105 protein-coding genes (2 of these 105 running past the window's edge) are annotated in these 114,843 nt (G+C 59.6%); 54 read left to right on the forward strand and 51 right to left on the reverse strand.

Annotation, left to right across the window (positions count from 1 at the left end; translation table 11 throughout):
* Positions 1-2,917: the 5' portion of an Rne/Rng family ribonuclease gene (locus DKK66_RS01545; RefSeq protein ID WP_131354931.1), read on the reverse strand. Its footprint begins 167 nt before the window's first position; 2,917 of the gene's 3,084 nt are visible here — the first part of the coding sequence; its start codon is at positions 2,915-2,917; its stop codon lies beyond the left edge, outside the window.
* Between the two features lie 521 nt (positions 2,918-3,438).
* On the opposite strand from DKK66_RS01545, the gene DKK66_RS01550 reads away from it, so the two are divergent.
* The 8 genes from DKK66_RS01550 to DKK66_RS01585 all read left to right on the forward strand — a co-directional run bounded on the left by DKK66_RS01550 (position 3,439) and on the right by DKK66_RS01585 (position 9,446).
* Positions 3,439-4,374 carry an RluA family pseudouridine synthase gene (locus DKK66_RS01550; protein WP_062789055.1) on the forward strand — a complete coding sequence of 312 codons (936 nt, stop codon included), beginning with the start codon at positions 3,439-3,441 and terminating at the stop codon, positions 4,372-4,374.
* Entirely contained in the window at positions 4,374-5,033 is a 660-nt protein-coding gene (locus DKK66_RS01555; RefSeq protein ID WP_131354934.1) for an HAD-IA family hydrolase, read from the forward strand. The genes DKK66_RS01550 and DKK66_RS01555 overlap by 1 nt, the downstream gene beginning before the upstream one ends.
* Entirely contained in the window at positions 5,009-5,368 is a 360-nt protein-coding gene (locus tag DKK66_RS01560) for a Rieske 2Fe-2S domain-containing protein (protein WP_131354937.1), read from the forward strand. The genes DKK66_RS01555 and DKK66_RS01560 overlap by 25 nt, the downstream gene beginning before the upstream one ends.
* A 42-nt stretch (positions 5,369-5,410) precedes the next feature.
* The gene (locus DKK66_RS01565; RefSeq protein ID WP_131354940.1) at positions 5,411-6,349 is read left to right on the forward strand and encodes a S49 family peptidase; all 939 of its coding nucleotides are present in this window, start codon (positions 5,411-5,413) and stop codon (positions 6,347-6,349) included.
* Between the two features lie 24 nt (positions 6,350-6,373).
* Complete coding sequence (motD, locus tag DKK66_RS01570) at positions 6,374-7,195, forward strand: flagellar motor protein MotD (RefSeq protein WP_045847145.1); 822 nt, start codon at positions 6,374-6,376, stop codon at positions 7,193-7,195.
* A 36-nt stretch (positions 7,196-7,231) separates the two neighbouring features.
* Positions 7,232-7,822, forward strand: coding sequence for a malonic semialdehyde reductase (locus tag DKK66_RS01575; RefSeq protein WP_045847144.1), 591 nt, complete (start codon positions 7,232-7,234; stop codon positions 7,820-7,822).
* 100 nt (positions 7,823-7,922) lie between these two features.
* A complete protein-coding gene (locus DKK66_RS01580; RefSeq protein WP_131354943.1) occupies positions 7,923-8,963 on the forward strand; it encodes a quinone-dependent dihydroorotate dehydrogenase in 1,041 nt (346 codons plus the stop codon).
* A gap of 15 nt (positions 8,964-8,978) precedes the next feature.
* A complete protein-coding gene (locus DKK66_RS01585; protein ID WP_045847142.1) occupies positions 8,979-9,446 on the forward strand; it encodes a glycine zipper 2TM domain-containing protein in 468 nt (155 codons plus the stop codon).
* Positions 9,447-9,506: 60 nt separating this feature from the next.
* On the opposite strand, the gene DKK66_RS01590 is transcribed toward DKK66_RS01585, so the two are convergent.
* Genes DKK66_RS01590 through fur form a run of 3 tightly spaced genes read right to left on the reverse strand, consistent with a single transcriptional unit; the run spans position 9,507 to position 11,366 of the window.
* On the reverse strand, positions 9,507-10,244 hold the full coding sequence (locus DKK66_RS01590) for an arginyltransferase (RefSeq protein WP_045847141.1): 738 nt from the start codon (positions 10,242-10,244) through the stop codon (positions 9,507-9,509).
* On the reverse strand, positions 10,231-10,932 hold the full coding sequence (gene aat / locus DKK66_RS01595) for a leucyl/phenylalanyl-tRNA--protein transferase (RefSeq protein ID WP_131354946.1): 702 nt from the start codon (positions 10,930-10,932) through the stop codon (positions 10,231-10,233). The genes DKK66_RS01590 and aat overlap by 14 nt, the downstream gene beginning before the upstream one ends.
* Positions 10,932-11,366, reverse strand: a complete 435-nt coding sequence (fur, locus tag DKK66_RS01600) for a ferric iron uptake transcriptional regulator (protein WP_045847139.1) — start codon at positions 11,364-11,366, stop codon at positions 10,932-10,934. Before fur ends, aat begins: the two co-directional genes overlap by 1 nt.
* 97 nt (positions 11,367-11,463) lie before the next feature.
* Between fur and DKK66_RS01605 the strand changes: the two genes are divergently transcribed.
* The 4 genes from DKK66_RS01605 (at position 11,464) to DKK66_RS01620 (ending at position 14,455) form a co-directional block, all read left to right on the forward strand.
* Complete coding sequence (locus tag DKK66_RS01605) at positions 11,464-11,850, forward strand: outer membrane protein assembly factor BamE (protein WP_045847138.1); 387 nt, start codon at positions 11,464-11,466, stop codon at positions 11,848-11,850.
* On the forward strand, positions 11,847-12,653 hold the full coding sequence (dapB, locus tag DKK66_RS01610; RefSeq protein ID WP_062789062.1) for a 4-hydroxy-tetrahydrodipicolinate reductase: 807 nt from the start codon (positions 11,847-11,849) through the stop codon (positions 12,651-12,653). The genes DKK66_RS01605 and dapB overlap by 4 nt, the downstream gene beginning before the upstream one ends.
* Before the next feature lie 64 nt (positions 12,654-12,717).
* Positions 12,718-13,686 carry an iron ABC transporter permease gene (locus tag DKK66_RS01615; RefSeq protein WP_165494088.1) on the forward strand — a complete coding sequence of 323 codons (969 nt, stop codon included), beginning with the start codon at positions 12,718-12,720 and terminating at the stop codon, positions 13,684-13,686.
* Positions 13,679-14,455 carry an ATP-binding cassette domain-containing protein gene (locus DKK66_RS01620; RefSeq protein ID WP_131354952.1) on the forward strand — a complete coding sequence of 259 codons (777 nt, stop codon included), beginning with the start codon at positions 13,679-13,681 and terminating at the stop codon, positions 14,453-14,455. Before DKK66_RS01615 ends, DKK66_RS01620 begins: the two co-directional genes overlap by 8 nt.
* Before the next feature lie 9 nt (positions 14,456-14,464).
* Here DKK66_RS01620 and DKK66_RS01625 read toward each other — a convergent pair whose 3' ends face one another.
* The 6 genes from DKK66_RS01625 to DKK66_RS01650 all read right to left on the reverse strand — a co-directional run bounded on the left by DKK66_RS01625 (position 14,465) and on the right by DKK66_RS01650 (position 21,112).
* The gene (locus DKK66_RS01625) at positions 14,465-15,979 is read right to left on the reverse strand and encodes a SpoVR family protein (RefSeq protein WP_131354955.1); all 1,515 of its coding nucleotides are present in this window, start codon (positions 15,977-15,979) and stop codon (positions 14,465-14,467) included.
* 32 nt (positions 15,980-16,011) lie between these two features.
* Positions 16,012-17,286, reverse strand: a complete 1,275-nt coding sequence (locus tag DKK66_RS01630; protein ID WP_045847217.1) for a YeaH/YhbH family protein — start codon at positions 17,284-17,286, stop codon at positions 16,012-16,014.
* Between the two features lie 144 nt (positions 17,287-17,430).
* Positions 17,431-19,359 carry a PrkA family serine protein kinase gene (locus DKK66_RS01635; protein ID WP_045847133.1) on the reverse strand — a complete coding sequence of 643 codons (1,929 nt, stop codon included), beginning with the start codon at positions 19,357-19,359 and terminating at the stop codon, positions 17,431-17,433.
* A gap of 347 nt (positions 19,360-19,706) precedes the next feature.
* Entirely contained in the window at positions 19,707-20,024 is a 318-nt protein-coding gene (locus tag DKK66_RS01640) for a PilZ domain-containing protein (RefSeq protein WP_131354958.1), read from the reverse strand.
* Positions 20,011-20,568, reverse strand: a complete 558-nt coding sequence (locus DKK66_RS01645) for an NUDIX domain-containing protein (RefSeq protein ID WP_131354961.1) — start codon at positions 20,566-20,568, stop codon at positions 20,011-20,013. The genes DKK66_RS01640 and DKK66_RS01645 overlap by 14 nt, the downstream gene beginning before the upstream one ends.
* The gene (locus tag DKK66_RS01650) at positions 20,555-21,112 is read right to left on the reverse strand and encodes a DUF2062 domain-containing protein (protein WP_131354964.1); all 558 of its coding nucleotides are present in this window, start codon (positions 21,110-21,112) and stop codon (positions 20,555-20,557) included. Before DKK66_RS01650 ends, DKK66_RS01645 begins: the two co-directional genes overlap by 14 nt.
* A gap of 183 nt (positions 21,113-21,295) precedes the next feature.
* On the opposite strand from DKK66_RS01650, the gene DKK66_RS01655 reads away from it, so the two are divergent.
* A complete protein-coding gene (locus tag DKK66_RS01655) occupies positions 21,296-23,080 on the forward strand; it encodes an acyl-CoA dehydrogenase C-terminal domain-containing protein (RefSeq protein ID WP_131354967.1) in 1,785 nt (594 codons plus the stop codon).
* Between the two features lie 241 nt (positions 23,081-23,321).
* Here the strand turns inward: DKK66_RS01655 and aldA are convergent, their stop codons facing one another.
* The 7 genes from aldA to rhmD all read right to left on the reverse strand — a co-directional run bounded on the left by aldA (position 23,322) and on the right by rhmD (position 30,158).
* Positions 23,322-24,746, reverse strand: a complete 1,425-nt coding sequence (aldA, locus tag DKK66_RS01660) for an aldehyde dehydrogenase (protein WP_207389872.1) — start codon at positions 24,744-24,746, stop codon at positions 23,322-23,324.
* An 81-nt stretch (positions 24,747-24,827) separates the two neighbouring features.
* Positions 24,828-25,637 carry an HpcH/HpaI aldolase/citrate lyase family protein gene (locus DKK66_RS01665; RefSeq protein WP_131354973.1) on the reverse strand — a complete coding sequence of 270 codons (810 nt, stop codon included), beginning with the start codon at positions 25,635-25,637 and terminating at the stop codon, positions 24,828-24,830.
* A 9-nt stretch (positions 25,638-25,646) separates the two neighbouring features.
* Positions 25,647-26,414: an SDR family NAD(P)-dependent oxidoreductase gene (locus DKK66_RS01670; RefSeq protein ID WP_131354976.1), complete on the reverse strand. Its 768-nt coding sequence runs from the start codon at positions 26,412-26,414 to the stop codon at positions 25,647-25,649.
* 233 nt (positions 26,415-26,647) lie between these two features.
* Positions 26,648-27,706, reverse strand: a complete 1,059-nt coding sequence (rhaT, locus tag DKK66_RS01675) for an L-rhamnose/proton symporter RhaT (RefSeq protein WP_131354979.1) — start codon at positions 27,704-27,706, stop codon at positions 26,648-26,650.
* A 4-nt stretch (positions 27,707-27,710) separates the two neighbouring features.
* Positions 27,711-28,610: an amidohydrolase gene (locus DKK66_RS01680; RefSeq protein WP_131354982.1), complete on the reverse strand. Its 900-nt coding sequence runs from the start codon at positions 28,608-28,610 to the stop codon at positions 27,711-27,713.
* The gene (locus tag DKK66_RS01685; RefSeq protein ID WP_131354986.1) at positions 28,598-28,957 is read right to left on the reverse strand and encodes an L-rhamnose mutarotase; all 360 of its coding nucleotides are present in this window, start codon (positions 28,955-28,957) and stop codon (positions 28,598-28,600) included. The genes DKK66_RS01680 and DKK66_RS01685 overlap by 13 nt, the downstream gene beginning before the upstream one ends.
* Position 28,958: 1 nt before the next feature.
* The gene (gene rhmD, locus DKK66_RS01690) at positions 28,959-30,158 is read right to left on the reverse strand and encodes an L-rhamnonate dehydratase (RefSeq protein ID WP_131354989.1); all 1,200 of its coding nucleotides are present in this window, start codon (positions 30,156-30,158) and stop codon (positions 28,959-28,961) included.
* 351 nt (positions 30,159-30,509) lie between these two features.
* Here rhmD and DKK66_RS01695 point away from each other — a divergent pair, with 351 nt between their 5' ends.
* Positions 30,510-31,379, forward strand: a complete 870-nt coding sequence (locus DKK66_RS01695) for a LysR family transcriptional regulator (protein WP_255434265.1) — start codon at positions 30,510-30,512, stop codon at positions 31,377-31,379.
* 90 nt (positions 31,380-31,469) lie between these two features.
* Here DKK66_RS01695 and DKK66_RS01700 read toward each other — a convergent pair whose 3' ends face one another.
* Entirely contained in the window at positions 31,470-32,141 is a 672-nt protein-coding gene (locus DKK66_RS01700) for a YecA family protein (protein WP_062789073.1), read from the reverse strand.
* 96 nt (positions 32,142-32,237) lie between these two features.
* Positions 32,238-33,926: an AMP-binding protein gene (locus DKK66_RS01705; RefSeq protein WP_131354996.1), complete on the reverse strand. Its 1,689-nt coding sequence runs from the start codon at positions 33,924-33,926 to the stop codon at positions 32,238-32,240.
* Between the two features lie 194 nt (positions 33,927-34,120).
* On the opposite strand from DKK66_RS01705, the gene DKK66_RS01710 reads away from it, so the two are divergent.
* The 9 genes from DKK66_RS01710 to DKK66_RS01750 all read left to right on the forward strand — a co-directional run bounded on the left by DKK66_RS01710 (position 34,121) and on the right by DKK66_RS01750 (position 44,252).
* A complete protein-coding gene (locus DKK66_RS01710) occupies positions 34,121-34,525 on the forward strand; it encodes a MerR family DNA-binding transcriptional regulator (RefSeq protein ID WP_045847119.1) in 405 nt (134 codons plus the stop codon).
* Positions 34,526-34,664: 139 nt separating this feature from the next.
* A complete protein-coding gene (locus DKK66_RS01715; RefSeq protein ID WP_131354998.1) occupies positions 34,665-35,834 on the forward strand; it encodes an isovaleryl-CoA dehydrogenase in 1,170 nt (389 codons plus the stop codon).
* Between the two features lie 146 nt (positions 35,835-35,980).
* Entirely contained in the window at positions 35,981-37,579 is a 1,599-nt protein-coding gene (locus tag DKK66_RS01720) for a carboxyl transferase domain-containing protein (RefSeq protein WP_131355001.1), read from the forward strand.
* Between the two features lie 9 nt (positions 37,580-37,588).
* Positions 37,589-38,386 (forward strand): enoyl-CoA hydratase/isomerase family protein, encoded by a 798-nt coding sequence (locus DKK66_RS01725; RefSeq protein WP_207389837.1) that lies wholly within the window; start codon positions 37,589-37,591, stop codon positions 38,384-38,386.
* A 10-nt stretch (positions 38,387-38,396) separates the two neighbouring features.
* A complete protein-coding gene (locus tag DKK66_RS01730; protein ID WP_207389838.1) occupies positions 38,397-40,364 on the forward strand; it encodes an acetyl/propionyl/methylcrotonyl-CoA carboxylase subunit alpha in 1,968 nt (655 codons plus the stop codon).
* Positions 40,365-40,382: 18 nt separating this feature from the next.
* Positions 40,383-41,276: a hydroxymethylglutaryl-CoA lyase gene (locus tag DKK66_RS01735; protein ID WP_131355004.1), complete on the forward strand. Its 894-nt coding sequence runs from the start codon at positions 40,383-40,385 to the stop codon at positions 41,274-41,276.
* A gap of 50 nt (positions 41,277-41,326) precedes the next feature.
* Positions 41,327-41,692 (forward strand): SH3 domain-containing protein, encoded by a 366-nt coding sequence (locus DKK66_RS01740; RefSeq protein ID WP_131355005.1) that lies wholly within the window; start codon positions 41,327-41,329, stop codon positions 41,690-41,692.
* A 75-nt stretch (positions 41,693-41,767) separates the two neighbouring features.
* The gene (locus DKK66_RS01745; RefSeq protein ID WP_131355006.1) at positions 41,768-43,729 is read left to right on the forward strand and encodes an acetoacetate--CoA ligase; all 1,962 of its coding nucleotides are present in this window, start codon (positions 41,768-41,770) and stop codon (positions 43,727-43,729) included.
* Between the two features lie 106 nt (positions 43,730-43,835).
* Entirely contained in the window at positions 43,836-44,252 is a 417-nt protein-coding gene (locus tag DKK66_RS01750; protein ID WP_131355007.1) for a hemerythrin domain-containing protein, read from the forward strand.
* Positions 44,253-44,311: 59 nt separating this feature from the next.
* On the opposite strand, the gene DKK66_RS01755 is transcribed toward DKK66_RS01750, so the two are convergent.
* From DKK66_RS01755 to DKK66_RS01780, 6 genes are all read right to left on the reverse strand, one after another.
* Entirely contained in the window at positions 44,312-45,967 is a 1,656-nt protein-coding gene (locus tag DKK66_RS01755) for a glycosyltransferase family 39 protein (protein ID WP_131355010.1), read from the reverse strand.
* 105 nt (positions 45,968-46,072) lie between these two features.
* Positions 46,073-46,288, reverse strand: coding sequence for a 50S ribosomal protein L31 (gene rpmE / locus DKK66_RS01760; RefSeq protein ID WP_045847109.1), 216 nt, complete (start codon positions 46,286-46,288; stop codon positions 46,073-46,075).
* 162 nt (positions 46,289-46,450) lie between these two features.
* Positions 46,451-47,824 carry a cysteine--tRNA ligase gene (cysS, locus tag DKK66_RS01765; protein WP_045847108.1) on the reverse strand — a complete coding sequence of 458 codons (1,374 nt, stop codon included), beginning with the start codon at positions 47,822-47,824 and terminating at the stop codon, positions 46,451-46,453.
* Positions 47,825-47,978: 154 nt separating this feature from the next.
* Positions 47,979-49,196: a 6-phosphofructokinase gene (locus tag DKK66_RS01770; protein ID WP_062789081.1), complete on the reverse strand. Its 1,218-nt coding sequence runs from the start codon at positions 49,194-49,196 to the stop codon at positions 47,979-47,981.
* 282 nt (positions 49,197-49,478) lie between these two features.
* Positions 49,479-51,164, reverse strand: a complete 1,686-nt coding sequence (locus DKK66_RS01775; RefSeq protein WP_131355013.1) for a glutamine--tRNA ligase/YqeY domain fusion protein — start codon at positions 51,162-51,164, stop codon at positions 49,479-49,481.
* Between the two features lie 142 nt (positions 51,165-51,306).
* Positions 51,307-52,161 carry a Kdo hydroxylase family protein gene (locus DKK66_RS01780; RefSeq protein ID WP_131355016.1) on the reverse strand — a complete coding sequence of 285 codons (855 nt, stop codon included), beginning with the start codon at positions 52,159-52,161 and terminating at the stop codon, positions 51,307-51,309.
* A gap of 297 nt (positions 52,162-52,458) precedes the next feature.
* Between DKK66_RS01780 and DKK66_RS01785 the strand changes: the two genes are divergently transcribed.
* Together DKK66_RS01785 and DKK66_RS01790 are read left to right on the forward strand one after the other, a co-directional pair.
* Positions 52,459-54,744, forward strand: coding sequence for a YgiQ family radical SAM protein (locus tag DKK66_RS01785; protein ID WP_131355019.1), 2,286 nt, complete (start codon positions 52,459-52,461; stop codon positions 54,742-54,744).
* Between the two features lie 114 nt (positions 54,745-54,858).
* The gene (locus DKK66_RS01790) at positions 54,859-56,199 is read left to right on the forward strand and encodes an HD-GYP domain-containing protein (RefSeq protein ID WP_131355022.1); all 1,341 of its coding nucleotides are present in this window, start codon (positions 54,859-54,861) and stop codon (positions 56,197-56,199) included.
* Here DKK66_RS01790 and DKK66_RS01795 read toward each other — a convergent pair.
* Positions 56,196-57,863, reverse strand: coding sequence for a SulP family inorganic anion transporter (locus DKK66_RS01795; protein ID WP_131355025.1), 1,668 nt, complete (start codon positions 57,861-57,863; stop codon positions 56,196-56,198). The two genes, DKK66_RS01790 and DKK66_RS01795, sit on opposite strands and share 4 nt — an antisense overlap.
* Before the next feature lie 403 nt (positions 57,864-58,266).
* On the opposite strand from DKK66_RS01795, the gene ppk2 reads away from it, so the two are divergent.
* From ppk2 to DKK66_RS01825, 6 genes are all read left to right on the forward strand, one after another.
* Complete coding sequence (gene ppk2, locus DKK66_RS01800; protein ID WP_204377090.1) at positions 58,267-59,124, forward strand: polyphosphate kinase 2; 858 nt, start codon at positions 58,267-58,269, stop codon at positions 59,122-59,124.
* Between the two features lie 86 nt (positions 59,125-59,210).
* A complete protein-coding gene (locus DKK66_RS01805; RefSeq protein ID WP_045847101.1) occupies positions 59,211-59,768 on the forward strand; it encodes a peptidylprolyl isomerase in 558 nt (185 codons plus the stop codon).
* 79 nt (positions 59,769-59,847) lie between these two features.
* Complete coding sequence (locus tag DKK66_RS01810; protein WP_045847100.1) at positions 59,848-60,339, forward strand: peptidylprolyl isomerase; 492 nt, start codon at positions 59,848-59,850, stop codon at positions 60,337-60,339.
* Positions 60,340-60,441: 102 nt separating this feature from the next.
* Positions 60,442-61,182, forward strand: a complete 741-nt coding sequence (locus tag DKK66_RS01815; protein WP_131355028.1) for a UDP-2,3-diacylglucosamine diphosphatase — start codon at positions 60,442-60,444, stop codon at positions 61,180-61,182.
* Positions 61,183-61,474: 292 nt separating this feature from the next.
* A complete protein-coding gene (locus DKK66_RS01820; RefSeq protein WP_165494089.1) occupies positions 61,475-63,061 on the forward strand; it encodes a methyl-accepting chemotaxis protein in 1,587 nt (528 codons plus the stop codon).
* Positions 63,062-63,255: 194 nt separating this feature from the next.
* Positions 63,256-64,920, forward strand: coding sequence for an L-lactate permease (locus DKK66_RS01825; protein ID WP_131355035.1), 1,665 nt, complete (start codon positions 63,256-63,258; stop codon positions 64,918-64,920).
* Between the two features lie 108 nt (positions 64,921-65,028).
* On the opposite strand, the gene DKK66_RS01830 is transcribed toward DKK66_RS01825, so the two are convergent.
* From DKK66_RS01830 to DKK66_RS01855, 6 genes are all read right to left on the reverse strand, one after another.
* Positions 65,029-66,516 carry a mannitol dehydrogenase family protein gene (locus tag DKK66_RS01830; protein ID WP_131355038.1) on the reverse strand — a complete coding sequence of 496 codons (1,488 nt, stop codon included), beginning with the start codon at positions 66,514-66,516 and terminating at the stop codon, positions 65,029-65,031.
* Between the two features lie 70 nt (positions 66,517-66,586).
* Positions 66,587-67,960 carry an MFS transporter gene (locus DKK66_RS01835; RefSeq protein ID WP_305015404.1) on the reverse strand — a complete coding sequence of 458 codons (1,374 nt, stop codon included), beginning with the start codon at positions 67,958-67,960 and terminating at the stop codon, positions 66,587-66,589.
* 34 nt (positions 67,961-67,994) lie between these two features.
* The gene (locus DKK66_RS01840; RefSeq protein ID WP_131355041.1) at positions 67,995-69,014 is read right to left on the reverse strand and encodes a Zn-dependent oxidoreductase; all 1,020 of its coding nucleotides are present in this window, start codon (positions 69,012-69,014) and stop codon (positions 67,995-67,997) included.
* 545 nt (positions 69,015-69,559) lie between these two features.
* The gene (locus DKK66_RS01845; RefSeq protein ID WP_131355044.1) at positions 69,560-71,020 is read right to left on the reverse strand and encodes a YdiU family protein; all 1,461 of its coding nucleotides are present in this window, start codon (positions 71,018-71,020) and stop codon (positions 69,560-69,562) included.
* A 46-nt stretch (positions 71,021-71,066) separates the two neighbouring features.
* Positions 71,067-71,534, reverse strand: a complete 468-nt coding sequence (locus DKK66_RS01850; RefSeq protein WP_131355047.1) for a hypothetical protein — start codon at positions 71,532-71,534, stop codon at positions 71,067-71,069.
* Between the two features lie 27 nt (positions 71,535-71,561).
* Positions 71,562-72,458, reverse strand: coding sequence for a LysR family transcriptional regulator (locus DKK66_RS01855; protein WP_131355050.1), 897 nt, complete (start codon positions 72,456-72,458; stop codon positions 71,562-71,564).
* Between the two features lie 315 nt (positions 72,459-72,773).
* On the opposite strand from DKK66_RS01855, the gene DKK66_RS01860 reads away from it, so the two are divergent.
* The 3 genes from DKK66_RS01860 to acs all read left to right on the forward strand — a co-directional run bounded on the left by DKK66_RS01860 (position 72,774) and on the right by acs (position 76,791).
* Positions 72,774-73,085, forward strand: coding sequence for a DUF485 domain-containing protein (locus DKK66_RS01860; RefSeq protein WP_045847092.1), 312 nt, complete (start codon positions 72,774-72,776; stop codon positions 73,083-73,085).
* A complete protein-coding gene (locus DKK66_RS01865; RefSeq protein WP_131355053.1) occupies positions 73,082-74,761 on the forward strand; it encodes a cation acetate symporter in 1,680 nt (559 codons plus the stop codon). The genes DKK66_RS01860 and DKK66_RS01865 overlap by 4 nt, the downstream gene beginning before the upstream one ends.
* Before the next feature lie 65 nt (positions 74,762-74,826).
* Complete coding sequence (gene acs, locus DKK66_RS01870; RefSeq protein ID WP_131355056.1) at positions 74,827-76,791, forward strand: acetate--CoA ligase; 1,965 nt, start codon at positions 74,827-74,829, stop codon at positions 76,789-76,791.
* Positions 76,792-77,026: 235 nt separating this feature from the next.
* Here acs and DKK66_RS01875 read toward each other — a convergent pair whose 3' ends face one another.
* Complete coding sequence (locus DKK66_RS01875) at positions 77,027-77,944, reverse strand: bestrophin family protein (protein ID WP_131355059.1); 918 nt, start codon at positions 77,942-77,944, stop codon at positions 77,027-77,029.
* Between the two features lie 122 nt (positions 77,945-78,066).
* Between DKK66_RS01875 and DKK66_RS01880 the strand changes: the two genes are divergently transcribed.
* The 9 genes from DKK66_RS01880 (at position 78,067) to rraA (ending at position 87,711) form a co-directional block, all read left to right on the forward strand.
* Positions 78,067-78,822, forward strand: coding sequence for an ABC transporter substrate-binding protein (locus DKK66_RS01880; RefSeq protein WP_165494090.1), 756 nt, complete (start codon positions 78,067-78,069; stop codon positions 78,820-78,822).
* A 106-nt stretch (positions 78,823-78,928) separates the two neighbouring features.
* Positions 78,929-80,779 (forward strand): DUF294 nucleotidyltransferase-like domain-containing protein, encoded by a 1,851-nt coding sequence (locus tag DKK66_RS01885; RefSeq protein WP_131355066.1) that lies wholly within the window; start codon positions 78,929-78,931, stop codon positions 80,777-80,779.
* A gap of 97 nt (positions 80,780-80,876) precedes the next feature.
* The gene (locus tag DKK66_RS01890; protein WP_131355069.1) at positions 80,877-81,428 is read left to right on the forward strand and encodes a hypothetical protein; all 552 of its coding nucleotides are present in this window, start codon (positions 80,877-80,879) and stop codon (positions 81,426-81,428) included.
* Positions 81,425-82,000: an electron transport complex subunit RsxB gene (gene rsxB / locus DKK66_RS01895; protein ID WP_131355073.1), complete on the forward strand. Its 576-nt coding sequence runs from the start codon at positions 81,425-81,427 to the stop codon at positions 81,998-82,000. The genes DKK66_RS01890 and rsxB overlap by 4 nt, the downstream gene beginning before the upstream one ends.
* On the forward strand, positions 81,997-84,060 hold the full coding sequence (locus DKK66_RS01900) for a 4Fe-4S dicluster domain-containing protein (RefSeq protein ID WP_131355075.1): 2,064 nt from the start codon (positions 81,997-81,999) through the stop codon (positions 84,058-84,060). The genes rsxB and DKK66_RS01900 overlap by 4 nt, the downstream gene beginning before the upstream one ends.
* Positions 84,057-84,833, forward strand: coding sequence for an RnfABCDGE type electron transport complex subunit D (locus tag DKK66_RS01905; RefSeq protein ID WP_131355078.1), 777 nt, complete (start codon positions 84,057-84,059; stop codon positions 84,831-84,833). Before DKK66_RS01900 ends, DKK66_RS01905 begins: the two co-directional genes overlap by 4 nt.
* A gap of 99 nt (positions 84,834-84,932) precedes the next feature.
* Positions 84,933-85,565 carry an endonuclease III gene (gene nth, locus DKK66_RS01910; protein WP_045847082.1) on the forward strand — a complete coding sequence of 211 codons (633 nt, stop codon included), beginning with the start codon at positions 84,933-84,935 and terminating at the stop codon, positions 85,563-85,565.
* Positions 85,566-85,661: 96 nt separating this feature from the next.
* The gene (locus tag DKK66_RS01915; protein ID WP_062789342.1) at positions 85,662-87,140 is read left to right on the forward strand and encodes a DegQ family serine endoprotease; all 1,479 of its coding nucleotides are present in this window, start codon (positions 85,662-85,664) and stop codon (positions 87,138-87,140) included.
* Positions 87,141-87,231: 91 nt separating this feature from the next.
* Positions 87,232-87,711: a ribonuclease E activity regulator RraA gene (gene rraA / locus DKK66_RS01920; RefSeq protein ID WP_045847080.1), complete on the forward strand. Its 480-nt coding sequence runs from the start codon at positions 87,232-87,234 to the stop codon at positions 87,709-87,711.
* A gap of 28 nt (positions 87,712-87,739) precedes the next feature.
* Here the strand turns inward: rraA and DKK66_RS01925 are convergent, their stop codons facing one another.
* The 7 genes from DKK66_RS01925 to pcnB all read right to left on the reverse strand — a co-directional run bounded on the left by DKK66_RS01925 (position 87,740) and on the right by pcnB (position 92,920).
* On the reverse strand, positions 87,740-88,153 hold the full coding sequence (locus tag DKK66_RS01925) for a GFA family protein (protein ID WP_045847210.1): 414 nt from the start codon (positions 88,151-88,153) through the stop codon (positions 87,740-87,742).
* Between the two features lie 166 nt (positions 88,154-88,319).
* Positions 88,320-88,700, reverse strand: a complete 381-nt coding sequence (gene panD, locus DKK66_RS01930) for an aspartate 1-decarboxylase (RefSeq protein WP_062789341.1) — start codon at positions 88,698-88,700, stop codon at positions 88,320-88,322.
* 23 nt (positions 88,701-88,723) lie between these two features.
* Positions 88,724-89,557, reverse strand: a complete 834-nt coding sequence (panC, locus tag DKK66_RS01935) for a pantoate--beta-alanine ligase (RefSeq protein ID WP_045847078.1) — start codon at positions 89,555-89,557, stop codon at positions 88,724-88,726.
* A gap of 17 nt (positions 89,558-89,574) precedes the next feature.
* Entirely contained in the window at positions 89,575-90,366 is a 792-nt protein-coding gene (panB, locus tag DKK66_RS01940; RefSeq protein ID WP_045847077.1) for a 3-methyl-2-oxobutanoate hydroxymethyltransferase, read from the reverse strand.
* Between the two features lie 48 nt (positions 90,367-90,414).
* Entirely contained in the window at positions 90,415-91,056 is a 642-nt protein-coding gene (locus tag DKK66_RS01945) for a deoxynucleoside kinase (protein WP_045847076.1), read from the reverse strand.
* A gap of 23 nt (positions 91,057-91,079) precedes the next feature.
* Positions 91,080-91,559, reverse strand: coding sequence for a 2-amino-4-hydroxy-6-hydroxymethyldihydropteridine diphosphokinase (folK, locus tag DKK66_RS01950; protein ID WP_131355081.1), 480 nt, complete (start codon positions 91,557-91,559; stop codon positions 91,080-91,082).
* On the reverse strand, positions 91,556-92,920 hold the full coding sequence (gene pcnB / locus DKK66_RS01955; RefSeq protein ID WP_045847074.1) for a polynucleotide adenylyltransferase PcnB: 1,365 nt from the start codon (positions 92,918-92,920) through the stop codon (positions 91,556-91,558). Before pcnB ends, folK begins: the two co-directional genes overlap by 4 nt.
* 208 nt (positions 92,921-93,128) lie before the next feature.
* Between pcnB and DKK66_RS01960 the strand changes: the two genes are divergently transcribed.
* The 5 genes from DKK66_RS01960 to DKK66_RS01980 all read left to right on the forward strand — a co-directional run bounded on the left by DKK66_RS01960 (position 93,129) and on the right by DKK66_RS01980 (position 97,722).
* A complete protein-coding gene (locus tag DKK66_RS01960) occupies positions 93,129-93,866 on the forward strand; it encodes a hypothetical protein (protein ID WP_131355084.1) in 738 nt (245 codons plus the stop codon).
* A gap of 328 nt (positions 93,867-94,194) precedes the next feature.
* The gene (locus tag DKK66_RS01965) at positions 94,195-94,497 is read left to right on the forward strand and encodes a hypothetical protein (protein ID WP_045847073.1); all 303 of its coding nucleotides are present in this window, start codon (positions 94,195-94,197) and stop codon (positions 94,495-94,497) included.
* A gap of 145 nt (positions 94,498-94,642) precedes the next feature.
* Complete coding sequence (locus tag DKK66_RS01970) at positions 94,643-96,043, forward strand: MATE family efflux transporter (protein WP_131355087.1); 1,401 nt, start codon at positions 94,643-94,645, stop codon at positions 96,041-96,043.
* A gap of 2 nt (positions 96,044-96,045) precedes the next feature.
* Positions 96,046-97,071, forward strand: a complete 1,026-nt coding sequence (gene murB / locus DKK66_RS01975) for a UDP-N-acetylmuramate dehydrogenase (RefSeq protein WP_131360805.1) — start codon at positions 96,046-96,048, stop codon at positions 97,069-97,071.
* Positions 97,072-97,098: 27 nt separating this feature from the next.
* Positions 97,099-97,722, forward strand: a complete 624-nt coding sequence (locus DKK66_RS01980) for an HAD family hydrolase (RefSeq protein WP_165494091.1) — start codon at positions 97,099-97,101, stop codon at positions 97,720-97,722.
* 5 nt (positions 97,723-97,727) lie between these two features.
* Here the strand turns inward: DKK66_RS01980 and DKK66_RS01985 are convergent, their stop codons facing one another.
* Positions 97,728-98,108, reverse strand: a complete 381-nt coding sequence (locus tag DKK66_RS01985) for an MAPEG family protein (RefSeq protein ID WP_131355093.1) — start codon at positions 98,106-98,108, stop codon at positions 97,728-97,730.
* A gap of 45 nt (positions 98,109-98,153) precedes the next feature.
* Complete coding sequence (locus tag DKK66_RS01990) at positions 98,154-98,825, reverse strand: energy-coupling factor ABC transporter permease (RefSeq protein WP_131355096.1); 672 nt, start codon at positions 98,823-98,825, stop codon at positions 98,154-98,156.
* A gap of 108 nt (positions 98,826-98,933) precedes the next feature.
* Between DKK66_RS01990 and nadC the strand changes: the two genes are divergently transcribed.
* Both nadC and DKK66_RS02000 read left to right on the forward strand, forming a co-directional pair.
* Complete coding sequence (gene nadC, locus DKK66_RS01995) at positions 98,934-99,776, forward strand: carboxylating nicotinate-nucleotide diphosphorylase (RefSeq protein ID WP_045847068.1); 843 nt, start codon at positions 98,934-98,936, stop codon at positions 99,774-99,776.
* 125 nt (positions 99,777-99,901) lie between these two features.
* Positions 99,902-101,770, forward strand: coding sequence for a diguanylate cyclase (locus DKK66_RS02000; RefSeq protein WP_131355099.1), 1,869 nt, complete (start codon positions 99,902-99,904; stop codon positions 101,768-101,770).
* Between the two features lie 21 nt (positions 101,771-101,791).
* Here the strand turns inward: DKK66_RS02000 and DKK66_RS02005 are convergent, their stop codons facing one another.
* From DKK66_RS02005 to DKK66_RS02040, 8 genes are all read right to left on the reverse strand, one after another.
* A complete protein-coding gene (locus tag DKK66_RS02005) occupies positions 101,792-102,415 on the reverse strand; it encodes a CoA pyrophosphatase (RefSeq protein WP_131355102.1) in 624 nt (207 codons plus the stop codon).
* Between the two features lie 5 nt (positions 102,416-102,420).
* Positions 102,421-103,065 carry a trimeric intracellular cation channel family protein gene (locus tag DKK66_RS02010; RefSeq protein WP_045847067.1) on the reverse strand — a complete coding sequence of 215 codons (645 nt, stop codon included), beginning with the start codon at positions 103,063-103,065 and terminating at the stop codon, positions 102,421-102,423.
* A 90-nt stretch (positions 103,066-103,155) separates the two neighbouring features.
* On the reverse strand, positions 103,156-104,412 hold the full coding sequence (gene rho, locus DKK66_RS02015) for a transcription termination factor Rho (RefSeq protein ID WP_045847066.1): 1,257 nt from the start codon (positions 104,410-104,412) through the stop codon (positions 103,156-103,158).
* Positions 104,413-104,533: 121 nt separating this feature from the next.
* Complete coding sequence (gene trxA / locus DKK66_RS02020) at positions 104,534-104,860, reverse strand: thioredoxin TrxA (protein WP_045847065.1); 327 nt, start codon at positions 104,858-104,860, stop codon at positions 104,534-104,536.
* A 204-nt stretch (positions 104,861-105,064) separates the two neighbouring features.
* Positions 105,065-106,642: an ABC transporter ATP-binding protein gene (locus DKK66_RS02025; RefSeq protein ID WP_131355105.1), complete on the reverse strand. Its 1,578-nt coding sequence runs from the start codon at positions 106,640-106,642 to the stop codon at positions 105,065-105,067.
* A gap of 1 nt (position 106,643) precedes the next feature.
* The gene (locus tag DKK66_RS02030) at positions 106,644-107,675 is read right to left on the reverse strand and encodes an ABC transporter permease (protein ID WP_131355108.1); all 1,032 of its coding nucleotides are present in this window, start codon (positions 107,673-107,675) and stop codon (positions 106,644-106,646) included.
* The gene (locus tag DKK66_RS02035) at positions 107,672-108,721 is read right to left on the reverse strand and encodes a microcin C ABC transporter permease YejB (protein ID WP_045847062.1); all 1,050 of its coding nucleotides are present in this window, start codon (positions 108,719-108,721) and stop codon (positions 107,672-107,674) included. Before DKK66_RS02035 ends, DKK66_RS02030 begins: the two co-directional genes overlap by 4 nt.
* Positions 108,722-108,723: 2 nt before the next feature.
* Positions 108,724-110,511 carry an extracellular solute-binding protein gene (locus tag DKK66_RS02040; protein WP_131355111.1) on the reverse strand — a complete coding sequence of 596 codons (1,788 nt, stop codon included), beginning with the start codon at positions 110,509-110,511 and terminating at the stop codon, positions 108,724-108,726.
* Between the two features lie 308 nt (positions 110,512-110,819).
* Between DKK66_RS02040 and fabI the strand changes: the two genes are divergently transcribed.
* The 3 genes from fabI to DKK66_RS02055 all read left to right on the forward strand — a co-directional run bounded on the left by fabI (position 110,820) and on the right by DKK66_RS02055 (position 113,410).
* The gene (fabI, locus tag DKK66_RS02045; RefSeq protein ID WP_131355114.1) at positions 110,820-111,608 is read left to right on the forward strand and encodes an enoyl-ACP reductase FabI; all 789 of its coding nucleotides are present in this window, start codon (positions 110,820-110,822) and stop codon (positions 111,606-111,608) included.
* A 180-nt stretch (positions 111,609-111,788) separates the two neighbouring features.
* A complete protein-coding gene (locus DKK66_RS02050; RefSeq protein WP_131355117.1) occupies positions 111,789-112,616 on the forward strand; it encodes a MoaF C-terminal domain-containing protein in 828 nt (275 codons plus the stop codon).
* Between the two features lie 14 nt (positions 112,617-112,630).
* A complete protein-coding gene (locus tag DKK66_RS02055) occupies positions 112,631-113,410 on the forward strand; it encodes an SDR family oxidoreductase (protein ID WP_131355120.1) in 780 nt (259 codons plus the stop codon).
* 75 nt (positions 113,411-113,485) lie between these two features.
* Here the strand turns inward: DKK66_RS02055 and DKK66_RS02060 are convergent, their stop codons facing one another.
* On the reverse strand, positions 113,486-114,277 hold the full coding sequence (locus tag DKK66_RS02060) for an SDR family NAD(P)-dependent oxidoreductase (RefSeq protein WP_131355123.1): 792 nt from the start codon (positions 114,275-114,277) through the stop codon (positions 113,486-113,488).
* Between the two features lie 192 nt (positions 114,278-114,469).
* Between DKK66_RS02060 and hpaR the strand changes: the two genes are divergently transcribed.
* Positions 114,470-114,843, forward strand: partial view of a homoprotocatechuate degradation operon regulator HpaR gene (gene hpaR, locus DKK66_RS02065; protein WP_131355126.1) — the 5' portion only. The gene runs 109 nt beyond the window's last position; 374 of the gene's 483 nt are visible here — the first part of the coding sequence; its start codon is at positions 114,470-114,472; its stop codon lies off the right edge, out of view.

A 114,843-nucleotide genomic window follows, 5' to 3' on the forward strand; every position in this document is an offset into this window, starting at 1 on the left:
GCAATTCGGCTTCGATCTTGGGCTGGGCTGCCGCCACAGTTTCCACGACCACCGGTGCCACGGCCACAGGCTCGCTCACGGCAACTTCTGCAACTTGCGCAGCAGCAGGCTCAACGGCAGGTGCCGGTTCGGCGGTAACCACCACCTCGGTCTGCTCAAGCGTGGCTTCTGCTACGGTGGTGACCTGCTCCAGCGGGGCAGCCACTTCGGCAACTTCCACAGTCTCGACAGCCCCAGCAGCTTCGGTCACGACAACTGCAGCAGGTGCAGCCACCTCGGCCACCACCACTTGTTCTGCCTGCACAACCGGTTCGGATGCTGCTTCAACCGGGGTGGCTTCAACAGCAAGCGTCTCAACCGGTGCAGCCGCCGGAGCAACAACTTCTTGTGCCACCTCGGCCGGGGCTGCAGCAACTTCCACCGCGTCCACTGCAACGGCAGCTTCTGCAGCCGGGTGGGCGACCGCTTCGGCAGCCACCGCAACGGCAGCAGCGGCAGCCACACCAGCAACAGCCACTTCGGCAGTCACATCGCCAGCGGCAGCTTCTGCCACCTGAGCGGTGCTATCGCCTTCGACGTTGTCACGACGACGGTCACGACGGCCACGACGACGACGACCACGTTCGCCACGCTCTTGCTGTTCGGCGGACTCGGCAGCCACTTCCACGCCTTCGGCACCATTCAGGTTCAGTTCTTCCTGAGCGGCAGCCAGCGGCTTGTCGGCTTCGTTGCGTTCAGCCTGCTGGCGACGACGGGACGGCTTCTCGGCGGCTTGCGGTGCAGCCTGTTCGCCACGCTCTTCAGTCTGCGGACGCGTGTTTTGCTCACGCGCTTCGCGATTTTCACGCGGCTCGCGTTCGCGGCGCTGACGCGGTTCGCGTTGCGGCTGCTCGCTGCGCTCGGCACGTTCGGGACGTTCTGCGCGTTCGGTGCGCTCGGCACGTTCCGGGCGTTCTACGCGTTCCGGACGTTCCTGACGATCACCACGCTCGCCACGTTGACGACGGCCATCCTGGCGCTCGCCATCGGCACGTGCTTCGGTCGGGCGCTTGCCGGCCTCTTCACCCTGACGGCGATCGTGATGGTCACGGCGAGCCTGGCTGCCCGGACGACGCTCGTTATTACGCTGGCGGTTACCATTGCGCTGACCTTCGCGCTGGCCGGCAGCTGCCGGTTTTTTCTTCTCGGTTTCCTGCGGAGCAGCTTCCGGCTCGGCAAACAGGCTCTTCACCCAGCCAAAGAAGCGGCTGACCACGCCCTGCTCGGCCACCACCGGTGCAGCGGCGGCAACGGGCTGGGAGGATACCGGGGCCGGCTGTTGCGGGGTAATGCCCTTGACTGCGGCTTCCTGACGCTCGGCCTTCGGCTTTTCCTGACCAAAGTTGGTGATGATGTCTTCTTCCTGCACTTCCACGCGCAGATAGCTCGGGCCATCACCCAGCTCAGCCAGATCGTCGTGACGGATACGGGCGATCTTGTAGTGCGGGGTTTCCAGATGAATGTTCGGAATCAGCACCACATCCACGTCCAGACGCTCTTCGATGGAGTGGATTTCGGCACGCTTCTCGTTCAGCAGGAAGGTGGCAACATCTACCGGCACCTGTGCGTGTACCGCACCGGTGTTTTCCTTCATTGCCTCTTCCTGGATGATGCGCAGGATGTGCAGTGCGGAGGACTCGGTACCACGGATGAAGCCGATGCCATGGCAGCGCGGGCAAGGTTCGTGGCTGGTTTCACCCAGCGACGGTTGCAGACGCTGACGCGACAGTTCCAGCAGGCCGAAGCGGGACAGCTTGCCCATTTGCACGCGGGCGCGGTCGTGCTTCAGCACATCGCGCAGCTTGTTTTCCACTTCGCGCTGGTTTTTCGGGTTTTCCATGTCGATGAAGTCGATCACGATCAGACCGCCCAGGTCGCGCAGACGCAGCTGGCGGGCGATTTCTTCGGCGGCTTCAACGTTGGTGCGCAGTGCGGTTTCCTCGATGTCGGCACCCTTGGTGGAGCGGGCGGAGTTGACGTCGATGGAGACCAGCGCTTCGGTGTGGTCGATCACGATGGCACCACCAGACGGCAGCTGCACGCTGCGCGAGAAGGCGGTTTCGATCTGGTGTTCGATCTGGAAGCGGGAGAACAGCGGTACGTGATCCTTGTACAGCTTCACGCGGTGCACCATGTTGGGCATCACGTGGCTCATGAACTGGCGGGCCTGTTCGTAGATTTCGTCGGTGTCGATCAGGATTTCGCCAATATCCGGATGGTAGTAATCACGGATGGCGCGAATCACCAGGCTGCCTTCCTGCAGAATCAGGAAAGGGGCGCTTTGCGAGCCGGCCGCGCCTTCAATGGCACGCCACAGCTGCATCAGGTAACCCATGTCCCATTGCAGTTCTTCCAGATTGCGGCCGATACCGGCGGTACGGGCAATCAGGCTCATGCCATTGGGGACTTCCAGCTGGGAGAGCAGGTCTTTCAGTTCCTGACGCTCTTCACCCTCGATGCGGCGCGATACACCACCACCACGCGGGTTGTTCGGCATCAGAACCAGATAGCGGCCAGCCAGGCTGATATAGGTGGTGAGGGCTGCACCCTTGTTGCCACGCTCGTCTTTTTCCACCTGGACAACCACTTCCATGCCTTCGCGCAACACGTCCTGAATGCGCGGACGGCCGCCGTCATAGCCCTGGAAATAGGAACGGGATACTTCCTTGAACGGCAGAAAGCCGTGACGTTCGGTGCCGTAATCGACAAAGCACGCTTCAAGGGAGGGCTCGATGCGGGTGATGATACCCTTGTAGATATTCCCTTTGCGTTGTTCCTTGCCAACGGTTTCGATATCGAGGTCAACGAGCTTTTGCCCGTCGACGATGGCAACGCGCAGCTCTTCAGCCTGCGTTGCATTAAACAACATGCGTTTCATGAATATTCCCTGCGCAGGCACTCACGCAAGGGTTGCAGCCAGTATTTGACGGCCCAGAGACTAGTGATGGGCGCTTTCCGAAAGAAGTGTTGGTATAAAGATCATTACAACCGAGATATCAAGCCTACTTCCTGACGTAATTTCACACGAGCCCGGGGGTTTGAGCGCATTAGCGCAACGGATATTTTCTTCCGGGTTGCCATCACGGGCAGCCTGGACAAACTGGAGAGCATCGTGCCGGGTCAAACTTTGCTGCAATATCTCCTGACTGGCTTTGCATCAGGAAATGGAATACTGGTGAGTGCGTTATGCGACTAAATGCATTACCATCGCTGCTTTTTGGTGAGCGAGTTAACCTTGGCTGCGGCCGGTTGACGCGGCATCAGGTCAGGGTCATTACCCTGCCGGCCGGTTCACTTTCCCGCAGCAGCATCACGCGGCAATACTGCCTGTGACCATGGCTTTCCGGAACGCTGTCATCGCACTGAAATGTGCGGTCGAGCGCACGAAGTATAAGCAATATGACTGACATTCGCAAAGACTCCGTCACGTTTCTTGACGTGGACGAGGGAGATTCCGGCCAGCGGCTGGACAACTTTCTGGTACGTATCCTCAAAGGCGTGCCAAAAAGCCATATTTACCGCATTCTGCGTTCGGGCGAAGTCCGGGTGAATAAGGGGCGCAGTGATGCGTCCTATCGCATCCAGGCCGGCGACAGCATCCGCATTCCGCCCATCCGCCTAGCCGAGCGCCCGGTCAATGACGTGCCGCCGGGCAGTTTCCCGGTGGTATACGAGGACAATGCCCTGCTGGTGATCGACAAGCCAGCCGGCGTGGCCGTACATGGCGGCAGCGGTGTGTCCTTTGGTGTGATCGAACAACTGCGCAAGGCCCATCCAGACTGGAAATATCTGGAGCTGGTGCACCGGCTGGACCGCGAAACCTCCGGCTTGCTGATGCTGGCCAAGAAGCGTTCGGCACTGGTAAAGCTGCACGACATGATGCGTGCCAATGTGCCGGACAAACGCTATCTGGCACTGGGTATCGGCCAGTGGGACCCCAGCAAGAAAGCCGTCAAGCTGCCCTTGTTCAAGTTCCATACCGCTGACGGCGAACGCCGCGTCAAGGTCGCCGAAGGTGAGGACGGCCAGTTTGCCCACACCAATTTCAGCATTGTGGAACGCTTTGCCGACTTCACGCTGGTGGAAGCCCACCTGCGCACTGGCCGTACGCATCAGATCCGTGTGCACATGCAGGCCAGTGGCTGCCCGATTGCCGGTGATGAAAAATACGGCGACTTTGCGCTCAACAAGGAACTGGCACGCAGCGGGCTCAAGCGCATGTTCCTGCACGCGCGCAGCCTGACCCTGCCCCACCCGCTGACCGGCGAGACGCTCAAACTGGAAGCACCACTGCCCGCCGAGCTGGAAAACTATCTGAAGAAGCTGAGAAGCTGATGGCACGCGCATACGATTTACTGGTATTCGACTGGGACGGTACGCTGATGGACTCCACCGCGCACATTACCCACTCCATCCAGAATGCCTGCCGCGAACTGGGTCTGCCGGTGCCAGACCGCCAGGCCGCCAGCCATGTCATCGGCCTGCGGCTGGACCAGGCCCTGCACATGGCCTGCCCCGGCCTTGACGACACACAGCACAAAGCCCTCACCGAAAGCTTTATCCGCCATTACCGCAGCAGTGACGATGGCGTGACGCTGTTTGATGGTGTGCGCGAAGGCCTGCACGCCCTGCGCGAACGCGGTGTGCTCATGGCAGTAGCCACCGGCAACAGCCGGATCGGCCTTAATCGCCTGCTGGCAGAAACCGGCCTGGGGCCTTTGTTTGATGCCACCCGCACCGTGGACGAATGCCATTCCAAACCGCATCCGGCCATGCTGCAGGAACTGAGTGACGAGCTGGGTGTGGAACTGGCGCGCACCGTGATGATTGGCGATACCAGCCACGACCTGAACATGGCATTGAATGCGCGCGCCCATGGCGTGGGCGTGAGTTACGGCGCACACGACGTGAAGCTGCTACAGGACTGCCAGCCGCAAACCATCGTCCACAGTTTTGCGGAGTTGCAGCAATGGCTGCTGGAACGACTGGACTGATCTGCGATAGTAGCGCGCTGGTCGATAGCGGCCGCGCGGTACGCTTTGAAATCACCGGACCGGATGGCAAGCCACAGCCGGCTATCGCCCTGCGTTATCAGGGCCGGGTGTATGGCTATGTCAATGCCTGCCGCCACATCCCCATCGAACTGGACCTGGAAGACGGCAATGTGTTCGACCTCTCCGGCCAATACCTGGTGTGCAGCATGCACGGCGCGCTCTACCTGCCCAATAATGGCCGTTGCGTCAGCGGCCCCTGCCGCGGGCAAAGCCTGCAAGCCCTGCCTTTGTATGAGTCAGACGGCAAGGTGTGGCTGAATATCATGCCAGACTGATTTTTTGTTAGACTGCCGACATTCGCAATCAAGGCAACTGCAATGAACGACACTCCGAACTGGGAACGTCAACTGGTGGAAAAACTGGCCATGGCGGCCCTGGTGGAACAGCGCCGCGCCCGACGATGGAAAATCTTTTTCCGCCTGGTGTGGCTGGGCATTATTGGCGGCCTGCTGGCCACCGCCTTCCTGCGCAATGAAGACAAATCGGCCGAAGCCCTTACCGGTGGCGGCCACACCGCTGTCATCAGCCTGGAAGGCGTGATCGACAGCGAGAACAATACCGCCGAAAAACTGAGCGCTGCCCTGGAAGACGCCTACAGCGACCACGGCACGCGCGGCATCATCATCGAGGCCAACAGCCCGGGTGGCAGCCCGGTGTTGTCCGGCATGGCCTATGACGAAATCCGCCGCTTGAAGAAGCAGCATCCGGCCATTCCGGTGTATGTCACCGTGCAGGAAGTGTGCGCCTCCGGTTGCTATTACATTGCCGCCGCTGCCGACAAGATCTTTGTCGACAAGGCCAGCATCATCGGCTCCATCGGCGTATTGTCGGACGGCTTTGGCTTTACCGGCCTGATGGACAAACTGGGCGTGGAACGCCGCCTGAAAACCGCCGGTGAAAACAAGGCGATGGGCGACCCCTTCTCCCCCACCAATCCCAAACAGGAAGCCATTCGCCAGCAACTGCTGGATGACATCCATCAGCAGTTCATCAAGGCGGTCAAGGACGGACGCGGCAGCCGCCTGAAGAACGACCCGCAGCTGTTTTCCGGCATGGTATGGATTGGTGAAAAAGGCATTCCGCTGGGGCTGGCAGATGGCCTGGGCAGCACCCGCTCGGTGGCTCGCGACGTGATCAAGGCGGAAAAGACTGTGGACTACACCCAGCAGGATGACCTGTCCAGCCGTGTGGCACGCAAGATTGGCGTGGAGTTTGCCGGCGGCGTGCGCAGCCTGTTCAACACCCGCCTGTTCTGACTCTTTACCGTCACGGAGCACCCAATGGCACGCAGAAGACGCCGGCAGGAAGAAGAACACGAGAACCACGAACGCTGGCTGGTTTCCTATGCCGACTTCATTACCCTGCTGTTTGCCTTCTTCGTGGTGATGTATGCCATTTCCTCGGTCAACGAAGGCAAATACCGCGTGCTGTCCTCTGCCATTGTCGATGCCTTTCGCAGTGGCTCCACAGTAAATATCCAGACTACCCCGCCCACCGGCGGGGCCAATACCATGATTGAAATTCCCGACACCAAACCGATTGCCAAGGCGGTGAAGGGAGACCACCACATCGACCCGGCCTCCAAGCAGGGTTCACTAGCGGCGGACCTGGCCAAGGTGATGGACCCGCTGGTCAAGGGCGGTCAGGTCAACATCACCCAAAGCCCCAAAGGCGTTACCGTGGACATCCGCGATACCGCCCTGTTTCCGGTAGGCCAGGCATCACCGAATGACCAGTCGCGGCAGATCATGGCCGGCATGGCTGCCCTGCTGTCCAAGGTGGACAACCAGATCCGGGTGGAAGGCTTCACCGACAACGTGCCGATCAAGACCTCCACCTACCCGTCCAACTGGGAACTCTCTGCCGCACGTGCGGGCAGCGTGGTGCGTCTGTTCCAGGAAAACGGTATCAATCCTTCACGCCTGGTTGCAGTTGGCCGTGGTGAAAACCTGCCGGTAGCGGACAATGCCACGCCAGATGGCCGCGCCACCAACCGCCGCGTATCCATCACCGTGCTGGCCGAAGACCAGAACGAGGCAGAAGTCTTGCCATCACAACCGTCCACCACTCCGGCACCCGTGGCTACGCCGCCGGCAAAATAATCATCAGCCCAGAACAAAGCCCGTCAGGAGGAGACCATGACCACCCCGCTTTCCACCACTGCACTGGAACAGCTGTTTTACAATGCACGCACTCACGGCCACTGGCAAAACCGTGCCGTGAACGATGAAACCCTGCACCAGCTATTCGACCTGCTGAAGCAATGCCCGACCAGCGCCAATGCGTCTCCCGCCCGCTTCGTCTTTCTCAAAAGCGCTGCGGCCAAGGAAAAGCTGCGTCCCTTCCTGATGGAAGGCAATGTGGAAAAAACCCTCAGCGCACCGGTCTGTGTGATCGTGGCGCAGGACATGCAGTTTTATGAACACCTGCCGCGCCTGTACCCGTATGCCGATGCCAAGAGCTGGTTTGAAGGCAATGCAGCGGCGATTGAATCCACTGCCGCACGCAACAGCAGCCTGCAAGGCGCTTACCTGATCATGGCTGCGCGCTCGCTGGGACTGGATTGCGGCCCGATGTCCGGCTTTGACAATGCCGGCGTGGATCAGGCCTTTTTCCCGGATGGACGGTTCAAATCCAATTTCCTGATCAACCTGGGCTATGGCGAAGCCGGCAAGCTGCATCCGCGTGCGCCGCGCTTCGATTTTGCCGACGCCTGCCAGATACTCTGAACCTCCATTCTGACGGTCAGCCCTCCTGCTGACCGTCAAAACTTCGGTTTCACCGTCCGCCCCGGTTATACTAGCGGCCATATTCACTCCGGAGACGCCGATGCTCTACCCCCTTCTGCGCCCTCTGCTGTTCAGATTTGACGCAGAAACCGCCCACGAACAAACCCTGCACCTGCTGGACAAGGCACACCAGCTGCGCCTGCTCTCACTGGCAACACCGGCCGCCACGCGCGCACCGGTCAAGGCCATGGGACTGACCTTTCCCAATGCCGTAGGACTGGCAGCCGGACTGGACAAGAATGGTGATCACATTGATGCACTGGCGGCTCTGGGCTTCGGCTTTCTGGAAATCGGCACCATCACACCCCGTCCGCAGGATGGCAACCCCAAACCGCGTCTGTTCCGTGTGCCGGAACACCAGGGCATCATCAACCGCATGGGTTTCAATAACCGTGGCGTGGATGTCCTGCTGAACAATGTGCGTAACTGCCATTTCAATGGCGTGCTGGGCATCAATATCGGCAAGAACGCCGTCACCCCGATTGAAAACGCGGTGGATGACTACCTGATCTGCCTGGACAAGGTGTATGCCTATGCCAGCTACATCACGGTCAACATTTCCTCGCCCAACACCAAGAACCTGCGCCAGCTACAACAGGGAGATGAACTGTCCCGCTTGCTGTCCGCCCTGAAAACGCGCCAGCAACAACTGGCAGACCAGCATGGTCGCTATGTGCCGCTGGCGGTCAAGATCGCCCCGGACCTCGACGACGAACAGATTGCCGATATTGCCCGCCTGCTGACCGTCAACCAGATTGATGGCGTCATCGCCACCAATACCACGTTGTCACGAGTGGAGATTGCCGGTCATCCGCTGCAGGATGAAGCCGGTGGCCTGTCTGGCGGACCGGTACGGGAGCGCTCGACGCAGCTGATCCGCAAACTGGCTCGTGAACTGGATGGCAGCTTGCCCATCATAGGTGTTGGTGGCATTTGCAGTGGTGCAGATGCCGTGGAAAAACTGCAAGCCGGTGCTACGCTGGTACAGCTGTACAGCGGCCTGATCTACCAGGGCCCTCCGCTGATCAGCCAATGCAGCCAGGCGATTGCCCGTCACTTGCAACAACAAACCCGAAACTGATTTCGAGGAGCCGAAATGTTCTACAAACTGACTCGATTGACCTTGCTGGGCAGCCTCTCGCTCGGCCTGCTGGCTGGCTGCGCCACCTCCGACTCGGCTGCCGTCTATTCCCAGGGACAGATGCGCCGTGCTCAAACCGTAGAGCTGGGTACCGTGGTTTCGGTAAACAATGTCAAGATGGAAGGCAAGAACAACGAACTGCTGACCCTTGGCGGCGCCGCCTTGGGCGGTCTGGCAGGCAGTGAGCTGGGCGGTGGCCGCGGTTCGATTGCTGGTGGTATTGTCGGCGCACTGGCCGGTGGCTTTGGCACCCAGGCAGCCCAGCGCAGCCTGGGCACCAAGAATGCCCTGGAAGTGACTGTCCGGCTGGATGGCAGTGGCCGCCTGATTTCCATTGTGCAGGATGCCGATATCCCGCTGGCCGCCGGTCAGCGCGTCCGCGTCCTTACCGGCGGTGGCGACGACCGCGTGGTTCCGTACTGAAGCATTCCGCGGTAAAAACAAACAGGCTGACAATGTCAGCCTGTTTTTGTTTCAGCCCGCTCAAGCAGCATCTGGCTGCTGCATCGGTATCCAGCGGCCATCTCGCAATTGCTCCAGCGGCCGGTACTGGGATTTGTAAGCCATCTTTCGGCACTCCCCTATCCAGTAGCCCAGATACAGGTAAGGCAGCCCCCATGCACGGGCAAGCTCCACCTGCCACAGCACATTGAACACGCCATAACTGGCCTTGGCATCTTCCGGCTCATAAAAAGTGTAGACCGCCGACAGGCCATCCCCCAGCCGGTCAATCAGGCTCACCATCTTCAATGCGCCGTCCAGACGAAACTCCGCCAGCATGCTGTCCACTCCGCTCTTGAGAATGAACTCCGAATATTGCTGGACATTGTCTTCGGCCATGCCACCACCGGCATGACGGGATTGCTGGTAACGGTGATAAAGCTGGTAGTGGTCGTCACGGTATTCCAGCGGCAACAGGCTGACTTCCATGGCCTGCAGACGCTGCCAGCCACGGCGCTGACTGCGGTTGGGGCTGAAGTCCGCCACCGGCAAGCGCACCGGCACACAAGACTGGCAGCTGTCGCAATACGGACGGTAGGTATACAGGCCACTACGGCGAAAACCCAGCTTCACCAACTGGCTGTATACCGCGGCATCAATGGCTTCAGCAGGAATAGCCACCTGCGAACGCGCTTGTCGTCCGTCCAGGTAGCTGCAGGGATATGGTGCGGTGGCATAGAAATGAATGGCAACCGCTTGCGGGTGATCACGATGGCTCATTGTCGAAACGATAGGTCCACATGCCGTCCGCCTGGGGCTCAAGCGTACTTTGCTTCAGCTTAGCAAGAAATTTCGCTCTTGGAATCAGCATTGCGCCCAGGCTTTCCAGATGCGGGGTGTGCATCTGGCAATCGATGATCTCCACGCCGTGACGCGCCAGGTGACGTGCCATGTGGACGAAAGCAATTTTAGAAGCATCGGTACGGTGCGAAAACATCGACTCACCGTAAAACATCCGCCCCAGCCCCACACCATACAGGCCTCCGGCCAGCTCACCATCCATCCACACTTCAAAGGAATGGGCGGCACCCAGTGCATGCAGCCGGCAATAGGCATCCACCATGGGCGGGATGATCCAGGTGCCGGCAGCACCCTCGCGTGGCGCAGCACAGGCTTCAATCACCTGCCGGAAAGCCGTATTGATGGTGACGCGGTAGGGACGGTTGCGCAGCACTTTGTCCAGTGAACGCCGGACATGCAGTCGCTCGGGAAACAGAACCATGCGGCGGGAAGGCGACCACCACAGGATGGGTTCTCCCTCGGAGAACCAGGGGAAGATGCCCAGTGAGTAGCCCAGCAGCAGCCGCGCGGGAGACAAATCGCCTCCGGCTGCCAGCAAGCCATCCGGCTCGGCCAGTGCAGTGCGAACCGGGGGGAACGCCAGTTCTTGGCCAAGCCAGGGAATCATTACTTGGTTTTGGCGCCGGATTTACCCTGGCAATCGACACATTCGCCGTACAGGTACAGGGCGTGTTCGGCGATGCGGAAGCCATGTTGTTCGGCAATGCGATCCTGCAGCGCTTCGATTTCCGGATCGAAGAACTCCATCACGCTGCCGCACTTCACGCACACCATGTGGTCGTGATGGCCGCCCTGGTTCAGTTCGTAAACCGCCTTGCCGGACTCGAAATGGTGGCGTACCAGGATACCGGCCTGTTCAAACTGCGTCAGGACACGGTAAATGGTGGCCAGGCCGATATCGATGTTTTCGGCCAGCAATTTGCGATAGACATCCTCGGCAGACATGTGGCGGTCATCGCTCAGCTCGAACAGGTCGAGAATTTTCAGACGTGGGCCGGTAGCCTTCAGGCCGATATCTTTAAGGTGACTGGCTTTGCTCATCGTGATATAAATTGGGTCGATTTTTGAAGCATGATAAAGCCTTTTTGCGGCTTTGCCTAACATCGCCTTTAAATAATACTCAGCTCATCGGAGTCTCATGCGCGCCCTGATCATTGCTGCCATCCTTGCCCTCGCTGGCTGCACCTCCATGAATCCCCTTCACTGGATCAGCCCTTACAAAATGGAAATCCAGCAGGGCAACTATGTCACGGAAGATGCCGTGGCAAAACTCAAGCCAGGCATGACTCGCTCGCAGGTACGTTTCCTGCTGGGCACGCCTCTGCTCAGCGACCCTTTCCACAGCAACCGCTGGGACTATCCTTACCAGGATACCAAGCAAGGCACACTGGTGGACAAGAAGCTGCTGACCGTGTTCTTTGAAGGCGACACCATGGTACGGGTAGAAGGCACGGCACAACCGGCCGAGCGCGCCGTACTGCCGCCTGATGCTTCCGCTCCTGCCCAGGAAACCGTAAAACAATGAGTGAATTGAATATCGTCATTGTCGGCGCTGCCGGCCGCATGGGTCGCACGCTGATCGAATCCGTACTTGCCACGCCCGGTGCCCGTCTGCATGCCGCCATTGACCGTGCCGGTTCCGACTTCATCGGTCAGGATGCCGGCCTGTTCATCGGCCAGCAGACCGGCGTGAAGATTGCCAGCGATTTTGCCGCCGCCCTGTCCGGTGCCGACGTGGTAATCGACTTCACCCGTCCGGAAGCCACGCTGGACTACCTGCAACACTGCCAGCAGCACGGCGTGCAGATGATTATCGGCACCACTGGCTTTGACGATGCCGGCAAGGCCGCCATCAAGGCTGCCAGCGAAAAGATCGGCATCGTGTTTGCCTCCAATTTCAGTGTCGGGGTCAACCTGACCTTCAAGCTGCTGGACATGGCAGCCCGTGTGCTGAACGAAGGCTACGACATCGAAATTACCGAAGCCCATCACCGCTTCAAGGTGGATGCGCCGTCCGGCACCGCCCTGCGCATGGGCGAGGTGATTGCCGACGCACTGGGCCGTGACCTGAAGCAATGCGCGGTTTATGGCCGTGAAGGCGTCACCGGCGAGCGCGACCCCAACACCATCGGCTTTGCCACCGTGCGTGCTGGCGACGTAGTTGGCGATCACACCGTGCTGTTTGCCGCACTGGGCGAACGCGTGGAAATCACCCACAAGGCCTCCAGCCGCGCCACCTTTGCCAATGGTGCGGTACGCGCAGCCAAGTGGCTGTCGGAAAAGCCGTCCGGCCTGTTCGACATGCAAGACGTACTGGGTCTGCGTTAAGCCCCGCCAGAAGCCTGCCTTGCACGGCAGGCTTCACTGCTCACTCCCTTCCTTCGCCTTCCCGATGTCACGCACCCTGCATGTTTGCCTGCCCCTGCTTGCTGCCTTGCTGCTGACCGGGCTGGGCAGCTTGCTGCACGACAGCGGCGTCAGCCTGCATGTCTTGTTGCACCCTTCCTCCCTGCCCGCGCTGGAAAGCCAGTTGCTGTGGCAATTACGCCTGCCACGCCTGTTGATGGCTGCCTGCAGCGGCATCTTGCTAGGCTGCGCCGGCAGTGCGGTGCAAGCCCGTTTTTGCAATCCGCTGGCCGAGCCCGGCTTGCTGGGCATTTACAGTGGCGCAGCCCTGGCTGCGGCGCTGGCACTCAGCCTGAGTGCCGGACTGATGGCTGTATCACTGGCCGGTTTTACCGGTAGCGTGCTGGCGCTGTGCTTGCTGCGGGCGCTGGCGGGCCAAGCTAATGGCGGCCGTTTGTTGCTGGCTGGCGTTGCCATCAGCACCTTGCTGGCCAGCCTGCTGACCTTGCTGATCACCACCTTGCCCGATGGCGCGCTGCGCAGCGTCACCTTCTGGCTGATGGGCAGCTATGCCGGTGCACAATGGCAGCAGGTGGGCTTGATGCTGCTGGCCACCCCGCTGGTCTGGCTGGGCTTGTTCCGTCATTGGCACTTGCTCAATGCCCTGCAACTGGGCGAAGCGGCAGCGTTTCATCTTGGCTTTGATGTACGGCGGGGAAGCTGGCTGATCGTGTTGCTGGCCTCCATGGCGGCCGGTGTGGTGGTGGCCAGCTGCGGCATGATCGGTTTTGTCGGCCTGCTGGCACCGCATCTGGCCCGTTTGCTGCTGGGCAGCGACGCCCGGCGGCTGTTGTTGGCTGCCCCATTGTTCGGTGCCTGGCTGACGGTGGGTGCCGACTGGCTGGCGCGTAGCCTGCTGGCGCCGGCGGAGCTGCCGGTTGGGGTGATTACCAGCCTGCTGGGCGCGCCATTCTTTCTGTGGCTGCTGCGTCACGCCAAGGACGAACATGCTTGAACTGCAAGAGGTCAGCCTGAAGCTGGGCAGCAAAACCGTTATTCGCCAGGTGTCACTCCAGGCGCAGCCGGGTGAGTTGTGCGTGATTCTTGGCCCCAACGGGGCCGGTAAAAGCACGCTGTTGCAGCTGATGTCCGGCTATCGCCATCCGGATGACGGACAGGTATGTCTGGCCGGCAAACCACTGTCTGGTCAAGGTGCGGCTAGCCTGGCCTTGCAGCGTGCGGTGGTGGAGCAGCACCCGGCCCTGCCTGCGGGCTGGCGGGTGTCCGAACTGATTGCCACCGGGGCGTATCAGGCCCGCGCGATGGTATCTGACAGTGCCAGGCAACAGGCGCTGGCATTGAGTGATACCGGCATGCTGCTGGAACGCACGCTGGGCAGCCTGTCCGGTGGTGAAGCCCAGCGGGTGCACCTGGCACGCGCACTGCTGCAATTACTGGTTTCTTCCAGTCCCGAACGCTATTTATTGCTGGATGAAGCCACTTCGGCACTCGACTTTGCCATTGCCGATGCCATGGTGGCGCGGCTACACCATATCGCAGGCAGTCTGGGGATAGGCATTGTGGCGGTGATGCATGACCTGAACCTGGCCCTGCGCCATGCCGACCGGGTCCTGCTGCTGCGCGATGGCTGCGAAGTGGCCTGCGGCAAGACAGCAGAGGTGATGCACAAGCAGCAACTGGAAGCCATTTACGGTGTTGCGCTGGCGGAATTGACAAGCCCGGACGCACAGGTCCGGGCCTTTGTACCGCACACCGGCAGCTGAACACTGCGCCTACAGGCGTTGCAGCTCCAGATTCGATTTCACTTCAAAGCGCTGGGTAATGCTGCCATCGCTGTCCGCGCTTTCCAGCCGCACATCAAAGCCCCACAAGCGCCCTACGTGCTTGAGCACTTCCTGCGCACTGCCTTCGTCCAGCGGACGGCGATTGTGCATGGTGTGGCGCAGGGTGAGGCTGCGATCCCCGCGTACATTCACCGACCACACCTGGATATTCGGCTCGCGCGAACCCAGATTGTATTGCTCGGCCAGCTTGCTGCGGATGTCGCGGTAGCCGTTTTCATCATGAATGGCCGACACTTCCAGCTTGTCCTCATGGTCGTCATCACGAATGGCAAACAGGCGGAATTCGCGGATCAGCTTGGGTGACAGGTACTGCGAAATGAAGCTCTCGTCCTTGAAGTTCTTCATGGCGAATTCCAGCGATGCACGCCAGTCGGTACCGGCCAGATCGGGGAACCAGGCCCGGTCTTCCTCGGTGGGGTTCTCGCAAATGCGCTTGATGTCCTGATACATGGCAAAACCCAGCGCATACGGATTGATGCCGTTATACCAGCGCGCAGTCACCGGTGGCTGGTACACCACATTGGTGTGACTTTGCAGAAACTCCATCATGAAACCATCGGTCACCAGCCCTTTTTCATACAGGCGGTTGAGTATGGTGTAGTGCCAGAAGGTGGCCCAGCCCTCGTTCATCACCTGAGTCTGGCGTTGCGGGTAGAAATACTGCGCCACCTTGCGCACGATGCGCACCAGCTCGCGCTGCCATGGTTCCAGCAGCGGCGCGGATTTTTCGATGAAGTACAGCAGGTTTTCCTGCGGCTCTGCCGGAAACCGCGGCGGTTCGCGATTGGCGTCATCCCGGTCACGGCGCGGAATGGTGCGCCACAGGTCGTTCACCTGCATTTGCAGATATTGTTCGCGCTCTTCCTGCCGCGCCTGTTCTTCGGCCAGCGACAGTTTTTGTGGCCGCTTGTAGCGGTCCACGCCGTAGTTCATCAGCGCATGGCAGGAATCCAGCAGCTCTTCCACCGCATCAATGCCATAGCGCTCCTCGCATTTGCTGATGTAGGACTTGGCAAACACCAGATAATCGACAATGGCCGAGGCATCAGTCCAGGCACGGAACAGGTAATTGCCCTTGAAGAAACTGTTGTGACCATAGGCGGCATGGGCAATCACCAGCGCCTGCATGGTCATGGAATTCTCTTCCATCAGGTAGGCAATGCAGGGGCTGGAATTGATGACAATCTCGTAAGCCAGACCCATCTGGCCGCGCTTGTAGCTTTTCTCGGTGGAGACGAAATGCTTGCCGAAGCTCCAGTGGTGATAATTCACCGGCATGCCTACCGAGGAATAGGCATCCATCATCTGCTCGGCCGTAATCACTTCCAGCTGGTTGGGATAGACATCCAGCTTGAATTCATCCACCGCAATCTTGCGGATTTCGCGGTCGTACTCGTCAATCAGGTCGAAGGTCCATTCGGACCCGGTGGAAATGGGTGTCATGCTGTTTTCCCCTTGGCTGACAGCCCTTGCGCTCAAGCGCGCGTGGCTGGCTGGCGTTTGAACAGCTCCCGGAAAACCGGATAAATGTCGGAGGCCGAGCGGATTTTCTGCATGGCAAAGTGACGCTGACGCTCCTTGACCTTGAGGTACTCGTACCACAGGTTCTGCGGCTCCCCTTCGGTGATTTCGATGTAGGCGAAATACTGGCAGTAAGGCAGCAGTTGTTCTTCCATGATGCGACCGCAATTGGCCGAATCACTGTCCCAGTTGTCGCCGTCGGATGCCTGGGCGGCGTAGATGTTCCACTCGCTGCTGCTGTAGCGTTTCTTGACGATGTCCGCCATCAGGTTGAGCGCGGAGGACACCACGGTGCCGCCGCTTTCGCGCGAATGGAAAAAGTCCTCTTCATTCACTTCCACCGCACTGGTGTGATGGCGGATGAACACCACTTCGATCTTGTCGTAGTTACGCTGCAAGAACAGGTAGAGCAGGATGAAAAAGCGCTTGGCCATATCTTTCTTCTGCTCGTCCATGGAGCCGGACACGTCCATGATGCAGAACATCACCGCCTGGCTGGTGGGCTTGGGCTGCTGGATGCGGTTGTTGTAACGCAGGTCGAAGGGGTCAATGAAGGGAATGCTGCCCAGCTTCTCGCGCAGCAGATGGATGCGTTTGCGTTGCTCGCGCACTTCCTGGGTGCTTTCATCGTCCGATTCCAGCAGCGCGTCCAGGTCCTCCTCGGCCTCGCCCAGCCGGGCCAGCGTTGGCGCAGCCATGGCCACCCGCCGCGCCAGCGCACCGCGCAAGGAACGCACGATGCTGATATTGGCCGGCGTGCCGTCATTGGTGTAACCGGCGCGCACCTGCTTGAGTTCTTCCACCCCCATCAGCTGGGTCTTGATCAGGTTGGGCAGCGCCAGGTCATCAAAGAACACATTGAGAAATTCTTCTCGCGACAGCTCGAAGACAAAATCGTCCTCACCCTCGCCGTCCTGGCTGGCCTTGCCACCGCCTCCGCCCCCTCCTCCGCCTTGCGGACGGGCAATGCGGTCGCCACGGATGAATTCCTCATTGCCCGGATGCACCTGTTCGCGCACCCCGCCCTGGCCATGATGGAATACCGGCTCGGATATATCCTTGACCGGAATGGACACCTTCTCGCCACTCTCGATATCGGTGATGCTGCGCCCCTTTACCGCACGGGAGACGGCTTCCTTGATTTGCGCCTTGAAGCGGCGCAAGAAGCGCTCGCGGTTGACCGCGGACTTGTTCTTGCCGTTCAGGCGTCTGTCTATGATGTGGGACATGGCAACCTCGCTGTTGTCTCCTGCGGCCTGACGGGGCATAGCTGCATACCTGCGCCAAGCCATGCCGGACCTGTCAATTAAGACAGGCCGGGCCAGAATTGGTGCCGCCATGCCGGGCGCATGCACCCGGCAGGCACGGCTTGGTCAGGAGGACTTGCGTACCCGCAGATACCATTCGCACAACAGGCGTACCTGCTTGGCGGTATAGCCCTTTTCCACCATGCGGTTGACGAAGTCTTCGTGCTTCTTGGCATCTTCCACGCTGGCCTTGGCATTGAAGGAAATCACCGGCAGCAGCTCTTCGGTATTGGAGAACATCTTCTTCTCGATTACCGTGCGCAGCTTTTCGTAGCTGGTCCAGGTCGGGTTCTTGCCGCCGTTATTGGCCCGGGCCCGCAGCACGAAGTTGACGATTTCGTTGCGGAAGTCCTTGGGATTGGAAATTCCGGCCGGTTTTTCGATTTTCTCCAGTTCGCCATTGAGCGAGGTACGGTCGAAGATTTCGCCGGTGTCCTGATCGCGGTATTCCTGGTCCTGAATCCAGTAGTCGGCGAAGGTGACATAGCGGTCGAAAATGTTCTGCCCGTATTCCGAGTAGCTTTCCAGATAAGCAGTCTGGATTTCCTTGCCGATGAACTCGACATACTTCGGTGCCAGATACTCTTTCAGGAATGTCAGGTACTTTTGTTCCTGCTCTGCCGGGAACTGCTCGCGCTCAACTTGCTGTTCCAGCACATACAAGAGATGCACCGGGTTGGCGGCTACTTCCTGATTATCAAAGTTGAACACCTTGGACAGGATCTTGTAGGCAAAGCGGGTGGAAAGCCCGTTCATGCCCTCGTCTACCCCGGCATAGTCGCGGTATTCCTGCAGCGACTTGGCCTTGGGGTCGGTGTCTTTCAGGTTGTCACCGTCGTACACCTGCATCTTGCTGAACAGGCTGGAGTTTTCCGGCTCTTTCAGGCGCGACAGGATGGCAAACTGGGCCATCATCTTCAGCGTTCCCGGTGCGCATGGCGCATTGCCCAGGGAAGAATTGCGGATCAGCTTGTCGTAGATCTTGATCTCTTCGGTCACGCGCAGGCAGTACGGCACCTTGACGATGTAAATACGGTCGAGGAAGGCCTCGTTGTTCTTGTTGTTGCGGAACTGTTTCCACTCCGATTCATTGGAGTGCGCCAGCACGATGCCATCGAATGGAATCGCGCCGAAGCCCTCAGTCCCCTTGAAATTGCTTTCCTGAGTGGCGGTCAGCAGCGGGTGCAGCACCTTGATGGGTGCCTTGAACATTTCAACGAATTCCAGCAAACCCTGGTTGGCCAGGCAGAGGCCACCGGAGTAGCTGTAGGCATCCGGGTCGTCCTGGGCGTATTTTTCCAGTTTGCGGATATCCACCTTGCCCACCAGCGAGCTGATGTCCTGGTTGTTCTCGTCGCCCGGTTCGGTCTTGGCCACGGCAATCTGGCGCAGCACCGAGGGATAACGCTTCACCACCTTGAACTGGCCGATATCACCATTGAACTCGTGCAGCCGTTTCACCGCCCACGGGCTGGGGATGGTTTTCAGGTAACGACGTGGAATGCCGAATTCTTCTTCCAGAATGGCACCGTCTTCTTCCACGTTGAACAGGCCCAGCGGCGACTCGTTCAGCGGGCTGCCTTTCAGGCAATAGAACGGCACTTGCTCCATCAACTCTTTGAGCTTTTCGGCAATGGAAGACTTGCCGCCACCCACCGGCCCCAGCAGATAGAGAATCTGTTTCTTCTCTTCCAGCCCCTGGGCAGCATGGCGGAAATAGGCCACCACCTGCTCGATCACCTCTTCGGTGCCGTAAAACTCACGGAAGGCAGGGTAAACCTTGATGACCTTGTTGGAGAAAATACGCGACAAACGCTGGTCGTGGCGGGTATCCACCAGCTCCGGTTCGCCAATGGCCGCCAGCATGCGTTCGGAGGCGGTGGCATAGGCAGAGGGATCACGCTTGCAGATCTCCAGATACTCCTGGATGGTGTATTCCTCTTCACGGGTTTTGTCGTAACGGGAGGCGTAGTGGCTCAAGATATCCGGGTGCATGGCTCTCTCCTGGCTGGTTGCAGAGGTCCACACGGTGTGCGTGATGCACCCGCCGTCCCCTTGCAAAATTTAGAGTACTGACTGGCTTTCAGATTCTCTTTTTTTGGGTATAGCACATGCAGGGAAGAGCAAGAGCAAAAGCAACAAAACAATTGAAAACACTAAAAAATCTATATAAGTGTCTGAATTTGATAGAGAATTTTCTTAGTATGACTAAAGAAAAAACCTGGGAAAAGAGATTACCATTGGCATGGTTAAATTTTTATCTTTTAAAATCAAAGACATAAAAAAACCCCGACTAAAAGTACTGGGGTTTTTACAGATGTATCAATTTGTAAGCAGCTGTTTCAGCTTTTGCGCAGGATGATGCGCGTGCCAATTTCATAGACCTGGCCACGCTTCACCTCGTTGCAGCGCCTGACTTCCACTTCCGCAGCCAGCGGCTTGCCCGGCAAACCACCCACGGCCGGGGCCAGCACAATCACCGACAGGCGTTCGCCATGCTGGGGGACGTAGGAGCAACGAAAGGCCATGCCATCCACCGACAGGTCAACACACTCGCCATAGTGTGTTTCACCGGTATGCAGCGACTTGATGCGTGCCTTGCAGCCCATCTGCAAGCGGCGCGCACTGCGCCGTTCGTGGTAGGGGTCAAACGGCGGCACCAGGCAGTCTCCCGTCCAGATGGGCAGCCAGCCAATGCAGGCCGACAATGGACTTGCTGTCGCAGATTTCACCGCTCAGCGCCATTTGCATCACCTGCTCCAGCGGCAGGGTGAATACTTCCAGAAACTCGCCTTCATCCAGTTCACGCTCACCGGGCTCCAGATCCTCGGCCAGGTAGTAGCTGATCTGCTCGTTGGAATAACCGATGCAGGGATACGCCGTACCCAGATGCAGCCAGCGTCCGGCGCGATAACCGGTTTCCTCCAGCAGCTCGCGTCTGGCGGTCAGTGCCGGGGCTTCGTCGGGGTCTATCTTGCCGGCCGGAATTTCCACAAACACACGGCCCGCCGGGTAACGGTACTGGCGCTCCAGTACCAGCTGACGGTCAGACGTGAGTGCCAGGATGGCTACCGCACCGGGGTGCAATATGTACTCGCGGCTGGCCTCGGCACCATCGGGCAGCAATACCTTGTCCTTGTGTACCTGAAGAAAACCCCCTTCGTACACCAATGCGGTTTGCAATTGCTTTTCAACAAGATCCACGTGCTGCCTTTCTTTTCTTCCAGTTACGCACTACCGCCCAGCGCCAGCCCAGCATCACCAGCACATAGCCCGACACCGACAACAGCAGCCCCAATACCAGCAAGCCCAACAACAAAGGCCAGCCCAGCAGTAACAGCCAGTCAAGCAACTGGCGGCTCCATTGCCACAGGGTCTGGTTCTCCCAGAGTGGAGGCTGGCTCATTGTACCTGCAGTGGGGTCCCCCAGTAACAGCAGTCCACAGGAATAAGCCAGAAAATAAAGTGGCAGGATGGTGAGCGGGTTGCTGTACAGCGTTGCCAGCAGGGCTGCCGGCACATTCACTTTCAGGCAGAACGCCAACAGCAAGGTGGACAGCCGCTTGGGCGGGCCGGGCAGCAAACCGGTGGCCAGCCCCAGTGCAACACCGCGCGCCACTTTGCGCCGGTTCAATGCCCAGTAGGCCGGGTGGTCCAGCAATGGCCCCAGCCAGCGCAGCGAGGGGCGCTGCAACAGGTGGTGACGCCCCTTGCTGACACGTTGCAGCAGTTTTCGCAAAGCGGACATGAAGATGATGCTTCCCGTTGTCGTAATGCCACACCAGCAGCAGCCTGCCGCTAAAAGATGTTGTCAAAGCCGGCGGAATAATTTAAACAAGCGTTTGAATTAAGCGCATGCAATCAAACCGCCTTGCGTTCACGGCTATTCGACCCGGAAAACCCGGGCAGCGCAACCTACAGGAGAAACACCATGCCCGCATATAAAGCACCATTGCGCGACTTTGACTTCGTACTGAACGAACTGATCAAGGTGCAGGACATCATCCCGCAGCTGCCCGGCTACGAAGAAGCCACCCAGGACATTTTCACTTCCTATCTGGAAGCTGCCGCCCAGTTCTGTGAAAGCGAGCTGGCACCCCTGAACCGCCAGGCCGATGAAGAAGGCTGCCAGTTCGACCCCAGCACCAAGTCCGTCACTACCCCGCCAGGCTTCAAGGAAGCCTACAAGCAATATTGCGAGCTGGGCTTTCCGGCACTGGACTGTGACCCGGCTTACGGCGGCCAGGGCATGCCCAAATCACTGGCTTTCCCGGTGATGGAAATGCAGTGTTCGTCCAATGTGGCCTGGTCGATGTATCCCGGTCTGTCGCACGGTGCCTATGCCGCCATTCACGCCCACGGCAGTGATGAACAGAAAGCCACTTACCTGCCACGACTGGTGGATGGCAGCTGGACCGGCACCATGTGCCTGACCGAACCGCACTGCGGCACCGACCTGGGCCTGCTGAAAACCCGTGCCGAACCCAATGCCGATGGCAGCTATCGCATTACCGGCACCAAGATTTTCATTTCGGCTGGCGAGCACGACATGTCTGACAACATCATCCACCTGGTACTGGCCCGTCTGCCGGATGCACCGAAGGATGTGAAGGGCATCTCGCTGTTCATCGTGCCCAAATTCCTGGCTGATGGCCGCCGCAACACCGTGGCCTGCGGCAGCCTGGAACACAAGATGGGCATCAAGGCCAATGCCACTGCGGTGATCAATCTGGATGAGGCACAAGGCTGGCTGATTGGCGAAGCCAACAAAGGCCTAGCCTGCATGTTCACCATGATGAACGCCGCACGCCTGGGTTGCGGCATGCAAGGCCTGGGCATTGGCGAAGCGTCCTTCCAGGGCTCACTGGCTTATGCACGCGAACGCCTGCAAATGCGTGCGCTGACCGGCAACAAATGCCCGGACAAGCCGGCCGACCCCATCATCGTGCATCCGGACGTGCGCCGCATGCTGCTTACCCAGAAAGCCTATACCGAAGCCGGCCGCGCATTGACCGCCCTGCTGGCCTTGCAACTGGATATCGAAGACAAGCATCCGGATGCCGCGAAGCGTCAGGACGCAGCGGACCTGGTGGCCCTGCTCACCCCGGTGGCCAAGGCCTTCATGACGGACAACGGTTTTGAAGCAGCCAATATGGGCATGCAGGTATTTGGTGGCCATGGCTTCATCCGCGAATGGGGCATGGAGCAGCTGGTACGCGACTGCCGCATCTCGCAAATTTACGAAGGCACCAATGGCATCCAGGCCATTGACCTGCTGGGCCGCAAGGTATTGCTGGATCAGGGCCAGAAACTGCGCAAGTTCACCAAGCAGATTCACCAGTTCTGCCAGGCCAATGAAGGCAATGACAAGCTGGCCGAATACATTGCTCCGCTGTCCAGGCTGATGAAGGATGTGGGCGAAGTGACCATGGGCGTGGGCATGGCCAGCCTGCAGAACAAGGACGAAGCCGGTGCAGCCGCTACCGACTACCTGCGCCTGATCGGCCATCTGACCTATGCCTGGCTGTGGGCGCGCATGGCTGAAGTGGCACATGCCAGCCTGGGCAAGGGCGATGATGCCTTCTACCAGGCCAAGATTGCCACCGGCCGCTTCTATATGGCCAAACTCTTCCCCGAAGTGCATACCCTGCTGGCGCGCATCAAGGGTGGTGCTGCACCACTGATGTCGCTGGACGAAGAACACTTCGCGTTCTGATTGATTGCTGGCTCTACCCTTTGCACGGCCCATATGGGCCGTTTTTTTTGCCTTATTGCCGCCAAGTGGCTGTCGGAAAACAAAAAAAAGCCCGGAAAAACCGGGCTTATGAATAAAGGAATGAAAAAAAGAGAGCTCGTACTCTCGGTTTCATTCTAATCAAAACCGTCACGCACTGTCATGCTTTTTGCATGACAGCACGGGCAAGCAAGTAATCATGTCCAGCAGGAAGCAATGCAACTCAAGCCTGCAAATACACCACATGACTATGCGTGTACTCGTACAGACCATGCTTGCCATCAGCGCCACCGATGCCGGATTTGCGCACTCCGGCATGAAACCCTTGCATCGCTTCAAAGTTTTCCCGGTTGATATAGGTTTCGCCAAAGTCCAGTTCACGCATTGCCTGCATCGCCTTGGCCAGATCGCGGGTATACACGGATGAAGTCAGGCCGTACTCGGAATCATTGGCCAGGGCAATGGCCTCCTCCATGCTGTCCACCACCTGTATGGGCAATACCGGGCCGAATATCTCTTGCCGCATGACCTCCATCTGCCCGTGGCAGCCGGCCAGCACCGTTGGCTGGAAATGGAAGCCAGACCCCAGATCCGCCACCTGGCCACCGGTAATCAGCTGCGCCCCCTCCTGCACCGCCTGCGCCACTTTTGCCTGCACCCTTTCCAGTGCCTGACGGCTGATCAGCGGCCCCATGTCGATATCCGCCACCGCCAGCGGGTCGCCATAGCGGGTTGCTGCCATCGCGCTGGCCACCTTGTCAATGAAGGCATCTGCCACCTTGCGCTCGACATACACCCGTTCTGCACAGTTGCACACCTGACCGGTATTGATGATGCGAGAAGCATGAATGGCCCTGGCCGCCAGATCGAGGTCGGCACCAGCCAGTACGATGGCAGGTGCCTTGCCACCCAGCTCCAGATTCAGTTTGGTGATATGCGGGGCTGCCGCTGCCGCAATGCGCGCACCGGTTGCCACACTGCCGGTAAAGCTGATCATGTCGACGTCCGCGCTGCCAGCCATGTCAGCTCCGGTCGCACCCCGACCATACAGCACATTGAACACCCCGACCGGCAAGCCTGACTGCGCCACCAACTGGCTGAACAGATGACAGTTGATCGGCGTTTCCTCGCTGGGCTTGATCACGATGGTATTGCCGGTCAGCAGGGCCGGTGCCATCTTGCGGGCAATCAGAAAGAAAGGAAAATTCCAGGGCAGGATGCCGGCCACCACACCCAATGGCTTGCGCAGCAGGAATATCTGCTCGCCGGCCCGGTCGCTGCTGATGACCTCGCCTTCAATGCGTCTTGCCCATTCGGCCATGTAGTCCAGGTAATCGGCCGTAAAGCCCACTTCAACCTTGGCCAGCGCCAGGGTTTTGCCTTGTTCTGCGCTAATGGTATGGGCCAGTACATCCACTTGCTGACGAACAAGGGCGGCAATATTGCGCAGATAAGCGGCACGCTCGATGGCCGGTCGCGCAGCCCAGTCTCGCTGGGCAGCACGGGCAGCACTCAGGGCATCAGCCACCTGCTGCGTGGAGGCTTGCGGGGAATGGGCCAGAATCTGGCCATTGGCCGGATTACTCACTACATGGTGATCGGCCCCGTCGATAAAACGGCCATTGATGTAATGACGTAATTGCTGAATTTCAGACATCGGAATGCTCCTGAAAAATCATGTTGCCATGCTGGGCGCACATCACCAGCATGGGCTCTTGCCGGGGGATGGCTAATAGCCCTGCTTGCTGCTGACAGATAAAGAAGAAGCGCGGAAACGTGCCAGGCTGGCCAGTGCCGCCTGACGCAGCAGCGGGATATCAATACTGATGGCAATAAAGCTGCAACCCCACTCGACATAACGGCGGGCATCCTGCTCATTGGGCGCCAGAATGCCGCAGGCCTTGCCCTGCGCCAGGCAGCTGTCAATGACGTGGCGGATGCTGTGCTGGACGTCGGCATGGCTGGCATTACCGGCGTGGCCCATGCTGGTGGATAAGTCGGCCGGGCCGATAAAAATGGCATCCACCCCTTCCACAGCGGCGATCTGCGCCGCGTTTTCCACCCCGAGTGAAGATTCGATCTGCACCACCAGGCACAGCGCCTGATCGGCCTGCGGTATGTAATCCGCCACCGCATCCCAGCGGGTGGCGCGAATCAACCCGCCACCGACACCACGTATCCCTGCTGGCGGGTAACGCATGGCCCGCACCAGCGCAGCGGCCTGTGCTGCGCTTTCTACCATCGGCACCATCAGGCTTTGCGCACCGATATCCAGCACCTGCTTGATCAATGCCGGGTCGCCATGCGGAATGCGCACCACCGGATTGACGGGATAAGCCGCCAGCGCCTGCAGCTGTCCCAACAGCGTGGGCACGGTATTGGGCGCATGCTCGCCATCGAGCAGAATCCAGTCATGGCCGGTGGTCGCCAGGATTTCCGCGTGATAGGCGGAGACCATGCCAGCCCAGATACCGTACCGGGGTGATATTGATGTCATCTGCTGCAAGGCAGATTTGAAATGATTGTCTGGCAGCTGCATGGGCAACTCCTATTGCAGATTGACATACATGCCGCCATCCACCAGCAGGCTGGCACCTGTGACATAACGCGCCAGGTCTGAGGCCAGGAACACCGCCGGACCGACCAGATCCTCCGGCTGTCCCAGCCGCCCCAACGGGATGCGGTTTTGCATATGGCTGCGCTTGTGCGGGTCGGCCAGATCCTCCCGGTTGATGTCGGTTTCTATGGTGCCTGGCAGCAAGGCATTGCAGCGGATGCCAAACGGCCCCAAGGCAATGGCGCAGGACTGCATCAGCGACAGCAAACCGGCCTTGGTGGGGGTGTAGTGGGTTTGCATGCCACCGCCCACCAGGGCACTGATGGAGCTGACTGCAATGATGGCGCCGCCTTCGCCCTGCTGCTGCATCTGCCTTGCAGCCGCCTGTACCGCAAAATAGGCACCGTTGAGATTGGTATTCACTGTGCGGTAATACGTCTCGTGCGGCATGTCCAGAAAGGCATGGAAAGGACAGATGCCTGCATTGCTGATGAAGACATCCACCCCGCCCAGGCGCTCCACCGCCATGGCAATCAGCGCAGCACCGGTGTCGGGGTCGGCAATATCACCCGCCTGATCAGCCACCTTGCGCCCCAGTATCTCAATCTGGTGACGCAGGGTCAGGATGTCATCCGCACTGCTGCGGCCACTGTGGCCCAGCATCACATCCGCCCCATGGCGGGCACAGCCCAGTGCAATGGCCCGCCCTATGCCACGGGACGCCCCGGTAATCACCACTCGCTTACCTGCTAACAACATCGCTTGTCTCCTCAGAAATACCGGCGATACCAGCCCGATGTGCTACAGCAAACCCTTGATTCCATGCCCACCACCGCAGGACAGAACCAAGGACAAATCCCGCTTTTGCCAGCCGTGCTTAGCGCTGCTAACAAAACCCCGTAGAGAAACCGGACCAAGGCGCGCCGCCGCAGACAGTACAAGGCGTACGGCAAGGCGGCGCAACGCTGGAGCGGGGGTTTTGTTGGCGAGTCTTAATGGACTGCACTACCAAAACCCACCATGCCGATGGCGGCAATAATGACCACAATGCCCAGCGACAGGATGCGGCGTGTCTGCCGCGCAGTGCCGCGCCACTCACCCAGGCTGACACCCCACAGATTGGAAATCAGGATGATGAAAGACATGTGCAGCACCCACGAGCTGGTGGGGTTATGCAAGCGGCTTTCGCCCATGCCATAGAAAAAGAACTGCAGATACCACAGCAAGCCGCCCAGCGCGCACAGCAGGTAGTTGCGCAGCAAGGGAGTGTTGCGATTGACGAATTCGCCCAGACTGCGACGGCGCAAGGACAGGTGCAGACACCACAACGCATTGGTGGTGAGGCCACCGAGCATGATGACGGCAAAGGTCAGATTGTTCATGAACAGGGAATTGGCACCGTGCGCCACGGCAGCCAGCGCCAGAGGTTTGCCCGCATTGATGCCGTAGCTGAAGCAGGCACTCAGGCAACCGGACACCAGCGCAACCGCGATGCCCTTTTTCATGTTGAATTCCCTGACCGCACTTTGCTTGGTCGCCAGATCGACTTCGCGCTCCTTGCGCATGCCGGCCACCCCGCACAACACGATGCCGATCAGCGAGCCCAGCACGCCCAGCAGCACCATCTGCCCACCGCTGCTGAGCAGCATCTGGCTCAGGCGCAAACCATCCTCGCGGCCAAACAGGTCATTGAACAGCGGCGGCATCAGGGCACCCAGGGCGGATGTCAGGCCCATGATGATGGACATGCCCAGCGACAGGCCGATATAGCGCATGGCCAGGCCGAAAGTGAGGCCACCGATGCCCCATAACACGCCGAAGAAGTAAGTCCAGCCCAGTGTCCCGCTGTCTGCCGCCTCAAGGATGGAAGCAAAAGCCGGAATGGTCAGCGCAATGGCCAGCCACGGGGCAATCAGCCAGGAAAACAAGCCGCCCAGCAGCCAGAAGTTTTCCCAGGACCACAGCCGCACGCTGCGATACGGCAGATAAAAACTGGCGGATGAAAACGAGCCGATGAAATGAAACAACAGGCCCAGCAGAATGATGGCCATCTGGCTAGTCTCCCAATTGGTAAAAACGCCGGGCATTGTCGGCAAACATGGCACGCCGCTCATGTGCCGCAGCCTGCGCCAGCAAGTTGTCATAGGCCTGCCACAGCCTGTGGTAGGAGGTGTACAGGCTGCACACCGGGAAATTGGAAGCAAACATGCAGCGTGCGCTGCCGAAGGCATCGATGGCCTCGTACACCAGCGGCCGCAGACTGTCCTCGGTCCAGTGGTGGTCGAGCATGCCGAAACCGCTCAGCTTTACCTGCACATTCGGGCAGGCTGCCAGGGCCCGCATGCCATCCAGCCACGTGCGCCAGCCGGCAGGGGCATGGCGATCCACATACATGCCGGCATGATTCAGCGCAAAGCGCACCGCCGGATAACGCCTGGCCAGCGCAGCGGCTTCCTGCATTTGTGAGGGGTAGATTTGCAATTCGAAGATCAGGCCGTGGCGTTCCAGCAAGGCCATCCCGCACTGCCATTGCGCCTCGCGCATGTAGTGGCGGCCCACATAGTCGAACTGCGGGTCGGCATGCACGTTGAGAATCTGCCGCACGCCACGTACGCGGGTAGAAACTGCCAGTTGCCGGGCAAGCTGATCCGCCACCTGAGGGTTGGCCAGATCGAGAAAAGGCAGCAAAGCAACTGGCAAGGTATTGCCGGACAAGTCGAGCATGTGTTCCAGTTGGCGGGTTTCCTCCAGCGCATCCGTCGCATTGGCTTCGATATGCACCACGCCTGCCAGCTCGATATCGGCCTGCTCGGCCAGCTGTCGCAAGTCCGGCAACAGGAAGTCACGTGCCAGCGCGGCGTAATCACCCAGCAGATTGGGCTTGCGCCGGGTCAGCCAGGGGTACTGCCCTCCCCCCAGCCACCAGAAATGGCAATGGGCGTCTACGATGCGCATGGCAGCCCCTCCCCCGTGCTCAGCACGAACATGCTGCGCAAGCCTACCTGTACCGGCGAAAGGTCTGGCTGGGTCACCATGATGTCGGCCATATAGGCCCACCATTGCTGCATCACCGGCAGGCTGGGCAGGTCAGCCAGCCGGTCGGGCTGCCGGCAGTACAGCACGGCAAACAAGGCGTCATCCTTGTCATCATGAAAAATGCGGTACTCGACAATGCCGGCATCCAGCAGCGCGGTTTTCAGTTCCGGCCAGATGGCGGCATGGCGCCGATGATATTCCTCGGCTTGCCCCGGAAACAACTGCATGCGGAAAGCCAGCGTGCAAAGTGCTTGTCCATGCGTCATCTCAGCCTCCCGGCGTGTGCAGGTAGGGGCGATGCAAGGTGCAGGCGGGATTAAGCTCCACGCCGAAACCGGGACGGTCCAGCCGCGATACCGGCATGCGGCCGTTTTCCGGCACTGGCTCGTGCAATAGCTGTGGACTGAACATCGGCACCACCTGATCGGCCTGCGGTGCCATCATCAGGAATTCGGCAAACGGGCTGTTGTGACGGGTGGCGACAAAGTGATAGCTGTACACGCTGGAACCATGCGGAATCACCAGCGCCTGATACGCATCGGCCAATGCCGAGATTTTCAGCAGTTCGGTAATGCCGCCACACCAGCCGACATCGGGCTGGATGATGTCGCAACAGCCCATTTCCAGCAGCATGCGAAAGCCCCAGCGCGTGGCCTCGTGCTCGCCGGTGGTGCACAACATGCCCGGCGGCAATTGCTGCCGCAAGGCGGCATAGCCCCAGTAATCGTCCGGCGGCAGTGCTTCTTCTATCCATTTCAGGCCAAACGCCGCTGCCGCCTGTGCCAGACGGGTGGCGTAGTTCAGGTCCAGGCTCATCCAGCAGTCAACCATCAGCCAAAAGTCCGGGCCTACCCGCTCGCGCATGCTGGCCAGCAAGGCCAGGTTTTTTTGCAGGCCGTCCTCCCCCTCTGCCGGCCCGTAGTGCAGCGGCATTTTCCCGCCGATGAATCCCATTTCGCGGGCGAGGTCTGGCCGTGCGCCGGTGGCATAAAACTGCAGCTCGTCCCGCACCGCACCGCCCAGCAACTGGTACACCGGCTCCTGCCGCACCTTGCCCAGCAAATCCCACAAGGCCAGGTCCACCCCGGAAATGGCGTTGAGCACCAGGCCCTTGCGTCCGTAAAACAGGGTGCCGTGGTACATCTGGTCCCAGATGCGCTCGATATCGCAAACCCGGGCCCCTTCCACGAAACGCGCCAGATGGCGCTCGACGATGAAAGCTGCCGGTTCGCCGCCTGTCGTCACGGCAAAGCCGACATTGCCGGCGCTGTCCTCCACCTCCACCACCAGCGTGCCCAGCACATTGATGCCAAAGCTGCGTCGGCTTTGCCGGTAGGCAGGGTATTTGGACATCGGCGTGGCGATGTGGTCGTCTATCCAGTGGCCATCGGACTGATCGTGATAATCCGCACCACCACCTCGCAAGGTAAAGGCACGGACGTGTTTGATGACTGGCATTTGCTTCATGGTGGACTGCTCCGACGTTGAATACCGGAATTCAAGCTGATCAGAAAAAACCAATATCCGGGATGAATTTACTGGGATGACTGACGAAATTAATTGCAGCCGATAATAAAAACCGACATAAGAATATTCACCCTCTTCAATCAGGAATTATCCTTATTTTCTTTGGTAAATATCAGGCCATTGATAGCACTCAGAAAATAAGCGGCAGCAGCAAAACTACGACATACTCGCAGAACCATCCAATTACATTTAATTAACTGGCAATACCTTCTGCTTATGGATAAAACTGCCATGCTGCCAGCAACACAGCACCGTCATTTACTGCAACGCCTGCGTTACAAGCATTTGCAAATGTTGGTGTTATTGGGGAATAACCAGAATATGAAACGGACGGCGGAAGGCATGCATATGTCGCAACCAGCTGCCAGCCGCATGCTGCAGGAAATCGAGGATATGTTTGATTGCCAGCTGTTTGACCGCCTGCCACATGGCATGCGCCCCACGGCACTGGGCGTGGTGTTGGTCAAATTCGCCACCCGCAGCCTGCACCACCTGGAAAGCTGCATGCAGACGCTGGCAGTACAGAAGAAAGAAGGCTTTGGCTACTTGTCAGTGGGTGCCATCATGGGTGCGGCACCCGAGCGGGTCATGGCGGCAATTGCACGTTTGAAACAGGAAAGGCCCCGGCTGTGCATCCGCGTGATGGGAGATACCAGCGACGAAGTGATCCGCCTGCTGGAACAAGGACGCATCGACCTGGCCATTGCCCGGCGCAGCGCGAAAACCGAAGATGCGGCTTTTGATTTTTGGCCAATGGGTAATGAAGTATTGCGACTGGTGGTGGCTAAACACCATGTGTTATTGCAACAGCAACATATCGAATTGCCGGTATTACTACGAGACTGGCCATGGATATTACAAGCACCCAGCAGTCCAGCACGCATGGCATTGGAGCAATATCTGCTGCACGCCGCACTGCCCTTGCCCGGCAATATCATCGAGAGCAATTCGGTTTACTCCATGCTGCAACTGATTCAACGCACCAATGCGGTGATGCTGTTAGCGGAATCTGCCATGTCAGACTATCTGGAGATGGGCATCGTGCAGATATTGCCAATCAAGGTAGACATACCACTCCCTCCTTTTGGCATCTTGACGCGCAAGCATGAACCACTTAGTGCCGAACAACAGGATTTCATTTCATACCTGCATCAATCCTGAACCATGACCACCACATGGCAGTAAAAGAAAAAGCCTCCGTGTGGAGGCTTTCAGGTAGGGCATTCACCAGCCCGCAGACCGGCAGAAAACTCAGTTGCTGCCGCAGCAGGCCTTGTACTTCTTGCCGCTACCGCAGGGGCAAGGGTCGTTGCGGCCCACCTTTTCGCCTTCACGGCGTACGGTGGCCGGAGCCTGTGCCTTGGCGCGCCAGTAGTTGAATACGGCAATCAGGGCCTCTGGCAGCTGTTCCTTGCAGTCTTCCTTTTCCTCGTCGGTAAAGGTGACCAGGTCTTCTCCGTCTTCTTCCTCGAACATGCCGCCCAGCACCAGAATCGGCATCAGCAGGTCTTCGAAGCCTTCATCGTCCGCTGCTTCGAACCAGTCGGTATCCACCACGTCCAGCGCGTACAGATAGGCATTGCACCACGGCCAGTAGTCGGCTTCATCGTCGTCGCCGTCTTCGTCGGCGTACAGGATCAGGTCCAGTTCGCGGCCATCGGCCAGCACATGGGCGGTAACATCAAACAGCTTTTGCAGCAGGGCTTCCAGCTCCGCCTGTTCTTCGGCATTTTCAAAAGCCGGGGCATCGCCCAGCACTTCAGCCAGCCACATGCTGCGGTCGGCGACATCCGGTCCGCTGGCCAGCGCGGCAAAGAAGCCTTGTACTTCGTCCGGGCGCATGGTGCTGCCACTGATCGACAGGGGCGTCAGCAACTGTTCCAGCCGGGCCAGATCGGCGTCATTGAATACGATATCAGTCATGGTGCGCTCCTAGCGGTCAGATTGAATGGGCGCATTGTAGCGAAAAAAGCCCCGGCTCGCCGGGGCCTGTGCATACAAAGTTTGATCCATCTGCGTTTACGCAGTCTGACTGTCGTTCAGCCCCAGTTTTTCCTTCATTTGCTGGCGCATGACAAACTTCTGGATCTTGCCGGTAATGGTCATGGGAAAGCTGTCGACAAATTCGATGTAGCGCGGAATCTTGTAATGGGCGATCTGGCCCTGGCAAAAGGCACGCATATCCTCGATGCTGGCCTGTTCGCCATCGCGCAGCTTGATCCAGGCACACAGTTCCTCGCCAAAGCGGTCGTCCGGCACGCCAATCACCTGCACTTCCTGAATCTTGGGATGACGGTAGAAGAACTCCTCCACCTCTCGCGGGTAGATGTTTTCGCCACCGCGAATCACCATGTCCTTCACCCGGCCCACGATATTCACATAACCCTCGGCATCCATCACCGCCAGGTCTCCGCTGTGCATCCAGCCGGAACGGTCGATGGAGTCGGCGGTTTTCTGCGGGTCATCCCAGTAGCCCAGCATCACCGAATAGCCACGGGTCAACAGCTCGCCGGTTTCACCATGCGCCACAATGTGGCCATCGTTATCGACAATCTTGACCTCCACATGCGGATGCACCTGCCCGACGGTGGACACGCGCTTGTCCAGCGGTGTGTCGGCACTGCTCTGGAAACTGAGCGGGCTGGTTTCCGTCATGCCGTAGCCAATGGTGACTTGCGACATGTGCATCAGGGTGGTAACCCGCTTCATCACCTCGATGGGACAAGGGCTGCCGGCCATCACGCCAGTGCGCAGGCTGGACAGGTCGAATTGCGCGAACTGCGGGTGGTCCAGCAAGCCGATGAACATGGTGGGCACGCCATGCAAGGCAGTACAGCGTTCTTCCTGCACGGTTTGCAGCACGCTGAGTGCGTCAAAGCTTTCTGCCGGGAACACCATGCATGCCCCATGCGTAAGACAGGTAAGCGTGCCCAGCACCATGCCGAAACAGTGGTACAGCGGCACCGGGATGCACAGCCGGTCGGCCGGACTGAAGCCCATGGCCTGTCCGGTAAAGAAGGCGTTATTGAGAATATTGTGATGCGACAGTGTGGCCCCCTTGGGGCTGCCGGTGGTTCCGGAGGTGAACTGGATGTTGATGGCATCATCGAATTGCAGGCGATCGCCCAACTGCTGCAAGGCGGCGCGCTCGGCAGGGGTCGGTTCGGTCAGCAGTTCGGCAAACCCCAGCATGCCCGGCGTGGCCTGCTGGCCCATGCGGATCACCCATTCCAGCCTGGGCATGCGGGCGGCACGAAGCTCGCCGGGTTGGCTGTCGGCCAGTTCGGGCAACAAATCCTGCAGCATCTCGATGTAATTGCTGCTCTTGAAGCTGGGCGAAGCAATCAGGGCGCGGCAACCTACCTTGTTAATCGCATATTCCAGCTCGGCACGGCGGTAAGCCGGGTTGATATTCACCAGCACCAGCCCGGCCTTGGCGGTGGCAAACTGCGTCAGCACCCATTCGGCATTGTTTTGCGACCAGATGCCGATGCGCTCCCCCGGTTCAAGGCCAAGGCGCATCAGGCTGCACGCCATCCGGTCCACTTGCTCCTGTAACTGGGCATAACTCCAGCGTATGCCCTGCTGGCGTACCACCAGGGCGTCCCGCTGGGCGTGGTGCTGGCAGGCCTGGTCAAACATCTGGCCGATGGTTTTGCCAATCAGTGGCTGCTGACTGGCTCCGTGCACGTAGCTGGCGTGCTGCATTGTGTGTCTCCTTGTTGTGGTCTCTTTATCCGGATGCGTCGTTTCCCTTGCGACGGCAGCCACGCTGCATGGCGCGGCCCATTTTTCTGGCATTAATCCCACAAGTTGACGATTACGTAAACGTAATACATCTATCATGATGAGAAGCCGTGGGAAAAACGCTACAATCCGTATAAATACTGAAAGCAGATACCATGACAGAACAGGAAGTCTTCACCATTTCGGATCTGGCGCGTGATTTTGACGTCACACTGCGCACCATCCGCTTTTACGAGGAACAAGGGCTGATCGAGCCGCAACGCGATGGCCGTCAGCGGGTGTTCACCCGCCGCGACCGCGCCCGCCTGCGGCTTATCCTGCGTGGCAAGCGCATTGGCCTGTCCTTGTCGGAAATACGCGAAATCATTGATCTGTATGATCTGGCCCGCGATGAAGCCAGCCAGTCGCTCAAGCTGCTGCATTTGCTGGTGGCCCGGCGCGAACAGCTGGAAGAACAGCGGCGTGACATCGACGTGGTGCTGGCGGAAATCGATGCGCTGGAAAAACACTGCCGTGGCGTAATCGACCAGATGACCACCAAGGCTGACAACCCAGCCTGAACACCTGCCCTCGTGCAGGTTTTTTTACCACACCATATTGACGCTTACGTAAACGTAATTCAATATTCAAAGCAGTAAGGCAACCATCACAATAGCCTGTCAGGCACAGCCGCCACGACCGGCACCGAGGAGAAACACCATGTACAGCAGCCTGCGTTTTGACCACGGCGACACTTACGACATGTTGCGCCAGAGCGTAAAGGATTTTGCCGACGCCGAAATCGCCCCGCGCGCCGCCGACATCGACCGTGACAACCTCTTTCCGGCCGACCTGTGGCGCAAGTTTGGTGAGCTGGGCTTGCTGGGCATCACCGCCGAAGAAGAATACGGTGGCGCCAATATGGGCTACCTGGCCCACATGATCGTGATGGAAGAAATCAGCCGTGCCTCGGCCTCGGTCGCCCTGTCCTACGGCGCGCACTCCAATCTGTGCGTTAACCAGATCCGCAAGAACGGCAGCGCCGAACAAAAAGCCCGCTACCTGCCCAAGCTGATTTCCGGCGAACACGTGGGCGCGCTGGCCATGTCCGAACCCAATGCCGGTTCCGATGTGGTCAGCATGAAGCTGCGCGCCGACAAGAAGGGCGACCGTTATGTACTGAACGGCAGCAAGATGTGGATTACCAACGGCGGCGATGCCGACACCCTGGTGGTGTATGCCAAGACCGACGTCAACGCCGGGCCCAGGGGCATCACGGCTTTTATCGTGGAAAAGGGCTTTGCCGGTTTCTCGCACGGCAGCAAGCTGGACAAGCTGGGCATGCGCGGCTCCAACACCTACCCGCTGTTCTTCGATAACTGTGAAATCCCGGCCGAGAACGTACTGGGCGGCGAAGGCAATGGCGTGAAAGTGCTGATGAGCGGGCTGGACTACGAACGTGCCGTGCTGTCGGCAGGCCCGCTGGGCATCATGCAGTCCTGCATGGACATCGTCGTCCCCTATCTGAATGACCGCAAACAGTTTGGCCAGGCCATTGGCGACTTCCAGCTGATGCAGGGCAAGCTGGCCGACATGTACGTCAAGCTGTCCGCCAGCCGCGCCTATGTCTATGCCGTCGGCCAGGCGCTGGACCGGGGCGATACCGGCCGCCAGACCCGCAAGGACGCTGCCGGGGCCATTCTGTACGCCGCCGAAAACGCCACCCAGATGGCGCTGGATGCCATCCAGTGCCTGGGCGGCAACGGCTATATCAATGAGTACGCCACCGGCCGCCTGCTGCGCGATGCCAAGCTGTATGAAATCGGCGCAGGCACCAGCGAAATCCGCCGCTGGCTGATAGGCCGCGAACTGATGGCCGAGACACGTTGAACATCGGGAGTAGAGAGTGGGGAGTCGGGAGTAAAACCGTCAACTCACCCACACCCTACTGACAACTAACACCGGGAGTAGAGAGTCGGGAGTGGGGAGTTCCCCACCCGTCACCTGCTACTCCCTACTCCCCACTCCCTAAAATCATGCCAGTCATCGAATCCAAACTCTCCCCCCGCGCGCCGGACTTCCAGGCCAATGCCGACAAGATGCGTGCGCTGGTGGATGACTTGAAACAGAAGGTCGCTCAGGCGGCGCTGGGCGGCGGCGACAAAGCCCGTGAAAAGCACACCGCCCGTGGCAAGCTGCTGCCGCGCGAGCGCATCAACCTGCTGCTGGACCCCGGCGCGCCCTTTCTGGAACTGTCCCAGCTGGCGGCCTTTGGCATGTACAACGATGATGCGCCGGGTGCCAGCCTGATCAGCGGCATCGGCCGCATTGCCGGGGTGGACTGCCTGATCATCGCCAACGATGCCACGGTCAAGGGTGGTACTTATTACCCGATGACGGTGAAAAAGCATCTGCGCGCGCAGGAAATCGCCAGGGAAAACCGCCTGCCCTGCGTCTATCTGGTGGATTCCGGCGGGGCCTTCTTGCCGCTGCAGGATGAGGTTTTCCCGGACAAGGAACACTTTGGCCGCATTTTCTTCAACCAGGCCCAATTGTCTGCCGCCGGCATTCCGCAAATCGCGGTGGTGATGGGCAGCTGCACCGCTGGCGGTGCTTATGTACCGGCCATGTCGGACGAAACCGTCATCGTCAAGGAACAAGGCACCATCTTTCTGGGCGGCCCGCCGCTGGTGAAGGCCGCTACCGGCGAAGTCGTCACCGCAGAAGAGCTGGGCGGTGGTGATGTGCATGCGCGCATTTCCGGTGTGGCAGACCATCTGGCGCAGAACGACGCCCATGCGCTGGGCATTGCCCGCCGCATCGTGGCCGACCTCAACTGGCACAAACAAGGCGTGCTGGACCGCACCGAACCCAAAGCACCACGCCATGCCGCCGAGGAAATCTACGGCGTGATTCCGGCCGACCCGAAAAAGCCGTTTGATGTGCGTGAAATCATCGCCCGACTGGTGGACGACTCCGACTTTGACGAATTCAAGCAGAACTACGGCACGACGCTGGTCACCGGTTTTGCCCGCCTCAATGGCTGGCGTGTAGGCATCATCGCCAATAACGGCATCCTGTTTTCCGAATCGGCCCTCAAGGGTGCGCACTTTGTCGAACTGTGCTGCCAGCGCGGCATTCCGCTGATCTTCCTGCAGAACATCACCGGCTTCATGGTGGGCAAGAAGTATGAAAACGGCGGCATCGCCAAGGATGGCGCCAAGCTGGTTACCGCCGTGGCCTGCGCCAGCGTGCCCAAGTTCACCGTGCTGATTGGCGGCAGCTTCGGTGCGGGTAACTACGGCATGTGTGGCCGCGCTTACAGCCCGCGCATGCTGTGGATGTGGCCCAATAGCCGCATTTCGGTGATGGGTGGCGAACAGGCCGCCGGGGTGCTGGCACAGGTCAAGAAGGAACAACTGGGCGAGGCCTTCACCGCCGAGCAGGAAGAAGCGCTGAAAGCACCGGTACGCGAACAATACGAACGCCAGGGCCACCCTTATTACGCCAGCGCACGGCTGTGGGACGACGGCATCATCGACCCGGCCCAGACCCGCGATGTACTGAGCCTGGCACTCGAAGCCGCCCTGTCCGCGCCCATCGAAAAGACACGCTTTGGCGTGTTCCGCATGTAAGGAAGCGCCATGAGCCAGTATCAGACTCTCGATATCCATTGCAGCGGCAGCACCGCCACTGTCTGGATGAACCGCCCGGAACTGCACAATGCGCTGAACGAAATGCTGATTGCCGAGCTGACCGCCGCCTTCAAGGCACTGCAACTGGACGACAGCGTGCGTGTCATCGTGCTGGCCGGACATGGCAAAAGCTTTTCCGCCGGGGCTGACCTGGACTGGATGCGCCGTGCCGCCGGCTACAGCGAGGCAGAAAACCTGGCCGATGCCCAGCGCCTGGCCGCCATGCTCAAGGCCATTTACCGCAGCCAGAAGCCGGTGATCGCCCGCATCCACGGCCCGGCCATTGCCGGTGGCACCGGCCTGGCTACCGTATGTGACATTGCCATTGCCACCGAAGCCGCCCGCTTCGGCCTGACCGAAGTGCGGCTGGGACTGATTCCGGCCACCATTGGCCCTTATGTGGCCGATGCCATCGGCTGGCGGCAGGCACGGCGCTACTTCCTGTCGGCCGAGCGCATTGACGCCGCCACTGCCGCCCGTATCGGCCTGGTGCATGAAGTTGTCGCGGCCGACATGCTGGACCAGCGCATCGCCGACATTGCCAGCGAACTGGCCAAAGGCGCACCACGCGCACTGGGGGCCGCCAAAGACCTGCTGGCCGAACTGCATGAAGGCTCGCCGTGGGATGACAACCTGCTGGCCGACACCGCCAGCCGCATTGCCAGTACCCGCAGCGGACAGGAAGCCCGCGAAGGGCTGGCTGCCTTCTTCGACAAACGCCCGCCCGCCTGGCAACAAGAACAATAAGGACACTGCCATGTTCAAGAAAATCCTCATTGCCAACCGCGGGGAAATCGCCTGCCGGGTGATCAAGACCGCGCGCCAGCTGGGCATTGCCACTGTTGCTGTTTATTCCGATGCCGATGCCGATGCCCGCTTTGTCAGACTGGCCGATGAAGCCTGGCGACTGGGTCCGGCTCCGGCGGCGGAATCCTATCTCAAGGCCGGGCTGATTCTGGACATTGCCCGCCAGAGCGGTGCCGAGGCCATCCACCCCGGTTATGGTTTTTTGTCGGAAAACGCTGATTTTGCCGCCGCCTGCGCCACCGCAGCCATTGCCTTTATCGGCCCGCCGGCCAGCGCCATTGCCGCCATGGGCAGTAAATCTGCTGCCAAGGCACTGATGGAACAAGCGGCCGTACCGCTGGTGCCCGGCTATCATGGCGAGCGCCAGGAGCCGGATTTCCTGCACCAGAAAGCCGACCGTATCGGCTATCCGGTACTGATCAAGGCCAGCGCCGGTGGTGGTGGCAAGGGCATGCGCATTGTCGAGCGCAGTGAGGATTTCGCCGCTGCGCTGGCCTCCTGCCAGCGCGAAGCGGCCGCCAGTTTCGGTGACGACAAGGTGCTGGTGGAGAAATACCTGCCACGTTCGCGCCATGTGGAAATCCAGGTGTTTGCTGACAGCCTGGGCGGCTGTGTCTACCTGTTCGAGCGTGACTGCTCGGTGCAGCGCCGTCATCAGAAAGTACTGGAAGAAGCCCCGGCACCGGATTTGCCGGTCAGCACCCGGCAGGCCATGGGCGAAGCCGCCTGCGCCGCTGCACGTGCAGTGGGCTATGTCGGTGCGGGGACGGTGGAATTCATCATGGCGGTACAGGACGATGGCCGCCCCGGTGACTTTTACTTCATGGAGATGAACACCCGTCTGCAGGTAGAACACCCGGTGACCGAAATGATCACCCGGCAGGACCTGGTGGCCTGGCAGTTGCAAGTGGCCGCCGGTCAGCCACTACCGCTGCGGCAGGACGAGCTGCAGATTCACGGCCACGCCATCGAGGCGCGTATTTATGCAGAAGACCCGGACAAGGGCTTCCTGCCCGCCACCGGCCAGCTGATTCACCTGGCCACCCCTGCCGAAAGCGTACAGGTACGCATCGATACCGGGGTGGAACAAGGCGACAGCATCAGCCCCTTCTACGACCCGATGATTGCCAAGCTGATTGTCTGGGGTGAAAACCGGGCTGCCGCCTTGCAACAGCTGGACGCGGCACTGGCGCAGTATCAGGTGGCCGGTGTCACCACCAATATCGCCTTCCTGCGCCGCATTGTGCAGCACCACAGCTTTGCCAGTGGTGCAGTGGATACCGGGCTCATCGCCCGCTATCAGGATGCCTTGCTGCCACCGGCCGTCCCGGCCAGTAGCACGCAGCTGGCCGTACTGGCGCTGGCCCAGACGCTGGGTGCGCAGACGGACTTCCCGGTGCGCGCAGGCTGGCGACTGAATGGTCAGCTGGAAACCGTCCAGCAATTCATGCACGGCGACACCGTGCACAGTGTCAGCGTGCGCCATCTGGACCACGGTTTTGCTGTGACGGTGGCAGGACAGACATATCAGGCCGCAGCACGGCTGCAACAGGGTGAATGGCATGTCACGCTGGACGGACAACAACTGCGCGCCACCGTCATTAGCCAGCAGCAGCAGCGGGTGTTGTTCCTGCAAGGCGAACGGCTGGAAGCAAGCTGGGTGGACCCGTACGCAGCCAGCGCCGAAGAAGTGCATGGCGCCACCCACCTGAAAGCACCGATGCCTGGGCGGGTAGTGGCCTTGCTGGCCAGTAGCGGGCAGCAGGTGAGCAAAGGTGAGCCCCTGTTGATTCTGGAAGCCATGAAAATGGAGCACACCATCCATGCCCCAGCCGATGGCACGGTGAATGCCTTTTACTTTGGTGCTGGTGAACAGGTATGCGATGGCGACGAGTTGCTCGACTTCGACGCCGACTGATCCGGAGGACAACACGCGATGCCAACCGTAAAAATCGTCGAAGTCGGCCCGCGCGACGGGCTGCAGAACGAAAAGCAGCAGGTGGATACCGCCAGCAAGCTGGAACTGATTCGCCGCCTGGCTGAAAGCGGCCTCACCACCATCGAGGCCGGGGCTTTTGTCTCGCCCAAATGGGTGCCGCAAATGGCCGACAGCCTGCACGTACTGCAAGCACTCGAGCTGTCCGGTGCGGTGAATTACCCGGTGCTGGTGCCCAACGACAAGGGCATGGAACAGGCACTGGCTGCTGGCGTGCGCGAGATTGCCGTGTTTGGTGCGGCCAGTGAAAGTTTCAGCCAGAAAAACATCAATGCCAGCATTGCCGAAAGCCTGGCCCGCTTTGACAGCGTGATGGCTACAGCACGGCGCGAGGGCATCCGCGTGCGCGGCTATGTGTCCTGCGTGGTGGACTGCCCCTATGAAGGGCCGATTGCCCCGGCCAAGGTGGCAGAAGTGGCTGCCCGTCTGCTGGACATGGGCTGCTACGAAATTTCGCTGGGCGACACCATAGGCACGGGCACGCCCAACCGGGTACTGGACATGCTGGAAGCAGTGAGCAAGCTTGTGCCAATTACACAACTGGCAGGTCACTTCCACGACACATACGGCATGGCCATCAGCAATATTCATGCTTCTTTTCAGGCTGGCATCAGAACATTCGATTCCTCGATTGCCGGGCTGGGCGGCTGCCCGTATGCTCGTGGGGCATCCGGCAATGTGGCCACCGAAGACGTGGTGTACCTGATGCATGGCCTGGGCGTGGACTGTGGCATAGACTTGCCGACACTGGTGCAAACCGCCTGGTTTGCCGCCGGCCTGCTGGGCCGCGCCCCCACCTCGAAGGTGGCGCAGGCCATGGGTCTTAGTCACTGATACGTGGATGTCCAGCCCGCCACCCACATGAAAAACCGGAGTAAGAAATCATGGAAACCAAGAAGTATCTCGTTATCCAGGATCACACTACCGATTACCCTGAGCCAATTAGCTTTGCAAAAGGAACTCTTCTTACCGTAGGTAAGAGATACGATGGCCCTGAGGGATGGGAAGACTGGTTTTTCTGTGAAACACCAGGACAAAAAGGCGGCTGGGTGCCAGCGCAGATCATTGAATTCGTTAAGGACAAGACTGCTATTTCCCTTGAAGACTACACAGCACGAGAATTGAATGCGCGCAAAGGCGAAGTTCTTATCGGAACAAAAACGATAAATGGCTGGGTATGGTGCAAGAGCAACGACAGCTTGGAGTCAGGATGGATTCCACTTGCGAATCTTCAAGAAACTTATCAATAACGGCTGGCCATGGGCTAAGGCTCATTCAAGCCGACGTGGCTTTCTGGCGCGAATTACTTTCAGATAAGGAATAACATGCAGCATTCCATCCTCCCCATCTGGCAACCATCCGCCGAACGTATTGCAGGCTCCCATCTGCATGCCTTTACCCGCCTGGCCGAAGCAGCCTACGACCGCCCGCTGCCCGACTACCAGACGCTGTGGCAAGCCAGCGTGGACGACCCGGGCCGCTTCTGGGCGCTGGTGTGGGATTACTGCAGGGTGCTGGGTGACAAGGGTGGGAGCGCGCTGGAGCAGGCGGACAATATGCTGGCTGCGCGCTTTTTCCCCGAAGCCCGCCTCAATTACGCAGAAAACCTGCTGCGTCACGATGGCGATGCCACCGCCCTGGTGTTCTGGGGGGAAGACAAGGTCAAGTCCCGCTACAGCTGGCAGCAGCTGCGCCAGCTGGTGTCCCGCTTGCAGCAAGCCATGCAGGCCGCCGGCATTGTGGCAGGCGACCGCGTGGCCGGTTTCCTGCCCAATATGCCGGAAACCGTGGCCGCCATGCTGGCTGCCACCAGCCTGGGTGCGGTGTGGACCAGTTGTTCGCCCGACTTCGGCATCGACGGAGCCATCGACCGCTTCGGCCAGACCGAACCCAAGCTGCTGTTCTGCCCGGATGGCTACTGGTATGGCGGCAAGCAGATCGACATCCGCGACAAGATGCAGGCGCTGGCAGCCGGTCTGCCTTCGGTGCAGCAGTTCATTGCCGTCCCCTATCTGGGCGAAACCGCTGCCTTTGCCGCAAGCCTGCCGCGCACCATCACGCTGGACGATTTCATTGCCCGCTTCGCTGCGCGTCCCTTGCAGTTTGTCCGGGTGGAATTCAACCATCCGCTGTTCATCCTGTACTCCAGCGGCACCACCGGCAAACCCAAGTGCATCGTGCATGGCACTGGCGGCACCTTGCTGCAGCACCTGAAGGAGCACCAGCTGCACGCCGACATTCACCATGGCGACCACCTGTTTTACTTCACCACCTGCGGCTGGATGATGTGGAACTGGCTGGTATCCGGTCTGGCCAGCGGCGCGGCGCTGATGCTGTATGACGGCTCGCCGTTTGCCAATCAGGGACACATCCTGTGGGAATATGCGCAGCAATGGCAATTCACCCAGTTTGGCACCTCGGCCAAATACATCGACGGCCTGCGCAAGATCAACCTGGCTCCTGCCACGCAATACCGGCTGGATGCACTGCGCGCCATCTTCTCCACCGGCTCGCCACTGATGGCGGAAAGCTTTGACTGGGTATACGCCAACATCAAGCAGGACATCAATCTGGCCTCCATTTCCGGTGGCACTGACATCGTGTCCTGTTTTGCCCTGGGTTGCGCCAACCTGCCGGTATACCGTGGCGAGCTGCAATGCCGTGGCCTGGGTATGGCGGTGGACATCTTCAACAGTTACGGCAGGCCGGTGCGGCAGGAAAAGGGCGAACTGGTATGCACCCGCCCCTTCCCCTCCATGCCAGTGGGGTTCTGGCAGGACGAGCAAGGCAGCAAATACCGTCAGGCCTATTTTGGCCGCTTCGATAATGTGTGGTGCCACGGTGACTACGCCGAAATCACCGCCCACAACGGCATGGTGATTTATGGCCGTTCCGACGCGGTGCTCAACCCCGGTGGCGTGCGTATCGGTACCGCGGAAATCTACCGTCAGGTGGAAAGCTTCCCGGAAGTGGTGGAAAGCCTGGCCGTGGGCCAGCGCTGGCAGGACGACGAGCGCGTGGTATTGTTTGTCCGGCTGCAGCAGGGCCATGTGCTGGATGAGGCGCTGGTCAACCGGCTGCGCGAACAGATCAAGCGTGGTGCCAGCCCGCGCCATGTACCGGCGCGCATCATTGCCGTCACCGACATTCCACGCACCATCAGCGGCAAGATTGTCGAACTGGCGGTGAAAAACGTGATTCACGGCGAGCCGGTGAATAATCTCAGTGCACTGGCCAACCCGGAAGCACTGCAGCTGTTTGCCAATCTGCCGCAGTTGCAACACTAGCCGCTCAGGGCCTCCCGGCGGGAGGCCCGGCTGTCCTTGAGAGTGATCAAGGCATATCTTCTGCCACTGGCGCAGGCTGTCTGCCTGACCGTTAACAGCCACCACCATGAAACGCAGCGCAGCCCTTACCCCACTCTCGCACGACCATCACCATGCCCTGTCGCTGGCCATGCAAGCCGGCAAAGCGGCACGGCAGGATGATGCTGAAGAGTGGCAACGCGTCGCCCGGCGACTGATCCAGCATTATCAGGACAGCTTGCAAGCCCATTTCGCCCAGGAAGAACGCCTCTTGTTACCTGCGCTGTCAGAAGCCAGCCAGCAGGCTGCGGTTGACCGCACGCTGGCAGATCACGCCCATTTGCATGCCCTGCTGCAACATCCGCAACTGGCCTCGCCAGCCATGCTGCAAGCCTTTGCCGATGCCATGACTGCCCATGTCCGCTTTGAAGAACGCGAACTGTTTGTGCTGGCGGAAAGCCTGCCGGCAGTGATGGCTGCCCTGAATCAGCACGGGAACGATTAAAAGCAGACAGGCCGCATGTGCTGCGGCCTGTTGTCATCTTGATGAACCCTGCTGTGCGGCTAGTGTGGCGAGCGCTTGAACAGGCCGAACAGCTCGTACTTCTCACGCGGTCGCGATCCCTGCCACAACAAGCTCCAGCCCGGCTCAGCCAGGCCCTCGGTACGTGAACGCATCAATAAGCGGTAGTCGCAGGGGCTGCTTTCGCCAGCCGGATAAGCTACCAGATCTATCCCGCCATAATAGTGCCAGCTGATGCGCGCAATCATGTTCTCGCGTTCGGTGGCAATACAGCTGCTGCCATTCAATACTGCCGGTGGCACGTTGCGCAGCATGCTTGCCACCACCGGACGATAGCTCTTTGCCGCATCCAGCCACGGCAGCCACAAGCTCAGCGCCAATCCCCAGCACAAGGTAAGCCCGGCAGCCCAGTTGGTAATGGCCTGCCGACCACGCACATGGCTGCGGGTGACCGCCCATATCCAGGTGATGGTGGCCAGAATGGCAAAGATGGCGGCCAGCAGCGAAACATGCGGCACATAGTAAGGACTGAAATACTGCGCCCGGCCTGCCAGCCGTTCCGGCCAGCCATAGTTCATCGCCGCCCAGCCCGCCCAGATCAGCAGGCCGAACACCCCGAATGCCATCAGGCCGAACCAGTTGAGAAAGGCAGCAGCGCCACGGCGCAGATTATCCAGCTCCACCGCAGCGAGCAGGGACAGCGGCAACAGCAGCGGCATGGCGTAATCCATGCTCTTGCGCACCGACAGCGTCAGCATGATCAGCACCACGGCAAAGAACATCAGCGGCAGCTGCAACATGGGCTGTTCGTACTTGCGGTTGCGGTACAGCGTCCAGGCGGCAAGCGGCCAGGCCGGCCAGGCAAACCAGATGGTATTGAAGGTGTAGTAGCCAAAACCGTGAAACAGCCCTACCTTGCCAAAGCCGTCCAGCGGGCCCAGCGCATGGTGTTCCCACCACATGCGGAACAGCGCCGGATAGCTGCGGGACAGCTCCAGCGGCCAGATCAGCGCCACAGGCACAGCCACCAGCAAGGCCATCAGCACGGTGATGACATAGCGCTTGTTGCGCCAGGCGGCAAAGGCCGGCAGGAACAGCACGACAGCCCATACCAGCATCACTTCCAGCAGGCTGGCACTCAGGAACAGGGCGGCGCTACCGGCCCCCAGAATGGCACCGGCCAGTCCGGGAGAGCGCAAGGTGAGCGACAGGGCATAAAAGGCGGCGGCAAAACCGGTAAAGCTGGCGACCATCGGCGTCATCTGGTGGCCGGTGACAATCAGTCCCAGGCAGCCAATCAAAATCATCACCACGCTGCGTCCGTGACGGCGGCCGATCAGGTCACGCCCGGTCATGCCCGCCAGGGTGAGTCCCAGGGTCATGAACAGCGGCGTTGCCAGCCGCGCGGCATCATGGGCAGGGAGCAGCCAGGGGGAAAACAGCTTGGCAAGTACCGTGGCCACCCAGTAATACAGCGGTGGGGATTCCAGATAGGGTACGCCCTGGATGGTGGGCAGCAGCCAGTTGCCGCTGCGCAGCATGCCATCCACCACGGCCATCACATAGGGTTCGTCAGGCTTCCACGGGTCGTGACCGATGATGCCTGGCCACAGCCAGACAAAACACAGCAGCAACAAGACCCAGGGCTTTTCGGTGGGAACGGGAACGGTGGCGTTTTGCGGGGAGTACGTCAGCATCGAGGCGCGCGCCAGTTGGAATAAAGCATTATTTTAATGTGCAAGCACACGCAGCGGAAATGAAAAAAGGCAGCCTGGGCTGCCTTTTTTCCAAAGCTTACAAGCTTAGCGCTTGAAGAAGCCACCGAACTTCTGGTTGAACTTGTCGATACGGCCGGCGGTATCAACAATCTTCTGCTTGCCAGTGTAGAACGGGTGGCAGCTGGAGCACACTTCAATGTGGAAGGCGTCCTTGCCCATGGTGGACTGGGTGGTGAAGGTGTTACCGCAGGAGCAGGTAACCGCAACTTCTTTGTAATTCGGGTGGATATCAGCGCGCATGATGAGCTTCCTTGGTTACGGGTACAGGGGTTTTGCCTGTACTACTTGGTGAAGGGGTGCATTATCCGCGCTTTATCAGCACTTGACAAGTCGCCCGAAACGAAAACGGCGGCAGCCCTTATCAGACTGCCGCCCTGGACTTACCCGGCCAGCAATGCAGGCTCAGGCACGACGCCAGCTGGTGCCCTGCGCATTGTCTTCCAGCACCACACCCTTGGCGATCAGCTCGTCACGGATACGGTCGGACTCGGCCCAGTTCTTGTTGGCACGCGCATCCCGACGCGCCTGGATCAGGGCTTCGATCTGCTCGGCAGTCAATTCACCTTCACCGGCACCAGCCTTGAGGAATTCCTCCGGCTCACGTTGCAGCAGGCCCAGCACGCCGCCCAGGTCCTTCATCAGGCGGGCCAGTTGCACATCGCGGCTCTTGTTGACTTCACCAGCCAGCTCGAACAGCACGGCAACGGCTTCGGAGGAGCTGAAGTCGTCATCCATCGCTGCCTTGAAGCGCGCAGCGTAGGGGTTGCTCCAGTCAATGCCCGTGCTTTCCGGCAGCGCCAGACCGCGCAGCGCGGTATACAAGCGGGTCAGGCCCTGCTTGGCATCGTTGAGGATGCTGTCGGTGTAGTTGACCGGGCTGCGGTAGTGGCTGCGCACAATGAAGAAGCGCACCACTTCGCCGTCGAAATGCTGCAGCACGTCGCGGATGGTGAAGAAATTGCCCAGCGATTTGGACATCTTTTCGCCATCAACATTGATGAAGCCGTTGTGCAGCCAGTAATTCACATACTGATGGCCATGCGCGCCTTCGGACTGGGCGATTTCGTTTTCATGGTGCGGGAATTGCAGGTCTTCACCACCGCCGTGGATGTCGAAGTGCTCGCCCAGATGGTGGCAGCTCATCACCGAACATTCGATATGCCAGCCCGGACGGCCTGCACCCCACGGGCTGTCCCAGGACGGCTCGCCCGGTTTGGCAGCCTTCCACAGCACGAAGTCCAGCGGGTCGCGCTTGTTGGGGTCGATTTCCACGCGCTCACCGGCGCGCAGCTTGTCCAGCGTACGGCCGGACAGCTTGCCGTAGCCTTCAAACTCGCGCACCGCGTAATACACATCGCCATTGGGGGCCGGGTAGGCCTTGCCATTGGCAATCAGCTGTTCGATCAGCGCAATCATGCCGCCCACATGGTGGGTGGCACGCGGTTCGTGGGTCGGCGGCAGCAGGTTCAGCGCGGCGGCATCCTGATGCATGTCGGCGATGGTTTCCGCCACCAGCTGGTCCGGGGTAATGCCGCGTTCCAGCGCCCGCTTGATGATCTTGTCTTCGATGTCGGTGATGTTGCGCACGTAGTTGACATCGTAGCCGGAGGCCTTGAGCCAGCGGTAGATCACGTCAAAGGCGGCCAGCATGCGGGCATGGCCGATATGACAGAGGTCGTACACCGTCATGCCACACACATACATACGCACCTTGCCCGGTTCGATGGGATGGAACTCTTCTTTCTGGCGAGTCAGGGTGTTGTACACGTTCAGCATGATCTAGATAACCTGTGCTTGGGTAAAAGGGGAAATTGTAGCAGAGTCGTCAAGCCCCCGCGAAGCGCCTGCACACTGCCCGTCCTGCTGCGCGGAAAATGAAAAACCGGGCCAGTGCCCGGTCCCGAGTGACATCTGCTGCCAGTAAATGGGGTCACACCGGCGGCCATTCAATACGGCGGTAGTCCGGCACCCCCTGACGGAAGGGCGGCATGCGCTCCCCTTCCATCAGCGGCAGCAGGTAATCCAGAAAAGCCTGGGTCACGCCATAGCCATCGGCAGAGATGAAGTGCGACGGGAAAGCCTTTTCCAGATCCCCAACATCAGAGAGCGGAAACTCCGCCACTTCCCAGCGGTATGGGTGATCGGACAGGCGGCGGATGCCCGCCATCACACCGCTGCGGCCGGCCTGCAACCATTCCACGCCCTTTTGCCCCATCTGGTAAGCCTGGGCGGCATCGGTGGCCGACACCAGATGGCCGGCCGCGCGTTGCAGATAATCCACCTGCGCCACATGGGCGGACAGGCCGCGCTCGCGCTTGAGCAGCGCCGCCAGCCAGCTCCCCACCCCGCCCAGTTGCTCGTGCCCATACACGGCCGAGGCATTAGCCTCGGTGACAAAGCGACCGGCGGCATCCACTAGGCCTTCTGCCACCGAGATGGCGCACTGGCCATGCGCTGCCAGACTGGCATCCACTGCCGCCAGAAACTTGTCCTGATCAAACGGCACTTCCGGCAGCAACACGATATGCGGTGCCTGCCCGCCATGAATGCGCGCCGCTGCCGGTGCTGCTGCCAGCCAGCCGGTATGGCGGCCCATGGCCTCCATGATGAATACCCGGCCACGGCCCATGCTGATCATGTCCATGCCTACTTCCAGCATGGTGCTGGCCAGAAACTTGGCCGCCGAGCCATAGCCTGGGCTGTTGTCGGTACCGACCAGATCGTTGTCTATGGTTTTGGGCACACCGATGACATGCAGTGCATGACCGGTATGGCGCTGGAAATCCGCCAGCCGGGCGGCACAGCCCAGCGAGCCGTTGCCGCCATTGATCAGCAGATAATGAATGCCGTGACGCGCCAGCACCGCTTTCATGCGCAGCCAGTCTTCGGGACATTCATCGAAACGGCCTATCATGCGGCGGCTGACGCCAAAATGCCCGCCAGGCAGAAAACCCAGCCGGGCGATGTCGTGATCGGACACGCCATCGGTATTCACCAGCCGGTCTTCCAGCAGCCCAGCCAGGCCGTCGCGGGCGGCATACACCGAGATGCCCAGCTTGCGCGCGGTTTCGATCACCCCTTGCGCCGAGGCATTGAGAACGGCGGTGGGACCACCGGATTGCAGATACAGCAGGCGAGGCTGGTTCATCACACTTCTCCGCAAAGCAAGACTGAATGGTTTTGATGCTAGGCAGGACAGGTGTAGCAGGCAAATTACATCACGCCAAAGTCGACGCGCATCAAATGCTGCGCTGGCGAAGCTTGTCAGTGCCCGCCGAACGGTGTACCCGATCAACAGACATGAAAAAAGCGGGCCGCATGGCCCGCTTTCATATTTGACAGGGTATTCACTCAAGAAATTAAAGCGGCTAACAAAAAAGCGCAGCGTCCCAGAGGCAAGCAGCAGTTTTTTGTTAGCTGCGCCACAACCTTACTTGCTCCAGTTATCGCGCAGGCCAACAGTCCGGTTGAACACCGCACGCACACCTTGCTGATGGTCGTAACGGTCGGTGACAAAGTAGCCCAGGCGCTCAAACTGGAAGCGCGATTCCGGGGCTGCCTTCAACACGGCGTCTTCCACAAAGGCAGTGACGGTTTTCAGCGATTCCGGGTTGAGGAACTGGCGGAAGTCGACATATTCGCCATCGTCGCCGCGCACCGCATCCGGACGCGGCTCGGTGAACAGGCGGTCGTACAGGCGAACGTCGGCTTCAATCGCGTGCTCGGCCGATACCCAGTGAATCACGCCCTTGACCTTGCGACCTTCCGGGTTCTTGCCCAGGGTGTCGTGGTCGATGGAGCACTTCAGTTCCACCACCTTGCCGTCGGCATCCTTGATCACTTCATCGCACTTGATGACATAGCTGTAGCGCAGGCGCACTTCACCACCGGCGGTCAGGCGCTGCCACTTGGGAGGCGGCACTTCGGCAAAATCGTCACGCTCGATCCAGATTTCACGGGCGATCGGCACTTCGCGCTCGCCGAATTCCGGGTGATGCGGATGGAAAGGCGCGCTGCGGCTGGCGGTGACGGCGGCATCGAAGTTGGTGAGGGTCACCTTGATCGGGTCCAGCACGGCCATCACACGCGGCGATTCGTTTTCCAGCATCTCGCGCACAGCGCCTTCCAGCACACTCATGTCGATGATGTTTTCACCCTTGGACACGCCGATGCGCTGGCAGAACAGGCGAATGCCGGCCGGGCTGAAACCGCGACGACGCATGCCTTCGATGGTGGGCATGCGCGGGTCGTTCCAGCCATCCACCAGGCCGTCGGTCACCAGCGCCTGCAGCTTGCGCTTGGAAGTAAGCGCGTACAGCAGTTCCAGACGGGAGAATTCGTACTGGCGCGGGTGGCAAGGAATGGTGATGTTGTCCAGCACCCAGTCGTACAGCGGGCGATGGTCTTCGAACTCCAGCGTGCACAGGCTGTGGGTGATGCCTTCCAGCGCATCGGAGATGCAGTGGGTGTAGTCGTACATCGGGTAGATGCACCACTTGTCGCCGGTACGGTGGTGATGTGCGCGGCGGATGCGGTAGATCACCGGGTCGCGCAGGTTCACGTTGCCGGAAGCCATGTCGATTTTCAGGCGCAGGGTCTTGCTGCCGTCCGGGAATTCGCCGTTACGCATGCGGGTGAACAGGTCGAGGTTCTCTTCCACGCTACGGTCGCGGAAGGGGCTGTTCTTGCCCGGCTCGGTCAGGCTGCCGCGATAGGCGCGCATTTCTTCGGCGTTCAGGTCGCAGACAAAGGCCTTGCCCGACTTGATCAGTTCGACGGCATAGTCATACAGCGCATCGAAGTAATCCGAGGCGAAACGGACATTGCCATCCCACTTGAAGCCCAGCCATTCCACGCTGTCCTTGATGGACTGCACGAATTCGTCCGACTCTTTTTCCGGGTTAGTGTCATCCATGCGCAGATTGCACTTGCCCTGGTAATCCTCGGCCAGGCCGAAGTTCAGGCAGATGGATTTGGCGTGGCCCACGTGCAGGTAGCCATTGGGCTCCGGCGGGAAGCGGGTGACGATGGAACTGTGCTTGCCGGAAGCCAGATCCTCGTCAATGATGTTGCGAATGAAGTTGCTGACTACTGGCGCGTTGTTTTCCGTGCTCATGATTCTGGCTGCAGACTGATTGAAAGCAATCGGTGATTGTAACCGATTTGCCCTTGCTGGGGAGAGGTAGTCCCGGCATGGCCGGTTTTGCCGGGGAAATACAGGCTGGCCGGTACTTTGCCCGGCCAGCCGCCCGCTTGGTTTACAGCAGCTTGCGCCCGGTGATGGCCTGCAATTCGGCCAGTGGCGAGCGTGCCGGGTTGGCCATGTCCTGCGCGGCCAGCCAGAAAGTCTGCTCCAGCATGAACTGGCCGGACATCACCGCATGCGAGGCATGGTCGGAGAAACACACCCAGCCGCAGCCGGGCGGGAACGGCATGGTTTCCTGCGGGCAGGTGCGCTGGTAATCCATGTCCGCCTTCATGGCATCGTGCAGATGCAGCATCAGGTGGTCGTAAGCGCTGCGTTTGCGCTTGGTGATTTTCAGCGCAGCCATCAGTGCGGCCGAACCCGGCCATTGATAAGGCACCCGTGGCAGCATGCGCCGCGCCATGTCGGCAAACGGCTCGCCCACCCGCCACACGCGTGGCTCGCCATTGGGGTTGGCATTGTAGAACACGCGCAGGATGCGCTCGCCGTAAGTGGGGCGGGACGGGAAGGCATCCACGTGCAGGCGGCTGTCGTCCTTGCGCCAGGAAGTCTGGCGATTTTCCACCCGCATCAGGCGCAGGCTGGTGGGTGCAGCGCGCAGCTTGCCACGGTATTCCGGCAGCAACTGGTCGACCAGGGCAAAGGCGCTGTCGCGATAGCGGGCAATCAAGGCGCGCACTGCGGCTTCGTTAGCCGGGTCGGCCACACCATGCAACTTGCCACCATCTTGCGGCTCCAGGCTGATGTTCTTGCGTTTAGGGTCGGCAATAACCGGGTTCAGCAAGGCCAGTTCGGCAGGCTGGATGGCAAAGTCCAGCTGCGGCAGAAACAGTACCTTGCCGCTTTCCAGCTCAGCTACTTGGGATTCAGACGTTTTTCCGTCCAGATGGATGATCTGACTGCTCATGCGCAATGTTTCCTGTGCTGTATGTGGCTGATGTGAAGCAATACAACACATCAGCATGACAAACCAAGACAATCCGCAAGCCTACGCCAAACTGCGGCCAAGGTCACACGCAGGCAGCGCTTGCAGGGCGGTAAAACCGCCAAACAACTGATTTCAACGGAAAATATTGCCCTCCACCCCTACTCCCAGCATGGCAATTCGCCATTAAAAACAACAATTTATGCTGATAAAAATCCAGAAGTGCGGCATAATGCCCGGTTGCTTATCCACCTGCGCCACCAGCCGCTTTCATTCAGCATGACGACACAGCCAGCCGCCGCCAAACCGATTACCTCTTACCGCAAGTACTGGGCCAGCCGCTTCGGCACTGCCCCTTTCCTGCCGATGAGCCGCGCCGAAATGGACCAGCTGGGCTGGGATTCCTGTGACATCATCCTGATTTCCGGCGACTGCTATATCGACCATCCCAGTTTCGGTATGGCGCTGGTGGGCCGTTTGCTGGAAGCCCAGGGCTTCCGTGTCGGCATCATCGCGCAGCCGGACTGGCAGTCGGCCGAACCCTTCCGCGCACTGGGCAAGCCGAACCTGTTTTTCGGCGTTACCGCCGGCAATATGGACTCGATGATCAACCGTTACACGGCGGACCGTCGCCCGCGCTCGGATGATGCCTACACCCCCAATGCCGAACCGAACAAGCGCCCGGACCGTGCCGTCACCGTGTATGCCCAGCGTTGCCGCGAAGCCTATCCCGGCGTGGGGGTGATGATCGGTTCCATCGAAGCCAGCCTGCGCCGCATCGCCCACTTCGACTACTGGAGCGACAAGGTACGCCAGTCGGTACTGATTACCTCCAAGGCCGATATCCTGCTGTATGGCAATGCCGAACGCGCATTGGTGGAAATCGCCCATCGTGCTGCCAAGGGTGAAAAACTCAGTGAAATCCGCGACGTCCGCGGTACCGCCTTTGTGGTGCAGCAAGGCTGGCGTCCGGATGAGGAATGGCAGGAGATGGATTCCAGCGTGGTGGACACCCCCGGCAAGGTGGATCCGCACCTGAATCCGTATCAGGAGATTCCGGAGCAAGCCGCCGAAGCAACCAAGGACAGCGACCCGACTGCGCCGCAGGTAATCCGCATCGAATCGCGCGAAGAACGCCTGGCCAAACGCCGTGCCGAACGTGCCAAAACCGTCATCCGCATTCCGGCCTACGAAGCCGTGGCGCACGACCCGGTGCTGTATGCACACGCCAGCCGCACCCTGCATCTGGAATCCAACCCCGGTAATGCCCGCGCACTGGTGCAGTTGCACGGCAGCCGCGATGTATGGCTGAACCCGCCGCCCATTCCGCTGACTACCGAGGAAATGGACTTCGTCTACGGCCTGCCCTACGCCCGCAATCCGCACCCGTCCTACGGCAATGCGCACATTCCGGCGTGGGAAATGATCAAGTACTCGGTCAACATCATGCGCGGCTGTTTTGGCGGCTGTACCTTCTGCTCCATCACCGAGCACGAGGGCCGCATCATCCAGAGCCGTTCGGAAGAATCCATCCTGCATGAGATCGAGGAAATCCGCGACAAGACGCCGGGCTTCACCGGCCACATCTCCGACCTGGGCGGCCCGACTGCCAATATGTACCGCCTGTCCTGCAAGGACCCGAACATCGAGCGTTCCTGTCGCAAGCTGTCCTGTGTGTTCCCGGACATCTGCGAGAACCTGAATACCGACCACAGCCACCTGATCCAGCTGTACCGCAAGGCGCGTGCCCTGCCGGGCGTGAAGAAGATCAACATCCAGTCCGGCCTGCGTTACGACCTGGCGGTGCGCTCGCCCGAATACATCAAGGAACTGGTGCAGCACCATGTGGGCGGCTACCTGAAAATTGCCCCGGAACACACCGAAGACGGCCCGCTGTCCAAGATGATGAAACCGGGCATGGGCGCGTACGACAAGTTCAAGGAGCTGTTCGAACGCTTCAGCCGTCAGGCGGGCAAGGAACAGTACCTGATCCCCTACTTCATCGCCGCCCACCCCGGCACCAGCGATGAGGACATGATGAATCTGGCATTGTGGTTGAAGAAGAACAACTTCCGTCTGGATCAGGTGCAAACCTTTACCCCGACGCCCATGGCCATGGCCACCACCATGTGGCATACCCGGCGCAATCCGCTCAAGCGCCTGTCGCGCAGCTCGGAAAAAGTGGATGTGGTGCGCGATGGTTATCGCCGCAAGCTGCACAAGGCCTTCCTGCGCTATCACCACCCGGACAACTGGCAGATCATTCACGATGCGCTGATCAATATGGGCCGCAGCGACCTGATCGGCCACAGCAAGCACTGCCTGATCCCGCCTACCCCGCCGGGTGACAAATCCGCTGCGGTGCGTCACCGTCTGGGCGCACCGGCGGCACGTCAGGGCAATAGCAAGCCCGGCCAGCAACGTACCGGTCAGGGCAAGGCCACGGCAGCGCAAGGCAAATCCTTTGGTGGACGCCCACAAGCAACCGGTAGACCGGGAGCAAAACCGGGCAGCAAACCGGCAAGCCAGGCCACTGGCACCAACCGCAGCAAGCACAAACGCTGATCCGTCATCATCGGCAATAAAAACGGCATCGCCTGGCGATGCCGTTTTTATTGGGCAGACTCCCTGATTGGCAGCTAAAGTAGCAGCCAAACGGATTCAAACAGGACATGCACCATGGGGGCTTCGCTCAAGCTGGCGGAATTGCTGGGCTCGCTCAGCTATGCACTGGATATCACCGAAGGACAACCTGAAGGCCATTGCGTACGCAGCTGCTGGATAGGCATGCACATTGGCCGTGCCATCGGGCTGGACAGCCAGTCACTGTGGGAACTGTACTACGCCATCCTGCTGAAAGACCTGGGCTGCAGCAGCAATGCCGCCCGTATCAGCGAACTGTATCTGGCGGATGACCGCCAGTTTAAGCAAGACTTCAAACTGGTAGGCAGCAGCCTGCAGGACAAGCTGGGTTTTGTATTCAGCCATACCGGTCGCCATGCCGGCTGGGCCGACCGCCTGGCATCCATTATCAGCATCGTGCGCAATGGCAAGGAAATTGCCGACGAGCTGATCCAGACCCGTTGCTACCGTGGTGCGGATATCGCCCGCCAGCTGCGTTTCAATGAAAACGTCGCGCGCGGCATCCAGTCGCTGGACGAGCACTGGGATGGCTCCGGCCGTCCGCTGGGTTTGCAGGGTGAGGCCATTCCGCTCAATGCCCGCATTGCCCTGCTGGCGCAGGTGGTGGATGTGTTTCACATCACCAGTGGTCGTGCCGGTGCGCTGGCCGAGGTGCAGCAACGTGCCGGCAACTGGTTCGACCCACAGCTGGTGGCCTGCTTTGCCAGCGTGGCCAGTGACGAAACCTTCTGGCAGGTGCTGGAATCGACGGCTGTCGATCAGGCGGTACTGGAGCTGGAACCGGCCCAGCATCAGGTGGAAGTTGATGAAGATTATCTGGATGAAATTGCCGAAGGCTTCGGCCAGGTGGTCGACTCCAAAAGCCCCTTCACCGCCGGTCACAGCCAGCGGGTAGGTCATTATGCCGACCGTATTGCCGCCACCCTGGGCCTGGATGATGCACGCCGCCGCTGGCTAAAACGCGGTGCCCTGCTACACGACGTAGGCAAACTGGGAGTGAGCAACCGCATTCTGGACAAGCCAGGCAAGCTGGATGCCGAGGAATGGGCCGCCGTGCAAAAACACGCCAGCTACACCCATGCCATCCTTGGCCGCATGCAGGTGTTTGCCGAGCTGGCCGATGTTTCCGCCGCCCACCATGAACGACTGGATGGCAAGGGCTATCCGCGCGGTCTGTCAGGCGACGCCATCCCCCTGGAAACCCGCATCATCACCACCGCCGACATTTTTGACGCCATCAATGCCGAGCGGCCATACCACCCGGCCACCCCGGTAGCCAAAACACTGGACATCATGCAGCAGAACCTGCACGTGGCTATCGATCCACGCTGTTTTGCAGCCTTGCAGCAGGTATTGCGCGAGGAAGGCCAGCTCTAGCCCCACACCACCCCGCTGGTCAGCAACTGTTCGGCACGCTGCAAGGCGGCTGCCAGGTCCGGCTGCAGATTGTCCGCGCCCAGATCATCCACCAGCCGTGACCCCTTGAGCATGTCCAGCACCTCATCGGTCGCACCACACAGAATCAGCGTCTTGCCCTGCACGCGCAGCTTGTCGTTCAGACTGTCCAGCGCCAGCAAACCGGTGGTATCCAGCATCACCAGCCGGTGCAACTGCAAGATGATGACGCGCGCCTGCTCGGCCTGCTGGTGAATGATTTCCACACTGTCCGCCGCACCGAAAAACAGCGCACCCTCCACCCGGAAAGCCGCACAACCATCCGGCACATGTTTGCCGGCAATGGTATGGCGCTCGAACAACTGCGCATATTCCGGCAACAGGCGGTTGACCGAGGTATGGCTGGCCATGCTGCGGATGAAGAACACCGCCGCCATCAGCAGGCCGATCTGCACTGCCACCGTCAGGTCAAACACCACGGTCAGCACAAAGGTGACAATCAGCACGGCGGTATCGCGCTTGGGAAACTGGAAAGCCTTGCGGATATCCCAGTCCCCCATTTTCAGTGCCACCGAAATCAGGATGGCCGCCAGCACCGCCAGGGGAATGCTCGCCGCCAACGGGGCAGCCACCAGCAAAATCAACAGCAGCAACACCGCATGCACCATGGCAGCCACCGGGCTGCGACCGCCGTTGCTGATATTGGTGGCAGTGCGCGCCACCGCTCCGGTCGCCGGAATGCCGCCAAAAAACGGCGCCACCATATTGGCGATGCCCTGACCGATCAGCTCCTGATTGGAATCATGCTTGTCGGACGTCATGCTGTCCGCCACCACCGCGCACAGCAGTGACTCGATGGCCCCCAGCAGGGCAATGGTAAAGGCCGGTGCCAGCAGGTCGGACAGATGGGTCGGGTCCAGGTCCAGCCCGCCAAAGCTGGGCAAGCCTTGCGGAATACCACCGAACTTGCTGCCCAGCGTGGCCACCGGCAGGCTGAACAAGGCGGTGGTCAGCGTCGCCAGAATCAGCGCGACAAAAGGCGCGGGCAACAGGCGGTTGAGTCTCTTCGGCCATAGCAGGATAAGCAGCAGGCTGGCCGCAGACAGCAGCAAGGTCGGCCAGTGAAAATTGCCCAGTTGCTCACGCAATACCTGCATCACCGCAAAGAAACCTGCCGGCATTTTTTCCACCGGCAAGCCGAAAAAATCTTTCAGTTGGGTCAGGAAAATCAGCACGGCAATGCCGTTGGTAAAGCCGGTAATCAGTGGCAAGGGAAAAAAGCGGATCACCTGCCCCAGCCGGAAAATGCCCATCAACACCAGCATCACGCCGGACATGAAGGTGCAGATCAGCAAGTTGGCCACCCCGTACTTGGCCACAATGCCGTAGATGATGACGATGAAGGCCCCGGTAGGCCCGGTGACCGACAAACGGCTCCCCCCCAGCACCGCCGCCAGAAAACCGGCAATCACGGCAGTGAATATGCCAGCCTGTGGCGTCACCCCACTGGCCATGGCAAAGGCCATGGCCAAGGGCAAGGCGACAATGCCGACGGTAATGCCGGCCATGATGTCATCGCGCAGCAACTGGCGGTTATAGCTTTTGAGGGTATCAACAATACGAGGGTGGAATCCCGGACTGAACATGGTGCGACTTTCGTTGATGGCAAGCGGCTGCAAACAGTGCTGCGCCTGCATGTTTGTACTGTCATCATCGACGCCAACTACGCCAGGCGCAAGCCAGCCAGGTATCCCGCCAGCGGAATAACCGCCATGGCAGAGGCATATCGACACCCCAATTCAACAGGCGTAGCATGGTTTCAAGACCACTTCAGCATGAGGGAAAACCATGACGCAAGACAAAAATAACGATCCCGCCATCAGCACCCCCGCCGACACCACACCAGTCGCGGAAAATACCAGCACCACCAGTACTCCTGCTGCCAGCCGCAAGCCTGCGCGCAGCACCAGCAGCCGCCAGAGCAACGTCAAGCGCGTGCATCAGGAATCGGTGAAAGCCATCGAAACCATCAGCCAGCAGCCGGTTGCACTGCAGGTGGCCGAAGCACCGCACGGTACCAGCGAAGACAGTAGCACCGCCGAACTCCCTGCCAGCTTCCCCTACCGCACCCGCATGCGCCGGGCCGAGTACGAAAAGATCAAGCTGGAACTGCAGATCGAGCTGTTGAAAGTACAGAACTGGGTGAAGGAAACCGGGCAGAAAATCGTCATCCTGTTTGAAGGCCGCGACGCTGCCGGCAAGGGCGGTACCATCAAGCGCTACATGGAACACCTGAACCCGCGCGGTGCCCGTGTGGTGGCACTGGAAAAACCGTCCGAGCGCGAACGCGGTCAATGGTATTTCCAGCGTTATATCGAACATCTGCCGTCTTCCGGCGAAATCGTGTTCTTCGACCGCTCCTGGTATAACCGCGCCGGCGTGGAACGGGTGATGGGCTTCTGCACCCCGGACGAATACCTGGAATTCATGCGCCAGACCCCGCAGCTGGAACGCATGCTGGTCAACAGCGGCATCCATCTGTTCAAGTTCTGGTTCTCGGTCAGCCGTGAAGAACAGCTGCGCCGCTTCATCTCGCGCCGGGATGACCCGCTCAAACACTGGAAGCTCTCGCCCATCGACATTCAGTCGCTGGACAAATGGGACGACTACACCGCAGCCAAGCAGGCCATGTTCTTCCACACCAATACCGGCGATGCGCCCTGGGTGGTGGTGAAATCGGATGACAAGAAGCGGGCACGGCTGAACTGTATCCGCCATTTCCTGGCCAGCCTGGACTACCCCAACAAGGACCCGCGTGTGGCCCATGCCGCCGACCCGCTGATCGTAGGTGCCCCCAAGCACATGCACAATGCAGATGAGGACAAGTCGCTGCGTTTTGACGTCTGAAGCAAGCGACCCAAGCAGCCGCATCCGCGATGCGGCTGCTGTGCTAGAATTCGGCTTTGTTTCCGCCGACAGCACTCCTTACATCCATGAAAAAACTGCTCGCAAGCCTTGCCCTGTGTGCCCTGCCCCTGTTGGCACACGCCGCGCCGGTGGTGGAAATGACCACCAACAAAGGCGTGATTGAAATTACCCTGGATTCGGCCAAAGCGCCCAAGACCGTGGCCAATTTTGTCAGCTATGCCAAGGCCGGTTTTTACAACGGTACGGTATTTCACCGCGTCATCGATGGTTTCATGATTCAGGGTGGTGGTTTTGACGGCAAGCTGGAACAGAAGAAAACCAATGCGCCCATCCCCAATGAAGCCGCCAACGGCCTGAAAAACAGCATTGGCACCATCGCCATGGCCCGCACTGCCGACCCCAATTCGGCAACGGCACAGTTTTTCATCAATGTGGCCAATAACGAATTCCTTGACTACAAGAACCCCAGCCCGCAAGGCATCGGCTATGCTGTATTCGGCAAGGTCAGCAAGGGCATGGACGTCGTCAACCGCATTGCCAAAACCCACACCGGCAGCATGAAAGGCATGGATGACGTGCCATTCGAGCCCATCGTGATCCAGAAGGTTGTGGTCAAACCCTGACCCGCCTTCACCGGCCAGCCACAGGCTGGCCTTCAGCACACCGCATCAAGCGTACGCTTCAGACAATAAAGGAATCCTCATGATCAAACTGAGCACCAACTTCGGCGATATCGTTCTGGAACTGTTCCACGACAAAGCCCCGGTCACTGCCGCCAATTTTGAAGAATACGTAAAGAGCGGCCACTACGACGGCACCATCTTTCACCGCGTAATCAACGGTTTCATGATTCAGGGCGGTGGTTTTGATGCCGACATGAAGCAAAAAGACACCCGCGATCCGATCAAGAACGAAGCCAACAACGGTGTTTCCAACAAGACCTACACCGTTGCCATGGCCCGCACCATGGACCCGCACTCCGCATCGGCCCAGTTCTTCATCAACGTGTCCGACAATGACTTCCTGGACTTCAAGTCCGAAACCACCCAAGGCTGGGGCTATGCCGTGTTTGGCCAGGTTGTGGAAGGTAAGGAAGTGGTTGATCGCATCAAGACCGTGCGTACCGGTCGTAGCGGTGGTCACCAGGACGTGCCGGTTGAAGCCGTAGTGGTGGAAAAGGCCGAGATCATCTGATCCCGTCCAGGGCCACTAGCGGCCCTGTCAGCAAGCCAGCTCCCTTCGGGTGAGCTGGCTTTGCTTTGGCATTCTGACAATTGTTGCCCTTACTGAAACATCATGAGCCATCACTTCATTTCCGACCTGCACCTGAGCGAAGACAGCCCCGCACTATGGCAGTTGTTCGTGAGTACCTTGCAGGCATGGCAGGGGCAGATCGACAGCCTGTTCATTCTGGGTGATTTGTTCGAATACTGGGTTGGTGATGACGATGATTCTGCATTCTTGCAGGACATGCTGGCTGCCATGCAGCAGTTCTCCCGCCATACCCCACTTTATGTGATGCGAGGGAACCGCGACTTCCTGCTGGGCGAGGGCTTTTGCCAGCGCAGCGGGGCCCTGTTGCTGGAAGACCCTCACCTGCTGGAGGCCTATGGCCAGCGTTATCTCTTGAGCCATGGCGATGCGCTGTGTACCGATGACACCGCCTATCAGCAATTCAGGGCCATGAGCCGCAACCCGGCCTGGCAAGCCGCCATGCTGGCGCGGCCACTAGCCGAACGCCACGCCATTGCCGCACAGGCACGCATGCAAAGTGAAGCCGCCAAACAGCAGCAAGGCCTGAGCGCCATTACCGATGTCACCGAACTGGCCGTTCTGGCATTACTCGACCAGTATGACTGGCCGGTTCTCATCCACGGCCACACCCACCGCCCGGCCTGCCACAGCTATCAGCAAGACAACAAGACCAGTCAGCGCTGGGTGCTGACTGACTGGTACGGCAATCATGGCGGCTATCTGCGGCTGGATGAAAATGGTCTGCAGGCTCATGCACTGATAGCAGGCCACCAACACGACTAGCCTCACCAATGGGAGCCATTGCGGCTTAATTGCAACTAGGCGCGCTGCTGGCTCTGCCCACCCCCTGCCCCTACTACTGTTTAAAACAATTCTTTAGGACAGTATGTAATACCTTCACTCTGGCAATAATGTGCTATTCCTGATAAGTGGGCTTGCTGACATTTCCACTGCAGTCTCAAGCTCACTTACAACATGGCATGCCTGACATGCCTGACAACAGCAGCACAGCAGACAAGGCCCGCCAACAGGCAGGGTCTGGCCGGACATGTGCGGGCTTTGGGGAATCACACCAATGCAGAACCATCACCGTTTTTTCTCGGTGCGCCAGCGTTTTGTCTGGCTCACGCTGGTGCTGGCCAGCTTGCTTGCCGCCGTGGCGCTGGGAGCGGCAGTACTGATCAGGCAAATCACCATCGGTGGCCCGCAGTACCACCGCATCATCCAGGCCAAGGATCTGGTGGCAGATATCCTGCCGCCACCGGCTTACATCATTGAAGCCAATCTCCTCGTCCATCAGCTCAGGCTGGCATCCGTTGAGCAGCAAGCGCATCTGCTGGGGCAGTTACAGCGCAGTGAACAGGCATTCAATCAGCATTACCAGTACTGGCAGCAACAGGACCTGCCTGTTGCATTACGCGAGTCTCTGACAGGCCAGGCTCAGGAATATGGACGTGAGTTTTTCATATTGCTGAATCAGCAGTTGCTTCCGGCCCTGCAAAAAAAACAGGACCGCCAGGTAAACATTGTTTTTGCCCATATGCAGCAGGTGTATGCACAACACCGCCAGGCTATCGACAAGGCCGTGATTCAGGCCCAGCAATACCAGCAGCGACTGGAAGATGAAGCAGCCAGCAGCAACCGGCAAAACTGGCTGCTATTGTCACTGTCCTTGCTCGGAACCGTATTGGTCGTGGCCCTGTTATTGCGCTGGAGCTATCGCCGGCTGATTGCGCTGCTGGGTGCGGAACCGGCCCAGACCCGCCAGCATATCGGCCAACTGGCAGAGGGCCAGTGGCAAGGCCGTCTGCAGCAAGTCAGCCCCCACAGCATGAGTGGTGTACTGGACAGCATGATCAGCCGCTTGAGTACCGTCATGCACGGCATACGCCAGACTGCGACCGACATGCGCACCTTGTCCGGACAGGTAGAACATGCTGCCAGCCATGTCGGAGACCAAACCAGCAGTCAGGCGGCCCATCTGGAGGAAATTGCCACCACCTTGCAGCAGTTTTCTTCCACGCTGGATGCCACCATGCATAGCGCCCAGCAAACCGAACAACAAGCCATTGCAGCGGTAGATGCCAGCCGTGAAGGCCGCTTGCTGGTAGAAAACACGGTGCAGGCCCTGCACCATATCATTCAGTGCATAGAGCAGATCGACGACATTGTTTACCAGACGGATTTGCTGGCCTTGAATGCCACAATCGAAGCCGCCCGCGCCGGAGAACACGGCAAGGGTTTTGCCGTGGTGGCACAGGAGGTTCGCAAACTGGCCCAGCGCAGCAAGGACGTGGCGCAGGAAATCCAGCAACTGTCGCAACAAACCATGAGTCGGGCCGAACATGCCGGTAGTGCCATGGGTACTCTGGAAGACATCATCAGCCAGACCCGTCGCCTGGTGGAACACATCAACAGCAGCAGCCAAGAACAGAACCTGGGCATCAGCCAGATTTCACAGTCCTTGAACCAATTAAGCTATTCCTCAGTGCAAAATGCTGAAGAATCGCTGAACATGGCCACACTTTCGCGGGAAATGCTGCAGCATGCTGAAGCCTTGCAGCAACGGGTTGCCTTCTTCCGCTTGCGTGACCAAGCCGCAGACCACCGACAGTTATCCGCTCTGGATGGCGAAAGCAGCGCCCCGCTGACCGCTGCCTGACCCTCGCTCGCCCTCTCTCCCCATCGTCAGACACAGGGTAAACCCGCAAGGGCAAGCCCTAAATGACGATTTGATGCTTGATCACTACAGTTGCGGCATCCGCCACCAGTACAAAAACAGGCGGAACGCTCGAATGGGGCACAGCCGCGATGGCTGCGCCCGATCAACGCCAACAATCATTGGAGAGAACCATCATGTGGTCCCACGTTTACGACCCACTGGGCAACCCGTGGCTGTCTACGCTGTGCGCAGCGCTGCCGGTCATCGTGCTGCTGGGCGCGCTCGGCATTTTTCATATCAAGGCTCACATTGCAGCCGTGATGGGTTTGATCACTTCGCTCGTTGTCGCCATCGGCATTTTCGGAATGCCCGGCAGCATGGCGCTGAGCGCCACCCTGATGGGTGCGGCCAACGGCTTGCTGCCGATTGGCTGGATCATCCTGAACGTGATCTTCCTGTACCAGCTGACCGAACGCAAAGGGCAGTTTGCCATCCTGCGTGAAAGCATTACCGGCGTCACGCAAGACCGTCGCCTGCAACTGCTGCTGATTGCCTTCTGCTTTGGTGCCTTCTTCGAAGGCGCTGGTGGCTTTGGCACTCCGGTAGCCGTTACCGGTGCCATGCTGATTGGCCTGGGCTTCTCGCCGCTGGCCGCATCCGGCCTGTCGCTGATCGCCAATACCGCACCGGTCGCCTACGGTGCACTGGGCACACCGATTACCACCCTGGCCAAGGTGACCGGCATCGACGTGATGCTGATTTCCTCCATGGTGGGTCGCCAGATGACCATCTTCGCCGTCATCGTGCCGTTCTGGCTGCTGATTGCCTTCTGCGGCTGGAAGAACACCCTGCGCATCTGGCCTGCCGCCCTGGTGGCCGGCTTGTCCTTCGCCATTCCGCAGCTGATCGTCTCCAACACCATGGGGCCGGAACTGGTTGCCGTGATTGCCTCGGTGTGCTCGATTGCCGCGCTGGTTCTCTTCCTGAAGGTATGGCACCCGCAAGAGGTATACACCTCCACCGCCGGCACCATGGCCGGTGCTGCTGCCGAAGCCGCAGGCAAGACCGCCCTGCAACCCAAGCATGGTTACTCCACTGGTGACGTGATCCGTGCCTGGCTGCCGTGGCTGATCCTGTCGGTGCTGGTATTCGCCTGGGGCTCGCCAAGCGTGAAAAAACTGCTGGACTCCATTTTCACCATGGAAATCCAGTGGCCCGGCCTGCACAACCTGGTACAGAAGATGCCGCCGGTTGTGGCCAAGCCGCATGTCGAAGCAGCCATCTACAAGCTGAACCTGCTGTCCACCACCGGTACCGGCATTCTGGTGGCAGGCATCCTGTCCGGCCTGATCATGGGCTATCGCCCGAGTGAGCTGATCAAGGTATACGGTCAGACTTTCTGGTCGCTGCGCTACTCGCTGATCACCATCGTGGCCATGCTGGCACTGGGCTACCTGACCCGCTACTCCGGCGTGGACATCACCCTGGGCCTGGCGTTCTCGCACACTGGCGTGCTCTACCCCTTCTTCGGCACCCTGCTGGGCTGGCTGGGCGTGGCACTGACCGGTTCCGATACCGCCGCCAACGTGCTGTTCGGTGGTCTGCAAAAGGCATCCGCTACCCAGCTGGGCCTGTCGCCGGTGCTGATGACTGCGGCCAACTCCGCCGGTGGTGTAATGGGCAAGATGATCGACGCCCAGTCCATCGTGGTGGCTTCGACTGCAACCCAGTATTACGGCAAGGAAGGTGTGATCCTGCGCTATGTGTTCTTCCACTCGCTGGCATTGGCCTGCCTGGTCGGCCTGGTGGTAACGGCGATGGCCTATCTGCCGCCGTTTACCTTGCTGGTATTGCACTAAGTCGTTCCGGCCGCATTTACTGCGGATATGAAAAGCCCCGCCAGCGCAATCCGGCGGGGCTTTTTTCACAACATCAGGACATGGCAATCTTGTAGCCTGCCTGTGACATCAGGCCAAGGTAACGGTCAGTCCAAGCCAATGGCACAACAATGCGATGCAGGCCCTGGCACCATGCTGCTGTAATAGCTGGAACTGCTGCTCAAGCAGCTCGACAAAATGCGTATTGGCCGGCAAATCGGTCCCGAACACTTGCTCCAGCTTCAACAATGCCCGTACCGCAGATTCACCTTCCGTTCTACTGGACAGCAGACGGCCTATTTCCCCGGTCAGCGGGTCGGACACGGATATGACTTGCCCCTGCTCATCCACACGGCTGACAAAGCACATCCATGCCGCCAGCCCCAGTGCCAGGCAGTCAAAACGACTGCCATGCGCCAGATGAAAACGAATGGACGCCAGCATGCGCTGTGGCAATTTCTGGCTGCCGTCCATTGCTATCTGCAAGGTACGGTGTAATAAAGCGGGATTGCGAAAGCGAGTCAGCAGCTGCGCGGCGTACTCTTCAGGCTTTATCGGGCATTGCACCAATGTGACCGCCTGCTCTTCCACCATCAAATGGTGGACCAGCCTCACCAGGCAAGCATCCTGCATGCAATCGCTGACATGCACATAGCCGGTCAGACATCCCAGATACGCCAGAAAGGAATGACTGCCATTGAGCATGCGCAACTTCATTTCCTCGAAAGGCTGCACATCGGCAAGCAGCTTGACTCCAACCCGTTCCCATGGCGGTCGCCCGTAGGGAAAGCAGTCTTCTATCACCCACTGGCGATAAGGTTCACAAGCCACACCGGCCGGGTCATCGACACCGCCAAGCAAGTCACGGATGCGACTGCGGGTTTCTGCGGTCACCATGGGAACGATGCAGTCCACCATGCTGGAAGGAAATGCCACCTGCGATTCCACCCAGGCAGCCAGGTCTGCATCCTGCAAACTGGCCAGCGTCGTCATGACCTGCCTTGTCACGACACCGTTAGCCGGCATATTGTCGCAAGACAGAATGGTCAAGCCGGGCAAGCCACGCTCACGACGCAAACGCAGACCAGCCAGCAACACTCCGGGAGCAGAACATGGCTGCCAGGGGCTGGCAATATCATGCCGGATGGCGGGATGTTCCATCTGCAACTGGCCGGTGGCGGGTGAATGGCAATAACCCTTCTCGGTAATGGTCAGCGTCACCACGGCCAGCTCAGGCTGCGCCAGCGCCTCAACAACGGCCGACAAGCCATCCTCACGCAGGCTCAGTGCCTGACAGACCACGCCCACAACCCGGCATGACCAGTCGTTCCCATCCATTTCTGCCACTGCATAGAGAAAGTCCTGCCCTTTCAAGGCAGTAATCGTACCGCCACTATCCGTCAGGCTGACTTCACAGTAGCCCCAGTCACTGGCATGGTCGCTGGCCAGCATGTCGGCAAACACCGCCTGATGAGCGCGATGAAACGCCCCACAACCCAGATGCAATAATCTGGGTCGCAGGGCTTCACGTGGGTAAGGTGGCTGCAAATGCTTGGTGGACAAAGACGAATCTGGCATGGGTACTCCTCAGGAAACAACACAAGCACCACAGTACTCACAACGCGGCAATACAACTGGGCAACCCGGCTCAGACGGCTGCATCCTGCATGATGGTCAGGTCGCGGTCTTTGACTTCCGGCATCAACAGTGCCGCCATCAGGCCTGCCATTGAATAGCACATGACCATGACCGCCACAGGCCACCAGCTGTTAGTCAAATGGCAGAAGATACCAGCCAGCAGCGGGCCCAAACCAACCGCCACCAGGCCTCCGGCCTCCTTTGATATCGCCATACGGGTAAAACGCTGCCGGGCACCAAACAATTCGGCCAGGGTAATGTTTTCCAGAGCAAACAATCCCAGTACGGCAATATTGTGAATGATGATGATGCACAGCATGATGGTGCTGATATCCTGGGCTTGATCCATGATTAATGACAGCAATGGATAAGCCAGCAATATTCCTCCAGCATTCAGCACAATATACGGAAGCCTTCTGCCGAAGCGATCCGACAAATATCCCATTAATGGAATCGTCAGGAATCCGATGACCGAACTTATCATCAAGGCATCCGTCGGAATGCTCTTGTCAAACAGCAGGGTCTGAACCAGATAAGCGGTCAGGAAGGTTTGAATCAAACCGGAATTTCCGGCCTGTCCAAAACGCAGGGTGGTCGCAAGCCAGAATGCACGACTGCGGAACATGGCAGCAAACCCGCCATCATCCGCTTCCACGGCAGCCGGCTTTTCATGCGATTTTTCATGCACATGCCGTTGATTCACACCTTGCACGAAAACAGGCGACTCCTTCAGGTTGGCACGTAGCCAGATGGCAAATGCCATGACCACGACGCTGGACAAGAACGGAATGCGCCATCCCCATTCCATCAGTTGCTGACGATCCAGCAAATAAAACAGAACACCCCAGATCGCCGTTGCCAGCAAGGTTCCGCAATTTGTCCCTATGGCTACCAATGAAGAAATGATGCCGCGTTTACCCTGCGGTGCTGACTCTGCCAGCATGGTGCCGGCACCGGATATTTCCGCTCCGGCACCCAATCCTTGCACAATACGCAGGATAACCAGCAATATCGGCGCAAAAATGCCGATCTGCGCATAAGTAGGCAGTGCACCGATCAGGGTTGTACACAAGCCCATCATGGTAATCGTGATAAACAGTACTTTCTTGCGACCAACCCGGTCTCCCATGCGTCCGAAAATGATGGCACCGACAATACGTGCCAGATAACCTGCACCATATGTGCCCATGGCCAGGATCAATACCATGGCCCGGCTTTGTCCATAAAAGAATATTTCATGAAAAACCAGTGCAGCGCCCAGGGAGTAAAGCTGAAAATCCATGAATTCAAGAGCCGTTCCCAACCAGCCTGAAACAGCAGTCTTGACCAGGCCGGAAGTATCACTTTCCTTGATTTGCTGATCCAGGACATTATCGGTATTCACATCACACCCCCAAAATTACCAATCCATCCATTTATCAATCAGGAAATCTGAGCAGAATCTTGCAGCAGCTATCCGGATTAGACTCAAATAGCGTCAGTGCCTGCTCTACCTGTTCCATCTCCATATCATGGCTGATCAGGATGTGCGGAAACAGTTTGCCAGCGGCCATCCATTCAATAACCTGGGGAAAGCGGGCACTATTCAAACGGGAAGAGAAAATCGACAACTCTTTACTGGTTATGTCTTTTTGCCGGATCACCGTTTCTGCATCAGAAAAACCCATGATACCGATACGACCGGCAGGAGATGCCAAGGTAATCGCCTGTGACAAAATGGCAGGATGACACGCCGCATCGATAATCAGTGTCGGCTGGCACCGGATGCCTTGCAGATAATCAGCTTCGGATGACTGAAGATTATTGATGACCACATCAGCCCCGCATTCAATCGCCATCTCCAGCCGCGAAGGAATCCGGTCCACCACCATCACCGAGCCAACCTGATAAACATTTTTCAATACCTGTACCAGCGCCAATCCCATAGGGCCAGCACCATAAATCAAGGCTGAATCATTTGTGGCTGGTTGCAACTGAGCAGTCATGTTTGCCGCAACACTGAATGGTTCAATCAGGGCGGCATGCCGATCTGGAATATTCAATGGTACCTCATGGATATTTGCGGCAGGTACGCAGACATATTCGCTGAAACCACCATCACGATGCACGCCCAGTACCATTAGCTTCAGACAGACATTTGGGCGCCCCATCCGACAGGGATAGCAGCAACCACAGCTGATGACCGGATCAATCACCACACGCTGACCGATACGGGCAGTGTCGACAGACTCTCCGACCGCATCAACAATGCCAAAGAATTCATGCCCTATCACCCGTGGATAGCTGACGAAGGGATTATGACCACGATAAATATGCACATCAGAGCCACAAACACCGGCATATTTCACCTTGACCCGGACTTCATGCGCGGCAGGAGCAGGGATTTTTTCATCTGCCAATAACAGACTTCCCGGCCGGGTGATAATAATACTTTTCATTCCGCCACCTTTATCGGTTCAACACTATTGCAATCAAAGCAACAAGTACCGCAAATATATCAATAAAAATACCTTGATGAATAATATAAGCAGGACCTACATCCTATTAATCAACCCGATGAAAGTATTACAAACCCAAGCACCATACAAGCATGAAAAACTGACCTTATTAGCAGCAATAATAAAATCCCACATCTGCAACTTAGCAATACACCGCATCAAAAGTGAATTATCAAAAGCAATTCACGATCAATACCATTGATAGTCAGAAAAAATAGAATTAAATACAGAATATTCAAAACACTTTGGCCAGAGACATTTGAATATCAGGACAAAATGCATACGCATTCCGGGCAGATACTGGATGTACCGGCCAGATAAACGCACTCAATAGTCAGAAGAATACGGGCGGGAAGCAGCGGGAAAGAATGAAGCCGCTGGCCATCCAGAACACACGGCACGTCATGGAGTGCATCTGGAATCGGGCAGCGGCTTTCAGCAGGCAGCAGACAGGCTTGAAGCGGGACAGGGAATAAGCGCGGGATTCAACTGGAGCAGCTGACGCTGATTTCCGTCGCCCAGGCGGGTGGTTCAGCGGCAAAGTCCTGATACTCTGGCTGTTCGTCGAATGGATGTTGCAGGCAATCATGCAAGCGGTTTATCAGGGTGAAATCGCCCTGTTGAGCGGCTTGTATTGCTTGTTCAGCCAGATAATTGCGCAAGATGTATTTGGGGTTGACTGCCAGCATGGCCGCCTTGCGCGTGGCCTGCGGTGTTGACTCTAGCTGCAAACGCGTGGCATAGCGCGCAGCCCAGTCATCAAACAGGCTGCGATCCAGGAACAGATCGCGCAACGGTGCATTGTCCTCACCGGCCACAAAATCCGCCAGCCGGCGGAAGAACACGGTGTAATCCGTCCGGTGTGCATGCATGGCCAGCAGTAATGCCTCGATCAGGGCATCATCCTCTTCCAGCTCGGTAACAAGGCCCAGCTTGCTGCGCATCAGCCTTATCCAGCACTGCGCATACTGTTCCCGATAAGAGGACAGGGCTGACAGCAGGGTTTCCTCGTCCACCAGCGGCAAGAAGGCCGATGCCAGGCAATGCAGATTCCACAAGCCAACCTGTGGTTGCTGGTTGTAGGCATAGCGTCCGGAATGATCGCTGTGATTGCATACATGCGCGGCATTGAAGCCATCCATGAAGCCAAACGGGCCGTAGTCCAGCGTCAGCCCCAGCACTGACATATTGTCGGTATTCATCACGCCATGACAGAAGCCCACTGTCTGCCATTGCGCAATCAAGCTTGCGGTGCGAGCGACAATTTCGCTGAATAATGCTGCGTAGGGCTGCACTTGTTCTGCACATGCCGGGAAATGATGACGGATGAGGAAGTCTGCCAGGATACGGATTTCATCATGCTGACCACGGTGATAAAGCACTTCGAAACTACCGAAGCGAATGAAACTCTCTGCCAGTCGGGTCAGCACGGCGGCGGTCTCGACTTGCTCGCGGTAAACCGGATCTGGCGAGCCCACCATGGCCAGTGCGCGCGTAGTCGGGATGCCCAGCCCGTGCATGGCTTCGCTGCACAGGTATTCGCGGATGGTGGAGCGTAATACGGCGCGACCATCGCCCATCCGGGAAAAGGGAGTCAGTCCGGCCCCCTTGAGCTGCCATTCCCAGCGATGGCCATGGATGTCTGCCGTATCACCCAGCAAGAGCGCCCGGCCATCTCCCAGTTGCGGGACGAACACACCGAACTGATGCCCGGCATACACAGCCGCCACAGGCTGCATGCCATCTGCCAGCCGATTGCCCGACAGCAAAGCCACGGCAGCAGGCGTATCCAGTGTTTCGGGCTGTATACCCAGTTGCTCGCACAGGGAGACGTTGGCCGCAACAAGATACGGCTGACTGAGTGACTGGGGCTGGACCGAACGGTGGAAAACCGGTGGCAGCTGCAGAAAACGTTGACCGAAGGTCAGGGAAGTGAGTGCTTGCATTGCCCGATTCTAGTCGCGACCCGGGCGGATAAACACCTGAAGCCAATCAGGGTTTTTGCCGACGCAATACCCGGCGCATGTCGCGGGCGGCGTTGAGTGAGGCGGAGGAGAAGCTGGTGGCGGCAAAGTGGCCTACCTGACGGCTCATCTTGCTCACGGCATTGCCAGAACTTTGCCCAAGCTGCAGCGCCTGTTTCATCACGGTGAATGAGGGGTGGTTACCGGACTGCTCCAGCTGGCTGAGCAGGCGCTTGTGCATGTCATTGAGCGACTTTTCGGTTGCCAGCATCAGGTCTCGCTGGTTGTCCGCGTGTGCCTGCATCAGGGACACACTGCCAAGCAGACTGCTGTCGATGCGGTTCTGCAGTTCGCCTTCCGGCAAGGCCGGCCCTTGCAGCCATGCAACGGCCCAGCTGATACAAGCATCCTGCTGGGCATCCAGCAAGCGGCGCTGGCTGAGCTCCATGGTACGCAGATAACGCTCGAAAGCACTGGCAAACCATTCGTAGGCCATGGAAGATCCTTGTCGGTGAGGCGGGGTTCAATGCGCGGTGGCGGGGCTGAGTTCCCAGACGCGAATCAGTTCGTGCAGCAATGCTTCCAGTATGGGGTCGCCAACCCGGTCTGACGGATAAACGAATTGAAGCTCAGCCAGTTTGCGCACACCGGGCACAACCGTCAACCGCCCGGCGGCTTCCCATTCCAGCGCCTCTTCCTCACGCGCCAGTGCCACACCGACGCCACAGGCGACAAGTTCCAGAATGGAAGCCAGGTTGTCGCTTTCTGTCACCTTCTTCGGAGAAATATTCAGTTCACGCCACAGTTCTGCAGTGATCTTGGACAAGCTGGAAAACTGCGACAGACCTATCCAGGGCAAGCGCCCCAGGTCTTTGTGATTGTGGATGTCAATACGGTTTTGCCAGTTGTGGGGCATCACGATGCGAAACGGCAAATTGGTCAGCAGCACGGTATTGACATTGACGTAGGGGTTTTTGCCCAGATAAAAGCCAGCATCCAGTTCCTTTTTACGGACCAGGTTGAGTACCTCGCCGGTTACCCCGTGTTGCAGGCGCAGGTCCAGCAGCGGGTACTTTTCCACCAGGGCGGCCACCCACTGCCCCATTTTCAGTGTCGCCGGGGTCAGGGTCAGGCCCACCAGTGCCTTGCCACCGGTCTGCCCTTTCAGGGTTTTGGCGTGATTCAGTATTTCCCGGGCTGAGGCCAGGATGGATTGCGCCTGCGGCAACAGTTCCTGTCCTGCCCGCGTCATGGTCACCCCACCGGCAGTCCGTTCAAACAGCGGCATGCCAACTTCTTCTTCCAGCGCCTTGATCTGTGCGGTCACGGCAGGCTGGGACAAATGCAGCAATTCGGCGGCCTGGGTCAGATGCCCTTGCTGGGCCACGGTGACAAAGGTCCTCAACTGATAGATTTCCATGTACGACCTGTTCTCTCTGCCTGTAGTAAATGAACTACATTTTTCTGTTTGTACGACATGTTCTGCTGCCTCATTTTGGCTTCAATAGCACATCTTCCACAACATTTTCCGGTATTCCCACACAAAAAAACCGCACAAACCACAGGGGAAATGGAGCAAAAATACCATTGCAACTTGTTGTTTTTTAATATTTTTTGCAACGCAACATCGACATGACAAATTTTGCTGATCAAAAAAAGCGATTAGCGGTGCCCAGCTTTCGTCCCTTATGTTTCATCCAGCGGTCAGACGATCGTTACGACAAAGGAGGATGCAATGAACGAGGACGTACTCAAGAAAGTACAGTCCAACCCGAAGTTCAAAGAGCTTGTTCACAAGAAGACAAGCCTGGGTTGGCAGCTCAGCATCGTAATGCTGGCCATTTACTATGGCTTCATTCTGATTCTGGCATTTTCACCATCAACGCTGGGTGCTCCGCTCGCCCCCGGCATGACCATGACTGTTGGCATCCCGGTAGGGATCCTGATCATTCTTTCTGCTTTCGTGCTGACCGGCCTGTACGTGCGCAAGGCCAACGGCGAGTTTGACCAGCTCAACCGCGAGATCGTTGAGGAGGCACAACAATGACAAAACGCACTGGCTCTCTCGCTCTGGCAGCCCTGACCCTGTTTCCTGCCCTGGCTTTCGCCTCCGGCGCCATCGAAGGTGATGTGAAGCAACAGGCCACCAACTGGCACGCCATCATCATGTTCGTGGTGTTTGTGGCCTTCACCATGGGCATTACCTACTGGGCGGCACGCCGTACCCGTTCTGCTTCGGACTTCTATACCGCCGGTGGCGGCATCAGCGGTTTCCAGAATGGCCTGGCCATTGCCGGTGACTACATGTCGGCAGCCTCCTTCCTGGGGATTTCCGCCATGGTGTTCGACAAGGGCTATGACGGCCTGATCTACTCCATCGGCTTTCTGGTTGGCTGGCCGGTCATTCTGTTCCTGGTAGCCGAACGTCTACGCAACCTGGGTAAATACACTTTTGCCGACGTGGCGTCCTACCGCCTGCAACAGACTCCGGTACGCTCTTTTGCAGCGACATCCACCCTGATGGTTGTAGCCATGTACCTGATCGCGCAGATGGTAGGTGCCGGCAAGCTGATCCAGCTGCTGTTCGGCATGAGCTACTCTTCTGCAGTAATCATGGTGGGCATCCTGATGGTGTGCTACGTGCTGTTCGGCGGCATGCTGGCTACCACCTGGGTACAGATCATCAAGGCCGTACTGCTGTTGTGTGGTGCATCCTTCATGGCCTTCATGGTGCTGTCCACCGTTGGCTTCAGCCCGGAGGTCATGTTCGAGAAGGCTGTTGCCGCTCACGCCAAGCACGCTGCCATCATGGCACCGGGCAAGGCTGATCCGGTTGACTCCATTTCTCTGGGTATGGCGCTGATGTTCGGTACTGCCGGCCTGCCGCACATCCTGATGCGCTTCTTCACCGTGTCTGATGCCAAGGAAGCCCGCAAGTCGGTGTTCTATGCCACTGGTTTCATCGGTTACTTCTACATCCTGACCTTCATCATCGGTTTTGGCGCAATCATGCTGGTACTGAACCAGCCGGGCATGATGGAAACCATCACCAAGAACGGCAAGGAAGTGCACCAATTGATCGGTGGTAGCAATATGGCCGCCATTCACCTGGCCAATGCGGTTGGCGGTGACATGTTCCTGGGCTTCATTTCTGCAGTTGCCTTCGCCACCATCCTGGCCGTTGTAGCAGGTCTGGCCCTGTCCGGTGCCTCTGCCGTCTCGCACGATCTGTACGCTTCGGTTATCAAGAAGGGCAAGGCGAACGAAGCTGACGAAATCCGCGTATCCAAGATCACCACTGTAGTACTGGGCGTCATCGCCATCGTGCTGGGTCTGGTGTTCGAGAAGCAGAACATTGCCTTCATGGTGGGTCTGGCCTTCTCCATCGCGGCTTCCGCCAACTTCCCGGTACTGTTCCTGTCCATGTTCTGGAAGGGCCTGACCACCCGTGGTGCTGTAATGGGTGGATTCATCGGTCTGGTTTCTGCCATCTTGCTGATCGTGTTGGGACCGACCGTCTGGGTTGACATCATGAAGCATCCGGTTGCCCTGTTCCCGTACAAGAACCCGGCCATCTTCTCCATCACCCTGGCGTTCGTGACCACCTGGCTGTTCTCGGTGACCGACAACTCCAAGTCTGCTGCTGAAGAAAAGGCCAAGTTTGATGCCCAGTTCGTTCGCTCCATGACCGGCATCGGCGCCTCCGGCGCTTCCAAGCACTAATCGTTACACCTGGGGCCGCATCCTGCGGGATGCGGCTACAGCAAGACAAAACATAAGGAGAAGTTATGTCCACCCTCGAGTCCATTCTGAAAGAAACCCGCAGCTTTCCGCCGTCCGATGACTTCCGCCACAAGGCCACTGTGTCTGGCATGGAGGCCTACAATGCGCTGTGCGAACAGGCTGATGACAGCTACCTGGCTTTCTGGGGGGACCTGGCACGCGAGCTGATCACCTGGAAAAAACCCTTCTCACGGGTACTGGATGACAGCAATGCACCTTTCTTCAAATGGTTTGACGATGGTGTGCTGAACGTCTCCTACAACTGCCTGGACCGTCACCTACCGCTGAACGCCAACAAGATCGCGCTGATCTTCGAAGCAGATGATGGCGAAGTGACCCGGGTGACCTATTCCGAACTGCACCGTCGCGTCTGCCAGTTTGCCAATGGCCTGAAGAGCCTGGGCATTGCCAAGGGCGACCGTGTGGTCATCTACATGCCGATGGTGATTGAAGCCATCGTGGCCATGCAGGCCTGCGCCCGTATCGGTGCCATCCACTCGGTGGTATTCGGCGGTTTCTCGGCCGGCGCGGTACGTGACCGTATCCAGGATGCCGGCGCCAAGCTGGTGATTACCGCCAATGAGGGCCTGCGCGGCGGCAAGACCGTTCCGCTGAAGGCCACCGTGGACGAAGCCCTGGCACTGGAAGGCTGCGAGTCGGTACAGAACGTGGTGGTTTACCAGCGTACCAATGGCGGCGCACAGTGGACCGACGGCCGCGACGTATGGTGGCACAAGCTGGTGGAAGGCCAGGCCGAAGCCTGCGAACCGGAATGGATGCTGGCGGACGATCCGCTGTTCATCCTCTACACATCTGGCTCCACCGGCAAACCGAAAGGCATCCAGCACAGCAGCGCCGGTTACCTGCTGGGCGCCATCAACAGCTTCCGCTGGGCCTTTGACTACAAACCGAATGATGTGTACTGGTGCACCGCCGACGTGGGCTGGATCACCGGTCACTCCTATATCTGCTACGGCCCGCTGGGCATCGGTGCCACCCAGGTGGTATTCGAGGGCGTGCCGACCTACCCGGATGCCAGCCGCTTCTGGCGCATGATCGAACAACACAAGGTCAGCATTTTCTACACTGCACCGACCGCCATCCGTTCGCTGATCAAGCTGGGCAACGACCTGCCCAAGCAGTTCGACCTGTCCAGCCTGCGCCTCTTGGGCACCGTGGGCGAGCCGATCAACCCGGAAGCCTGGATGTGGTACTACGAAGTGGTGGGCGGTGGCCGCTGCCCTATCGTGGATACCTGGTGGCAAACCGAAACCGGCTCGGCCATGATTGCGCCGATTCCGGGTGCCGTACCCACCAAGCCGGGTTCTTGCACCCTGCCCCTGCCGGGCATCATTGCCGACATCGTGGACGAATCCGGTGCGCAGGTGGAACCGGGCCGCGGTGGCTTCCTGGTCATCAAGAAGCCTTTCCCGTCCTTGGTACGTACCATCTGGAACGACCCGGACCGCTTCAAGAAAACCTACTTCCCGGAAGAGTTCAATGGTCAGTACTACCTGGCTGGCGACTCGGCCAACCGCGACGAAAACGGCTACTTCTGGATCATGGGCCGTATCGACGACGTGCTGAACGTGTCCGGTCACCGTCTGGGCACCATGGAAATCGAATCCGCGCTGGTGGCCAACCCGCTGGTGGCCGAAGCCGCTGTGGTAGGCAAGCCGCACGAAGTGAAGGGTGAGGCGGTGGTGGCCTTCGTAGTACTGAAGGGCGCCCGTCCGGAAGGCGACGAAGCCAAGAAGATTGCGGCCGAACTCAAGAACTGGGTAGCCCACGAAATCGGCAAGATCGCCCAGCCGGACGACATCCGCTTTGGCGAAAACCTGCCCAAGACCCGCTCCGGCAAGATCATGCGCCGTCTGTTGCGCTCGATTGCCAAGGGCGAGGAAATCACACAGGACGTTTCGACGCTGGAAAACCCGCAGATTCTGGGCCAGCTGCAAAACCCCATCTGAATCAGTTCAGGAGCACACTGACCTTGAGCCCGGTGATTTCACCGGGCTTTTTTTATTGCCAGCGCCATCCGCCCTGCACCGCCCTACTGCTGCTGACAGAACGCACACACCGGCTCCGGGCTGATCGAGTGCAGCAAACAACAGGGAAACGGCGCAGGGGCAAGGCGCAACGACGCAGACAGTAAAGTAATGACAAGGCGGCGTAACGTCGCCACACGTTTTTTGATTGCAGCTATTAGTGCAGATACACCCCTTGCGGCTTTGGCGCTTCCACCGTCACCGGCAGGCCCTGCATTTCGCGCACGGCGGATTCGATGGTATGGCACAGGGCAGCCAGTGGCAGATCATTTCCCTCACGACCAAACGGCTCTTCCAGTTCTTCGCCAATCACTTCCAGCGCGAGATATGTGTAAGCAATGAATACGGCAATGGGAGGCGTCAGCCAGCCTATGCTGCTGACCAGGCCCATCGGCAGCAGCAGGCTGTAGATGGTGACCGTGCGATTGAGCAGGACGCGATAAGTATAAGGAATCGGCGTGGTGTCTATGCGCTCGCAACCGCCCAGGATTTCCGACATGGTGTCCAGCTTGCGGTCCAGCGCCTGCCATTGCCACTCGTTCAGGCAGCCCTCGCGCTGCAACTGCTGCACCAGCTCTCCCAGCCGACGCAGGATGATGGCCGGCGCAAAGCGGGCCGCTTGCACCTCGTCCAGCAGGCCGGGGGCAATCAGGCGCTGCAGATGCTGGCAATCATCCTCCCGCCGCAGCTGGGCCTTCAGTGCATAGGCAAAGGCACAGAGCAAATCTGCCGCCTCGGCAGTCAGCGGATGTTTCGGTACGGCAGACAACAGCAGGCGGGTAATGGAGCGATTGACAATCAGCAGGCCACCCCATAATTTGCGGGCTTCCCAGAAGCGGTCGTAGCTGACTGAATTGCGAAAACCCAGAAAAATGGCCAGCGACACGCCAAGCAAGGTGAAGGTGGGAATGCTGAGCGCAGAATCCGCATGGCTGCTAAGCCACCAGTGGCGGGCGCCGGCTGACATGACGGCAATCAACAACACCAGCAACAGTCGTGGCATGATGCGCGGCAGGACTGAGCCATGCCAGACAAACAGCAAGCGAAACCAGCTCAGGGATGATCGGACAATCATGAAGCAATATCAGCCAATGATGTTAAAGCCGACATGATAAGCCATCGTCACGCATGCTGCAGTGCAAAATACGACTCAGCGATTTCACTTGCCGCCCCGAGGGCAACAACTACAGTAAAGAGATGAAACGCATTCTCCCTGCCCTGTCGATTCCGCTGCTGATGCTGTGCTCGGCCTTGCCCGTGGCACAGGCAGGCACACTCACCATTGCCTGTGAAGATAATCTGCCACCATTTTCCAGCGAGACTGGCGGTCAGCCGCACGGCATCGTGGTTGATGTCGTGCAGTTGATCATCCGCCAACTGGGCTTGAGTGAAACGGTGCACCTTTATCCGTGGAACCGGGTATTGACCATGGGCCTGAATCAGCCCAACACACTGGTATGCGCCATGGCCAGAACACCGGAGCGGGAAGATCGCTTTCAATGGGTAGGCGAGGTCATCCACTCGCCGCCGGTGTTATTGATGCTGACCGAAAATGGCGGGCGCATTCCCCGTAACGGCAAACTGGCTGACTATCAGAACTACGCGATTGGCGTACTGCATGGTTCTTATCAGGAAAAATACCTGCTAGAACACGGATTCACCCATCTGGAAGTCTTTTCCTCGTATCGCGAGGGCTACCAGATGCTGCGCGCCAAACGCATCACACTGTGGGCGGCCAACCAGCTGACAGCCTATTCCACCGTGCAGCAAATGCATGACCAACCCGGCCAGGTGCTGCAGACCGCCTTTGTGTTCAAGCAACTGCCCCAGGGCATGTCCATGGCATTCAGCCTGGGAACACCAGCCTCCACGGTAGAGGCATTCCGCCAGGCACTGGAGCAGATAAAACGCGATGGCCGTTACCAGCAGATCCTCAAACAGAACAGTGAATAGCATGACCGGCCACTGAAGCGGGCAAAAGCACTGCGACGGATTTCCCCAATATCAGTCGGGTCTGGCCAGCTTTATATTCAACCCATCACAGCGCAACCGGCAGACCATGACCACGCCCACTCCATTCCCGGCAGACTGGCAACCATTGCTGGTGCATGAACCATTTGCCGTCATGACAGCGGAACAGCTCCAGTTACTGGCCCGTTATGGCAAACGCCAGCATTATCCCCGCGGCAGCAGCCTGCTCAATCCCCAGGCAGGGCTAGCCACGCAGTTGTTCATCGTGCTGGAGGGCCAGGTACTGGCCGAGGATATTTACAGCGGCCAGCCGTTTGCCATGCTCAGCCAGGGAGAAATGTTTCCGCTGGGTGCCCTGCTGGCGCAGCGACCGGTCACCAACCATTACCGTGCGGACAGCGACTGCATGGTGCTGTTGTTACCGCATGCGGCCTTTTTGGAGCTATGCCGTGCCTCGTCGGCATTCCAGCAGTTTTGCACCCAGCGGCTGGCCAATCTGCTGTCCCGTGCCAGACAACAACACCCCGCCGCGCTGGGGGGACAGGGCCTCAGTCTGCATACCCCGCTGTCAGCGGTCATCCAGCGGCCGCCCGTCACTTGCCGGCCCGATACCGCACTGCGCCCCTTGCTGGAATTGATGCAGGACCAAGCGGTTGGCTCGGTGGTCATCACCAGCCCGGAACAAAGACTGCTTGGCCTGTTCACCCTGCGCGACCTGCTGTCCGCCCATCTGGCCGGACGGCCGGACGACACCCCGGTGCAGCAATTGATGCGCCAGCCCAGCTGCATCCTGCCGCCTACCGCGCTGGCCAGCGAAGCCATGCTGGCGCTGGTGCAAAGTGGTGAGCGCCACGTGATGGTATGCGAGGGCAGTACGCTGGTCGGCATTGTTTCGGAACATGATCTGTACCGTCTGTCACGGCTGGACATGAAGGAAATGCTGCAACGGCTCAGCCGATGCGACAGTACTGCCGCCCTGTCCGGCGTGGCCGCCACCTTCCGCCGCCAGGTAGTCGCCCTGTTCCGCCAGGGCATGGATGCCGACGCCAGCACCCGCCTGCTCAGCCTGTTCAACGACCAGTTGCTGACCCGGCTGTGCCAGCTGCATCTGGCAGAGGCCGGGCTGGATGATGTGGAAATCTGCTGGCTGCAGTTTGGCAGCAGTGGTCGTCAGGAAAATACCCTCAGTTCGGATCAAGACAGCGGCATCGTGTTTCACAGCAGCAAGCCGTTGCTACAGCACCAGCTGGCCTTGCAACTGCCCGCCATTGCACAGGGCATCTGCTCCGCACTGAGCGCCTGCGGCATACCGCTGTGCCGCAACGGCGTGATGGCAGGCAATCCCAGCCACTGTCTGTCACTGGATGACTGGAGCGACACCTTTATCAGCCAGTTGATGCAGTCGGACGACAGCGCCGGACACATCGGCCTGTATCTGGACTTGCGCCCGGTGTGGGGCAATACCGCGCTGGGCCTGGAGCTGGCCAGCCGGCTGCGCCAGCGCGCCGCAGACCGTCAGGTATTGCAGGCACTCAGCCGCAACGCCCGCCGCTATCAGGCACCGTTGGGCTGGAGCGGACGCCTGCAAACCGATGAAAATGACAAGCTGGATCTGAAAGCCGCACTGGACTTCTTTGTTGACGCCGCCCGCATCATGGCCTTGATGGCTGGTTGCGCCGCAGGTCGCACCAGCGAGCGCTTTGCCGCTGCCAGCCAGTTGCCCGGCCTGGACAGCAGCGATTGCCAGTCCTTTGCCGACAGCGCCCGTTTCCTGCAGGATTTGCGCCTGCGTCACCAATTGGCCTGCCAGGACAATGCGGCCGGGCTGGACAGCCTGATCGACCCGCGCCAGCTCAGCACCCTGGATGCCCGCATCCTGAAGGAAACCCTGCGCCAGGCGCGCAAACTGCAAGCCTGGCTTGGCCGGCAACTACCCTGAATGCTGGCTGTGGGCCATGGCCTACCCGCAGCAAGGTTGTGAAGCAGGCCCGAAACCCGGATAATTTTGCGGTTTTGCTTTCCGGATACTCTGCGCCATGAATTTCGGGCTCTACCTGCCGCTGCTTGCCCTGATGGCCTGTCTGCAACATTGCCAGACCGGCAGACAGCGTGCCATCAGCCTGGCCTTGCCTGCCGCAGCCGCCATGGGGCTGACCCTGCTGATCAGCCAGTTGCTGGGCAATCTCGGCCTGGCGCTACTGCAGCCCCTGACCGGCCCGACGCCGAGGCTGTCTGCCATCATCATCCTGCAAAGTGCCAGTGCCCTGTCGCTTGCCTGGCTGCTCAACAACAAGGCAGGCAACGCCAGCCGCGCACTGGGCCTGCGTCCGGGCTGGCTGCTGGCCAACAATCTGCTCTTGAGCCTGCCGGGCAGCTGGATGGCCCACGCGCCTGCCAGCATGGGCAGCAGCATGCAAAGCCTGTTGCTATCGGTCTTGCTCAGCCTGTTACTGGCTGTATTTGCCTGTTTGCCAACCCGTCTGGCACGTAGCCGCTTGCCTGCCATGCTGCGTGACCTGCCCGCCCTTTGGCTGTGTGCCCTGCTACTGGCACTGGCCCTGCACAGCCTGGGAGCCCGACTGTCATGAATATCCTGTTCCTTATCGCCTTGCTGCTGCTGGCTGCGTGGCTGCTGCGCAGCGTGATGACCAAGCGCCAGCAACAAGCGCAAGATGCCGATCCGCGCCCGCTGGTCGAACAGATTGATGCCATCCTGCCGCAAACCCAGTGCGGCCAGTGCGGTCACGCCGGATGCCAACCCTATGCCGCCGCGCTGGCCAAGGGTGAGGACAGCATCAACCGCTGCCCGCCCGGTGGCGAGGAAGGCATACGCAAACTGGCCGCACTGCTGCATACCGATTACCTGCCCTTTGCATCAGACGCCCCGCCCAGCAAACCCAAGGCCGTGGCGCTGATTGACGAAAGCACCTGTATCGGCTGTACGCTCTGCATTCAGGCCTGTCCGGTAGATGCCATCCTGGGTTCGGCCAAGCAGATGCACACTGTACTGGCAGACGAATGCACCGGTTGCGAACTCTGCCTTGTTCCCTGTCCGGTGGATTGCATCAGCATGCGTCCGGCCACCAGCAGCCCGAACGACTGGCGCTGGGGCTACCCGGTGATTGCCATCAAGGCCGTCAAGCACGAGGCAAGGTCATGAGGCGTTTTCTCTCCTTGCCTGGCGGGTTCAAGCTGCCCTTGCCCGGCCGCAAGCATGACAACACCGCTACTACGACCCTGCCGCTGCCAACGCGTCTGCTACTGGGCCTGCAACAGTGCCTGCCTTGCGTGCAGCCTGGCCAGCAAGTCCTGAAATACCAGCGCCTGGCCGACGCAGACAGTGAATACGGTGTTGCCCTGCATGCCCCGACATCCGGCCGCATCATCGCCATCCAGCCCCAGGCCCAAGCCTTGCCCGGTGCACCACTGGCCAACACCCTTGTCCTGGAAGCGGATGGCCGGGATGAAGCCCTGCCGCTGCAAGCAGGCGACCCGTCCCTGCTCACGCCGCTCAGCCTCGCCCTGCAACTGCAAGACATGGGGGTCGCGGGCAATCACGGCCCCCTGCTGCCGCTGGACCGGGCCATGCAGCCACATGCACTGTCCCTGCTGATCATCAATGCGGTAGAAGACGAGCCCTGCCTGACTGCCACCTCCAGCTTGCTGGAACAGCAAGCCGATAAACTGGTTGCCGCCATTGCCATGCTGGAACAAGTCCTGCAGCCCGGACGCATCGTGCTTGCCATCAGCCACACCGAAAGTGCCGGGGCTGTGCAGGCAGCCGCCAGCCAGCACGGCTGGCACATCACTACCATCAATGCCCCCTATCCGGCGGCGGATGAAACCACGCTGACCCGCCAGCTGGCCAGCCCGGCGGAAGCTGCACACTGCCTGTGTCTGCCAGCCGATGCCGTGGTGGCCGCTGGCGACGCCATCCTGCATGGCCAGCCCTGCATCAGCCGCTTTGTTACCCTCGACGGCAAGCTGGACCGGCCAGGCAGCGTGCAGGCGCTGCTGGGTACTCCGCTGAGCCATCTGTTGAACTTTGCCGGTGCCAGTGCCGATTGCGCCATTACCCATGGCGGCGGCTTGCGTGGCTATGCACTGCCAGCCGATCAGGCAGACACGATGGGGCTGCACTGGCATAGCCAATGCCTGCAAGCCCGCACGCCGGATACCACCAGAGGGCAACAGGACTGCATCCGCTGCGGCGATTGCCTGCGCATCTGTCCCAGCAAGCTGCAAGCACAGGAGCTTTACTGGCATTGCCAGCAAAACAATATGGAAGAAGCCAACGCCTGGGGCCTGCAGGACTGCACCCTGTGCGGACTGTGCGATGCCGTCTGTCCCAGTCAGCTTCCCTTGCTGGATACCTTCCGCCACGCCGCCTTGCAGTATCAGGCGGCACAGCAACAGCAGCAGCAGGCCGACCAGGCCAGGCAGCGCCATCGCTTCCGCCAGTTCCGGCTGGAGCGGGACAAGCAGGAAAAAGCCCAGCGACTGGCCGCACGCGCCGCCGAGCAAGCCGCCAAACGCGAACAGGCTGCCACCGCAGCGCAGCCGGAAAGCAAGGCAGCACCGGCAGCAGCCGACAAACAAGCCGCCATTGCCGCCGCCATGGCCCGCGCCGCCGAGCGTAACAGTCAGCATCTGGAAAAGCAGTCCACCGGCGCTGCGGACAACACGCAAGCAGATGCCCGCGCCGCTGCCATTGCAGCCAGCCGGCAGGCCGCCATTGATGCAGCCATGGCCCGCGCAGCAGCCCGCAAGGCTGCGCAGGATGCCGCCAAAGCTGCCCGCGCCGCTGACACGCAGGACAGCCCTGCAGCAACAAGCGATGACAAACAGGCCCTGATTCAAGCCGCCATGCAGCGTGCCGCCGCGCAAAAAGCAGCACAGCCCACAGCAGCACCGGCCGGCATGGATGCGGACAAGAAGGCCCTGATCGAAGCCGCCATGCAGCGCGCCGCCGCGCAAAAAGCAGCACAGCCCACAGCAGCACCGGCCGGCATGGATGCGGACAAGAAAGCCCTGATTGAAGCCGCCATGCAGCGCGCCACCACGCAAAAAGCAGCACAGCCCACTGCAACACCGGCCGGCATGGATGCGGACAAGAAGGCCCTGATCGAAGCCGCCATGCAGCGTGCCGCTGCGCAAAAGGCCGCGCAAGCCGACAAGGCTGCCTCCACAGGCCAGCCAGAGAAACCGGAAAACACATGACAACCACCACCATGCGACTTGCCCCCAGCCTGGCTCGCCGCCAGGGCCTGACGCTGCTTGCCCTGCTGCCGGGCGTGCTGGTCTTGCTGGCGCAGCAAGGCAGGCTCGCCCTGTTCAACCTGCTGCTGGCCCTGTGCGGTAGCCTGCTGAGCGACATGGCCTGCCAAGCCTCACGCAAGCAGCCGCTGGCCACCAGCTGGCGACAGCCCGCCAGCCTGTTAACGGGGACGTTACTGGCCCTGTTGCTACCCATAGACACCCCGGCAGGCCTGCTGCTTGCAGCCTGCATGATCACCGTGCTGTGGCGACAACTGTTTGGCGGAACCGCCCACGGACCGTTTCACCCGGTCCTTGTCAGTCTGTTGCTGCTGTCCCCCTGTCTGCCCACCATCCTGCCCGCTCAAAATGCAGCGCTGAGCCTCGCCTTGCTGGGCGGTGGCGTGTGGCTGCTCTGGCAAGGTCTGATTGCCTGGCAAGCACCCGCGGGTTTCTGTCTGGTATTGCTGGTAAGCCTGCCACTGGGCACCGGCTGGTTGTTGCTGCAGCCTGCGTTGTGGCTACTGCTTGGCTGGGTGATGACGGATGGCAACAGCACCCCCATCACGCCACGGGGCAGGCTTATTCATGGTCAGGCTGCCGGCCTGCTGTGTGTCGGCTTTGCCGCGCTGACCCAGTGGTCGGACATTACTCCGCTACTGGCAGCCATCCTGTTGCTGCTCAGCGCCGCCGCACCACTGGTGGACCAGTTGCTGCAGCCAGCCCCTCGCACGTAGAAACCACAGTGGCTTCGGCAGCGCCCCTGCCTGCGCTACAATCACCGGTGCGCCATTTTCCGGACGCACCGGTACTCAACCAGCCATCAGCCAGCCGCCATGAACGCCACCAAGCGCTACGAAATCTTCCGCCGCCTGCGCGAGCACAACCCCACCCCCACCACGGAACTGGAATACCGCACGCCGTTCGAGCTGCTGATTGCCGTCCTGCTGTCGGCCCAGGCCACCGACGTCAGCGTCAACAAGGCCACCCGACCGCTGTATGCCGTGGCCAACACCCCGGCCGCGATGCTGGCGCTGGGCGAGGAGACCGTGGCCGACTACATCAAGACCATCGGCCTGTACCGCACCAAGGCCAAAAATGTGATTGCCACCTGTCGCCTGCTGCTGGAAAAACATGGCGGCGAAGTGCCCGACGACCGTGCCGCACTGGAAGCCCTGCCCGGTGTGGGGCGCAAAACAGCCAATGTGGTACTGAACACTGCCTTTGGCCACCCCACCATCGCTGTGGATACTCATATTTTCCGCGTGTCCAACCGCACCCGGCTGGCACCGGGCAAGGATGTGCGTGAAGTGGAAGACAAACTGCTGCGTTATGTGCCGGCAGAATTCAAGGTAGATGCACACCACTGGCTGATTCTGCTCGGTCGCTATGTGTGCAAGGCGCGCAAACCGGAATGCCATCGCTGCGTGATTGCCGATTTGTGTGAATATCCGGCAAAACCGGTATGATTAAATGATTGCCAGCGGAATATGGCTGGCAGTTCTCTGGAAATACAGCTGATCGTCCCTATATCGGTCTGAAAGCCTCCCCGAAAGGATAATTCTGTGACTCCGTATCTTCGCCCCATCGTCGGCGCCCTTCTGGCTGCGTCGTTGCTTTCGGGTTGCGACAAGATCGAAAGCCTGTTCCACAAGCAAAACCAGCCCGCCCCGGTGGCTGTACCTGCACAGTCGGATGGGCGTGTCGCCATGTTGCTGCCTGACTTTACCCAGCTGGTCGAGCGTGATGGCCCGGCCGTGGTAAACATTCAGGCCAACCGCACAGAGGCGGCACCACAGCAAAGCGAAATGCCTTTCCCGGTACCGGAAGACGACCCGCTGTTCGACTTCTTCAAGCGTTTCATCCCCAACCAGCCCAACCAGCAGGACCAGACGCCGGAAGAAAGCGTGTCCTTTGGCTCCGGTTTCATCATCAGTGATGACGGCTACATCATGACCAATGCCCACGTGGTGAGCGGCGGCAGCCAGATCAAGGTGATGCTGACCGACAAGCGCGAGCTGAAAGCCCGCCTGGTGGGCCTGGACAAACGTACCGACGTGGCACTGCTGAAAGTGGATGCCTCCAGCCTGCCGGTGGTCAAGATCGGCAGCCCGTCCCAGCTCAAGGTGGGCGAATGGGTGGCAGCCATCGGCGCACCTTTCGGCTTTGAAAACACGGTGACGGCAGGCATTGTGTCGGCCAAGGGCCGCAGCCTGCCGGATGAAAACTACGTTCCGTTCATCCAGACCGACGTGGCCATCAACCCCGGCAATTCCGGTGGGCCGCTGTTCAACCTGCGTGGCGAAGTGGTGGGTATCAACTCGCAGATTTACAGCCGCTCCGGTGGTTTCATGGGCATTTCCTTTGCCATCCCGATTGACCTGGCCATGAACGTGGCCGAGCAGATCAAGGCCAAGGGCAAGGTCAGCCGCGGCCAGCTGGGCATCAATATCCAGGAAGTATCGCAGGAGCTGGCACAATCCTTCGGCCTGCCCCGCCCCAGCGGTGCGCTGGTGGTACGGGTAGACCCGCAAGGCCCTGCCGGCAAGGCCGGGCTGCAAACCGGGGACATCATCCTCAAGCTGGATGACCGCAATATTGAAAGCTCGAAAGACTTGCCGATGATGGTGGGTTCGCTGCAACCAGGTGCCAAGGTCAAGCTGTCGGTATGGCGCAAGGGTGAAGAGAAAACCATTCAGGCCACGCTGGGCGAGCTGGCACCGGAAGCCAGCCCCCAGGCCAAGCAGCAGGACGAAGCCGCTCCGCAGAATTTCCAGTTTGGCAAACTGGGGCTGACCGTTACCGAGCTGACCGCACGCCAGCGTACCGAACTGGGCCTGAATGGCGGCCTGCTGGTACAGAAGGCGCAAGGTGCGGCGGCACGCTCCGGCCTGCAACATGGCGACGTGATCATGGGGCTGAACCAGAATGAAATCACCTCGGTGAAGAGTTTCGAGAAGGCGCTGTCCAGCGCACATGGCAAGATAGCCTTGCTGGTTCGGCGTCAGGACAGCACGCTGTTCGTACCGCTCCGCCTCGATTGAGCATGCCGACAAGCCGCCGCAAGGCGGCTTTTTCACGGCTGCCGATATCGCTGCCGACATCCAATAAACCAGCAAAAGCAAAGGAGAGAAAATGAGTTTTCTGACAACCGATTTGTGCGATGCCAACGAAGGCCGGGTGCGTGTGGTCGAGCCCATGTTCCAGCGCTATGGCAACCATGCCCGCTTTGCCGGGCAAATCGTCACCCTCAAGCTGTTTGAGGACAACACCCTGGTACGCGAAACCCTGGCCCAGGATGGCCACGGCAAGGTACTGGTGGTGGATGGCGGCGGTTCACTGCGCTGCGCGCTGCTGGGCGACCAGATTGGCGACCTGGCGGTGGCCAATCACTGGGAAGGGGTGGTGATTTATGGCTGCATCCGCGATTCGGTAGCACTCAACCAGCTGCCCTTGGGAATCCGCGCACTCAATACCCATCCGTTGAAATCGGTGAAGCGCGGCGAAGGCCAGCGCGACCTGCCGGTAAGCTTTGGCGGTGTCACCTTCACCCCGGGTGAATGGCTGTATGCCGATGAAGACGGCGTGATTGTGGCAGCAGAGGCCCTGCTCTGACGCAGCAGTCTCCCGCGTCTTGAACCAGTCACGCGCCGTCGTGACTGCGTTCATGTACCGGCAAGGCGGCCTGCTTTGCCGGTTCGCCCCAGTCCAGATGCTCCTGCCACCAGGTATGGAATTCCGGCGCCAGTTGCTCCGGCGCGTCCAGCGTGGCGGCGGTGATGTCGATATCGTCCGGGTCGGACTCATGCTGATAACTGAGCGTGGCCCCGCAATGCGGACAGAAACCGCGCTGCACCGCCGTTGATGAGTGATAGTAGACCGGCTTTTCACTCAGCCACTCCAGTTCGATCAAACGCACGGTGAACCAGGTGAGAAACGCCGCACCACTGGCCTTGCGGCAGCTGATGCAATGGCAATGCGTGACATGAAAGGGCTGGCCATGCACCCGGTAGCGCACGGCGCCACACAGACAGCCGCCATTCAGAATGCTGCTCATGATGGTCTCCTGCTGGGCGGAGCCTGGCTTGGACAGGCACCGACGTTTGGCGTGCTTGTTCAAGAACTATAGACAGTTATAAGCAGTCTTGCAGGATGAATGGCAGGCATGAAAAAACGATGCCGTTTTGCGGCATCGTTTGCGTGGGAAAACGACTGGCTGTCTATCAGGCCGGCTGGGTAGGTGTCTTGTTATCCAGCGCCGTCATCTGGTTGCGTTCATCAACAAACACCAGCTTGGGCTGATGGTTGACCAGCTCGGCATCTTCATACTGGGCAAAAGAGGCGATGATCAGCAGGTCGCCCGGCGCAGCACGGCGGGCGGCCGAACCATTGACCGAGATGACACCGGAGCCGCGCTCGGCCTTGATGGCGTAAGTGGCAAAGCGCTCACCATTGTTGACGTTCCAGATCTGCACTTCCTCGTATTCACGGATATCGGCAGCTTCCAGCAGGTTTTCGTCAATGGCGCAGGAACCGATGTAGTGCAGCTCCGCGTGCGTGGTGGTGACACGGTGCAGCTTGGATTTGAGCATGATGCGTTGCATGGTACTGAATTCCCCGGCCCGCCTTAGCGGGTGATTTCCACATTATCAATCAGACGAGTACGACCCAGACGGGCGGCAGCCAGCACCACCAGGCGCTTTTCACCGGCGTGGGCGATTTCCAGGGTATCGGCCTGGCGCACTTCAACATAATCCACCGTCCAGCCTGCCTGTTGCAGGTCGGCGCTGGCCTTGGCTTCCAGCCCGGCGTAGTCGTTGTCCCCGGCCAGCAAGGCTGCGCGCATGGCGGACAGGTTACGGTACAGGCGCGGTGCTTCGGCGCGTTCTTCGGCAGTGAGATAACCATTGCGCGAAGACAGTGCCAGCCCGTCTTCCGCCCGGCCGGTATCCACCGGGACGATGGCAACCGGAATGTTCAGGTCGTCCACCATGGCCTTGATCACATGCAGTTGCTGGAAGTCCTTCTTGCCGAAACAGGCCACATCCGGCTGCACGATATTGAACAGCTTGCTCACCACCGTGGCCACGCCACGGAAATGGCCGGGGCGGAAGGCACCGCACAGCTCGTTCTGGATATGCGGCGGCTCCACGTTGAAATCCTGCTTCACGCGCGGGTACAGTTCCTGTTCGGTGGGGAAGAACAAGGCGTCCACGCCGGCGGCTTCCAGCTTGGCACAGTCAGATTCGAAGGTACGCGGATAGGCGTCGAAATCCTCTCCCTGACCAAATTGCAGGCGATTGACAAAAATGCTGACCACCACCTTGTCGGCATGCTCGTGCGCGGCGGCAACCAGCGCGAGGTGACCCTCGTGCAGATTACCCATGGTGGGAACAAAGGCCAGCTTACCGGCCTGGCGACGCCATGCACGCATGGCTGCCACGCTGCGGATGATTTCCATTTCCTTACCCTTTTGGCTTAGAAGGTATGTTCGGCAGCCGGGAAGGTCCCTGCCTTGACTGCCTTGACGTAGGCTTCGACCGCACCCTGGATGCTGCCGGCCTCATTCATGAAGTTCTTGACGAAACGGGCTTTCTTGCCCGGATACACACCGAGGATGTCGTGCAATACCAGCACCTGACCGCTGACATCAGCACCGGCACCAATGCCGATGGTGGGCACAGCAACGGCTTCGGTCACGCGCGCGGCCAGTTCGGCGGGCACACATTCCATCAACACCAGGCTGGCACCGGCATCGGCCAGCTTGCGGGCATCATCCAGCAGGCGTTCGGCATCACTCTGGGTCTTGCCCTGTACGCGGTAACCGCCAAAGGTATTGACGAACTGCGGGGTGAGGCCGATGTGCGAACAGACCGGAATCCCGCGCTCCACCAGGAAGCGGGTGGTTTCTGCCATGAAACCGCCACCTTCGAGCTTCACCATGTGGGCACCGGCCTGCATCAGGCGGGCAGCGCTGGCAAACGCCTGCTGCGGGCTCTCCTGATAGCTGCCGAACGGCAGGTCGCTCAATACCATGGCATCGCCGGCACCAGCGGCGACACAACGGGTGTGGTAGACCATTTCTTCCATGGTCACCGGCAGGGTGGAATCACGATTCTGGATCACCATGCCCAGAGAATCGCCCACCAGCAGAATCTCTACCCCGGCCTGATCAAGGAGGGTGGAAAAGCTTGCGTCATAGCTGGTGAGCATGACGATCTTCTGGCCTTCGGCGGCCATCTTCTGCAGGGTGTTGACGGTAATTTTCATACCTGTACTTCCTCGGTGTGGTCGGGAAATGCAAGGCGTCACTTGTATTCAGACGCTCTTGTTGAAGTAGCTGCGCTGTCCGCGCATCTCGCTGATGCAGCGCAACAATAGCTCGAAATCCTCGTTACCATCAACCAACTCGAGATGGTCGGTATTGACGATCAGCAAGGGTGCCGCTTCGTACTGATGGAAAAATTCGCTGTAGGCGGCATGTACGCGCTTGAGGTAGCCTTCGGGGAAATCCTGCTCCAGCTGGCTGGCGCGGGCCGCACTGCGCTCCAGCAACACCTGCTCGGAAGCTTGCAGATAAATCACCAGGTCCGGCACCGGATACTGTGGCAGCAGTTGCTGGGCCAGGCGCTGGTACAGCGCCAGTTCCTGCTCGTCCAGATTCACCCGGGCAAACAGGGCATCCTTTTCAAACAGGAAGTCGGACACCACCGGGCTGGCCAGGGTGTCGCCCAGCAACATGCCGCGTGCCATGTCGGCCCGTTGCATCAGGAAGGACAGCTGGGTGGCCAGGCCATGCGAGGCGACATTACGGTAAAAACGCGGCAAGAAGGGGTTGGCGGCCGGGTCCTCGGCCAGCAATTGCACACCCCAGTAGCTGGCCAGCCGACGGGCCAGTGCCGATTTGCCCGAACCGATGGGGCCTTCAACTACCACATAACGCAAATGGCTGTGACTCATGATGAGCTCCTAGAACGGGCAGGCTAGGCCAGCTTGCGCACACCACTGCAATCCAGGGTGGCGGCAATGGCAGCGGCCTGGCCATGCTCCCCTACCAGCAGGTCGGGGGCGATTTCTGCCAACGGTACCATGACAAAGGCGCGCTGGTGCATGCGCGGATGCGGCAACATCAGCTGCGGGTCGTCCAGCACGGTATCCTGATACAACAGGATGTCCAGATCCAGCACCCGGGGGGCATTGCGGAAGCTGCGCTCACGCCCGAAACCGGCTTCGATCTGCATCAGCGCGGCCAGCAAGTCATGCGGACTCAGGCTGGTTTCCAGCTGTGCCACGGCATTGATGAAGTCAGGCTGATCCAGATACCCCACCGGAGTGGTGAGATAAAGAGAAGAATGCGCAAGCACGCTGGTGCCGGCAAGAGCAGCAAGGGCCGCTAGCGCGGCCCTTATTTGCTCGGCCGGTTGCTCCAGGTTGCTTCCCAGAGCGACATAGGCCAGGCTCACTCGGCCTCTCCCCCTCCACCGGTGCTCTCGGCACGGCGGCGGTTGCTGGTGCGACGACGGCGGCGCTTCTTGGCCGGTTCGTCAGCGCCACTGTTCTTGGCTTCGTTGATCAAGGCTTCGCGTTCGGCCTGATCGCCACGCTGGAAGGCTTCCCACCATTCCACCAGGCTGGCCGGCAACTCGCCCGCTTCGGCGCGCAGCGACATGAAGTCGAAGGCGGCTCGGAAGCGCGGCTGTTCCAGGAAGCGGTAAGGACGGGCACCGGTACGGCTGTCGAAGCGGCCTTGCAGCGTCCAGATTTCGCGCATGGTGACGCTGAAACGGCGCGGAATGGCAAAGTCGTTGTCCTGCTCGTTTTCCACGTCGGCAATCGCCATCTGCAAGGCTTGCAGTGGCTTTTCACCTGCGGCGATATGTTGCTGCCAGTGCTGGTTCACCTGTTGCCACAGCAAGGTGGCCAGCAGGAAGCCAACCGACACCGGCTTGTCGGCACGGATGCGCGCATCGGTACTTTGCAGGCCCAGTTGCAGGAACAAATCGTCGCCATCCTCCCCCATCACCGCGTCCAGCAGCGGGAACACCCCGCGTGACAGCCCTTCCTCGCGCAGCTTTTTCAGGCAGGCATAGGCATGGCCGGACATCAGCAGCTTGAGCATCTCGTCAAACAGCCGGGCCGGGGGTTCCTTTTTCAGCAGATGGGCATGGGCACGGATGGGCTTGCGGGTGTCTTCGTCAATTTCGAAGCCCAGCTTGGCAGCCAGGCGCACCGCACGCAGCATGCGTACCGGGTCTTCCTGATAGCGCCGTGCCGGCTGGCCGATCATCACCAGCTTCTTGGCCTTCAGGTCCTTCACCCCGTGGTGATAGTCGATGATGGACTCGTCGGACGGATCGAAGAACAGCGCATTGACGGTGAAGTCACGGCGGTGCGCGTCTTCTTCCTGACTGCCGAAGGTGTTGTCCGCCATGATGCGGCCGGACTCGTTCTGGTCGTCAATACCGCCACCGCGGAAGGTGGTGACCTCGATGGTTTCCGGGCCCACCATCACGTGCACGATGCGGAAACGCCGGCCAATGATGCGCGAGCGGCGGAACAGATGATGCACCTGCTCCGGCGTGGCATTGGTGGCGACGTCAAAATCTTTGGGTGCGACATCCAGCAACAGGTCACGCACAGCCCCCCCTACCACGAAGGCAGAGAAACCGGCTTCCTGCAGACGGGAAGTCACCTTGAGCGCAGCAGTGCTGAGCTGATCGCGGCGAACGCCATGCTGGGACAGCGGAATCACGCGTGGTTTGCTACGGCGTTTGCCCATGCCAGACGGCAGCTCCAGTACTTTACGGATAAGCTTGCGGATCATTTAGAGGAATAAGGACGTGGAATGAAGGGATTCGCAAGAAAGGAATTCAAGCGGCAGATTATAGCCTGAATCTTCTGACAAGATATACCGCTCTGGCCCAATTTATCCTGACAGACAATAGGCCACATGCCGGTTGATGATTGCCCGCCGTCGGCAGCGGGCCTAGAATCGCACACCATCTGCCGCATTTTCCGTGTAAAGACCGCCCGTGATTCCCTTACTCGCCCTGGATATCCAGACCCTGCCTGATGTCGATGGCATCCGTACCCTGTACCAGCTGGATGCCGACATCAGCGATGCAGACGTCGTTTACTTTGCCCTGCAACGCAGCCGGGCCAGCCGGGCGGATGAATTCCTGCCCTACCACCTGCATCGTGTGGTCGGCATTCATGCCGTGCTGCACATCCGTCAGGAAGTGGTTTTGCACCAGACACTGCCCGGGCAGGATGAAGCGGGCATGCTGCAAACCCTGTCCACCCTGCTGAACGAACACATGCCGCAAATTGTCAGCTGGCAAGGTTCCCAGTTGATGCTGCCGGTATTGCGCCATCGCGCCATGATGCACGGCATTGCCTTCCCCGGCGGTGCCAACGGGCTGTTTGGCCAGACGCTGGAACTCAGCCGCCTACTGTGCCAGAACGCCCAGCCTGGCTGTGTACCGCAGCAGGAAATGGCCGGCCTGTGCGGCTTGCCGCGCATTCCGGATTACGACGCGGCCCAGTCCTGGGCAATGGCAGCGGCAGGCCAGTTGCCGGCCCTGCTGGCGCACAGCGCACAGCGCGCCGCCTGCCATTACCTGATGTGGCTTCGCCTGGCTGCACTGCAAGGGCAGATTTCCGCCCTCACCCGCAGCCAGCACGAGCAAAAGCTTGCCCAACTGCTAGGCCAGCAAGGCGAAGGATGGCTGGATTTCCTGCAACAGTGGACGGCATGCAACAGGGCTTGACAGGCTTTTCCGACGGGAATAATCTTTTCCCATGCGCCGATTTGATACAGCTTGCTGGGCGCACTATAAATGCCAGCTAAAGCGTGAGTCGGAAAACCCGCTGCGCTCTCTGGCCCGGCGGGTTTTTCTTTTTCCGTCTTATAGTGCGCGCACTGTGCGACATCGGGCATGTTGAAGGTAGTACCGTTTTACCGTTCCGGGCTGTGTCCGGAACACTGGCGCCGAGTTAATCGACAACTTGCAGGGCGCCCAAAAATCCTGCTAAAGCGTCGCCTGACGGTAAGGTCGGGCACGCAACAGCGCCACCCATACCCGATGGAGTTTCACCATGTACGATTGCCTGCAAGACAGCTGTAGCGACTTTTCCTTTGCCGTATACGATGCCGTGGGAAGAAAACGCCCCCTTCAAGGCAGCCTGACTGCCACCTTGCTGTCCGCCGACAGCACCCTGCCCCTGCAAGACCTGATCAACTACGCTGACCAGCTGGGTTACAGCAGCCAGCTGGATGAAAGCGGCTTGCTGACCATTCATGATGTCGGCCTGCTGGATGCACTGAACATCAACAGCCGCTTTGGTCAGCATCTGATCATCAGCTGCGATTTGCGCCGCGAAACGCCAGTACGTTTCTGAGCGCAGCAGACGTTTGCTCGCCCATTACGGCAGCACAGGCTGAAGCGCGCCAGCACATGGCTGGCGTCGCCATTGCACAAGACAGGCCGGGCAGCGGCTCCTTATAATGGAGCGCTTGCCTACCTTGTCGAATTGATCCGCCTCCATGCTGCAGGAACTCAAAAGCGCTGCGCCCGGTGCCATTACCGGTGAAGCCAGACAGATCGTCCGCCTTGCCTTGCCGATGATGATTGCCCAGGTCGCCCAGGTGGCTACCGGCTTTGTCGATACCGTCATGGCCGGGCGCGTCAGTACTGACGATCTGGCAGCCGTCTCGCTGGGTGCCAGCATTTTCATCACCGTCTATGTGACCCTGATGGGCGTGGTGACGTCGCTCAACCCGGTATTGAGCCATCAGCTGGGCGCTGGAGAGAAAGAACAGATTGGCGAAACCGGCCGCCAGGGCATGTGGTTCGGCCTGTTTGTCGGCCTGCTTGGTGCCGCCGCCATGCTGCTGGCCGAACACCCCTTGCGCCTGTGGCTGCAACTGCCAACCGACGTGGAAGACAAGGTGATGCTGTTCATCACCGGTACTGCCGTGGGCATGCCTGCCGCCATGGTGCACCGTGCCTTGCATGCCTATGCCTCCAGCCTGAACCGCCCCAAGGTGATCATGGTGGTCAGCCTGATTGCACTGGCGCTCAATATCCCGCTCAATTACGCGCTGATTCACGGCCTGTTCGGCCTGCCCAGACTGGGCGGTGCCGGTTGCGGCTGGGCCACCGGCATCGTATTCTGGTTCAACTGCCTGACGCTGCTGGCCTATATCTGCTGGCATCGCCATTTCCGCCCCTACGGCCTGACCAGCCGGATGAGCTGGCCCGACTGGAAGCGCTACGGGGCCTTCCTCAAGCTGGGCCTGCCTATCGGCCTGTCCTTCTTTGTCGAGGTCAGCCTGTTTTCCTTTATCGCCCTGCTGATTGCCAAGCTGGGCATGACGGTGGTGGCCAGCCACCAGTCGGTACTCAATTTTTCCAGCATCATCTACATGCTGCCGCAAAGCATTTCCACCGCCCTCACGGTAAGAGTCGGCCAGCGCGCCGGTGCTGGCGACTACCATCAGGCCCGTTTTGTCGCCGGAGTCGGCCTGCTGGTGGGGCTGGTCACCGCGCTGTGCACCATGTTGCTGGTGCTGTGGCTGCGCAGTGACATCATGGCCATCTACTCGCCCGACCCGAAAGTCATTGCCATGGGTTCCAGCCTGCTGTTGTTTGCGGCGGTGTTCCAGCTGACTGATGCCGCCCAGACCATTGCCTCCGGCGCACTGCGCGGCTACAAGCTGACCACCATTCCCATGGTGATCCACATTACCGCCTTCTGGGGCATAGGACTGGGGCTTGGCATCACGCTGGGCCTCACCGACTGGCTGGTTTCCCCGATGGGCATTTACGGTTTCTGGCTGGCACTGGTCATCAGTCTGAGCATTGCCGCCCTGATGCTGGTGAGCTACCTGGCGCGGGAAAGCCGCCTGCGCCTGCTGCGCCACAACACCCTGCAAGAAAGCTGATGATGACGCTGTGCATTCAATCGCAAGTTTCGCTCAAACCCCATAACACCTTTGGCATGGATGTCAGCGCCGCCCATTTCTGCCAGCTGGACGACCTGGCCCGGCTGCCTGCCCTGCTGGCCGACAAGCACTACCAGCAAGGCCCGGTACTGTGGCTGGGTGGCGGCAGTAATCTTCTGCTGACCCAAGACTACCCCGGCCTGGTAGTCAAACTGGCCCTGCGTGGGATCCGCGTAGTGGAAGACAAGGGAGACAGCCTGCTGGTGGAAGCCGCCGCTGGGGAAAACTGGCATGACTTTGTGCGCTACTGCCTGCAACAAGGCTGGTACGGACTGGAAAACCTCAGCCTGATTCCCGGCACGGTGGGCGCCTGCCCGGTGCAGAATATCGGTGCCTATGGCGTGGAAGTGAAAGACCGCATTGCCCAGGTGGTGTGTGCCGATCTGCAAGCCAATGGCACACCTGTGGTACTGGAGAATACCGACTGCCGCTTTGCCTATCGCGACAGCGTTTTCAAACACGAAGCCGCCGGTCGCCTGCTGGTGACCGCCGTGCGCTTCCAGCTGTCACGCCAGCCGCAACTGAAAACGGCCTATGGCGACATCCAGCAGGAGCTGGACAAACGTGGCATCAGCCAGCCCACGCCGCTGGATGTCAGCGACGTGGTGATGGCCATCCGCGCCAGCAAGCTGCCCAACCCGGCCGAGCTGGGTAATGCCGGCAGCTTCTTCAAGAATCCGGTAATCGGTCAGGCACAGGCCGATGCACTGTTGCAGCGCTTTCCCGCCCTGCCGCATTACCCGGCCGGGCCTGGCATGGTGAAACTGGCAGCAGGCTGGCTGATTGATCAGGCAGGCCTGAAAGGCTACCGCCAGGGCGATGCCGCTGTGCATGATCGCCAGGCGCTGGTACTGGTGAATCACGGCACCGCCAACGGCAGCCAGATGTGGGCACTGGCACGTCATGTGCAGGACACAGTGCGCCAGCGTTATGGCGTGGAACTGGAAGCCGAACCGCTGGTCTTGTAACACCCGGCTTTGATGAAGGAAACAGACATGCAAGCGACACGACACGGCAAGCAGCCGGTGCTGGTTTTCGATCTGGGTGGTGTGCTGGTGGACTGGAACGGCATCGACCCCCTGATGGCCGTGTCGCAAGGGCGTCTGGAACGTGAACAGGCCAGGCAGTTCTGGATGCATACGCCGGAGGTGGCGCTGCTGGATACCGGCCGGGTGACACCGGAGGAGTTTGCCCGGCTGATGGATGAACGGCTGCAATTGGGACTGGGCACTGCGGCCATGCTGCAAGCACTGGACGACTGGCTGCAAGGCCCCTACCCCGGCGTGCGAGAGCTACTGCAACAACTGGGCGCGCACTACCGGCTGGCCGTGCTCAGCAATAACAATGCGCTGCACTGGGGCAAGATCGAGCGCCAGTTCGACATCCTGCCATTGTTCGAAACCTGCTTTGCCTCACACCACCTGGGCTTGCGCAAGCCGGATCTGGTTGTTTACCACCATGTGCAGCAAGCACTGCAGGCGGATGCTGCCGACATCATCTTTTTTGATGACAACATCGAATGCGTGCACAGCGCCACGCAAGCAGGCTGGCAGGCCTGCCACACCGTCGGTTTTGACGCGGTGCGACAGGCGGTACAGGCTCACCGCCTGCTGGACTGAAACATTCAGAACAGCCCGGCAGCGCTGACAAACAGCAGCACCACCACAGCATAACCACCGAGCCAGCACAGCGAACGCAGCGTGGCCTTGTCGCTGATGTAGCACAGGCCATGGCCCAGGCGCAGCAGCACGTATACCACGGCCAGCAAGTCCAGCCGGGCCGCTGGCACCTTCATCATCCAGGCCAGTAACATGGCTGCGGCATAGCTGGGAAAGGCTTCCCAGGCATTTTGCTGTGCCCAGTTGGCACGCTGGCGCCAACCGGTAGCCGCCGCCAGCACCACACGCGGCTGATGGTTGTCATAGGGTGCCCCGGCCTTGGCCAGCGCCGTCCACAACAAAGGCAAAAAAGAAGCCAGCAAGATACTCCACAGTGCAAACGGCATGACAACTCCTTGTAATAGCTCAACATCTCAGGCATTACGCCGACATCACCAGCGCGAATCCCGTCCCAGATAGGCGGCATCATCAAAAGTGCTGACCCAGTGCGGGCGGTACACCACCAGCACGGCCATGGTCAGCCCAGTGGTAAAAGCCTCGGACCAGGACAGCAGAAAGTAAAACGGCAAGGCTTCTTCCAGCAGATAATCCCAGGCATAGACAGCGTGGCCACCCAGCAACAGCATGCCGGCCAATGCACTGCAAAACAGGCTGAGTCCGCCTGCAATGAATGCATTGATGAACACATAGACAAACAACTGGGCAGGCAACTTGCGCCGTGCCAGCTGCAACAGGCCTGCCGTTACCGCAACCGGCACCGCCGCATCGCACAGCCAGTCCAGCCCCAGCGCCAGCCAGTCGCCATGGCCACCCGCCGCCAGCGCCAGTAACAATACGGCGAGGCCCAGCATGGCCAGCCAGGGGCCCATCAGCAAGGTCAGCACCGTTGCTCCCAGCATGTGGAAGGACAGGCCCGGCTTGAGCCCGCCACGCATCAGCCACAAGCCCAGCAAAACCACCACCGCGCCCAGCCAGGCATTGCTGGCACTGGCATCCAGCGTGCGCAATTTAACGCGGCTGGCGGCAAAGCCCAGCACCATGCCGGCGGCAACCATGGCGGCATAAAGCAGCCAGGTGGGAAACAGTACAGCAGGCAAATCCATGAATTCTCCAGCCTGACAGTGTGCTGCGCATGATACCACCACCACGATAAGCACCACAGTCAGGCCATGGCTGGGTACAATAACGCTTTTTTACGCCTGAGTTCCGTCATGAGCAAACAGCCAGCCAACCATCTTATTGCCCAACAAGTCAGCATAGCGCTGGCCGAGGATATTGGTCAGGCCGACTGGACCGCCCAGCTGATTGACCGGACCGCGGAAAGCAGCGCTACCGTGTTGCTGCGTGAAGATGCCGTGATTTGCGGCAAAGCCTGGTTCGAGGAATGCTTTCGCCAGGTAGACGAGCGTTGCAGCGTGCTGTGGCAGGTACGCGAAGGCCGCAAGGTGGCGGCCGGTACCGTACTGTGCGAAATCAGCGGCCCGGCACGCGCGCTGCTTACCGCTGAACGTTCCGCCCTGAATTTCCTGCAAACCCTGTCTGCCGTTGCCACCCAGACCCGCCGTTATGTGGATGTGGTGGCCGGTACCCGCGCCCGCATCCTGGACACCCGCAAGACCTTGCCTGGCCTGCGCCTGGCGCAGAAGTACGCGGTGACCGTGGGCGGGGGCGACAATCAGCGCATCGGTTTGTACGATGGCATCCTGATCAAGGAAAACCACATCATGGCGGCCGGTGGCATTGCCCAGGCACTGGAACAGGCCTTCCGCATCATTCCGCCCGGCGTTTCCTTGCAGATTGAAGTGGAAAACCTGGACGAGCTGCAACAGGCGCTGGACGCCGGTGCCAAGCTTGTCCTGCTGGACAACATGTCGCTGGATGACATGCGTCGCGCGGTGGAATTGAGCGCGGGCAAGGCCTTGCTGGAAGCCTCCGGCGGTGTGGACATGGACACCGTCCGTGCCATTGCCGAAACCGGTGTCGACCGCATTTCCATCGGCAAGCTGACCAAGGACATCCAGGCCATCGACCTGTCCATGCGCTTCGCCGTCTAGCCCGGCTGCAAGGGACAATGCACGGACCGCAGTCCGACATTGTCCTTTTGTCGTTTTAAGGGATATACCAAATAAGACAGCCTGCCGCTTGCAGGCTCCATCACCTTGCCAGGGAAACCGCACTCTTGCCCACGCTCTTCCACGACAAGGGCAGACTAGCCAAATGGCTGGCTGCCATCTTTCTGCTCAGCACCCTGCTGGTGGTCGTTCTCGACCTGGCAGGCACGCGGCAGCAAGGGGAAAGCGAAGCGCGCAACCAGGCTGCGGGCTTGTCACAGCTGCTGGAAGAGCGCCTGTCATCCGGCCTGCGCGAAACCAACCTGATCCTGAAAAGCGCCAGCGACAGCAATCTGGTGCAGATGCTGCTGAACAAACACATGCTCAGTGCAGAACAGGAACAGCGCATCGACCTGCTGCTGCAGGGCAAACTGCGCCAGATGCCGCAACTCAAGCAGATCGACATCCTGGATAGCGCCTGTTACGTGCTGTACTCCACGCAGCACAACAATGCCGCCTCGCAGCTGAAAACCGATTATTGTCGCTGGTATCACCGCAATGGCAATCAGGATGGCAGCTTTACCTCCACCCGGCAGGACCATGGCCAGGATGGCATTGTGCTGGTGCAAAAGCTGCTGAACCAGGACGATGAGGCGGTAGGCATGGTGGTGGGCATTCTGGACCGTCACTTCTTCCAGACCGAAGTTGCCAAGCTGCCGGTAGGCCGCTTTGGCGAAATCCTGGTGCTGGACCAGCGCCAGGTGCTGCAAGCCAGCTGGCCGGCGCAGAAGGCGCATTCCGAGCAGCCGCTGAACGAACTGCAAAGCACCGATGTGCTGGAACGCCACGACAATTACCTGCAGTTCCGTGCCAGTTCGATTCTGGATCAGGAAGTCCGCCTGTACAGCTCACGCCTGATGGAAGGCTTCCCTTTCCGCGTGGTGGTAGGCATCGCCGAGCGAGACTTCACCCGCGCTTACCATGACAAGGCAACGCTGGCGATACTGGCCTGGCTGTTCACCGCCGCGCTGACCCTGATCACGCTGCGCAGCCATCTGGCCAGCATCCGGCAGAACCGCTTATTGTCCGCCAGTGCTGCCCGCATCCGCGAAAGCGAGGAACTGGCAAGGCTCACGCTGGATACCGCACCGGTGGCCCTGATTCTGGTCGCGACACAAACCATGCGCATCCTGCGTGCCAATGCCCCGGCGCGCGACATGTTGCAGATTCCCCCTGCCCCGCTGCGTCATGATGGCCAGCCCGCACTGCTGGATCTGCCCTTGCATCTGGAGCCGGTCAATGAATGGCTGCGCAACGGCGAAGCGGTAGCCAACCGGGAAACCGAGCTGCAACGCGAAGACCAAAGCAGTTTCTGGGCGATTGTGTCGGTGGAACTGATGCCGCATCAGCAGATTCCGGCCGCGCTGATTGCCCTGTATGACATTTCCCAGCGCAAGGCACTGGAAAACGAGCTGGAAGAAAAGAACCGCCTGCTCAATGAAATGGCCATCACCGACCCGCTCACCCGGCTGTGCAACCGCCGTCATGCCGACCAGACCTTGCGGGAAGAGCTGCAACGTTGCGAACGCTACAGCCAGCCGATGTCAGTGGCGGTATTCGATATCGACCATTTCAAGCAGTTCAATGACCGCTTTGGCCATCAGGCCGGTGACAATGTGCTGCTGGCGGTGGCCAATGCGCTGATCGACTGCACGCGCAGCATGGACGTGTGTGCCCGTATTGGTGGCGAAGAATTCCTGGTGATTTTCCCCTGCACCCGCTTGCGCGATGCAGAAAAAGTGATGGCGCGGGTGCAGCAGGTATTGGCCGGCACGGTATTCCCGTTCACCGATGAAAAAGTCACCTTCAGTGGCGGCATTACCGACTGGCGACCGGGAGACAGCCCGTCGGGCATGCTCAGCCGTGCCGACAAGCTGCTGTACGAAGCCAAGATGGCCGGTCGCGACCTGATGCTCAGCGACGGCAACCCGGAATGAGCGATTGCCGGGTCAGCAGCATCAGCGCTGGCCTGCTTCACCGTGCTGGCCCAGTGCCTGTGCCAGCAGGCGCAGCATGGCGGCGGTAGCGCCCCAGATGGTGTACTGCTGCCACTGCATGGCCAGATACTGACCACGCACACCGTCACGTTCGTAACTGTGCCGCTCGTACTGACGCCCATCCAGCGCCAGCGCCAGTGGCACCTCGAACACCTCCGCCACTTCACCAGGCTCCGGTCGCAACTGCAAGGGCGGTTGCAGCATGGCCACCACCGGCGTCACGACAAAATCGGTGATGGTGACGTACTGCGGCAGCGTACCCAGCACCGTCACGCCCTCGGCCGCCAGGCCAATTTCCTCCTGTGCTTCACGCAAGGCCGCGGCAATCACCGAGCTGTCCTCGGCATCCACCTTGCCGCCCGGAAAGCTCACCTGCCCGGCATGGGTGGACAGCGACTCCGTCCGCCGCGTGAGCAACACGGTAGGACCGCTGTCATGCCACACCAGCGGCACCAGCACCGCCGCCGGACGCTGTTTCGCCCCGGCCACACGCCAGGGAATGTCCCCGGCACGTCCATCAAACTCGAACCCTGCCAGACGCTGGCGTATCCAGGCCTGGGCCTCCACCATTTCAGCCGGCCACATGGCTGTCATCCTTGTTTTGATTGCGGGCCAATCTTGGGCAGGGCCAGCTCGCTCCAGTGTGCAAACAGGCGAATGGCCAGGCCAAGCACAAACAGCAACTGCAACATCCAGCTGGTGACCCAGGTCAACTGGTCCAGCACAAACAAGCCACCAGCTACCAGTATGGACACCGTGCCGTAAAAATCCTTGTGCAGGATGAAGGGAATGTCATTCACCATCATGTCACGCACCACACCGCCACCCACCGCGGTAATGAAACCCAGCAACACCACGCCAAAGGCGTTCAGGTCGTACATCAGGCCTACCTGTGCCCCGGTAATGCTGAAGGCAACCAGGCCGAGCGAATCGGCAATGATGAACAGGCGGTCCAGCGTACGGCTTTGCCGTCGGTGCAAACGCAGCAAGACCGACAACAACAGGGTGGCGGCGATGATGGCGAGGCTGCTGTAATTGAAGAACACCAGCGGCACCCTTGCCACCAGTACATCACGCAAAATGCCGCCACCGATGGCGGTCAGCAGGGCCACCACCACGATGCCCAGCAAATCCAGCTGCTTGCGCACGCCGATCAGATAACCGGAAAAGGCAAAAGCAACGGTGCCGATGGCGGAGAACAACTCCATCTGGAAAAAACGGCTACTGAATTCCATCTGCAAGCAATACCATGAAAAACGCCAGACCTGCTCAGGTCCGGCGTCGGGTTCATTCATCATTTCCCAGGCGGGAAAACCGCGTCAGGTTTAGCGACGCATGGAGTCGAAGAAGGCCAGGTTGGACTTGGTGGCCTTGATCTTGTCCTGCAGGAATTCCATCGCCTCGATGTCATCCATCGGGTACAACAGTTTGCGCAGCACCCAGATGCGTTGCAGCTGGTCTTGCGGCACCAGCAGCTCTTCACGACGGGTGCCGGAGCGGTTGATGTTCAGTGCCGGGAAAATGCGTTTTTCCGCCATGCGACGTTCCAGATGGATTTCGCAGTTGCCGGTACCCTTGAATTCTTCGTAGATCACATCGTCCATGCGGCTGCCGGTATCGATCAGCGCGGTGGCGATGATGGTCAGGCTGCCGCCCTCTTCCACATTACGCGCGGCACCGAAGAAGCGCTTGGGGCGCTGCAGGGCGTTGGCATCCACACCACCGGTCAGCACCTTGCCCGAAGCAGGTACCACGGTGTTGTAGGCGCGTGCCAGACGGGTGATGGAGTCCAGCAGGATGACCACGTCCTTCTTGTGCTCGACCAGACGCTTGGCCTTTTCGATCACCATTTCGGCAACCTGCACGTGGCGGGTGGCCGGCTCGTCGAAGGTGGAGGAGACAACCTCGCCCTTCACCGAGCGTTGCATTTCGGTCACTTCTTCCGGACGCTCGTCAATCAGCAGCACAATCATCACCGCTTCCGGATGATTGGCAGTGATGGCGTGGGCAATGTGTTGCAGCATCACGGTTTTACCGGATTTCGGCGGAGCCACCAGCAGGGCGCGCTGGCCTTTGCCGATGGGCGAAATCAGGTCGATGATGCGGCCGGTGATGTTTTCCTCGGCGCGGATATCGCGCTCCAGCTTGAACTGTTCGGTCGGGAACAGCGGCGTGAGGTTTTCAAACAGGATCTTGTGCTTGGAATTCTCCGGCGGCTCGCCGTTGACCTTGTCCACCTTCACCAGTGCGAAATAGCGCTCGCCGTCCTTGGGGGTACGGATTTCGCCTTCGATCGAGTCACCGGTATGCAGATTGAAACGGCGGATCTGCGACGGGCTGACGTAGATGTCATCCGGGCCGGCCAGATACGAGGTATCCGGGCTGCGCAAGAATCCGAAGCCGTCCGGCAGCACTTCCAGGGTGCCCTCGCCGAAGATGCTTTCGCCTTTTTTGGCCTGGTTTTTCAGAAGCGCAAAGATGAGGTCTTGTTTGCGCAGGCGGTTCGCGCCCTCGATCTCGTTGGAAATAGCCATTTCCACGAGCTGGGATACATGAAGGTGTTTGAGGTCAGATAAATGCATAGCGGCCGTTGGTCGACTCGTAAAGATTGAGCAGAACGCTGTTTGTGAGGTGTGGGTGCAGACAAGAGACAGGCGGCTGATGTGCCGCCTGCTTGAAGAAATTCAGCTGAGGATAGACGCTTTAGATGTGACTGTCAATGAAGGCGGCCAGCTGGCTCTTGGCCAGTGCACCTACCTTGGTGGCGGCAACCTGGCCGTCCTTGAAGATCATCAGGGTCGGGATGCCGCGGATGCCGAATTTCGGCGGGGTCAGTTCGTTCTGGTCGATGTTCAGCTTGGCAACTTTCAGGCGACCGGCGTATTCCTTGGCCACTTCGTCCAGGATGGGGGCGATCATCTTGCAAGGACCGCACCATTCAGCCCAGTAGTCGACCAGAACCGGCACATCGGCCTTCAGGACGTCTTGTTCAAAGGAGTCGTCGGTTACGTGCAGGATAAGATCGCTCATGGCTTCCTCTAGTATTCGGGGTGGTTTGCAGTATCGATAGCCGTTGATGGTAACAATTGACTGAGCGTGGAGCAACCGCCGTCTGGTGGCGGCAGCGGCAGAATCCGCCCACTGTCGCCCGGCCGGGCGCAGCGTGCGGCACATCAGGAAATGCGTGCAAAAATCCGGCTGGTCAACTGACAATGGGAGCGGACCCCGCCATTTTCAAGTCGTCGGCAAGGCTGCCGCCAGCAATTGGCGGGTATAGGGCTGCTGCGGGCTGGCAAATACCCGGGCGGTGGGGCCCTGCTCCACCACCTTGCCCGCCTGCAGCACCAGCACCTGATGGGCGATGGCACGGATGACCGCCAGGTCGTGACTGATGAACAGATAGCTCAGGCCGTACTTGCGCTGCAGGCTGCGCAACAGTTGCAGCACCTGCTTTTGCAAGGTGGCATCCAGTGCACTGGTAGGCTCGTCCAGCAGGATCAGTCGCGGCTTGAGGATCAGCGCGCGGGCAATGGCAATGCGCTGGCGCTGCCCGCCGGAAAACTCGTGCGGATAGCGTTCCATCATTTCGTGATGCAGGCCAACCTCGGTCAGGGTGGCTACCACCTGCTGGCGTACCTGCGCGACACTTAAGCCCGGCTGGTGCAAGGCCAGGCCCTCCGCGACGATCTGCCCCACCGTCATGCGTGGCGACAGCGAGGAAAACGGGTCCTGGAACACCACCTGGAAATCCTTGCGGGCACGGCGCAGCTTGCCGCCATGCAAGGCATGCAGTGCCAGATCATCCAGCCGGATTTCCCCCTCGCAGGGCAGCAGGCGCAGCAGGGCAAGGCCCAGCGATGTCTTGCCGGAGCCGGACTCACCAACGATGCCCAGCGTCTGCCCCGGCGGCACCTGCAGCGAGACATCCTGCAATACGACGCGATTACGCTTGCGCAACCAGCCACCGGCCACCGGATAGCTCACCTTGATGGCGCTGGCTTGCAGCCGTGGCCGGGTGTCAGCTGAGGGCGCGGCATCGTCCTCCAGCTTGTCGGGGCGGCTGGCCAGCAGCTCGGCGGTGTAAGGATGGGCCGGATGGCTGAACACCTGCGCCACCTTGCCGCTTTCCACCACCAGTCCGCCACGCATCACGATGACCTTGTCGGCAAAGCGCCGTACCAGATTGAGGTCGTGGGTGATGAACAGCACCGCCATGCCCATCTCCTGCTGCAATTCATCCAGCAATTGCAGGATTTGCGCCTGCACCGTCACATCCAGCGCGGTGGTGGGTTCATCGGCAATCAACAGACGTGGCTTGCAGGCCAGCGCCATGGCAATCATCGCGCGCTGGCGCTGACCACCGGACAGCTGGAAAGGATAGCTGTCGATTTTCTCGGCGGCATCCTGGATACCGGTACGCAGCAACAGGCGAATGGCCTCGGCCCGCGCTTCACGGGCATTCAGTCCCAGATGCAGGGTCAGGGTTTCGCCAATTTGCCGGCCAATGGTGAACAGCGGGTTGAGCGCATGCATGGGTTCCTGAAAAATCATGGCGATGTCGCGGCCACGGATCTGCCGCAGGCGCTTCTCGCCCACGCCCAGCAGTTCTTCTCCGGCCAGGCGGATGGAGCCTGCAAGCCGCACATCCGGGTTCAACTGCAACAGCGCCTGGGCAGTGACGGTCTTGCCGGAGCCGGATTCACCCACCAGCGCCACTTTTTCGCCCGCGGCCACACTGAAACCGACCGAGGACAGGACTTGCTGCCGGCCAAAGTGGGCATTGAGCGCAGCAACGGTCAACAGGGTTTCCATCTCAGCCTTTCCGGGTATCCAGCGCGGCACGCAGGCCTTCGCCAATGAATATCAGCAATAACAGGGTGACGGTCAGCACCACAAAGGTGGGCAGCGCAATCCACCAGGCATCCAGATTATCCTTGCCCTGTGCCAGCAGCTCGCCCAGGCTGGGCGTGGACGATGGCACGCCAAGGCCGAGAAAATCCAGGCTGGTGAGCGCCAGAATCGCCCCGCTCACCCGGAATGGCAGGAAGGCCAGCACCGGCGTCAGGCTGTTGGGCAGCACGTGTCGCCACATGATCTGCCAGCTGTTCAGCCCGCTGGCGCGCGCGGCCAGAACGTAGTCCATCTGCCGGTTGCGCAGGAATTCTGCCCGCACGTAATCGGCCAGGCCCATCCAGCCAAACAGCGTGAGCAACAGCAACAGCAGCCACAGACTGGGGTTGAACAAGGACGCCAGGATGATCAGCAAATACAGCTCGGGCAGGCTGCCCCAGATTTCCAGCACACGCTGCAGCAGCAGGTCGAATTTGCCACCGAAAAAGCCTTGCAGTGCGCCAAACAATACCCCCAGCAGGGTGCCGGACACGGTAAGCGCCAGCGCAAACAGCACCGACACCCTGAAACCGTAGATCAGCCGTGCCAGCACATCACGCCCGCGGTCATCGGTGCCCAGCACATTGTCGTTGGACGGCGCGGCCGGATTGGGATTGTCGGCAAAGTAGTTCACCGTGTTGTAGCTGTAGGGGTTGGGCGCATAAATGGCGAAATTGCCCGGCCGGGCAAACTGATCCTGGATGAAGGGGTCCAGATAATCGGTTGCGGTATCGAAATCGCCACCAAAGGCGGTTTCCTGATAATCGAACAGCACCGGGAAATACAGCTGGTCGTGATAACGCACCACCAGCGGCCGGTCGTTGGACAGCAGCTCCGCCCCCAGCGACAGGACAAAAAACAGCAAGAACAGCCACAGGCTGTAAAAGCCGCGCTTGTGCTGGCAAAAGCGTCGCCAGGCGCGCTGGGACGGCGTCAGGCTGGGTGCGTGGCTCATCGCTCCCCTCCGTCAAAACTGACGCGCGGGTCCACCAGCACATAGCTCAGATCGGACAAGAGCTTGGCCACCAGCCCCAGCAGGGTGAACACATACAGGCTGCCCATCACCACCGGGTAATCGCGTCGCATCACGGACTCGTAGGACAGCAGACCCAGTCCGTCCAGCGAAAACAGGGTTTCAATCAGCAGGCTGCCAGTGAAAAAAGCACCGATGAAGGCGGCCGGGAAACCGGTAATCAGCGGAATCAGCGCATTGCGAAACACATGGCGGTACAGGATGGCCCGCTCCGACAAGCCCTTGGCGCGCGCGGTGTACACATACTGACGGCGGATTTCCTCCAGAAACACATTCTTGGTGAGCATGGTCATCACCGCCAGATTCCCCACCACCGAGGCTGTCACCGGCAACACGATGTGCCACAGATAATCCAGCACCTTGTCGATAAGGCTCAGGCTGTCCCAGTTGTCGCTCACCAGCCCGCGCAGCGGAAACAGCTGCCAGAAGCTGCCGCCACCAAACAACACCAGCAGGGCCACCCCCAGCACAAAACCCGGAATGGCATAACCCAGCAAAATCACCGTGCTGCTGGCCAGATCGAACAGGCTGCCGTCACGCACCGCCTTGGCAATGCCCAGCGGAATGCACAGCAGATAGGTGATGAAGAAGGTCCACAGACCGATGCTCATCGACACCGGCAGCTTGGACAGGATCAGCTGCGCCACCGACTGGTGATGGAAAAAGCTCTCGCCGAGATCGAAACGGGCAAAACCGGCCAGCATGTGGCCGAAACGCTGCAAGGGCGGCTGATCGAAGCCATACAGCTTTTGCAGTGCCTGCAACTCTTCCGGCTGCAAGCCGCCACGGCTCTTGAACACGCTGCTGGTGGCCGTGGTTTCACCGGCCACGCCACCATGGCTCAGTTGCTGCACCATCTGCTCCACTGGCCCACCCGGCACAAACTGGATGATGGCAAAGGTGAGCGCCAGCACGCCGATCAGCGTGGGAATCATCAGCAACAGCCGTTTCAGGATATAGCGCCACATGCTTATTTTTTCTCCCACCAGGTTTCGATGGCCCACGTGGTCGGGCTGTAATACAGCGGCAGCCTGGCCGGTTGACCAAAGCGGTTCCACCAGGCCATGCGGTGATACGGCAGATTCCAGTTGGGCACCAGGTAATAGCCGGCACGCAGCACGCGGTCCAGTGCATGGCTGGCGGCAAGCAGCTGCTGCCGGCTGGCAAAGTGCTGGAATTGCGGCAGCAAGGCCTCCACTGCGGGGTCGCACAGCCCGGCCCAGTTTTGCGAGCCGGGTGTCTGTGCCGCCTGGCAGCTGTGGAAGTCCAGCTGTTCGTTGCCCGGACTGTTGCTGGCGCCGTACACCACCACCGTCATGTCGTAGTCAAAATCATTCAGCCGCCGCTGGTAGATGGCCGGGTCAACCACCCGCACGGTCAGGGTGATTCCCAGCTTGGCCAGGTTCTGCTGCCAGCCGCTGGCCACCCGGTCGTATACCTTGGAATAGGTCAGAAATTCGATGCGCAACGGGCGGCCCATGTGATCCACCAGCTTGCCGCCCTCATAGCGCCAGCCTGCCTCGAACAGCAGCTGACGCGCCTCGCGCAGATTGCGGCGGATGCCATAACGTCCGTCGGTGAAGGGAGGTTCCACCGGCAGGCCGAATACTGCCGGGTCCAGCTTTTCGCGCAGCGGTTCAAGCAGCTTCAGTTCATCCGGCTCCGGCAGCCCGCTGGCAGCCAGCTCGCTATTGGTGAAAAAGCTGTTGCTGCGGCGGTACTGGCCATAAAACAGGTTGCGATTGGCCCATTCGAAGTCAAAGGCCAGACTGATGGCCTGGCGCAGGCGTTTGTCGGCAAACTGTGGCCGCCGCAGATTGAACACAAAGCCCTGCATGCCGGCAGAGCGCTGATGCGGCAGCACTTTCTTGACGATGCGGCCATCGTCGAACTTGGGGCCGATATAGCCACGCGCCCACTGCTTGGCCATGTTTTCGGCCGAAACATCAAACTCGCCGGCCTTGAAGGCCTCCAGCCGGGCGGTTTCATCCTGGTAATAGCGGTAGCCGACTTCGTCAAAATTGAACATGCCGCGCCGCACCGGCAGATTGGCCGCCCAATAGTGCGGATTGCGCTGAAAACGGATGTTCTTGCCCAGCTGGTATTGGCTCAGCACATAGGGGCCGGAGCCGACTGGCGGCACAAGCACCATGTCGGCCAGCGTCTTGCCCGCAGGAATCCACTGCCGGGAAAACACCGGCAACTGGCACAGAATCATGTGCAGTTCGGAATTCTTGCGCTTGAAATCAAAACGCACGGTGTTGGCATCCAGCGCTACTGCTTGCTTCACATCCGCCCAGTACAGCCGGTACAGGGGAGCGGCGCTGCGGTCGCGGGTGAGGGTATTGAAGGAAGCCACCACATCGGGGGCCTGCACCGGCTGGCCGTTGGCAAAACGGGCCTGTGCATTCAGATGAAAACGCACGGACAGCCTGTCTGGTGCCAGCTGCATGTCGTCCGCCAGCAAGCCATAACAGCTGTAAGGTTCGTCCTCGCTATTCACCCCCAGGGTATCCAGCGTCAGGGCTTCTACCCCATCGGCCTTGTCGCCCTTGAGCGAGAAGGGGTTGAGCGTGTCAAAACTGCCTTGTGCCGGCAAAACCAGCCGCCCGCCCTTGGGCGCAGACGGATTGACGTAGTCAAAATGTGTAAAGCCTGCCGCATATTTCGGCACATAGCCCAGCGCCTGAGACGGCGCAGCCATGCTGCTGCACGCCCACAGCAGCAGCATCACCCCCAAGCAATGTAAGTGTTTCATCTTGTTGTACGGCTTACGAATTGATCATGACTAGCTTATCATTATGGCTTTTATCCCTGTCCGGACAGGCCGGTGCCGTGCATCAGCTGCCGCAGTGACAGGATTTTAAGATTCATCGTGGCTAGAATAGCCTGTTTCAGCATGGTGACGGAATGTAGTCTGATTCCGATTTACTGCTTGTTACCACGATATAAACCTTTTTCCGAGCACCTGCCGTGTCCTGAAGGCAGGCTGTAGGACAATCCCCACGACAGCGTAGCGCAGGCTTGGGTATAATGCCCCCCTGTTTCTACCAAGAAGGACTCCAAATGGGCTTTCTGCAAGGCAAAAAAATTCTGATTACCGGCATGATCTCCAACCGCTCCATCGCTTACGGCATCGCTCAAGCCTGCCACCGCGAAGGTGCCGAGCTGGCATTCACCTATGTGGTGGACAAGCTGGAAGATCGTGTACGTGAAATGGCCAAGGATTTTGGCAGCGAACTGGTGTTCCGCTGCGATGTACAAAGCGACGATGAAATCAACCAGCTGTTTGTTGACCTGGGCAAACAGTGGGACGGCCTGGACGGCCTGGTACACGCCATTGCTTTCGCCCCGCGCGAATCGCTGGAAGGCGACTTCCTGGACGCACTGAGCCGCGAAGCATTCCAGACCGCACACGATGTATCGTCCTACAGCTTCCCGGCACTGGCCAAGGCTGCCCGCCCGATGATGCAAGGCCGTAACGCTGCCCTGCTGACCCTGTCCTACCTGGGCGCGGTACGTGCCATCCCCAACTACAATGTGATGGGTCTGGCCAAGGCCAGCCTGGAAGCATCGGTACGCTTCATGGCTGCCAGCCTGGGCAAGGACGGCATCCGTGTGAACGGCCTGTCCGCCGGTCCGATCAAGACCCTGGCTGCTGCCGGCATTTCCGGCTTCTCCAAGCTGCTGTCCATTGCTGCCGGCCAATCCTGTCTGCGCCGCAATGTGACCACTGAAGAAGTGGGCAACACCGCTGCCTTCCTGCTGTCGGACCTGTCCTCCGGCATCACCGGCGAAATCACCTATGTGGACGCCGGCTTCAGCATCAACTCGATGAACGTGCCGGACGCCTGATTCCGCGGCTTTCATCGCACATCTCCTCAGCTTTGGTTTACTGACGGGATAAGCATTACAGGGCGCTCTCCTGCCGGGACAGCGCCCTGTTTGCATGCATGGCTCCACCATACGGTGGATGGTTGCCTGGCCAAGCCCACTGCACACTGCGCCCACACCCACCATCATCAGGAGCGCAGCATGAGCAATCAACCCGTTTTCATTCCGGTCGGCGATCTGGCCGATGGCTTTGCCCCGGACAGCCACATCCTGCCTTTCAGCCCGCTACTGCAGGGCCGTCAGCTGCAACTGCACTTTGCCGATGGCAGCCGGGCCCACTTGCAAGTGAATGTCGCAGACTGTCGGCTGACGGCATTGACCGACGGAGAGGCCGCAGGCTTCAGCGGCCAGGGCCGCTACCGCGCCAGCAGCCTGCGTCCCGATATCGTGTTGCTGGATTTCCTGCCGGAAGGGCAGCACGGGCATTCACTCAGCCTGGTACTGGATCTGGCACATGGCCTGTTCACTGCCGTGGCCGGGGTGCTGCCACAGGAGGAAGATGTCGCCCGTTCCGCCTTCAGCCGTGTATTGGCCGGTGAGGCGCTGACCGCCGTGGACTGCCGCTTTGCCCATGGCTGCATCGACCAGCCGGTGACAGCACACAGCGCGCTGCACCACAGCACCGACGAGTTGATCGGCCTGCGCAACCAGTACCGCTACAGCCCCACCGAATGCTACGAACACATCTATCTGAATAGCCACTTCTATACCTGGCAGTGCCTGCAAGGGGTGGAGCAAGGGCTGGCCGATGTGGACCGCTGCCATTACTTCAAGCTGGCAGAGCAGCTTTATCTGTTTGTGTGGCGGGAAAAGATTGTCCCCACGCTGGGCGTGGTGCTGATCGACCTGCAACAGCTGAAAACCGATGGCAAGATCTTCGGCTACCAGGGCAACGACTTTAGCGCGCTGTCCAACTTCCCGGTCGGTGCCATCACGCAGATTCTCAACCACACCAGCCACGCACTGTAAGCCAGAGCACAGCCATGCTGAACTTCGATTTTGCCGGCAAAGTGGTCTTGGTGACCGGCGGCGCACAAGGCATTGGTGCCGCCATCAGCCAGCTGTTTGCCCGCCACGCGGCTACGGTGGTGGTGGCGGATGTGCAGGGAGAAACGGCCCAGTCCACGGCCGCCAGCTTGCGGGCGCAGGGCTTGAGGGCCAGCGCCTGCCAGTGCGATCTGGCCGAGCCGGAACAGGCCACCACACTGGTGGCGCAGGTGCTGGCAGAATATGGCCGGCTGGATGTGCTGATCCACAACGCGGCCTATTTCCCGCTCACTGCGTTTACCGACATCACCCCGTCCTTGTTGCAACGAACGCTGGCGGTGAATCTGCAGGCCTTGTTCTGGCTGAGTCAGGCCGCCCTGCCTGCCATGCGCGCGCAAGGTGGCGGGCGCATGCTGGTGACTTCCTCGGTGACCGGCCCGCGGGTTGCCTATCCGGGGCTGGCACACTATGCCGCTTCCAAGGCAGGGGTCAATGGCTTCATCCGCGCCGCCGCGCTGGAACTGGCGGGCGATGGCATCACCGTCAACGGCGTGGAGCCGGGCATGATCCGCACCCCGGCCATGGATAATCTGGGCGATGACAAGCTGAATGCCGCCATCGCCCGCAACATTCCACTGGGACGACTGGGCGAGCCGATGGACATTGCCGCCACCATGCTGTTTCTGGCCTCGGATGCCGCAGCCTACATCACCGGGCAGACCATCATCGTGGACGGCGGTGCCACCTTGCCGGAAAGCACGGCGGCATTGCACTGAAACGATTGGTGACACAGCAAACGACAACACCGCCATGCAGGCGGTGTTGTTCATTGAATCCAATTGCAACTGCGCTCAGGACAGTGCGTTGAAAGCCAGGGTAGGCACATCGACAATGCTGGAGCCGCCATCGGCCACAATGGCGGCCCCGGTGATGATGCTGGCCTGCTCCGACAGCAGGAAGCGACAGATGCTGGCGATTTCCTCCGGCGCGGCAGCCCGGCGCAAGGGAACATCCGCCGTTACCCGGGCATAGGCCTCATCCAGACTGTCGCCATACTGTTGCATCAACGGCTGCATTTCTTCATCCGCCATCGGCGTTTTCACCCAGCCGGGGCAGACCGCGTTCACCCTTACCCCGTGCGGGCCGTAATCACGCGCCAGCGAACGGGTGAGGCCAATCAGCGCATGCTTGGCGGTGGTATAGCCACACACCTCCGGTCCGGCGGCCAGTGAGGCTATCGATGCCAGCAACACCATGGCACCCCGGCTGGCGATCAAATCCGGTAGGCATGCCCGTGCGGCAACAAAAGCGGTATCCAGATTGGCACGCATGGCGGCCTGCCACGCGGCATCGTCCGTATCCAGCGCACTGCCCATGCCCAGGCCACCGGCACAACACAGCAGGCCAGTCACCGTGCCAAAGCGCTGGTGGATATGCCCCAGCCAGTCCGGCCAAAGCGTGCTGTCCGCTGCATCGCCCGCCAGTGCCAGCGCACCGTATTGGTCGGCCAGCTGCTGCACAGGCGCGGCACGACGGCCAATCAACACCAGCTGCACGCCGTCGGCTGCCAGCAATGCGGCGCAAGCTGCGCCTATGCCACTGCCGGCACCGGTAATCACCACGGTTTTGGCTTGAGCTGCCATCTGCTTTCCTTCCTGAAATAAGAACGGGAAGCCACAGTGTAGGCAGGCCAGCCATCTTCCCCCATCCACCAGATGGAGGAGCCGACTCTGCATGTGACCCACATGGTGCCGGGCAAATGGCAGATGGCGACTTGGGAACAGGCGCTCAGAATGTTAAGATATTAATCACATTGATCCGCCATCCTGAATCGCATGCCAACTTCCAGCGCACAACACCAGCACCGTCTGCCGCAGCACTTGCTGCGCGCCCGTGAAGCCGTCATGGCTTACTTTCGCCCCTTGCTCAACAGTGTGGGCCTGACCGAACAGCAATGGCGCATTCTGCGCCTGCTGGATGACCGCGGCGAAATGGAAGCCGGGGTGATTGCCGACCTGGCCTGCATCCTGTCCCCCAGCCTCACCGGCATTCTGGTGCGCATGGAAAAGGCCGGCCTGATTCACCGCAGCCGTGACAAGGTGGATAGCCGTCGGCTGATCGTGTCCTTGTCCAGGGAAGGCCGTCGCTTGACCCGTGAAGTCGCGCCGCTGTCCAATGCCTGCTACCGGCAGATAGAAGCGCATTTTGG

This window comes from Aquitalea sp. USM4 (genome assembly GCF_004328945.1).
Taxonomy (GTDB): Bacteria; Pseudomonadota; Gammaproteobacteria; order Burkholderiales; family Chromobacteriaceae; genus Aquitalea; species Aquitalea pelogenes.

What these genes read in the sequence shown, in the direction of transcription:
- DKK66_RS01810 (WP_045847100.1), top strand. Translation starts at nt 59,848, where the DNA reads ATGATCAAACTGAGCACCAACTTCGGCGATATCGTTCTGGAACTGTTC.
- panB (WP_045847077.1), bottom strand. Translation starts at nt 90,366, where the DNA reads ATGAAAATTACCGTCAACACCCTGCAGAAGATGGCCGCCGAAGGCCAG.
- nadC (WP_045847068.1), top strand. Translation starts at nt 98,934, where the DNA reads ATGAGCAAACAGCCAGCCAACCATCTTATTGCCCAACAAGTCAGCATA.
- DKK66_RS01890 (WP_131355069.1), top strand. Translation starts at nt 80,877, where the DNA reads ATGAATTTCGGGCTCTACCTGCCGCTGCTTGCCCTGATGGCCTGTCTG.
- panC (WP_045847078.1), bottom strand. Translation starts at nt 89,557, where the DNA reads ATGGAAATCATCCGCAGCGTGGCAGCCATGCGTGCATGGCGTCGCCAG.
- DKK66_RS01900 (WP_131355075.1), top strand. Translation starts at nt 81,997, where the DNA reads ATGAGGCGTTTTCTCTCCTTGCCTGGCGGGTTCAAGCTGCCCTTGCCC.
- DKK66_RS01575 (WP_045847144.1), top strand. Translation starts at nt 7,232, where the DNA reads ATGACCACCCCGCTTTCCACCACTGCACTGGAACAGCTGTTTTACAAT.
- DKK66_RS01805 (WP_045847101.1), top strand. Translation starts at nt 59,211, where the DNA reads ATGAAAAAACTGCTCGCAAGCCTTGCCCTGTGTGCCCTGCCCCTGTTG.
- DKK66_RS01560 (WP_131354937.1), top strand. Translation starts at nt 5,009, where the DNA reads ATGGCTGCTGGAACGACTGGACTGATCTGCGATAGTAGCGCGCTGGTC.
- murB (WP_131360805.1), top strand. Translation starts at nt 96,046, where the DNA reads ATGACGCTGTGCATTCAATCGCAAGTTTCGCTCAAACCCCATAACACC.
- DKK66_RS01985 (WP_131355093.1), bottom strand. Translation starts at nt 98,108, where the DNA reads ATGCCGTTTGCACTGTGGAGTATCTTGCTGGCTTCTTTTTTGCCTTTG.
- DKK66_RS01820 (WP_165494089.1), top strand. Translation starts at nt 61,475, where the DNA reads ATGCAGAACCATCACCGTTTTTTCTCGGTGCGCCAGCGTTTTGTCTGG.
- DKK66_RS01865 (WP_131355053.1), top strand. Translation starts at nt 73,082, where the DNA reads ATGACAAAACGCACTGGCTCTCTCGCTCTGGCAGCCCTGACCCTGTTT.
- DKK66_RS01770 (WP_062789081.1), bottom strand. Translation starts at nt 49,196, where the DNA reads ATGAACCAGCCTCGCCTGCTGTATCTGCAATCCGGTGGTCCCACCGCC.
- DKK66_RS01655 (WP_131354967.1), top strand. Translation starts at nt 21,296, where the DNA reads ATGCCCGCATATAAAGCACCATTGCGCGACTTTGACTTCGTACTGAAC.
- DKK66_RS01815 (WP_131355028.1), top strand. Translation starts at nt 60,442, where the DNA reads ATGAGCCATCACTTCATTTCCGACCTGCACCTGAGCGAAGACAGCCCC.
- DKK66_RS01875 (WP_131355059.1), bottom strand. Translation starts at nt 77,944, where the DNA reads ATGATTGTCCGATCATCCCTGAGCTGGTTTCGCTTGCTGTTTGTCTGG.
- acs (WP_131355056.1), top strand. Translation starts at nt 74,827, where the DNA reads ATGTCCACCCTCGAGTCCATTCTGAAAGAAACCCGCAGCTTTCCGCCG.
- panD (WP_062789341.1), bottom strand. Translation starts at nt 88,700, where the DNA reads ATGCAACGCATCATGCTCAAATCCAAGCTGCACCGTGTCACCACCACG.
- DKK66_RS02030 (WP_131355108.1), bottom strand. Translation starts at nt 107,675, where the DNA reads ATGAGCCACGCACCCAGCCTGACGCCGTCCCAGCGCGCCTGGCGACGC.
- rho (WP_045847066.1), bottom strand. Translation starts at nt 104,412, where the DNA reads ATGCATTTATCTGACCTCAAACACCTTCATGTATCCCAGCTCGTGGAA.
- DKK66_RS01790 (WP_131355022.1), top strand. Translation starts at nt 54,859, where the DNA reads ATGGGGGCTTCGCTCAAGCTGGCGGAATTGCTGGGCTCGCTCAGCTAT.
- DKK66_RS01650 (WP_131354964.1), bottom strand. Translation starts at nt 21,112, where the DNA reads ATGTCCGCTTTGCGAAAACTGCTGCAACGTGTCAGCAAGGGGCGTCAC.
- nth (WP_045847082.1), top strand. Translation starts at nt 84,933, where the DNA reads ATGAACGCCACCAAGCGCTACGAAATCTTCCGCCGCCTGCGCGAGCAC.
- DKK66_RS01665 (WP_131354973.1), bottom strand. Translation starts at nt 25,637, where the DNA reads ATGCAGCTGCCAGACAATCATTTCAAATCTGCCTTGCAGCAGATGACA.
- DKK66_RS01725 (WP_207389837.1), top strand. Translation starts at nt 37,589, where the DNA reads ATGAGCCAGTATCAGACTCTCGATATCCATTGCAGCGGCAGCACCGCC.
- DKK66_RS01925 (WP_045847210.1), bottom strand. Translation starts at nt 88,153, where the DNA reads ATGAGCAGCATTCTGAATGGCGGCTGTCTGTGTGGCGCCGTGCGCTAC.
- DKK66_RS01885 (WP_131355066.1), top strand. Translation starts at nt 78,929, where the DNA reads ATGACCACGCCCACTCCATTCCCGGCAGACTGGCAACCATTGCTGGTG.
- DKK66_RS02040 (WP_131355111.1), bottom strand. Translation starts at nt 110,511, where the DNA reads ATGAAACACTTACATTGCTTGGGGGTGATGCTGCTGCTGTGGGCGTGC.
- DKK66_RS01680 (WP_131354982.1), bottom strand. Translation starts at nt 28,610, where the DNA reads ATGCGCATCGTAGACGCCCATTGCCATTTCTGGTGGCTGGGGGGAGGG.
- DKK66_RS01965 (WP_045847073.1), top strand. Translation starts at nt 94,195, where the DNA reads ATGTACGATTGCCTGCAAGACAGCTGTAGCGACTTTTCCTTTGCCGTA.
- pcnB (WP_045847074.1), bottom strand. Translation starts at nt 92,920, where the DNA reads ATGATCCGCAAGCTTATCCGTAAAGTACTGGAGCTGCCGTCTGGCATG.
- DKK66_RS01670 (WP_131354976.1), bottom strand. Translation starts at nt 26,414, where the DNA reads ATGTTGTTAGCAGGTAAGCGAGTGGTGATTACCGGGGCGTCCCGTGGC.
- DKK66_RS01580 (WP_131354943.1), top strand. Translation starts at nt 7,923, where the DNA reads ATGCTCTACCCCCTTCTGCGCCCTCTGCTGTTCAGATTTGACGCAGAA.
- rsxB (WP_131355073.1), top strand. Translation starts at nt 81,425, where the DNA reads ATGAATATCCTGTTCCTTATCGCCTTGCTGCTGCTGGCTGCGTGGCTG.
- fabI (WP_131355114.1), top strand. Translation starts at nt 110,820, where the DNA reads ATGGGCTTTCTGCAAGGCAAAAAAATTCTGATTACCGGCATGATCTCC.
- DKK66_RS01625 (WP_131354955.1), bottom strand. Translation starts at nt 15,979, where the DNA reads ATGACACCCATTTCCACCGGGTCCGAATGGACCTTCGACCTGATTGAC.
- motD (WP_045847145.1), top strand. Translation starts at nt 6,374, where the DNA reads ATGGCACGCAGAAGACGCCGGCAGGAAGAAGAACACGAGAACCACGAA.
- fur (WP_045847139.1), bottom strand. Translation starts at nt 11,366, where the DNA reads ATGAGCAAAGCCAGTCACCTTAAAGATATCGGCCTGAAGGCTACCGGC.
- DKK66_RS01855 (WP_131355050.1), bottom strand. Translation starts at nt 72,458, where the DNA reads ATGGAAATCTATCAGTTGAGGACCTTTGTCACCGTGGCCCAGCAAGGG.
- DKK66_RS01945 (WP_045847076.1), bottom strand. Translation starts at nt 91,056, where the DNA reads ATGAGTCACAGCCATTTGCGTTATGTGGTAGTTGAAGGCCCCATCGGT.
- DKK66_RS02055 (WP_131355120.1), top strand. Translation starts at nt 112,631, where the DNA reads ATGCTGAACTTCGATTTTGCCGGCAAAGTGGTCTTGGTGACCGGCGGC.
- DKK66_RS01785 (WP_131355019.1), top strand. Translation starts at nt 52,459, where the DNA reads ATGACGACACAGCCAGCCGCCGCCAAACCGATTACCTCTTACCGCAAG.
- DKK66_RS01700 (WP_062789073.1), bottom strand. Translation starts at nt 32,141, where the DNA reads ATGACTGATATCGTATTCAATGACGCCGATCTGGCCCGGCTGGAACAG.
- DKK66_RS02025 (WP_131355105.1), bottom strand. Translation starts at nt 106,642, where the DNA reads ATGGAAACCCTGTTGACCGTTGCTGCGCTCAATGCCCACTTTGGCCGG.
- rraA (WP_045847080.1), top strand. Translation starts at nt 87,232, where the DNA reads ATGAGTTTTCTGACAACCGATTTGTGCGATGCCAACGAAGGCCGGGTG.
- DKK66_RS02050 (WP_131355117.1), top strand. Translation starts at nt 111,789, where the DNA reads ATGAGCAATCAACCCGTTTTCATTCCGGTCGGCGATCTGGCCGATGGC.
- DKK66_RS01990 (WP_131355096.1), bottom strand. Translation starts at nt 98,825, where the DNA reads ATGGATTTGCCTGCTGTACTGTTTCCCACCTGGCTGCTTTATGCCGCC.
- DKK66_RS01825 (WP_131355035.1), top strand. Translation starts at nt 63,256, where the DNA reads ATGTGGTCCCACGTTTACGACCCACTGGGCAACCCGTGGCTGTCTACG.
- dapB (WP_062789062.1), top strand. Translation starts at nt 11,847, where the DNA reads ATGAGTGAATTGAATATCGTCATTGTCGGCGCTGCCGGCCGCATGGGT.
- DKK66_RS02060 (WP_131355123.1), bottom strand. Translation starts at nt 114,277, where the DNA reads ATGGCAGCTCAAGCCAAAACCGTGGTGATTACCGGTGCCGGCAGTGGC.
- rhaT (WP_131354979.1), bottom strand. Translation starts at nt 27,706, where the DNA reads ATGGCCATCATTCTGCTGGGCCTGTTGTTTCATTTCATCGGCTCGTTT.
- DKK66_RS02010 (WP_045847067.1), bottom strand. Translation starts at nt 103,065, where the DNA reads ATGGAATTCAGTAGCCGTTTTTTCCAGATGGAGTTGTTCTCCGCCATC.
- DKK66_RS01590 (WP_045847141.1), bottom strand. Translation starts at nt 10,244, where the DNA reads ATGAGCCATCGTGATCACCCGCAAGCGGTTGCCATTCATTTCTATGCC.
- DKK66_RS01685 (WP_131354986.1), bottom strand. Translation starts at nt 28,957, where the DNA reads ATGACGCATGGACAAGCACTTTGCACGCTGGCTTTCCGCATGCAGTTG.
- DKK66_RS01905 (WP_131355078.1), top strand. Translation starts at nt 84,057, where the DNA reads ATGACAACCACCACCATGCGACTTGCCCCCAGCCTGGCTCGCCGCCAG.
- DKK66_RS01620 (WP_131354952.1), top strand. Translation starts at nt 13,679, where the DNA reads ATGCTTGAACTGCAAGAGGTCAGCCTGAAGCTGGGCAGCAAAACCGTT.
- DKK66_RS01635 (WP_045847133.1), bottom strand. Translation starts at nt 19,359, where the DNA reads ATGCACCCGGATATCTTGAGCCACTACGCCTCCCGTTACGACAAAACC.
- DKK66_RS01850 (WP_131355047.1), bottom strand. Translation starts at nt 71,534, where the DNA reads ATGGCCTACGAATGGTTTGCCAGTGCTTTCGAGCGTTATCTGCGTACC.
- DKK66_RS01585 (WP_045847142.1), top strand. Translation starts at nt 8,979, where the DNA reads ATGTTCTACAAACTGACTCGATTGACCTTGCTGGGCAGCCTCTCGCTC.
- DKK66_RS01740 (WP_131355005.1), top strand. Translation starts at nt 41,327, where the DNA reads ATGGAAACCAAGAAGTATCTCGTTATCCAGGATCACACTACCGATTAC.
- DKK66_RS01880 (WP_165494090.1), top strand. Translation starts at nt 78,067, where the DNA reads ATGAAACGCATTCTCCCTGCCCTGTCGATTCCGCTGCTGATGCTGTGC.
- DKK66_RS01735 (WP_131355004.1), top strand. Translation starts at nt 40,383, where the DNA reads ATGCCAACCGTAAAAATCGTCGAAGTCGGCCCGCGCGACGGGCTGCAG.
- DKK66_RS01695 (WP_255434265.1), top strand. Translation starts at nt 30,510, where the DNA reads ATGTTGGTGTTATTGGGGAATAACCAGAATATGAAACGGACGGCGGAA.
- DKK66_RS01730 (WP_207389838.1), top strand. Translation starts at nt 38,397, where the DNA reads ATGTTCAAGAAAATCCTCATTGCCAACCGCGGGGAAATCGCCTGCCGG.
- DKK66_RS01710 (WP_045847119.1), top strand. Translation starts at nt 34,121, where the DNA reads ATGACAGAACAGGAAGTCTTCACCATTTCGGATCTGGCGCGTGATTTT.
- DKK66_RS01555 (WP_131354934.1), top strand. Translation starts at nt 4,374, where the DNA reads ATGGCACGCGCATACGATTTACTGGTATTCGACTGGGACGGTACGCTG.
- rpmE (WP_045847109.1), bottom strand. Translation starts at nt 46,288, where the DNA reads ATGCGCGCTGATATCCACCCGAATTACAAAGAAGTTGCGGTTACCTGC.
- trxA (WP_045847065.1), bottom strand. Translation starts at nt 104,860, where the DNA reads ATGAGCGATCTTATCCTGCACGTAACCGACGACTCCTTTGAACAAGAC.
- aat (WP_131354946.1), bottom strand. Translation starts at nt 10,932, where the DNA reads ATGATTCCCTGGCTTGGCCAAGAACTGGCGTTCCCCCCGGTTCGCACT.
- rhmD (WP_131354989.1), bottom strand. Translation starts at nt 30,158, where the DNA reads ATGAAGCAAATGCCAGTCATCAAACACGTCCGTGCCTTTACCTTGCGA.
- DKK66_RS02005 (WP_131355102.1), bottom strand. Translation starts at nt 102,415, where the DNA reads ATGTGGCCGGCTGAAATGGTGGAGGCCCAGGCCTGGATACGCCAGCGT.
- DKK66_RS01715 (WP_131354998.1), top strand. Translation starts at nt 34,665, where the DNA reads ATGTACAGCAGCCTGCGTTTTGACCACGGCGACACTTACGACATGTTG.
- DKK66_RS01750 (WP_131355007.1), top strand. Translation starts at nt 43,836, where the DNA reads ATGAAACGCAGCGCAGCCCTTACCCCACTCTCGCACGACCATCACCAT.
- DKK66_RS01970 (WP_131355087.1), top strand. Translation starts at nt 94,643, where the DNA reads ATGCTGCAGGAACTCAAAAGCGCTGCGCCCGGTGCCATTACCGGTGAA.
- DKK66_RS01780 (WP_131355016.1), bottom strand. Translation starts at nt 52,161, where the DNA reads ATGAGCAGTCAGATCATCCATCTGGACGGAAAAACGTCTGAATCCCAA.
- DKK66_RS02035 (WP_045847062.1), bottom strand. Translation starts at nt 108,721, where the DNA reads ATGTGGCGCTATATCCTGAAACGGCTGTTGCTGATGATTCCCACGCTG.
- cysS (WP_045847108.1), bottom strand. Translation starts at nt 47,824, where the DNA reads ATGCTGAACGTGTACAACACCCTGACTCGCCAGAAAGAAGAGTTCCAT.
- DKK66_RS01565 (WP_131354940.1), top strand. Translation starts at nt 5,411, where the DNA reads ATGAACGACACTCCGAACTGGGAACGTCAACTGGTGGAAAAACTGGCC.
- DKK66_RS01860 (WP_045847092.1), top strand. Translation starts at nt 72,774, where the DNA reads ATGAACGAGGACGTACTCAAGAAAGTACAGTCCAACCCGAAGTTCAAA.
- DKK66_RS01845 (WP_131355044.1), bottom strand. Translation starts at nt 71,020, where the DNA reads ATGCAAGCACTCACTTCCCTGACCTTCGGTCAACGTTTTCTGCAGCTG.
- DKK66_RS01755 (WP_131355010.1), bottom strand. Translation starts at nt 45,967, where the DNA reads ATGCTGACGTACTCCCCGCAAAACGCCACCGTTCCCGTTCCCACCGAA.
- DKK66_RS01615 (WP_165494088.1), top strand. Translation starts at nt 12,718, where the DNA reads ATGTCACGCACCCTGCATGTTTGCCTGCCCCTGCTTGCTGCCTTGCTG.
- DKK66_RS01775 (WP_131355013.1), bottom strand. Translation starts at nt 51,164, where the DNA reads ATGAGCACGGAAAACAACGCGCCAGTAGTCAGCAACTTCATTCGCAAC.
- DKK66_RS01720 (WP_131355001.1), top strand. Translation starts at nt 35,981, where the DNA reads ATGCCAGTCATCGAATCCAAACTCTCCCCCCGCGCGCCGGACTTCCAG.
- DKK66_RS01550 (WP_062789055.1), top strand. Translation starts at nt 3,439, where the DNA reads ATGACTGACATTCGCAAAGACTCCGTCACGTTTCTTGACGTGGACGAG.
- DKK66_RS01840 (WP_131355041.1), bottom strand. Translation starts at nt 69,014, where the DNA reads ATGAAAAGTATTATTATCACCCGGCCGGGAAGTCTGTTATTGGCAGAT.
- DKK66_RS01745 (WP_131355006.1), top strand. Translation starts at nt 41,768, where the DNA reads ATGCAGCATTCCATCCTCCCCATCTGGCAACCATCCGCCGAACGTATT.
- DKK66_RS01795 (WP_131355025.1), bottom strand. Translation starts at nt 57,863, where the DNA reads ATGTTCAGTCCGGGATTCCACCCTCGTATTGTTGATACCCTCAAAAGC.
- DKK66_RS01830 (WP_131355038.1), bottom strand. Translation starts at nt 66,516, where the DNA reads ATGCCAGATTCGTCTTTGTCCACCAAGCATTTGCAGCCACCTTACCCA.
- DKK66_RS01630 (WP_045847217.1), bottom strand. Translation starts at nt 17,286, where the DNA reads ATGTCCCACATCATAGACAGACGCCTGAACGGCAAGAACAAGTCCGCG.
- DKK66_RS01705 (WP_131354996.1), bottom strand. Translation starts at nt 33,926, where the DNA reads ATGCAGCACGCCAGCTACGTGCACGGAGCCAGTCAGCAGCCACTGATT.
- DKK66_RS01980 (WP_165494091.1), top strand. Translation starts at nt 97,099, where the DNA reads ATGCAAGCGACACGACACGGCAAGCAGCCGGTGCTGGTTTTCGATCTG.
- DKK66_RS01605 (WP_045847138.1), top strand. Translation starts at nt 11,464, where the DNA reads ATGCGCGCCCTGATCATTGCTGCCATCCTTGCCCTCGCTGGCTGCACC.